The sequence below is a fragment of the Actinosynnema sp. ALI-1.44 genome (genome assembly GCF_001984155.1).
GTDB lineage: Bacteria > Actinomycetota > Actinomycetes > Mycobacteriales > Pseudonocardiaceae > Kibdelosporangium.
The window spans coordinates 1-112,974 of record NZ_MTQO01000053.1; the positions used below are offsets into that span (position 1 = coordinate 1).

The following is a 112,974-nucleotide window of genomic DNA, read 5'->3' on the forward strand; positions in this document are numbered from 1 at the left end:
CCACGGAGAACGTGACCTCGTCGGCTGGACTCATTTCGGGGGGCCGAGCCCCCCAAACCCCCCACGGTGCGAGCTCCTTCCGGACCAGCGCTGGGCGCGGGACGCTGTCACCAGCAAGAACGCCCGGCAGACCCCAAGTGGTCCGCCGGGCGTTTTCGCGTCCGGTCGCTGTTGCCCCGGTCGGGCGGCAGATCGTCGCCGCGTTCCGGGGTGGGCCGGGTCACCTCTTGTCGTTGTTGAGCGCGTCCTTTGCGTCCTTCACCGCGCCTGCTGCCCTGTCGCGGACGTCGTGCCCGGTTTCCTTGACCTCGCCTTTGAGCTGGTCGCGCTTGCCTGCCGCTTCCATGTCCTCGTTGTCGGTCGACTGGCCGAGCTTTTCCTTGCCCTTGCCGATCAGCTGTTCGGCCTTGTCCTTCATCTTGTCGAAGCCACTCATGCCTATGGAGTGCCCGTCCAACCGCGACACACACCGTTATGTGATCTGTGTCACATTCGTTGTGTTCTGAAGAACTCCGCCATGAGGTCCGCGGCTTGCTGCTCCAGCACTCCGCCGACCACTTCCGGCCGGTGGTTGAGCCGCCTGTCCCTGATCACGTCCCACAGCGAGCCCGCCGCGCCGGTCTTCGGCTCCCATGCGCCGAACACCACCCGCGTGATCCTGGCCAGCACCAACGCGCCCGCGCACATGGTGCATGGCTCCACCGTCACCACCAGCGTGCAGCCGGTCAGGCGCCAGCTGTCGCCCAGCTCGTGGGCTGCTGCGCGCAGGGCGAGGATCTCCGCGTGCGCCGTGGGGTCGCCGAGGGCTTCCCGTGCGTTGCAGGCCCGTGCCAGCTCTTCTCCCGACGGGCCCACCACGATCGCGCCGATGGGCACGTCGCCGGTTCTGGTGGCTTCCGCCGCCACGACCAGCGCGGACGCCATCAGTCGCTCGTCGGGAACCGTCACTGCTGGATGCGGTCGAGCAACGCGTTGAACTCCCCCGCGAAGCCGCAGCGCTGGGCGATCATCTGCAGCTGCTGGTCGGGGTACAGGTCGACCTCGCCGGTGATCACCTGCAGTTCGGGCGCGGGCAGGCCCAGGTCGGCGAGGATGTCCAACGAGCCCTCCGGCCACAGCTCGTCGTCCTCCTCGTCGGGTGGATCCACGCGCAGCAGGTCGAGGGCATCCGCCGCGACGTCGTAGTCCAACGCGGCGGCCGCGTCCGACAACAACAGCGACATACCACCGGGGCTCGGCCTGAGCAGCAGGAAGAACTCGTCGTCGACGGCCAGCATGCCGAAGACCGCGCCGGGCGAGCGGAGTTTGCGCAGTTCGGTGATGGCTGAGTCGAGTTCGCGCAGGGCGTCGGCGCCCATGGAGTCGCACCGCCACTTGCCGTCCTCCCGGACGACCGCTACCGCGAAGCCGGCGACTGGCTCCTGGAGAGACATGTGCACACCGTATTCCGGTTGGCGTTCACCCGGAAGAACCAGCACCCATCGGCGCGCCCACGATGTCACTATCGAGAACATGAACGCCTCACGTTCGACCCAGTCACCGTCCGTTTCCGAGCTGGCTACCGACCCGAGGTTCAGCGGCCTTGTCGAAGCGGCCCGTGCACTGCAACCACGCACGGTGGCGTTGCGACGCAAAATCCACATGCACCCCGAGCAGGGCCTGAACCTGCCGAAGACCCAGGCGGCGGTGATGCAGGCGCTCGACGGTCTCGGCCTGCACGTGATGACTGGCAAGTCGTGCAGTTCGGTCACCGCAGTGCTCAACGGGGCACGGCCGGGCCCGACCGTGCTGTTGCGTGGCGATATGGACGCCCTCCCCCTCCAGGAGGACAGCGGTCTGTCGTACGCCTCCGAAGTAGACGGTTCGATGCACGCGTGCGGCCACGACACGCACACCGCGATGCTCGTGTCGGCCGCGCGACTGCTGTGCAGCCGCAAGGACGCGTTGGCCGGGCGAGTGGTTTTCATGTTCCAGCCCGGTGAGGAGGGCTACCACGGCGCCAGGTACATGATCGAGGAAGGCGTGCTGGACGCGGGCGGACGTCCGATCGAGCGGGCGTTCGCCCTGCACATCACCGCGACGGGCGCGTCCGGTGTGGTCCGCAGCAAGGCGGGACCGATGCTGGCCGCCGCCGACCAGTTCACCGTCCGGGTGATCGGCCGCGGCGGGCACGGTGCGATCCCGCACGACGCATTGGACCCGGTACCAGCCGCCGCTGCCATGGTCGGGGCGCTACAGACCTTGGTGACCAGGCGGATCAGCGTGTTCGAGCCGGTCGTGGTCACCGTTGGGCGGATCACCGCGGGCACCACGTGGAACATCATCCCGGAGTCGGCCGAACTCGAAGGCACCTTCCGGTCGCTGTCGGAGGCCAGCAGGGCCACCATGCGGGAGGAACTGCCCAAGCTCTGCCACCAGATCGCCGCGGCCTACGGCTGCCGCGCCGAGGTCGACCTCGGCCAGGGCTACCCGGTGACGGTCAACGACGGCGAGATCGGGCCGCACGTGGTCGATCTGGCCGGCGCGGTTCTCGGTCAGCGGTACGCCGAACCGATGCCCGCTCCGATGATGGGCGCGGAGGACTTCTCCTACGTGCTGCAGAAAGTTCCCGGCGCGTTCGCGTTCATCGGTGCGTGCCCGCCGGGGGTCGAGCCCGCCGACGCCGACCCGAACCACTCCAACCGTGTCCATTTCGACGAGTCCGCGCTGGCCAACGGAGTAGCGATGTACGCCGCGTTTGCCTTGGACACGCTGCGATAGGGCAGGATGTGATCTGTGCGGCCAGTGTGCGTGATCGGACTAGGGCTCATCGGTGGTTCACTGCTGCGCGCGGCGCGTGAATCGGGCAGACAGGTCTGGGGATTCACCACGTCCTCTGTGGATGCCCAAGCCGCCACAGTGGACGGGTTCACCGTCGAGTCCGGAGTGGATGGCGCGCTGCGGCTGGCGAGGGAGCGCGACGCGATCGTCGCGATCGCGGTTCCCTTGCCCGCGGTGGACAAGACGCTGACGGCCGTCGCCACCCACGCGCCGGAATGTGTGCTGACCGATGTGGTGAGCGTGAAGGCGCCCGTCGAGATGGCTGTCCGGCAGACCGCTTCCCGTGCCCGTTACGTCGGTGGGCACCCGATGGCGGGCACGACCGCTTCCGGTTGGGCGGCCGGGTCCGCGGGATTGTTCGAGAACGCGTCCTGGGTGTTGACCGTCGAGGACGAAACCGATCTGGCCGCGTGGCGTGACGTGGCGCAACTCGTCCTGGACTGCGGTGCGCGGATCGTGCCCGCGAGCGCGGCCGGGCATGACGACGCGGTCGCGCGGATCTCGCATCTGCCGCACCTGCTGGCCGCCGTGCTCGCCGCCGTGGGCGCCGACGGCGGGAACCTTGCGCTCGCTTTGGCCGCGGGCTCGTACTCCGACGGCACCCGCGTCGCCGGGACACGCCCGGAGTTGGTCCGCGCGATGTGTGAAGGCAACCGAGGGCCGTTGCTGGACGCCGTGGACGACGCGCTGGGCAGGCTCGGCGCGGCGCGCGGGGCATTGGCGTCGACGGGTTCGCTCCGGGCGACAGTGGAAGCCGGACACCAGGGTTGGCAGGCGTTGCAGGACCACCGCGACGCGCCCCGCACACCCGGCCGGATCGACCTGACCGGGCCCGACGTCCGCGCGGAGTTGCTCTCGCTCGGCGCGGGCGGCGGACGGGTCACCGGCCTCGACGGGACGTTCGCGGTGACCGCGTAGCTCGGCGGAATTCGGTATCGACCAGGCAACGAAAGTGTGAACCACGGCACATTCCCCCCTAGCTTGAGTGGGTGGAGCGTCGTTTGTTACGCCGGACCGGTTACGCGGTCGGGGGGCTTGTCGTGGTCGTGGGTGCCGTGATCGCGCTGCGCAATTCGGACACGCGGACCAACGGCGAACTGCCGCCACCGCCGGTCCAGACCACGGTCAAGGATTTCGCCGGGGACAGCGCGCTGCCGCCGAAACCCGGCTCGCGACCGGAGAAACCACACGGCTTGGTGGTCATCGCCGGTCCGCACCGATTACAGGCGACCTGGGCCGCCTCGGCGCCAGGTTACGACGTGCAGTTGCGCGGCGAGGGTGGCGTCGTGCGCAACCATTTGGTCGCCGACAACGCCATCCAGTTCGACGGCCTCGAAGAGGGCGTCGACTACCAGGTCGACGTGCGCGCAGTCGATTCCTTCGGCCAACGGTCGGAACCGTCGAGCGCGCGGGAACGGCCGTCGACCACCCGTCCCGACGAAAGCCGGTACGCACTGGTCGACCACTTCGACGGCACACTCGTGCCCGATCCGGCGCGCTGGCGCCTGGCGAACAACGCGGCGTGCGCCCGGATGTCCCGTGGCGTCGGCGACGACAACCGCAGGCTGGTGATCAGCGCCGCGTGCGGCAGCGAGTCCGTGGCGCTGCGGTCACGCACTCCGTTGCAGCTCAAGGACAACGGCGGCGAACTCGGCCGGATGATGATCGAGACCGACTACCCGGCGCGGGACGGCCAGCTGCTGCTCGACCTGGTGCCAGGACCGGCCGACCTGATCGACACCTCGCTGCCGCCGGGGACGCTGCGGGTGAAGATCACGCCGGAGTCGGTCACGCTGCCCGGTGCCGAGCCGGTAGCCATCGCGCGCCGGACCAGTGTCAGTTCCCGCTGGGAGCTCGTCCTCCGCACCGACGGCCTGTCGTTGTGGCGCAACGGCGCCAGGATCGCGAGCAGCACGTACGTGCCGCCGTGGACGTCGGCGACGCCCATGTTCGAGTTCGTCGGACCGCCCAACGGGTTGAGCTACGTCGGGATCGACGCGATCGGGCTGTCCAGCGCGGACACACCCGCGTTCGTGCCGCCGCCGCGGATCACCGCGACCAACCCGAGCAAGGACCCGAAGACCGAGCTGATGAAGGGTGTGCTCGGCGGTCAGCTGCGGCTGACGGTCCGCACGACGCTCCGCGAGCCGATGACACCGTTCACGGTCGAGGTCGCCGGGCGGGTGTTCCCGGCCCGGCCCGCCGTCGACGGGCACGTCTTCGCACCGAGTTTCCGGTTCCCGATCGTCGCCGACCTGCCTGCCGACGCCCTCGTGTTGTCCGGTGACCGCAAGGAACTGCGGATCACCGTCCGCGGCGTCACGCCGACCGTCTCACCGGTCGTGCAGCACGCCGACCTCGAACTGATCCCCGACCCGGCAGGCAGGCCGTCGCCGGAGCAGGCCGACCCGGCCACGGCCCCGGCCACCCGCCCGCCGCTGACCCTCGCCACGCTGAACACGACCTTCCTCGACGCCGCCGGCCAGGCGATCAAGGACAACCGGTTCGTCGCCCGCGGCCGGGTCGTGCTGGAGGTCGCCGCGACCGGCTCCGAGACGCAGGCCGGGCTCGCCGGGCTGGAGATCTTCGTCGACACCCAACGCGTCGCGGGCATCCCGACCGCGGTCGACGGCCCCGGCGTCGCCGGTCGGTGGCGGATCGCGCTCAACAGCGGCGCGTTCGCATCGGGGCCGCACAACCTCGAGGTGAAAGCCTTCAGCACCGACCCGAACGTCGCTCCCGGCTACGCGTCGGCGACGTGGTCGGTCCCTGGTTAGTCCCGCGCAGACCCCGTGCTCAGACCCGGCGCACCAACGGCGGGCACTCCGTCACGAACCCGGTGCTGTCCACGGTCATGTCCGTGGTGAACGCCTCGTGGGTGTAGGTGATCACCGAGCTCTCGTCGCCGACGGACACCGTGGTGTACGTCTGCTGGGAGACCCGGACCGACAGGTCCGGCAGTGACACGTACACGACCGGCAGCTCGTGCCGCCCGGATTCGCGGTGCAGGCCGAGCCTGCGGATCGGCAGCGAGTTGAACAGCACCGATCCCGCGACGTCCACCTCGAGCGCGCCGCCGCACGCCGAGCGCTCGGTACCCTGGCCCCGGTCGACCAGCCAGGTGCCGTCCTCGGTGCGGTTGACCGAGATCTGGCGCTCCTCCTCGGCCGTCGTCGCCCTGATCAGCAGCCGGTGGAACCCGCCGTACTGGTCGGTCGCGGCCTCGTAGGAGGCGCTGTAGGCCTCGGTGTCGGTCGTCGCCGCGGCGATCAGGCGCCCGGACGCCCGTAAGCGGTTGTCGGCGACGAGGAGCCGGACGGACTCCAGCCTGGCGGAGTCGATGCCCTGCCAGGTCATGATCGTCGGCTTGCGCGTGAGGGTTGTCGTCACGCGTTGTCCTGCTTGGGCTTGTCCGGAATCATGTCCTGGATCTTGTCGACCACCGAGTCGACCTTGTCCTCGTGCCCGAACTTCTTCTTGGCGAACTCGCCGACCTTCTCGACGCCGTCCTCGATCTTGTCGCCGTGCTCCTTGACCAGGTCCTGCGCCTTGTTCTTGAGCTCGTCGAAGTTGATTCCCATGTTTCATCTCCCTTTACAGGCCCGCTCCGCAGGCTATCCGACCCGGCGCACCGGCTGCAGCAGCCGCCGGACGATCTGCCCACCCGTCCGGGTGTACCAGTCCGGTCCGCGCAACGTGGCCAGCACCGAGACCAGCTCGGTGACCAGGCGCGACAGCCGGTCGACGTCCGGCATCGGCATCCGCTGCGGGGGACGTTCCTCCTTGATGGACGCGACAGCCTCCGCCACCGCGTCGGTCAGCGTCTCGATCGCCTCGGCCGTGATCGGCTCGGCGCCGCGCTGGATCCCGACGGCGAGGCCGGTCACCGCGTCGGCGGCGCGTTCGAGCGTCACGATCACCGGCCACCACGCCGCTGCCTGCAGGCCCGCCGCGGACGGCTCGACGACGGCCTGCTGGAAGGCGTTGCGCAGGTCGGACAGTTCCCGGTACGTGTCCCTGCGCAACTTGACGCGGTTGTCCGAACCGGACAGGCCGTGCTCGATGTAGGCGCTGAGCGACTCCAATGTGCTCAGCAACTGCGTGCCGACTCGGGGCCGCAGGCTGCCCGGCCACAGCAGGTAGCCGAAGACGAGCACGATCGCGCAGCCCAGTGCGGTGTCGACGAGCCTGGCCGCGACCAGCCCCCAGTCGTTGGCGTGCGCCAGGTCGATTTGGACGATCACGAGCGGCGTGACGAACGTGGAGAACATGCCGTAGTTGCGGTCACGTCCGTACGGCAACGCGCCTGCGATCACCGCGACCAGCAGCACGAGCACCCAGCCGCGTGGGTCGAACGCCAGCACGACCGCGCCGAGCAGGACACCGAGCAACGTGCCGAGACCGCGGAGAACCGCGCGGCCGAACACCGAGCCGAAGTCCGGCTTGAGCACGATCGCGACCGTCAACGCGACCCAGTACGGGTATTCGAGCTTGAACACCCAGCCGAGGAACTCCGCCATCGCCATGCACAGCATCAGGCGCAACGCGTGTGACCACGCGACCCGGCCCATGAAGACCGTTTCCAGCCGTTGACGGAACGGGACGTGGTCCTCGGGGTCGCGGTGGTCGCGTTTGCCGCTCGGCGACGACAGGCCTTCCAGCCCGGCACGCAGCGCGGCGAGGCCGCGGGTGGCTTCTTCGAACTCCGGTGCCTGGGGCAGCCGGTGGTCCAGGCGGATCGCCTCGGCGACCGCGGTCATGTGCATGACGACTTCGGCCGGTGGCTGGCGTCCGACGTTCACCAGCGCCACGCTCGCCTCCACGACCGGCGTGGTGTCGGCCAGGAGTGTCATCAGCCTGCGGTACGCCATGTCCCGCCCGGACAGGCGCGAACGGGCCGTCAGGAGCGCGTCGTAGGCGCTGTTGAGGGCTGCGGTGAGGTCACGCCTCGCCTCGCGGGCGCCTGCCGTTCCCGACGCCGCTAGCATCACGGCCATCTCGTCGTAGACCTCGGCGACCGCGGCCCGTTCCGGGCCTGTCGCCTTGAACGGCCACGCGGCCAGCGCCAGCAGCCACACCATGGCCGCGCCGGCGAGGAACCACAGCGTGGCTATGACGGTGTCTCTCGGTTGTCCCGCGCCAAGGGCGGCGAACACCAGCAACTGCAGGGCCGCCAGCGAGGCGATGTTGCCGCTCGCGCTGATCAACGCGGAGATCCCGGCGATGCCGACGATGACCGCGGCCGACCACCAGCCGTGCCCACCGGCGAGGCTGCCGAAGAAGAACCCGATCGCACCCGCGAAGGCGGCCCAGCCGATCCGCCGCGCCCGGTAGCGGTACGGCCCGTCCGCGTCGGCGAGGGTCGAGCACAGCGCGCCCATCGAGACGATCACGCCGATGTCGAGCCTGCCGAGCGCCAGCCCGATCGCGATCGGCCCGGTGATCGCCACCGCCGCCCTGGCGATCCGCCGCCACGGCACCGGCAGGGTGGACGGCCGGACGAGCTGCACGAGCCAATGTGGAGCGGCGACGGGTTTGCCATCCACATTCGACTTGGGCACAAGACCATCTAAACAAAACCGGCCCCGGTGGCTACTCCACCGGGGCCGGTACTGCTGCCTAGATCACGCGCGGCGACGGCGGCGCTGGAAGATCAGCGCACCCACACCACCACCGACGAGCACGACACCGATGATCAGCGGCGTCAGGATCGACGCACCGGTGTTGGCGAGCTCGTTGTCGTCGTTCTTGGCCTGCGGCGCGGGGGTGTCGGTGGTCGGCGCGGTGGTCGGCGCGGTGCCGCCCCACTCCGCGGCACCCGGGGCCGACAGCCGGACCTTCTCGGACTTCGCCAGGATCAGCGACTGCGACTTCTTCTTCTCGTCCTTGGAGATGAACAGGCGGCCGAGCGAGAACTCGGTGTCACCGGACACGGTGAACTCGACCTTGCCGGTGGCCAGCGAGGCGGGCACCTTCAGGTAGAACTCGTACTTGTCCAGCTGCTGGATCTTCGCGGCGACGTCGGCCTTCGGCAGTTCCTTGCCGTCCTTGTCGCTGAAGATGACGCCCTCGGGCAGCTTGGCCGCGATGGTCACGCCGCTGGCCGACGTGGTGACGACGAACGGGCCGACGAGCGCGCCCGGCTTGCCGCTGAGCTTGTTCGGCTCGAGCTTGAGCACCGGCTTCGGCTCGGTCGGCAGGCCGTTGCCGACGTTCTTGACCAGGTAGTCGTAGACGGCGAAGACGTCCTTCTTGTCGGCCTTCGCGTGCTTCTTGGGGTCCTTCGGGTCCAGCACGTCCTTGAGCTTGCGGTTGTCGCTGAAGTGCCAGACCGCGGCCTGTGTTCCGGCGATGGCCTCGGCCTCGCTGAGCCCGTCGGTGAACTGACCGCCGACCTTCGTGGCGAGGTCGCCGACCTTGATCTGCGGGAAGCCGTTGTTCAGCACCCAGTTGATCTTGGCCGAGTTCTTGTGGAAGAACGAGTCGCGCTTGGGGTGCTTGTTCCAGTCGGCCTCGACGTAGCCAGGGCCCTGCTCGTCGATGGCCTGCGCGATGTCGACGCAGTAGGTCTTGAGCCTGTCACCCTTGTCGCCATCGAGCTTGAGGCCGATGAGCTTGGTGACGACCTCCATGTCGTCCATCATCACCAAGGGGCCCTTGGTGTCCGCGCCCGTGTCGATCCTGCCCGTGACCGAACCCGTCGCCGCAGCGGGTGTCACCGACGCCAGCAAGGCCGTGACGGTCACTCCTGCGAGAGCGGCGCCGATACGCAGCTTGTTCACCCGACTCACGTTTGGTGCTCCCTCATTTTCGGTTAGTGCCCCAGCTACCCCGTGGACGTTCTCGCGGTCTGCATGACACACGCTCACCCTGGGTCCCTCTAACGGGTGTCATGATCGACCACCTGGTGTACATCTACCGATCAGCGGCGTGACTCTATCCAGGGTGTAAAGGCGGTGTGATACCGGGTTGTGTTTACCGCGCCGCCCATTCGGTGACGACCTGGTCAAGGACAGTGAGCGGGAGCGGCCCGCTGCCGATGACGAGATCGTGGAACGTCCGGATGTCGAACCGGGAACCCAGCGCCTTTTCCGCGGCCGCCCGGACACGCTGGATCTCCAGCCTGCCGACCATGTACGACAGCGCCTGGCCGGGGTAGGCGATGTAGCGGTCCACCTCGTTGACGATCTCCAGCCGCGGCATGGGCACGTTCTCGACCATGTAGTCGATCGCCTGCTGCCGTGACCAGCCCTTGGCGTGCAGCCCGGTGTCCACGACGAGCCGCCCGGCGCGGGTGGCGTCCAGCGCCAGCATGCCCAGCCTGGCCACGTCGCCGGAGTACAACCCCATCTCCTCGGCCAGCCGTTCGCAGTACAGCCCCCAGCCCTCGACGTACGAGTTCACGTCCGCCAGACGGCGCAGCAGCGGCAGGCCGTCGAGCTCGCCCGCGATGGTCAGCTGGAAGTGGTGCCCCGGCACGGCTTCGTGGTACGCCGTGACCTCGGAGATGTGTTTGTAGCGTTCACCCGGCTGATATGTGTTGGTGAAATAGGTACCGGCTCGCTGGCCGTCCAACGACGGCGGCATGTAATAGGCCATGGGGGCGCCGGGCGCTTCCGCGGGCGGCACGGGCTCGACCTTGCAACTGTGCGACGGCAGCCGGCCGAACCATTTCGGCGCCTCCGCCTCGGCGCGTTCGATAGCCGTCCGAGCCGACGAGATCATTTCCTCTTCCGAGCTCCAGCGCAGCGCCGGATCCTCGCGCAGCCGCGAGAAGATCTCCTGGACGTCCTTCGTGCCGAACACCCTCGACCCGATCTCGGCGAACTCCTCGGCCAGCGCGCCGATCAGGTCGAGCCCGGTCCGGTGCAACTCGTCGGCCGAACGGCCGGTGGTGGTGTGCACCCGCGACAACCGGGCGTAGAGCTGGTCGCCGTCGGGCAGCCAGGTCAGCCCCGGCTTGTCGTCGGGACGGCCGTGCGGTGCGATCTCGTCGGCCAGCACCGCGCGGTACTCGGCGAACGCGGGCCGGACGACCTCGTCGAGGATCCGGTCGCGCTCGGCTGTGAACGACTCGACCACCTCGGCAGGCGGCTGCGGCCTGCGCAGCGCGTCGTTCTCGGCGGAGCCGTCGAGGTAGCGGTCGAGGTGTGCGACGGCCGACCCCACCAGGTGTGCGACCGGGACACGACCGGCGGCGACGCCTTCGCGGTGCCGGTTCGCGCACTCCGCCAGGTATCCCGGCAGGGCACGCAGCCTGGTCAGGTAGTCCGTGGCCTTCTGCTCGGTCGGCAGTGCCGTCATCGGCAACATCGTCAGCAGACCGGCGGCCGGGGCGACGAACAGGTCGGTGATCGTGTACTCGGCCATCTTCGAGTCGATCCGGTCGACCGTGGCCTGCGCCTGCTGGGACACGACGGCCAGGGTGATCGCGTCGGACGGGTCCACCGACGCCCGGTCGACGGCGTCCGCGCGGGCGGCGATGTCGGCGGCCTGCCCGCGGGTGGTCTCGTCCGCCGCGGCGGACGGGTCGCCGATCAGCGCGTCGTAGCCAGGGATGCCGTGCAGCGATGCGCCGATCGGCTCACGGTCGAAGCCCAGCCGGATCAGTTCGTCCGCCAGTGCGTCGGCCTGGCTCGAAGGGGTTGTCATACCGTCGAAACTAGTCGTTGCTAGTCGCCGAGTCCCCACTTGCGGTGCAGCTCCGCCCGTCGTTCCCGCCACTCCAGCATCACGTCCGGCAGGCGCTCGTGCAGGAAGGCGTAGAACTCCAGCGTCTCCTTCCAGCGCATCCCGGCGGGCGTGTTCTCGCCGAGCAGGTCCATGCCCTCGCGCATGGTCGACTCCCAGCGGTGGATCAGTTGCTCACGACGGGTGATCACGTCGTACCAGAGGTCGTCCTTGACCACGTAGTAGTCGCGGCGCGAACCGGGCTCGCGCTCCCGTTCGACCATGTTGGCCTGGGTGAGGTAGCGCACGGCTCCGGAGATCGCCGCCGGGCTGACCTGGAGTGACTCGGCCATGTCCGTCGCTGTCATCCGTCCGGAGTCCTGACACAACAGGGCGACGAACACCCGGGCGGCCATGCGTTGCATGCCCGCGTCGGCCAGGTGTCCGGCATACCGCTCGATGAACCGAAGGATGGCGGCTTGATCCCGCTGCGTCTCCTGCACCTCGCTCACCGCGTCATCCTCTCCCGGAGTTGGTTGCTACAGGTAACTTTATACGCTTTCTTAACTTCATGATTTTGTGAAGTAAGTGTAACTTCGGGCCATGACACACGCGATATCCGTGTCCGGCCTGGTGAAGACGTTCGGCCGGACGCGCGCGCTCGACGGTCTCGACCTGACCGTGAGCGAGGGGGAGGTGCACGGCTTCCTTGGCCCGAACGGCGCGGGCAAGTCGACCACCATCCGTGTTCTGCTGGGTCTGTTGCGTGCCGATTCCGGCACCACCCAGCTGCTCGGCGGCGATCCCTGGGGGCAGGCCGCCGAACTGCACCGCCGCCTGGCCTACGTGCCCGGCGACGTCACACTCTGGCCGAACCTGTCCGGCGGCGAGGTCATCGACCTGCTGGGCAGGCTGCGGGGCGGCCTTGACCCGAAGCGCAAAGCCGTGCTGCTCGAGCGCTTCGAACTCGATCCGACCAAGAAGGGGCGCACGTACTCGAAGGGCAACCGGCAGAAGGTCGCGCTCGTCGCGGCCCTGTCGTCGGACGTGGAACTGCTCGTGCTGGACGAGCCGACGTCGGGCTTCGACCCGTTGATGGAGGCGATGTTCCGCGAATCCATCGAGGAGGAGAAGGAACGCAACCGGACCGTGCTGCTGTCCAGCCACATCCTCTCCGAGGTCGAGGCGCTGTGCGACCGGGTGAGCATCATCCGCAACGGCCGCACGGTCGAGACGGGAACGCTCGCCCAGTTGCGGCACCTGACCAGGACCTCGATCCAGGCCGAGTTGGCGACCACCCCGACCGGCCTCGCCGAACTGCCCGGCGTGCACGACCTGCGGGCCCGCGACGGCCACGTCCAGTTCGAAGTGGACACGGCGGAGATCGACGGTGCGCTCAGGCACCTGACGTCGTTCGGCGTCCGGTCGCTGACCAGCCAGCCACCGACGCTGGAGGAGCTGTTCCTGCGGCACTACGAGGACGACCTCAAATGAGCACCCTGGTAGGGACCGGATCGCTGATCCGGTTGGCGCTGCGCCTCGACCGCGTCCGGTTGCCGATCTGGATGCTGGTCACCGTCGGTCTGGTGCTCGCGACCGCGACCTCGGTCGCGGATCTGTACCCCGACGACGCCTCACGCAAACAGATCGCGGCCACCATCGGCAGCAACCCGGCGATGAGCGCGATCTACGGCACGGTCTACGACACGTCGCTCGGTGCGGTGGTCATGTGGCGGCTGGCGATCGTCGGTGCGCTGATGGTCACGCTGATGAGCATCATGACCGTCAACCGGCACACCCGTCAGGACGAGGAAGCCGGTCGGCTGGAGCTGATCGGCGCGACCGTGGTCGGCAGGCACGCGCCGACGACCGCCGCACTGCTCGTCGCGGGCGGCGCGAACATCGTTGTGGCACTGGTGATCTCGGCGGGACTGGCCGGGCAGGGTCTGCCGGTCGGCGGGTCGTTCCTCGCCGGGTTCGCCTTCGGCGCACTGGGAATCGCGTTCGCGGCGGTCGCGGCCGCCGCCGCGCAGCTGGCCGAGAACGCCAGGACGGTCACCGGAATCGCGGCGCTGGTGCTCGCGGTCGCGTTCGTACTGCGGCTGGTCGGCGACGCGAGTTCGGTGGCGTGGCTGAGCTGGATCTCCCCGATCGGCTGGCTGCAGCAGACCCACGCGTACGCCGAGAACCGTTGGTGGACCTTGGTTCTACTGCTCGCGGTAGCGGTCGTGTTCACCGGCGTGGCGTTCGCGCTGGGCAGCGGGCGCGACCACGGTGCCGGTCTGATCCGGTCGCGGCCAGGACCGCCGGCGGCGAGTGCGTCGCTGAGTGGCCCGTTCGGGCTGGCGTGGCGGCTGCACCGGGGGTCGATGATCGGCTGGCTGGCCGGTTTCCTGGTGCTGGGCCTGATGTTCGGTGCGATCGCCAACAGTGCGACGGACCTGGTGAAGGACAACCCGCAGATGGCCGAGATCGTCGAGCAGATGGGCGGCCAGTCCGTGCTGATCGACGCGTTCATGACGGCGATCCTCGGCATCATCGCGTTGGTCGTGTCGATCTACGCGGTGCAGGCGACGCTGCGGCTGCGGTCGGAGGAAACCGCTGTCCGCGCCGAACCGGTGCTGGCGACGGGCGTCAGCCGGTGGCGTTGGGCGGTGAGCCACTTGGTGTTCGCGGCGATCGGCGCGGCGGTGATGCTCGTCGCCGCCGGTGCCGCGATGGGCCTGGCGTACGGGATCTCGGTGAACGACATCGGTGGCCAGTTCGGCAACGTCATGCAAGCGGCGCTCGTGCAGTTGCCCGCGACCCTGGTCGTCGCCGGGATCGCGATGGCGCTCTTCGGTCTGGCGCCGCGGTACGTGATCGGCAGCTGGGCGGCGTTGACGGTGTTCTGGTTGCTCGGCCAGCTCGGGCCGATGCTGCGGGTGCCGCAGTGGCTGATGGACGTCTCGCCGTTCACGCACGTGCCGAAGCTGCTCAGCGATGTCAGCGCGGCACCGCTGGTCTGGCTGTCTGTCGTGGCGGTCGCGCTGATGGCGGCCGGTCTCGCCGGGTTCCGGCGCAGGGACATCGGCTAGCAGGGGCGGTTTGTGTGGGGACGGACGCACGGACCCGCCCCCACCAGCACCCCACACATGTTGCTCCACACACCCGCCGTGCCGGGCAGTGTCCTCACGAGGACTCGAACCTCGGACCTCGGCGTTCGTAGCGCCGCGCTCTGTCCACCTGAGCTACGAGGACGGAAAAGAAAAGAGCCGCCTCATCGGAAGTCCGATTGGGCGGCTCTCGCGCTGTGCTTTCACTCAGCGCTGAGAGCCGTCCTGACCTGCGCGGAAGCACATGTCGCGGTCGTCTTCACTGTGACGCCATGCGTTCATTTTCGCTTCCTCCTTTCTCGGTTTGACGAGAATTACTATGACGCATTCCCGCGCAGTGGTCCAACGATTATTCGGCCGGGCGGACAGGCGCGGGCCGATTGGCGCCCGGCCACGGCTCGAAGCGTTCACCGTCCGCCTGCGACTTCTCCACGTGTTCCTCGACCCGGTACACGGTCATGCCACGGGCCTTGTAGTTGTTCAGCGCCTGCGCGCTGTCCAACGTGTTGGTGTGCAGCCACACCCTGGTCGTGCCCGGGACGGCCCACGCCGCCTCCAGGACGCGGGTGAGCAGGTATCCGCCGAGTCCCCGGCCGATGAACGACGGCACCAGGCCGAAGTTCTCGATCTCCACGTCGCCGCCGTCGCGCCGGGTGAGTTCGGCGTACCCGGCAGGCGTGCCACGGACCCACAGGACCCAGGTCTCGTGTCCCGGCGTGGTCAGCCAGTCCATCCACTGCTGGTAGTCCCAGTTCACGTTGTGCGCCCAGTACCAGTCGCTGCCGACGGCGGTGTAGAGGTACCTGTTGAACTCCGGTGACGGCTCCTCCGCCCGTACGAACCGCACATCGATGTCGGGCTTTGCCGAAGGTTTGACCTGGTCGGGACTGGTTTGCTGGAGGTAGTACCTGGTCGCGAGCATGTGATCAGTCCACCACGGATCGCCTCAGGCGAGCACGCGGTTCGCGCAACGGGTTCAGAGAAGCCGGTGCTCGCGATCGAGTCGTCCACCACAGCACACCGCCCACTGTCCGCTGTGGACAGTGGGCGGTGTGGCGGTGGATCAGGCGCCTGCCAACGACCACAGCGCGTACGCGATCACGTCGCTGTGCCGGTCGAGCGACGTGGCGTTGATGTTGCTGATGGTGTCGCAGGCCTGGTGGTAGCAGCGGTCGAACGCGACGTTCGCCTGGCCACCCCACTTCTGGGCCTGCGCCGCGGTCTTGCGGACCTCGGCACCGCTGAACGTGCCGCCGACGGGGATGCCCGCGCGGGCGAACGCGGCGTGGTCGGACCGGCCGCCGACGCTGGTCAGCTCGGTCGGCACGCTCTTGCTCGCGAACCCGGCTTCGAGCAGGTCCTCGATCGCCTTCGACCCGGTGGGCTGACCGGACGCCGAGTAGACGAAGTACGCCGGGTTCGGCGAACCGGTCATGTCGAAGTTGAGGTACGCCTTGATCACGGCGCGCTGCGCGGCGGTCAGGCTGTTGACGTACGCGGTCGAGCCGACCAGCCCGAGCTCCTCAGCACCCCACCAGCCGAAGCGCAACTGCTTGGGGGGACGCAGGTTCAGCCGCGACACGGTCAGCGCGGTCTCGAGCAGACCGGCCGATCCCGAGCCGTTGTCGTTGATGCCGGGACCGCGGCTGACGCTGTCGAGGTGCGCGCCCGCCATGATCACGTTGGTGGCGTCGCCGTGCGGCCAGTCGGCGATCAGGTTGAAGCCCGCCGCGCCGCCGTTGGTGAACTGGTGGATCCTCGTGGTGAACCCGGCAGCGTCCAACTTGGACTTGACGTAGTCGAGTGACGCGCGGTAGCCGGGCCTGCCGTGCGCCCGGTTGCCGCCGTTGGCGGTCGCGATCCGCTGGAACTCGGACAGGTGGGCCTGCACGTTGGCCACCGGGATGTCCGGCGCGGGCTGCACTGCCTGCGCCTGGACCGGGGTCACGGCCACACCGGCGACGAGCAGCAGGGAGGCGAGGAGTTTCATGTTTCCTCCTGAATGTGCCGTTTTGCAGGGGATGGGACGGCATGTCTTATTCAGGGGCACGCATGAGTGCCGCGGTACCCGCCGGAAGTTGGTCAGGCCCCTCGCTCTTGCCGGAAGTCGCGCACCCTGGTGTCGAACCAGGCTTCCCAAGGATATGAGCCCCGGGTGGTCGCCGGACCGTGCGCGCAGGTGATATGGGCGAACTCGATGGCCGCTCCCGCGCCAGGGTTCGAACCTGGCCTTACCGATTAACAGTCGGTCGTGCTGCCGCTGACACCACGCGGGAAAACAAAAGCCGCCGGTCGCAACGCGACGGGCGGCTCCCTGCCTACGGTGACGTTTTCAGACCGTCACGGCGGGGAACCACCGGAGTGCATGCGATTGCGATTCGTCATGGCTCGAGCGTCGCACGCCGGTCAACAGGGTTTTCCACCTGTGGACAACCCTGTGGATGACTGGCCCCGCCTGTGGACAACCTCCCTCCTGTCCGCAGGCCGGGGCCGCGCGCGGTGTGGATGGGCCCGCCGCCCGTCCCCTGTGGACAAACGGGGCACGGCGGGTAACGAACAGGTGTCACCCGGATGGCGCAAACCCGGCTGCGACCTCGGGATATACCAGCGACGAGCTCCCCTGTGGGGCGATCCTGTTCAGCCGTGGTTCACGGCGCACACCGGACGCCTTACGATGCGTACCCACGTGGGGGCCGGGAAAGGAGCAGGCGAGGGTGCCGAAGAGAGTCAATGACCTGTTCAACCTGGAGAACGTCAAGCGCGCCATGCGCGAGAAGGCGATCAGCGTGGTCGACCAGGTGGTCGCCCGCTATCACAGGGAACAGGCCGAGCACATCGCTCGCCTCGAGCAGCAGGTGACCGATCTGCGCGCGGAGGTCGTGCACCAGGGCGACCGGACCCGTGACCGGGTGCTGGAGTTCGAGATCCGGCACCGCCGCGACATCCCGTTCGCGGCCGATCACGCCGCCGCGAAGGAAAGCGCCCGCTTCGTGCACGAGCACATGCCGGCCAAGCAGGCCTTCCCGCACGCCCACGACACGCTCGAACACGCGCTGTCGCTGGCCCCGCGCGGTGGGTTGTCGCTGGAGTTCGGCGTCTGGCAGGGCACCACGCTGAAGATCATCGCCACCGACCGCGTCGGCGACGGCGAGGACGTCTATGGCTTCGACTCGTTCGAAGGCCTGCCCGAGGACTGGCGCAGCGGCTTCCCGGCGGGCCACTTCACCGTCGACGGCCTGCCCGACGTGCCCGGCGCCGAGCTGGTCGTCGGCTGGTTCGACGACACGCTGCCCGGCTTCCTCGACGAGCACCCCGGTGTCGTGGACTTCCTGCACGTCGACGGGGACCTCTACAGCTCGGCGAAGACCGTGCTCGACCTGGTCGGACCGCGGCTGCGCGAGGGCAGCGTGATCCTGTTCGACGAGTTCTTCAACTTCCCCGGCTGGCAGAACCACGAGTACAAGGCGTGGATGGAGTACGTGGAGCGGACCGGGATCGAATTCACGTACGAGGGCTACACCTGGAACAACGAGCAGGTCATCGTGAAGGTGACCAAGCCGGGCCGACACTGAGTCAACCATTCGCACCCAGGCCGCGTCTCATTCATGGGCGCGGCCTGTTCGTTTGTGCCGCGCCCGGGCCGCGTATTGTGGGCCTCACGCGGCGTCACAGCCGCGATGGAGCAGGTCAACTCAATGCGCCCGCTGAGGCGGCTCGCTGGTGCGGGCGTCGCGACGACGCGGCGCGGCCGCCCAGTCAGGTGGTGGCATCACCGATGTCACCGCGCAGATCGGACTGGTCCTGACGCACCCGGGACCGCATGACGAGAGAAATCCGAGGAGCAGGAAACCGCATGCCGACCCAGCAGGAGCAGAAGGCGGCCAAGCAGGAGCAGACAGCCGGCTCCCCATCGAGCATCCGCGGCGTGGTTCAGCGAATCCGGTTCGCATCCCCGAGCCCCCAGGCGCCGAACGAGCTGTACTCGTTGGGCGTCGTCGGCGCTGTCCGCCCGGAGCGGCACCGCGTTGTCGTCGAACCGGACGCCCGGCTGACCACGAACACGTACTTCGGTCGCCTTCCCGCGAGTTACCTGCAGCGTTGGACCCAGATCCGCGAGCTGGAGGCGGTCTTCCGCGTCCGCGGCACCGGCCGGCTGGAGATCCACGCGTCGGACGCCGAGGGCGAGCCCCGGATCCTGTCCACCGCCGACGTCAGCGCGCCCGCCGAGCAGGAGATCCGGCTGAAGGTCGCGCTCGACCGGTTCATGGACGGCGGCTCGATCTGGGTCGAGGCCGTGACCACGGCCGAGGAGCTGACGATCGAGGACTGCCGGTGGGTGATCGGCGAGCCGCTGCGTGACCGCAAGACCTCGGTGGTCATCTGCACGTTCAACCGCGCGGACGACTGCCTGAACACCATGCGCGCGCTCGGCGAGGACACCGAACTGCTGGCGGCGCTCGAGCACGTGTACGTCGTCGACCAGGGCACCGACGCGGTGCAGAGCCGTGAGGACTTCGACAAGGTCGTCGCCCTGTACGACGGCAAGCTGCGCTACCTGCGGCAGCCGAACCTCGGCGGCGCGGGCGGCTTCACCCGTGGCATGTTCGAGATCAGCGGCGCGGGCGGCAAGCACGCGAACGTCCTGCTGATGGACGACGACGTGCTGCTGGAGCCGGAGACGGTGCTGCGGATGAGCGCGTTCGCCAACAACGCGACGGACCCGGTCATCGTCGGCGGCCAGATGCTGTACCTGTACCACCCGAACCGCCTGCACATCGGCGCGGAGACCACGGACCTCGCGCTGCTCAAGCCGGGTGTGCCGGTGGCGGGTGCGCTGCACAACGTGGACCTGACCAAGAAGTTGCCGCACCGCCGTGTGACGGCCGGGTACAACGCGTGGTGGTCCTGCCTGATCCCGGCCGAGGTGATCGAGCGCTGCGGCCTGCCGCTGCCGATGTTCTTCCAGTGGGACGACATCGAGTACGGCACCCGCGCGGGCCGCAACGGCTTCGCGACGGTGACGCTGCCCGGCGCGGCCGTGTGGCACGCGGACTTCGCGTGGAAGGACTGGGACGACTGGGCCCGGTACTTCAGCCTGCGCAACTCGCTGATCACCTCCGCGCTGCACTTCGACGGCTTCGACGGCAAGACCGCGGCGAAGGTGCTGGCCAAGCAGCTCGCCGAATACCTGGTGTCGATGCAGTACGGCATGGCGGCGACCCTGCTGACCGCCCTCGAGGACTTCCTGACCGGTCCGTCGGTGCTGACCGACGGTGGTGTGGCGGCGGCGGCCAACATCCGCAAGCTGCGCAACGAGTATCCGGACACCCACCGCAAGCAGCCGTCCGACCTGCAGGTCGACGGGGCCGCGACGCTGCCGATCATCGACGACACCGGCGTCCCGTCGCTGCCCAAGGCCGTGATGGTCAAGCGCGTGCTCAACATCCTGCGTGGCCGCAACGGCGGCGCGGCGCAGATCATGGCCCGCGACGCGAAGTGGTGGCACGTGTCGCTGTTCAAGTCGGTGATCGTCACGGACTCGGCGCAGGACGCGTTCCGCGTGCGCCACTTCGACCGCGACGTGGTCGTCGACCTCGCCAAGCGCGGCACGAAGACGCTGTCCCGCCTGGCCAAGGAAGGCGCTGCCGCCCGCGAGGAGTGGCGCGGCGCGATGGGGGACCTGACCACCCGCGAGAACTGGGACCGCCTCTTCAAGTCCTGATTTCAGCCACAGCTGAAAGCCGGGTCGGATTCGTCCGACCCGGCTTTACCATTTCAAGTGGACGGTTTCAGTCCACACACGGAATGGAATCCGCCGTCGGTGGCGGTGGTGGCTGCGCCTCGGCAGGCGCGGCCGGTACCGGCGCGGGGGGCTTCTGCTGTTTCCTGGCAGGCGGGTCGACGATTTCGGCGACCACCCTTCGGACTTTGTGCGTGTCCACGATGTTGATGCTTTCGCCGTCCACTGTTTCGGTGTGCTCGATCGGCAGGGTCTGGAACGCCATCCGGCCGCCGGTCAGGTTCGACATGCGCAGTGCGAAGTCGAACAGTTCGATTCCTTCGTCGACCACCACGTTCTGCTTGGCGACGTCCACGAGTCCCGGCAGCGCCGACGACCCCTGTGCGCGGATCTTGTGCATCACGGACGCGATGAAGGCCTGTTGGCGGCGAGTGCGGTCCAGGTCGCCGTTCTTGAGCCCGTGGCGCTGGCGGACGAACGCGAGGGCCTGGGAGGCGTTGAGCGTCTGCTTCCCGGCGACCAGGTTCGAGCCGGAGTACGTGTCCTGGGTCGCGTTGTTCACGCAGACCTCGACACCGCCGAGCGCGCCAGCGAGGTAGTAGAAGCCGGCGAGGCTCACTTCCGCCATGTGGTCGATCGGCACGTCGAGGAACGCCCGCACGGTCTCGATCTGCGCGCGGCGCCCGGCTTCCCTGCCCAGGTACTCCAGTTCCCGCGGGCTCCGCGCCCCCTGGGAGCGCAACCGGGACTCCTCCGCGATCTTCGCCCGGCCGTACGCCTCCTTGATCTTCCCCTTGATCGGTTCACCGGGAACGCCGTGCAACTCGACGAAGTTGTCACGGGGTATAGACAACGCGGAGGCTTGTGAACCGTCATTGGGGATGTGCAACAACATCAGCGTGTTGGCGTTGTAACCGCCCCGGTCGCTCTCCCCCGCCTGCAACTGGGAAAGCACGGCGTCCGGCAGCGGCTCGCCGTTCAGATCAAGACGGGTGGTCAGGCCCATCACCAGGATGTTCACGGCGCCGGTGGAACGCGGCGCGTCCGGCGCGATCGCCCGCGACCGGCGCACGCCTTCGTTCAGATCCTGGTACGTGGCCCACGCCACGCCGGCGGCGACCATCAGCACGATCGAGACGAGAATCCACGTGGTCCGGACCACTATGAGTGCGGGAACCCGCAACCTCGGCATGAATCGATGTTACGCCAGGGGGTGCTGCGGCTATATCCTCAATGGAGTCCGATCTAGTCAGCGGGACGGCGGTCGTGGGGGAGTCACCGGTACATCCGCGTGTACCTGTGGAAGTACCGGCAGTAGCTGCCGTCGCCATGCTGACTGTCTTCGTCGGTATGGGGTTGGTCACCGACAAAGACGTGGTGGGCTGGGTCTTCGGGGTGTGGGTCATCATCGGCGCGGGCGTCGCGGCGGCGCTCGTCCGGCCGGTCGGCCTGTGGGTCGTGGTGCCCGCACCGCCGATCGTCCTGCTGATCGCGGTGACGATCCGCACCGCGTGGCGCAGGCAACCGGTGTGGGACAACGCAAAAGAGCTTGTCGCCGAGTTCGCGCCACCGTACCTTCACGGGTTCCCGTGGCTCGCGGCCGCCATCGGAGTCGGCGTCGGCGTGGCGGTCATCCGCGTCAAGCGGCGCTAGAAGTTTTTCACCTGGGGGGAAACATGCAGGGCACCGACAGACCGGTGTTCGCTTCGACGAGCCGGGCACGCCGGTTCGTCCGGCTGGCCAGCAGACTGCTGGCAGTCGGGATGATCGCGCTCGTGGTTGTGCTCGTCGCGGCCACGTTCGGTTCTGTTCACGACGACGACTCGGCGACGCCATGGCCCGTCATCGTTCAGAAGTAGGGCGGATCCCGTGGGCGCACTGGATCACATTGGGCACAGCGTTGTTGCTCCTGCTGGTGTTCCTGGTGATCCACGCGTACAGCGTGACGACATCGCCACAGTCCGACACCAAGAACGCTGACGGCGTCACCGACGTCCCGGACAACACCGTGGCGCTGGTGATCCACGACAGCCCCAATCCGAAGTGGACACCGAGGCTGCTCGACGCGTTGCGCGCGCACGGCGCGCACGCCACGTTCATGCTGGTCGGAACCAAGGTCAACGAGCACCCGGAGCTGGTCAGGCGGATGCTCGACGAGGGGCACGACGTCGGCGTCACCGGCTTCCGGCCCGGTGACGTCTCGCGGCTGCCCGGCTGGCAGCGGGATCTGGAGCTGTCGCTCGCCCAGCAGGCGCTGGCGTCGGCCACCGGTGTCCACACGCGACTCTTCGGCCGGGCGTACGACGTGGCACCGGACACGCTGGCCACCCTGCGCGGCGACGGCTACCTCGTCGTCGAGCCGACCGAGGACGCCTTGTCGCTGCCGTGGGGTGATCTTCCGGCACTTTCCGCGATCGCACAGCGCGGCACAGTGATCAGGATGCACGACACCGGCAGTGTCACCGTGGACGAGGTGAACGGCCTGCTGTCCACAATGTCCATTCGCGGGCACCGCTTCGCGAACCTCTCCGAGGCGCTGCACATACCCCGCCCGCAACGGGACGCCGGGCTGGCGGGCCAGGTCACCGGGCACGTCACAGCGGCCGCACAGGTCTACGGCGGCGTGGTCGTGGTCGTGCTGAACACGCTGATCATCATCGCCGCACTGCTGGCTGTCCTGCGTGCGTTGATGCAGCTCGGCCTGGCCAACACCGCACGACGCGTGGCGCGTGAACGCGAGGCCAATCCCCCGCCGTGGTACTCGCCGCCGGTGTCCGTCATCGTGCCCGCGTACAACGAGTCCGCGAACATCGAGGCCACGGTCCAGTCTTTGCTGGCCAACACGCACATGGCCGACGTCGAGGTGATCGTGGTGGACGACGGCTCGACCGACGGCACCGCCGACCTCGTGCTGGCCCTGGGTCTGCCGGGGGTGCACGTGATCCGGCAGCGCAACGCGGGCAAGTCGGCCGCGCTGAACACGGGGATCACGCACGCCAAGCACGACATCCTCATCCTGGTCGACGGCGACACCGTTTTCGAACCGGAGACGATCGGCCACCTGGTGCAGCCGATGGCCGACGAGAACGTGGGAGCGGTGTCGGGGAACACCAAGGTGGCCAATCGCCGCAGCCTGTTGGGCCGTTGGCAGCACCTGGAGTACTGCGCCGGATCCAATTTGGACAGGCAGATCCTGAACGCGCTGCAGTGCATCCCGACCGTGCCGGGGGCGATCGGGGCGTTCCGCCGCGCGGCGCTGGCGAAGGTCGGCGGGATCAGCTCGCAGACGCTGGCCGAGGACACCGACCTGACCATCGCGATCACCCGCGCGGGCTGGCGCGTGACCTACACGCCGGACGCACGCGCGTGGACCGAGGTGCCCGCGACGCTGGGCGCGTTGTACCGCCAGCGCTACCGCTGGTCGTTCGGGACCTTCCAGTCGATGTGGAAACACCGGCACAGTTGGCGCGATCGTGGCCCCGCGGGCCGGATCGGCCGTTACGGGCTGCTCTACCTGCTCGCGTTCCAGCTGATCCTGCCCCTGCTCGGACCCGCGATGGACGTGTTCGTGCTGTACGGCATGTTCGTCGCGGACGCGCCGCACGCGGTCCTGCTCTGGCTGGGCTTCCTGGCGATCCAGACCGCGGGCGCGGGGTACGCGCTGCACCTGGACGGCGAGTCGTTGCGTCCGCTGTGGGGACTGCCGCTGCAGCAGGTGGTGTACCGGCAGCTGACCTACCTGGTGGTGATCCAGTCGGTGGTCACCGCTCTGCACGGTGCGCAGCTGAAATGGCAGAGCAACGCCCGCTCCGGCCAGGCCGCGCGACTGCTGACGTACAAGACGAAACCCCAGGCGGGAGCCGCACCTCAGCCTCAGCCACACCCGGCACCGGCACCGATGCCCCGGCCACCAGCCGAGATGCTCGCCGAGGTGACCGTCGAAATCCCCAGGGTGGCACCCTGAACCCCCGCCAAACCCCGCCACCAGGGGAGCCCCTGATCTTGATTCAACACCAGGGGTACGACAGTTTTTCCGGCGACGAGGGACCTGGTGGGCGTTTCCCTGGGAAACGCCCACCGGCAGCAACCTAGGAACGTGTGACGACGCCGCAGGCGATCCGGCCGCCCGCGTCACCGGTCGCCAGGGTGGTGGCGTCCGGACCGGCAGGGGCATAACGAGGCGGAATGTGCGCGAAGTTGTCGGGCAGGGCGTGGATGATGATGGCACTGCCGTCGGCGTCGAAGAGCGCGGCGGCGTTGAGCTGATCGTTCTCGGTGACGCTCACCGCCGTCCCGTCAGCGGACACCCGCAGGGAAGGCAGATCACCGGCGTGCGCACCGTGCGACGTCCCCCCGGTGTTGAGATGCCCTCCTGCGGTGAAGAACGGCACGACGGCACCGGTGGGATCCGTGGACTTCGGATCACAGATGCCGACGGCGTGCACGTGGAAACCGTGGAAACCGGGCGATATGCCGCCCAGTCTGCCGCTGACGAGGACCTTGCGGTTGCTGACCTCGAATCGAACCGATCCGAGTACGGCACCGCTGACGCTCCGGACGGTGGCCCGCCCGACAGTACCGCCGCCGTCCGTGGAGCCCGCCGACGCGACGGCAGGCGTGACAGCGGCCAGAACTGCGAAAGCGACAATGAGCTTGGGAATCTTGGGTTGACGCATGGCGCCTCCTAACACCCCAATTCCTACCAAACCGCCCATCCGCCAAGGCATAGCGAATGCCCCTTAGTCCCCGTACGGGATCAAACGGTTTGATGGAACCATCACACGGCCCGTGGATTCGCGCAGGCCAGCGGCGCGGGCAGATTCGGTGCGCGCAGCACAGCCCCCGTTGGTAGTGAGTGAAAACCGGCGTCCCAATCCGCAGGTTGGCTCGGTCGGGTGAGATGTGTACCGGCACGTGTTTTCGAGTTGTCCAGGGCAGTTCTCGTTGATTCCATGCGATCATGGTGGAGCAGGCGATCCGGCGCGGAGCGCGGTGCGCCGGTTCGCGGCGCGGGTTCTCGTGACGGTCGTCGCGGTGTCGGGTCTGGCGGTGGGTGGCGCGGTGTCCGCGTCCGCGCAGTCATGGGCGGTCGAAGGCGAGCAGACACCGTCCACATTCGACTGTGAACACCTGTACCACAGCAACTTCCGGTCAGGGATGCAGTCCCGCAACGACGCCGCAGGCGATGCCACCATCCAGAACACGGTGATCAGCAAACGGGTCGGCAGCGGGCTGCCGGACTACTGGTCGACCACCATGGCGATCGGCAAGGACATGGCGCCCGGGACGACCACGGTCTGGACCAGGGGCGAGAACCTGACGCCGGTGCCCGCGGACGATCCCGTCTTCCGCGGCAGTTCACTGGTGCCCGACCTGTTCGTCGACAACGACGGCGGCGCGTACTACGGCATCGTCTACGGCGGCGCACTGTACAAAGTAGACCCGCGCACGGGCGCGTCGGTGCAGGTTCCCGGCGGCAACGCGCAGAACAACCAGGTCGGGCGGATCACGTCACCTACTCGGTAGCACCGAAACGCCCATACGCGCCATGACCATCACCAAGCGAGCACGAACCACAACAGCCAAACCAGGCCTCCTCCTGACCGGCCTCACCCTCACCACCACAACCCACCCCCGAGACTGACACACCGTTGGCGCCGCTAGTTCCAGGTGGAGTAGCGGATGTCGATGGTTCCGGTGGCAGGACTGGCGCGTTCGGTAATGGTGAGGATCGCGGTGCGTTTTTCGTCGGTGGTGACGCAGACCTGGCGGCCCTCAGGCAGATCGTAGATGTCGGGGATGGGATTTTCCCTGGTCCAGTGGACGTCGGCGCATCGTCGGGGGTCTTCGGAGCCCGCGTCGGGAAGCAAGGCGATCTTGGCGCGGTTGCCGGTGGCGTACAGGGCGGTGCTGCGGTCTGAGAACGAGATGTCGACTCCAGGGGTGCGTTGGAGGCGTCGCTGTCCAGTGTCGAGGTCGATGCCTTCGTTGCCGAGCAGGTTGTCCGCAGAGCCGGTGTTGTGCGCGGGGGCGGGATCACCGAACATGGCCATCGCCATCGTTTCGGCGGTGTGCCGCGGGGTGCCCGAGCTGGCCGCGATAACGATCATCGCGGCGAGGGCAACGCACGCGCCGCCGAGGGTCCAGCACGCCCAGCGCGGTGACCGCCGCGACCGATCCCACCGAGGCGTGCGGGTCGACGTCCATGTCGCCGTGCCCCGCCCTGCCACCACAACAGGTGGGTGAACACACTCCGGTTCATCCTCAGCGGTAAAGATGTCATCTGCCGGTTCGACGAGCTTGCTGGTCTGCGCGGGAATGGCGGGTGCCTCGTGCGTGGTGGTGAGGTGGGCGCGGGCGATGATCCAGGGCCGCAACTCGGCAGCGAGTTGGTGGGCGCCGGGTTTCCGGCCCCAGCGCCTGGTGAGGCACCGGTCGAGGAAGTCGTGGATCCATTCCTGTCTGGGCAGACCGGCGCCGGTCTCGTAGCGGGACAGGGTGCTGTCGCTGGTGACCGGGCGCAGGGTGCTGTCCTCGAAACTCTTCTGCGTCAGCCCTGCCCAAACTCGCACCGCCTTGACCGCCTGTCCGAACTCCTCCCGAGACGGCGCGGGCGCCGGGCGAGGAGGAGTTGCCGGTCTGGGGTGGGTGGGCTGGTACATCAGCGATCACTCCTTCAACTGTCCACAGGAGCCGTTCCCTCGCATCATCGGCAGGAACAACGGACCAGCGTTCCGGGAATCTCCCGGTTCCCACCCCGATTCCCACCCCTTCGCCCGATCGGGTGACACCACGGAACCCCACCCGCCGGTCAGCCGCGGTCCGGGAACAGCCAGGTCTTCCCATTCCCATCTGCTAGCAGGGAAACCAAGCCCCAACGGGACTGTTCTCATACGCGCGTGGCCACACCGGCCCACGCCACAGAGGACGGAGAGACCGCGATGAAGTGGTTCCTTGCCGAGTGCGCGACATCCACCGCGCTCGCACCCGCACCCACGCCCTCCACCCACTGGGCAGTCGTCGCCAGCGCAATCACCGTGACCTGTGTCCTGCTCTTCGTATTCGCCGTAGTCCGCCTGGTCCTAACCCGAAAATCCCCCGGCGACCACATAACGATCCGACTGCCCATAGCCCGCATCGAAGTACGCACCAACACCCCCACCGCCAGCAAAGCCAAGCCCACCCAGCGCACCAGTGCTGGTAAAGCCAAGCGCACCCGGTGCTGGTAAAAACCCAACGCGCCCACCGCTGAAAAGGCGAGGAGCAAGCACCGTGGGGGGCCTGGGGGGCTCGGCCCCCCAAAATGGAAAGGACGACCCGGCGAAGTTGCGAAGCAACTGAGCAGGGTCGCCCTGAGGACGCGCACCCGAAGGGATTCGAACCCCTAACCTTCTGATCCGTAGTCAGATGCTCTATCCGTTGAGCTACGGGTGCTTGTTCAGTTGTCGCTCGGCCGAGGCCGAACGTACTGCGGAGGCTCCGGGATTTGAACCCGGGAGGGGTTTTATCCCCAACCGCATTAGCAGTGCGGCGCCATAGACCAGACTAGGCGAAGCCTCCCGGGGCCCTCGGCCGCTTCGAGGTGAAAGAGTACTACATGCCGTCCGGGGCCCCGTTCGGCCACCCCCTCATTCGGTCTTGGCCGCCAGGGCGACGAAGGGGTCGAGTGCCGCCGGGTTGGCCAGCGCGTCCCTGCTCACGGCCTTGTCGGGGGCTGTTCCCGCGAGGATCTTCTTGACCGGGACCTCGCATTTCTTGCCGTTGAGGGTCCTGGGGATCTGGGTGACCTCGATGAACCGGTTGGGCACGTGCCGGGGCGAGAGGGCGGTCCTGAGCTCGGCTTTCAGGCGGGGTTCGAGGTCGGTCAGCGCCGCGCCGGGGGCCAGCACCAGGAAGCAGAGCAGCTCTCCTTCCTCCTTGCCCACTGCCGTGGTGTCGATCACAAGGGAGTCCGCGACTTCCGGGTAGCCCTCGACCACCCGGTAGAACTCGCTCGTGCCCATCCGGACGCCGCCTCGGTTGAGGGTCGAGTCGCTGCGGCCGTAGATCACCGCCGAGCCCCTCGGGGTGATCCTGATCCAGTCGCCGTGCCGCCAGACGCCGGGGTACTGCTCGAAGTAGGACGACTTCAGCCGTGATCCGTCCGGGTCGTTCCAGAACGACACCGGCATGGACGGCATCGGCTGGGTGATCACGAGTTCGCCTACCTCGTCGGTCACTTCCTTGCCGTCGTCGTCGTACGCCGCCACCGCCGCGCCCAGTGCCCGGCAGGACAGTTCGCCGAGCCAGACGGGGACTTCGGGGGCCGCCACCACGAAAGCCGTGCACAGGTCTGTTCCGCCGGACACCGAGCAGATCTGGACGTCGTCGCCGATCTCGTCCACCAGCCAGCGGAAGCCTTCCGGGGACAGCGGCGCTCCGGTCGCGCCGATCGCGCGCATCGCGGTCAGGTCGAACTGGGTCGCCGGTTTGATGCCCTTCTTCAGGCACGACTGGATGTACGGCGCCGAGGTGCCGAAGTAGGTCACCCGGTGCTGTTCGGCCAGTCGCCACAGCGCCGTCAGGTCCGGGTAGCCGGGGTTCCCGTCGTACAGCACGATCGTGCAGCCGACCATCAGGCCGGAGATCAGGAAGTTCCACATCATCCAGCCGGTGGTGGTGAACCAGAAGAACCGCTCCCCCGGCCCCAGGTCGCTGTGCAGGGCGAGCATCTTGAGGTGTTCGACGACGATGCCGCCGTGCCCCTGCACGATTCCCTTCGGCAGGCCGGTCGTCCCGGACGAGTACAGCACCCACAACGGGTGGTCGAACGGCACCGGGTCGAACTCCAGTGCCGCCTGGGTCTCCAGCAGCTGCGACCACGGCACGGTGTCCGGCAGCGTGGCGCCGTTGTCGAGGTAGTCGATCAGCACTGTGGCGCGCAGGCTGGGGATGTCCACGCGGAGCGCGTCGATGGTGGGGCGGATGTCGAAGGACCGGCCGCCGTAGACGTAGCCGTTCACCGCGACCAGCACGGTCGGTTCGATCTGGGTGAACCGGTCGGCGATCGCGCGTGGCCCGAAGTCCGGAGAGCAGGATGACCAGGTCGCGCCGAGGCTCGCGGTGGCGAGGAAGGCCACGAGCGTCTCGGGGCAGTTGGGCGCCAACGCCACGACCCGGTCGCCGCGTTTCACGCCCAGCGACACCAGTGCGGCGCGGAAGGCCGCGACCTGGGTGCGCAGCTGCCCGTACGTCAACTGCGCGGACTTGCCGTCCTCGCGGTGGAAGATCACCGCGAGGACGTCGGCGGGTTGGCCGGTCAGCGCCTGTTCGGCGTAGTTCAGCGTCGCGCCGGGGAACCAGGAGGCGCCCGGCATCCGGCTCGAACCGAGTACGCCGGTCGGCCGCGAGTGGAAGATCACGCCGAGGAACTCGGCGACCGCACCCCAGAAACCCGCCAGGTCCGTGGTCGACCAGCGCCACAACGCGTCGTAGTCGGGAAGGTCGAGATCACGGTTGGCACGCAGCCACGTGCGGAACTCCGCCAGCCGGGTCTCGGCGGCGGGGTCCGGCTGCCACAACAGCTCTGGGGTGGTCATGCCCTGTTCTTAGCTCATGGCCGTCCCGGAAACCACCTACCGCAGGTGCGCGTCGAACCAGTTGAGGGTGCGGTGCCACGCCTCGGTCGCGGCGCCGGGGTCCGAGTCGAACCTGTGGCCCGCGCCCGGGTAGCGGACGACGTTGGTCGCCACGCCCGCGCCGACCGACGCGTCCCGGAGCTTCTCGATCTCGCTGGGGTCGATGACGTCGTCCTGGTCGCCGTAGATGCCCAGCCACGGGCACTTCAGGTCGCCCGCGATCTCCACGAGCGGGGGTAAGGCCGCGGAGATGGGCTGGATGATGCCCGCCGCTCCGACACTCACCGCCGCGCCGATGGACCGTTTGGCCGCCACGACCATGGCCGCGGTCGCACCGAGGTCGAACCCGACCACGCCCATCAGGTCCGCGGTCACGCCGCGTTCGGCGAGCACGGCGAAGGCGATGTCGGTGTCGGCCAGCACCGAGTCGCCGGAAAGCTGTCTGACCTGTTCTTCCTGCGGCAACGCCTCGTGGTAGAGGTGCGGGGCCACCGCGAGCCAGCCCTCGGCGGCGAGCGAGCTTGCCAGCAGGCGCACTGTGTCGGTCACGCCGCCGGCCTCGTGCAGCACCACCAGGCCGCCCCGGACCACCTGTTCCGGCTCCGCGACGGTCAGCAGCGCCGACCTGCCGTCCTTGAGCTGGAACTGCTCGGTGCGTGTTTCGGTCATGGCTCCACCCAATCACGTAGGGGTGAACATCAGTCAACGTGACCAACCAGACGAGGCAACCACGATAGACCGTCCAGCAAGAGGCCGGAATATCGCGTCCCGGTCCAAATCGTGGCGCCGGTCCGGTCGCGGTGGATACCGTGCGGGTGTGCCTGAACCACAAGTGACGTACGTCCAGCCGAGGGCAGACCTGGCGAGCCTGCCGTCCTACGTGCCCGGCCGGACGATTCCCGGTGCGATCAAGCTGGCCAGCAACGAGGTGCCCGCCGGCCCGTTGCCCAGTGTGGCGAAAGCGATCGCGGACGCGGCCGCGCACGCCCACCGCTACCCCGACAGCGCCGCGGGCGAACTGACCGCGCGGCTGGCCACCAAGCTCGGCGTCGCCGAGGCCCAGATCTCCGTCGGCTGCGGCTCGGTGAGCCTCTGCCAGCAGCTGATCCAGGCCACCTGCACCGACCGCGACGAGGTCATGTTCGGCTGGCGGTCGTTCGAGGCGTACCCGATCGTCACGCACGTGGTCGGCGCGCAGCAGGTCCGGGTGCCGCTGACGAACGACCACGCGCTCGACCTGGACGCGATGCTCGCCGCGATCACCCCGCGCACGCGGCTGATCTTCGTCTGCACGCCGAACAACCCGACTGGAACGCTGGTCCGCAAAGCGGAACTGGACAGGTTCGTCGAAGCGGTGCCGTCGAACGTGCTCGTGGTGCTCGACGAGGCCTACTTCGAGTTCGTCACGGACCCCGACGCCGTCGACGGCGTCGACTACCTGCGCGACCGCGACAACGTCGCCGTGCTGCGCACGTTCTCCAAGGCGTACGGCCTGGCCGGTCTGCGCGTCGGGTACTGCGCGACGTCCGAGGAGGTCACCACCGCGGTTCGCAAGGTCTATCTGCCGTTCAGCGTCAACCACCTCGCCCAGGCGGCCGCCATCGCGTCGCTCGACGCGGAGCAGGAGCTGTTCGAGCGGGTGCTCGAGATCAAGGACGAGCGGATCCGGGTCCGCGACGAGCTGGTCACGGCGGGCTACGAAGTGCCTGAGACGCAGGCGAACTTCGTGTGGTTGCCGCTGGGTGACCGGACCGCCGCGTTCAACGACCACTGCCTGGAGCAGAAGCTCGTGGTGCGTGCGTTCGCCGGTGAAGGCGCGCGGGTCACGATCAGCACTCCCGAGGAGAACGACCTGTTCCTGGCCGCGGCGAAGTCGTTCAGTCGATAAGCAGCTTGGTCACGGCGACCAGTCCGACCACGACGATCACCGCGCGCAGCACCGTCGGTGGCAGCCTCCGGCCGATCTTGGCCCCGAGGATGCCGCCGACGGTCGAGCCCGCCGCGATCAGCAGCACGACCCACCAGTCGATGTCCGCGATGGCCACGAAGACGATGCCCGCGACCAGGTTCACGCCGGCGGTCAGCACGTTCTTGAGCGCGTTCAGCCGTTGCAGCCGCTCGTCCATCAGGATGCCGAGCATGCCGACGAGCAGAACGCCCTGCGCCGCGCCGAAGTAGCCGCCGTAGACGCCCGCGCCGAACGTCGCCGCGATCGCGCTGGCGCCGCCGTGCTCGTGGCGTTCCATCGATGCCAGCCTGCGTGACAGCCACGGCTGCAGCACGACGAGGACCAGCGCGATGATGATCAGCACCGGCACGATCGCTTCGAACACGTCCGGGTCCAGCAGGAGCAGCAGCACCGCGCCGATGGCGCCGCCGAGCAACGACGGCCCACCCAGCCGGAGCAAACGCTTGCGTTGCCCGGTCAGCTCGCTGCGGTAGCCGATCGCGCCCGCGATGCCGCCCGGCACCAGCCCGATGCTGTTGGACGCGTTGGCCACGACCGGCGGGTAGCCGAGCGCGAGCAGCACGGGGAAGGTGATCAGCGTTCCTGAGCCGACCACGGTGTTGATGGTGCCTGCGCACACACCGGCCACCGCGACCAGGCCTGCCTCGAGGGGAGTCATCGCGGGGATCGTGACACGTGCCTGCGGCTTTCGAGTGGCCGAGGTCGTGGAGATCACCGAAGATGGCGGCAGACCCATACGGAGAGTGACTGTCGGGAAGTGATCTGCATGCGTGCGTCGATCGCTGTTGTGGGCGTGATCACGCTCGCCGCGGCACTGGCAGGCCCGGCGAACGCGACCGCCGAGCGGACGGTCAGCTATCGGGGGTACGAGCTGAGCGTGCCGGCCAATTGGCCTGTGATCGATCTGGCGGCGAACCCGACGGCGTGCGTCCGGTTCGACCGCAACGCGGTCTACCTCGGCAAGCCGGGCGCCGACCAGCGGTGCGCCGCGCGGACGGGCCCGACGACGGACGCCGTGCTCGTCGAGCCCGTCGGCGAGCGGACCAGGGTGACCGTGAGCGGCGAGAAGTACGCCTCGCTGGCCACGAGGGTCGACGAGGACGTCGAGTCGGCCAGGGTCCGCAGCGTCCAGCCGGGGGTCTACTCAGGACCTGGGTTCGACGCCTGCGCGGCGCCGTCGCAGCAGGCGATGGACGCATGGCTCGGCTCACAGTTCCGGGCGGTCGGCGTGTACATCGGCGGCGTGCACCGCGCGTGCGCCCAGCCCAACCTGACCCCGGCCTGGGTCGGTGCGCAGGTCAGGAAGGGCTGGCGGATGATCCCGACCTACGTCGGCCTGCAGGCGCCGTGCACGGGGTACAAGTACCGGCTCGAGCCCGACCAGGGCAAGGCACGCGCACAGGGCCGGGACGCGGCGGCGGACGCCATCACGCAGGCCTCCCGGCTGGGGATGGACCCGGGAACCGTGATCTACAACGACATGGAGGCGTACAACATCGGCGATGTGCCGTGCAGTGCCGCTGTGATGGCGTTCCTCAGCGGCTGGAGCGACCAGCTGCGTGAGCGCGGATACCGCTCGGGTGTGTACAGCAGCGCCGGTTCGGGCATCAGTGATCTGGTCCGCAACCACGACAACCGGGCGTACAGCAGGCCTGACCACGTCTGGTTCGCCTGGTGGAACGGTCAGGCGAATGTGGACGGTGGCCGCTTCCTGCCCGGCGACCGGTGGGCAGGCCAGCGGATCCACCAGTACCTCGGCGGCCACGACGAGTCGTACAACGGCGTCGCCATCAACATCGACAGCAACTTCCTTGATCTCAGGTAGTTCTGCGGGTGACGAAGTCGCACAGGGCGAACAGCGCGTCGCGCGCCGGGACGGACGGCAGGTCGTAGAGGACGTCCTTGGCGCGCTGGACATGCCGTTCCGCCTCCCGGCGCGCCCGCTCCAGGCCTGGTGACGCGCGCAGGACACCGATGACCTCGGCGCGGCGCGTGTCGTCGGCGATCGGCTCGGCGACGAGGTCCGCGATGCCCGGATCGTGTTCGATGGCGTAGAGCACGGGCAGGGTCACGATCCCCTCGCGCAGGTCGGTGCCCGGCGCTTTGCCGAGGTCGCGTTCGTCCGCCTCGATGTCCAGGATGTCGTCGGAGATCTGGAACGCCGTGCCGATCAGCTCGCCGTACACCTCGAGCAGGTCGGCCACGTGGCTGTCCGCGTCGGTGACCACCGCACCGATCCGGGTGGACATGGCGATCAGCGAGGCCGATTTGTCCGACATCACCCGCATGCAGTGCCCGATCCGGTCGGCACCTGCCTGCGGGCCAACGGTTTCGGCCATCTGGCCGTGGACGAGACGGCCGAGCGTACGAATCTGCAGGCGCATCGCGGCATCGCCGAGCCCCGCGCCGAGTTCGGCCGCCTTCGCCAGCAGGTAGTCGCCGAGCAGCACCGCGACTGTGTTGCTCCACCTGGTGTTCGCCGTGACGGCACCGTGCCGGACCTGGGCCTCGTCCATCACGTCGTCGTGGTAGAGCGTGGCCACGTGCACCAACTCGGCCAGAACGGCCGCGTCCAGCACCTTTTCGGTGCACGGCTCACCGAATCGCGCCCCCAGCAACACCATCATCGGACGGAACCGCTTGCCACCGGCGTCGATCAGGTGTGTCGACGCGCGGCCGAGGAACCCGTCACCCGGCGCGCGCAGGGTTTCCCGCAGCCTGGTCTCGACCTCGCCGAGTTGTGCCCGCATGGCCGCCGCCAGTTCGGCGTCGACCATGTCGACGATCGCGCTCGCGCTGCGCGGCCGTGCCCCCGTTGATGTGTTCATACCGTCAACCGTCGCTTCGCCGCAGGTCCCGGCACATCGATCGGCGGAGCGAAGGCAATCCCTCGCAGGAGGGAGATCCGCGCGGTAACACTGGGACCCCCGGCGGGGATGTGTCCGGTAACCGAACCGGTGAGGACTTGCTATGGGTGGTGGCAGACCGTGGCACTGGATCGCCGCGGGTACGGCCGCAGTCGCGGTCGTCGTCGCAGTCATGGTGAGCGACACGTCCGACGGCAACAGCTTCATCTCCAAGCCGTTCGCCGCGACCGAGCGCACGCCTGACGTCGGCAACCCGATCCTCGCGATGCCGACGATGGACGCGACCACGGTGACGCGGACCACAACCACCGCACCCGCGCCGCCCCCGGTGAGAGCGACACCGCCGTCGAACAAGCCGCCCGCCAAGACACCGTCGCCGCACCGGCATCAGCCGCCGCCCCCGCAGACGAAGTGGACCATCACCCTGCCGATGCCCGACTTCCCGTGGTACTACCCGGACTGCGAGACGGCGAGATTCTTCGGCGCCGCGCCGTTGCGGCGCGGCCATCCGAGTTACCGGGACGACCTCGACAACGACCATGACGGCGTTGCATGCGATCGATAGACGTATAGTGGCACTACTTATGTAACGTGCTCCGGCGCGCCGGCTACATGCAGGTGTCCGGAGGTGACTGTTGGCATGACCACGGAATCGAAGACGGCGGCGTGGGCGCTGAGCCTGATCGCGACGGCCGCGATTTTCCTGACGTTCTTCTTCGATGACAGCAATCCCGAGTCGACCGTCCCCGGCGATCTGACTGGCAAGAGCGCGGTCACGGCGGACAACCAGTTGCGGCGACTGGGATTCGCCAACATCATGTACCTCTCCGAGCTCGGCGGCTCGGCGACCGTTCGTCCCGATTGGACTGTCGTGTCGGTCGACGGTGCCGGTCAGACCGTCGGGCTGGACACGTGGATCACCATCAGGGTGCGGTGAACACGGAGGCGAGCATGCCGAGAGTCGCCCAGTCCGCGTGCCCGTTGTCGAGGATGTCCCCGTAGGTCCGCACTTCGACGAACGTCCGCTCGGAATCCTCCGCGACGCCGTGCGGTCCGGGGTTGTCGCGCAGCAGCGCGATCTCGTCCCCGGTCAGCTCCACGCAGAAGACATGCACCCGATGCGCGGACAGTGTGGCAATTGCTTGCCGTACCTGGCTTTTGCGTAACCTTTCCGGTGCGACCGCCAGGCCGGTCTCCTCCGCGAGTTCGTGCACGGCCTGCGCGACCGGCTCGCCGCGCAACACCCCACCGCCGGGCAGTTCGCGGACATAGCCGTCCACCGAACAAGACGGCGACCGGAACTCGCGCACCAGCACGACCTCGTTCCGCCGGACCGCGTCAGCGGGCCGATAGGCCACAATGGACACCACGTCCGGGCGGCCGAGCACGATCTCGTTGCGCTTCTCGCGGTTCTCCGCCGCGACCCGCATCCGCGCGTGGAAAGCCCACAGGAACTGGCGGTGTGTCCACAGCAACCGGCCGTCCAGCAGGACGTTCCCCGCGCGCTGCTGGGCGGACAGCCAGTTGCGGAACGTCGGGTTCCGCCAGGCCAGCAATGGCACGTACCGCTCGCCGCCCGACCGCGGCGCCCCCTCGCCGACGAGGTCGAGCGTCGCCGCGATCGTGTCCGGCAACGTGAACGTCACCCGCGCGCCGCGCTGCCTCGCGTGGTGCTGCATGTACCGGACGTGCTGCGCGGTGTCCGGCGCGCCGAGCACCACGCGTCCGGACGACTCGTACCGGCCGAACTCGACGTTCGTGGTCAGCCCCGGCAAGGTGGACATTTCCCTCGGCACCCAGAAGAGAATGCCGTCGGCCGCGTCCAGCCACCGTTCCTCCCAGGCGATCTGGTCGTCGTAGGAGGGATATCTCGTGCCATCCGGTGGTTCCGGGACGAACACGACCAGTGTGCCGTCCCGTGTCCACTGGCGCTCGATCTCGGCGAGCGCCCCCGGACGCCAGCTCGGCACGTCGTCACGGCGCGGCGTCGGGCCCGCGAGAAAGATCGAAGCGGACCACTCGTCCGGTGGCTGCTGACCGGCGTACACGACCTCCATCAGGCGGGCTTTCTCGCGATGACCACGCTGTACCCGGCCGTGGTCGGCCGCAGGTGGACGTCCTCGAAGCCCACGGGGGTGAGGATGTCGGCGAGCTCAGGCGTGGAATAGCACTTGCCGACGGTCGCCATCATCATCCAGACCGAGAACTCGGCCTCCCGCAACGGGCCCGACTTGGTGTCGTTGAGGTGCATGTCGTGGTCGACGAGCACGCCGCCCGGCGGCAACGCGGCGAACGACGCCTTGGCCAGTTTGGTGATGTTCGCCGGATCCCAGTCGTGCCAGACGTTGGAGTACAGGTGCACGTCGAATCCCCGCGGGAGTTCGGTGAACATGTCGCCGGCGATCACGTCGACCCGGTCGGACAGTCCGCGCGCGGCGATCGACGCCCGGCTGGTGTCCACCACTGACGGCAGGTCGAGCACGGCGGCCGACGTCCCCGGCAACGCGCTGACCAGCGAACACGCATAGATACCGGAACTGCCCCCGACGTCGAGGATGCGGTTGGCCGTGACGCTGCCGCGCAGCACGTCGGCCAACGCCGGGCTGAGGTACGTGCCCCGCGCGTTCATCCCGGCGGTGAACGTCTCGGCGAAGTCGTTCTGCGACATCCGGTTCAGCCAGTCGTCACCCTCGTCGACGTCCCACGCGGCCGGTTGGCCGGTCCGCAGCACCTCGACGGCCGCGCGGCTGCCCGGCCGGTCGCTCGACATCCTCGTGTAGTGCCGCAGGTCGATCTCGGCACCGGCTGTCAGGTACTGCCCCGCCGCTTGCGTGACACGCACGGCGCCATCAGGCAGGCGCTCGACGAGCCCGAGTGCCGCGAGGTAGGTCAGGGTGACGTCCGCGGCCCGCTCGTCGATCTCGAGCAGGTCGGCCAACTGCCGAGCGGTCGTCGCCTCGCGGTCGGCGAGCCGGGTGAAGATGTCGAACTCGCTCACCACCGCGACGAACAGGTCTGTCGCGTGCGTGCTGTTCACCAAGCCGACGATGTCGCCGGGCCCCAGAATCGTCATACATCGATCTTGGCCGCGGCTGCTAGCTCTCCGCAACGCGTGGCGGAACTTCGTCGACCACGCTCGTGCCCGCGCCGGAGCGGGACTCCCACTCCCACTTCTCGTTGAGCCGCATGCTGCCGTCCGGTTTGGTCTCGATCGTGGCGACGCAGTGCCCGGTGTTGGTCTCACCGGCCGTGTTCAGTTGCGTGTAACGGAAATCGAGCGTGTCACCGGTCCGCGTGCCGACCAGGTAGCCGCGGCGGACCTTGCCGCCGGAGTACTCGGCCCAGATCTCGCCGTCCTGCTCGTGGTAGGTGAACAAGGTCGACGCCTCGACCTCGCCGCCCGCCACGTCGTCGGCAGGCTTGAACACCCGGCCGTCCAGACTGCTCACGATAGCCACTCCCTCGTCCGTGCCCGACTACCCGAAGCCTACTGTCTTGCCTGGTCAGCGGCTGGAAATCACGGCGCACTCCGTGCGGTCCCGCACGTGCCGAACTCGTCGCACGCCGTCAAGTCCACAACGGACAACGCGCAGGCTCCGGAAGGCTGTGCGGGGCCACCCGGCCCGCTGAACGGCCGAAACGCCAGCACAGCCGGTTAGCCTGGAACGGTGACCGCAGAACCCCGCTGGCTGACCGCCGCAGAGTTACGCGCCTGGCGCGCCTACGTGATCGGCAGCGAGCGGTTGCGCCAGCGGCTGAACACCGAACTCCAGGAGCGCCACGACCTGCCACTGGCCGACTACGAGGTCCTCGTCCGCCTGTCGGAGCAGGAGAAGGGCCAGATGCGGATGACACAGCTGGCCGAGGAGGTCGCGCAGTCCAAGAGCAGGCTCTCCCACCAGATATCCCGCCTGGAAGCGGCCGGCCTGGTCCGCCGGACCCACTGCCCCAACGACGCGCGAGGAGTCCTCGCCGAGATCACCGAAACCGGCGTGGCCCAGCTGCGCACAGCGGCACCTACGCACGTCGACGGCGTCCGTGACCACCTCGTAGACCTCATCACCCCGGAGGAACGCGACGTGCTGGCGACCGTGTTCGAGCGCGTGCTCACCCACCTGGACAAATGAAGTGCGCCCATCGGATAAGCTCGACGGCGGTAGCGTGTCCGAGCGGCCGAAGGAACATGTCTTGAAAACATGAGAGGGTTAACGCCCTCCGTGGGTTCGAATCCCACCGCTACCGCAGCCTCAGGAGACGTGTGTCCACGGAAAGCGTGGACCACGTCGGCTGCCGTCATTTTGGGGGGACGACCCCCCAAACCCCCCGCCGTGGACCACGTCGGCTGCCGTCATTTTGGGGGGACGACCCCCCAAACCCCCCGCTGTGAACCACGTCGGCTGTCCCTATTATCGCTGGTCAGTGGCGCCGAGTTCGGTGAACCAGGTGCTGAGCGAGGTCGTCCAGTGTGTGATCGGTGAGACGCAGGCGCCGTCGGCAGGTGGTCCTCCCGCGCACGACTGGCTGTTCCAGACCAGGAAGAGCACCACGAGCAGGACCACCAGGACGATCCCGCTGCCGTTCTTCACCGCCGCGAGTTTCGGCACCAGCCTGCGAACGACCTTTTCGAACAGGTCAACCGACGTCATGACCACGGTGCCGTAGGCGTACACCACTTCCGGCGGTATGCGTCCCAGGCGGCGCATACCGCGGCTGACAGCCAGATCGGGCAGCAGCAGGAGTGTCCTCACGAGGTCGCCGACCAGCACGGCCGGAGTCACCAGAGCTGTTCCCAGCCACGGCAGCAGCCGGCTCGCCAGCAGCCGGAGCAGCGCGTACCCGAGCAGCCCGGCCAGCACGAGTTCGATGAGCGATCGGAGCCAGAACGGCAGGGACAGCTGGGTGAAGGCGTCGTTCACCACAGTGATGACGTAGCCGAGCAGCGGAACATCGGTAAGCGGGTTGAGCACTGCTTCGACAGGCTGGCTCATTCCCGTTCACCGTCCAGATCGATCTCGTCGGGATCTGAGCGCGCCGACTCGATGGGCACCGGGGGCCGCGTCGAGATCGCTTCGACCTTGCCGCCGCCGTCGGCGTTCCCGCCACGCATGTGGTCGACGACGACGTTGCTCGCGTTGGCCATGATCGCGGCCACGTCCCTGCGGTTGAGCAGATTCGCGTCCAGCAGCGAGTTCAACATCGCGTTCGCGCCTTCGAACTTCATCTGCTTCTCGCGCATGATCAGCTCGATGACGTCCTTGACGTCCTCGCCGTGCCCGGCCAGCCGGAGCGCCAGCACGTTGAGGTCGTCGGTGCGCAGCGCGTCCGCGTAGACCCGCATGCGTTGTTCCTTCAAGTCCAGCTCGTGCTTCTGCTTCAGGGCTTCGAGTTCTCGCTGCTGCGCGGCGAGTTGCATCTCCAGGCGGTGGGCGTACCCGGAATGCGTGAGACCGGCGAGGCTCTCTTTCGTCTTCGCGTCGAGAGACAGGGTCACGTTGCACCGGTTCATGGTGATCGCGTCGGAGATCATCACGGTGCGATCGCCGTAGTCGTTGTTGATCCGCCGCTCTGCCGCGCCGATGTCGTCGACGTCGAAATCGCAGCTGATCAGCCGCAACCGTTCCTCCATGTAGTCCCGGAGCACCGGCACCGGATCCGTCAGACCGGCAGCGACGGCCGCGATGGGGTCGGCGACACGCCAGGTGATCCGCACCTTCGCCGGGAAGAAGATCGCGTCCTGCTTGCACGGCAGCTCCAACGTGAGCAGGGTCTGATGCGACGAGGTGTCCACCGAATAGACTTCCTTCGGCGTCCTCAGCCAGAGTTCGCCCATGGTCATCCGGCTGCTTCCGAGCTCGTACGTGCCCCGCTTCGTCAAGTAGACAACGGCAGTCGGGCCTGAGGAAACCGGGTTGAGCTTGCGCAGTTCGCTGCGATCCGCGCTCAGCTTCTCGACAATCTTCTTCTGCGAAGACTCTCGCTTCGCCGCCGATGTGCCCGCTGACCGCTTCTCCGCACCCGGGACGGCGTCGTTCATGTCGATCCACCTTTCTCTTCGAGGTACTGGAGTACTGTTTCCGCCGCATCACGAGGGCCACCCCGCTGCACTCCCCAGTATTCGACGTAGTACCGGATGCTTGCCAGCTCACCCGAGTGTTCGCCGATGTCGAACAACAGATCAGCGATCGGTCTGCACAGAGTTTTGTCTTTCCGCGCGACCGTCAACCACCGCCGCATCGCAAGATATCCGCGCTGCATGAACTCAGCGGCCGACAACATTCGAGAGAACAACGTGACAACCAGGTCGCGATGCTCTCCGAGGTGTTCGGCGACCCAGATGAGAACCGGCCATTTTTCCACACTCTTCCGCATCGGAACGACCACGTAAGCCGAGATGATCAACACCGACAGGAAGGCTGTTTCCCGACGCTCGGGATACTCGTCGTCGTCGGTCCACTTCACCAGTGCACGCAAAACCTGCCCCGGGTCGTCGACACGGCAGAACAGCTCGCTCAAGCTTTCACCGATCGCGTAGGCCATGTCCCAGTTGGCGTGCCTGCTGGCGTACCTCAGCAGCCGCAACGCGGCCCCGGGGCTCATCGCCTCGGTACTCCCGATGGCCTGCACGGCGGTTACCCGCCTGTTGGGAACCTTCTTCTGGGCAATCCACTTGTGCAACATCCGGTACACGACTCTGGCCATTTCCGGGTGTCGGCCGGGTATCTGCAGCGCGGCGACCGCTGCCCACCGGTTGTCGACATCGCCCGAGTCGGCCCACGGTTCGATCACCGTGTTGTATATGCCGAGAAAATCGAAAGTGCTGAGCAGACCAGCCGCTACACCCGCCCTGATCCGCACGTCCGATCCTGGAATGCCGCCCAGTTTGAGCAACCAGTCCCTGACCACCTCGTGCGCCTGGCTGTACTGACCACACACGTGATCCAGCACTTTGCGCGGAAACCGATCGTCTCGAAAGCGCGCCTTCAGCAGCTTGATTTCACCGTACCGCGTCTCGACCGTACCGGAAACCACTTCCGCACGGGCATCGTCGAGACGTTTCTGCAATGGAATTTCAAAGACCGATCGACACCATTCACTGCGCCTGCGCCGTTCCGCCTTGTGTATACTGTCCGCCAGCCAGCTGGCCGCCTCCGACACAAGCTGTACCGATTCGTTGTTGAAAACCGCGAGTGCGATCACGAAAGCGCGTTGATCGGTGTCCGCCTGCTGGTCGAACCATTCGAGGAACTTCGCGTCGTCGGCGCGGAGGTAGCGCTCACGCAGGGCTTCGACAGTGAGCCGCTCGTGGGCGACATCGACCAGGAGCGCGGCGAGTTCCGCCAGCTCGCGGTGCGCGGAGTCCTTCGAGACCTGACTGAGGATCTCAGCCACTTCCGGTCGATCGAGGAGGGCGTTCACATCGACTGCCGAGCCCCGCACTCCCCAGGCGACGTGTTTCTTCACCAGCTGTTCCGCGGACACCTCACCCAGACCGTCGACGACCATGTGGCCGATGTCGGCAGTGTGCAGAGGCGTCGTCCGGTCGACGACGACGACCAGCCGACAGCCTTTCCTGTGCATCAGGCTCGCCAGTTGCTCGGCGTGGTAGGCCTGGAACTCCTGCGCCTGCTCCGGAGCCAGCGACTCCAGGAGGTAGCCGTGGTTGTCCTCCAGGTCACCTTCGCTGAGAGTCTTCAGCTTGACGTCCGGATCGAGTTTGCGCACACCTGCCCGGCACACGTGATCCAGGAGGCGCAGTGCGGTCGCCGTCCGCCCCGATCCGCTGTCCGAACGGATGAACACCGCCTGCTGGCTCTCCAGGACCTGCCTGATCTCGCGGTACCGGGTCGGCTCGACGTACGAATCCCTGATGCGGGCCAGCACATCCCTCGACACCGTGCCGCTACGGATCAGGACGCCGAACTGGTTGGACGTCGTCGACCGGTAGTGATCACCCAGCGTCCCGATGGAGGTTTCACCGAAGAAGACGTTCGCCCGGCCGCCACCGATCAGCGCGGCCAGCGCGGCGTCCATTCCGAGCCCGACACTGCGCCATTTGCGCGCACTTTCCGGGTCGGCCGCCTTTTCCTGGGCGGTCGCGGACTCGCTCTTGCCGCTTTCCCCCCTCGCATTCTCCTTGTTTTCGTCCGTGCTGTCGTTCTTGACAGAGCCGTCGGCGGCGGCGACTTCGTCGTCAGGCTCGGGGGCACCCGAATCCTCTTGCCCTCCTTCCCGTGAGCCCGAATCGTCAGTCATCACCGTCTCCTGACGGATAGTAGATGTCGCCGATGTGCTTTGCGCGCACCTTGTCGTAGAAGTTGGTCACCTTTGCGGGGACGTTCGCCTTGCGGGAAGCCTTTTCTTCCGTGACCGGCTTTGGTTTCGGGTAACCGGGAACCCTGAGCCAAATGCTCTGCCCGTCCGACAGCCGCGCCTGGCTGTAGGTGGACAGGATGTCGGCGGACCTGCCGGACCGCACCGCGTTCTTGTACCACTCACTGGAGACGGCGACGATCAAATCGGCTCGGGTGGCCGCGGCGAAGGTCCTGAGGACCACGGCGTCGTCGATCATGGCGATCGCGGCACGAACGTCAGCGCCGTCCCACTCCGGGAACACACCGGCTATCTCTCCCATGTGGACCCCGACGCTCACCTTGCAGCCACGAGCCGAGGCCTCGTCCTCGACGTGCGGGAGAAACGTGGTCAGCAGGTCCAACGGCCCTGCTTTTTCCATGGGGACCACAGCAACGGACTGATGGTCGGAGTGGTGCAGAAGATCGCTCGGCAGATCGATGCGAGAGTTCTTCAGCGCCGCCGTCATGACGGCTTCCGAACGCCCAGCGCCTTCGGTGGCCACTGCGATGTACGTGGCCACAGTCGACTTGCCTGCCGCCAACTCGAGTTTGCCGACGAGGATGTCGACGAGTTCGCGTGGCGTGGTCACCCGTGCGTCGATGTAGCCGATGGAGTCGCCTATGCCCGGAATTCGAGTGTCGTCGAACCGCACCGGGAGCAGGTACAACCTGCGGTCTTTCATCACACGGTCCTGCACGCTCCGCCATTCCAGTCGGGTCCAGGTTTTCCTGGCGTAGTCCGCCGACACGAACAGGACGCAGAGCTTGGATCGACGGTAGTAGATGTCGTCGAAGAACTCGTAGAGGTCGGTTCCCCACATGGTGCCGGTCTCGTCGGAGTCGTAGAATACCTTGACAGCATTGACCTTGAGGAGTTCGGCTACCTCTTCGACGTACTGTCGTTGTTCACCTGCGAAGGACAAACACACGTCGTACCGCGATGACGGCGCCTCGCCGGCCTTGGCCATGTAGCCTCCCACACGGAACAAAACAATCGCCTGTGTGCACAGCAAACGGCATTCGGCCGATCGGCCGCAGGCAAGTCTTGGAAGTGACCACCAATTGTCAGGTGGTTGACCAACGTCCCCCGACCACCCCGGTGGCGTGGGCGCGGGCGGCCCCTCCGGCCGGCGTGTCGAGGTCCTGTTCGGACAGTGACGACCAACTTCACCAATTCAGGTCCCTTGTGAGCGGGGCCACAAAGGTGCATGCTCGGAGGTAGGCGTTACTCCGAACGCGAAGGGCAGGTGGTGCCGTGGCAATGCGCTTACGTCTCGCGGTCACGCGCTCCCTGTCGCAACCCCACGACTGGGCTGATCGGTACTCGGCGCGGTCGTGACTGTGAGCGGCCGGTCCAGCCCGTTCGAACTGTGCGTCGCACGTCGACGCGTTGAGCCTCCTTGGAAACTCCGCGCCAGCGGGTGAGGGCGTTCGTGACCAAGACATGTCCATCCGATCCGGGTGCGGCGCGCTGAGCGCGCCGCGCCCGGCTGTATATCGTTGGCTTCCACACACCACGGAGGCGACGTGGAATTCAACGACGACGCTGGTTTGGACACATCGCAGGTCGAGGACATGCGGTCCGGCGGCGGAGGTGGCGGTACCGGCGGCCGGGTGCTGCTCGGCGGCGGTGGGCTCGGCATCGTCGGCCTGATCATCTATTTCGTGATGTCCCAGCTCGGTGGGGTCGGTGGGCTGGACGGCACGTCCGCGAGCGGCATCGGCGACGTCCGCAACGGCGACAAAGTGGACAACGCCAGGCTCTCCGAGCAGTGCCGCACGGGCAAGGACGCCAACACCAACCACGACTGCGCGCTGGTCGCGGTGATCAACTCGATCCAGGGGTACTGGCAGGACGAGTTCGCCAGGTCAGGCCGGACGTACCGGAAGGCGCCGACCAACTTCTTCCAGGGCGGCGTGCGCACCGGCTGCGGCAGCGCGACCTCCGACGTCGGCCCGTTCTACTGCCCCGGCGACTCCGAGGTCTACATCGACCTGGCGTTCTTCAAGCAGCTGCAGACCCAGTTCGGCGCGCAGGGCGGCACGTTCGTCGAGGCGTACGTGCTGGCGCACGAGTACGGCCACCACGTGCAGAACCTGCTGGGCACCTCCGACCGGGTCCGCAGCCGCAAGGGCGCCACGTCGGACGCTGTCCGGCTGGAGTTGCAAGCTGACTGCTACGCGGGCGTCTGGGCGAAGCACGCGACCACGCAGCCGACCGCGAACGGCGGCCAGCCCTTGATCAAGTCGATCAGCGACGACGACATCCGCCGTGCGCTCGACGCGGCGGCCCGCATCGGCGACGACTTCATCCAGCGCGAACTCGGCGGCGGCCGCGTCGACGAGAGCCAGTTCACCCACGGCACGTCGAAGCAGCGCGAGAAGTGGTTCACCACGGGCATCCAGTCGGGCAATCCCGCCAACTGCGACACATTCCGGACCAGCAACCTCGGCTGAAAGCTTCGTGAGTGGTTAGTCCGGTTAGCACCGGACTAACCACTCACGAGGTTTTAGCTGGCTGGGTCGTGGTTGTACGTGGTCGGGGCCGAGAAGGCCTTCGCCGCCATGCGTGCCTGGGCGCGCTTGGGCCTCGGCGGGACGCCGTTGACGTCCTCCGTGCTGATGCCGTAGGCGGCGATCACGTACGAGATCGCGGTGGCCTGCTTGCCCAGCGCCGTGCGGTTGACGTTGTAGAGGTTGTCGCAGGCCTGGTGGTAGCACTTGTCGTATGCCACGTTGGCCTGGCCGCCCCACTTCGCCGCCTGCGCGGCCGTCTTGAGCTTCTCCGCACCGGTGAACGTGCCGCCAGCGGGGATGCCCTGTGCGACGAACTCCGCGTAGTCCGAGCGGGAGTCGAAGTCAGTGCCCTCGGTTTCCACGCCCGCGGCGCGGAAACGGGCCTGCAGCGCCGACTCGATCGCCGCCGAGCCGGTCGGGCCGGGGCCCGCGCCGGTGTTGTCGGAGTTGTCACCGTCGAACACGAAGTAGCCGGCGTTCGGTGAGCCGACCATGTCGAAGTTCAGGTACAGCGCGATGTCCAACTGCTGCTCGAAGGTCAGCGACCGGACGTACTGCGTCGAGCCGACCAGGCCGAACTCCTCGGCGCTCCACCAGCCGAACCGGATGGCGTTGTTGACCTTCGGCGACCCGCCGAGCTGCAGCGCGGTTTCCAGCAGGACGGCCGATCCGCTGCCGTTGTCGTTGATTCCCGGGCCGCCTTCGACGCTGTCGAGGTGCGCACCGGCCACCACGACGTTGTCCTTGCGCCCGGTCTTCGTCTGGGCGAGGACGTTGAAGCTCTTGCGCGGCTCCTCCGTGGCGCGGGCGTTGACGGTCACCGACGCGGGTGGTTTCGCGGCGAGCGCCTCGCCCTCCGCCAGGGTGACACCGACCGTGGGAACCCTGGCGTTGGCCGGGTCGCTGAGCGTTCCGGCCAGCGGCGCGGGGTCGGGAACGTTGTTGTAGATGACCGTGGCGATCGCGCCCGCTTCCGCGGCGATCTGCTGCTTCTGGGCGAACGAGCAGGTGCCGCGCTTGATCAGCGCGATCTTGCCCGTGACGTTGAGGCCCGCGTAGTCGGTTGCCTCGCAGCCGGGCGAGTCGTCGACGGGGACGGGCACGAGCGGCGCTGTCAGACCGCCTGCCGGGGTCGACTTGCTGTACGTGAACATGTGCGTCGGCACCGAGCGGCCGTCCGCGGTCAGCGTCTCGACCTGCGGGACGAAGTAGATGAACGGGAACTCGTGGATCGAGACGTCGAAGCCCGCGGCACGCACCTTGTCGGCGATGTAGTTCGCGGACTGCTGGTGGCCCGCGCTGCTCGCGACCCTGGTGCGGCCGTTGCGGTCGGCAAGGCGCTGGAACGCGATGAGGTGGCGGTGCACACCGTCCACTGAGACGTTGCGTGAGATCTTCTTCGGTAGCGCGTCACCCTGCGCAGCGGCGGTGGCCGGCACGGCGGCGAGCGCGAACCCGACGGTCGCGGTGGCGATGACTGCCGCGAACCGGGTTGTTGCCTTAAGGGGCATGGACATCCCTTCCTGCATGGTGGGCCGTCACCCTCTCCCCGCGCGGGTCCCCGGTCAAGAGTCGCATGCGAATATGGGCATTTTCAGTCCGCGGACGGGTCCAAACCGAGCAAGCCGCGACATCCGTCCAGCCCATCGACCTCGACCGACCACTCGGGACGGACGAACCGCTCCCTCGTCAGCGCCAGCCGGACGTCGATGCCAAGCTTTCCCCTGATAGCGATGCGGTTCGTGCCGTCCTGCCGGTAACCGAGTTTCCTGCTCACGTTGTGTGAGGCCTTGTTGTCACTGAACGCACCCGAGGTCAACAGCTCGGCCCCTAGGTAGTCGAACGCGAACATGACCACGGCGGCGCGCATCTCGGTGCCGTACCCCTTGCCCTGGAACTCCCGGCCCAGCCACGAACCGGTGTGCACCTCGCGCGTGATCGCGAAGTCCTTGCCGGTGGCGCCCTGCATGCCGATCACCCGACCGTCCACTCTGGTCAGGAAGTTGACGGTCCAGTCCGCCGGGCCGAGCATCGCGCGCGTCATCCAGTAGAACTGGATCCATTCCCGCGGGTGCCGGTCGGTCCACGGCACGACGAACGGCATCCGGTCGGGCTCGTGGACACCGCGCTTGGCCACCTCGACGAGCTCGAACAGGCCCGCGTCGTCGTCCGGCCGCAGCTCAAGCCGGGGTGTGCGCAGGACGAGGTCGCGGAGTGGCCATGGATCCATGCCCCGAGCGTATTCACCACGGCGACCGGTTTACCGTGGAGATGTGTATGCAATCGTGGCCCGCGAGCCGGGTGGACCTGAAGTACTGGAATGGACCGAGGTGCCGGACCCCCAGGCCGGGCCGGGCGAGGTGCTGATCGACATCGCGGCGAGTGCCGTGAACCGGGCAGACCTGTTGCAGCGCCAGGGTTTGTACCCGCCGCCGCCGGGCACGCCGAACATCATCGGCCTGGAGTGCTCCGGCACGATCACCGCGCTCGGCGAAGGCGTGACGGACTGGCAGATCGGCGACGAGGTCTGCGCGCTGCTCGCGGGCGGTGGTTACGCCCAGCGCGTCGCGGTACCGGCCGCGCAGGTCCTTCCGTTGCCCGAGGGGGTCGATCTGGTGACCGCGGCCTCGTTGCCCGAGGTCGCGTGCACGGTCTGGTCCAACGTCGTCCAGCACGCGGGCCTGCGGGCCGGCGAGATCCTGCTGGTGCACGGCGGCGCAGGCGGCATCGGCACCCACGCGATCCAGGTCGGCAAGGCGCTCGGCGCCACGGTCGCGGTCACCGCGGGATCCGCCGAACGCCTCGCCCGCTGCACGGAGCTCGGCGCGGACATCGCGATCAACTACAAGTCCGAGGACTTCGTCGAGGTGCTCGGAAAGCGCGGCGCCGACGTGATACTCGACAACATGGGAGCGTCCTATCTGGACAGGAACATGCAGGCGCTCGCCAACGACGGCAGGCTGATGGTGATCGGCTTCCAAGGTGGGCGGAAGGCCGAGCTCGACTTCGCCAAGCTGCTGCCCAAGCGCGGAAGCGTTGCCGCGCTTGGCCTGCGCGGCCGACCGGTGTCCGGAAAGGGCAGCAAGGCCGACGTGGTCGCCGGTGTCCGCGAAGGACTGTGGCCGTTGATCGCCGAGGGCAAGGTCAAGCCGATCGTGCACGAGGTCCGGTCGATGCGGGACGCGTCCGGCGCGCACACCGCGTTGGAGAGCGGCGGCGAGGTCTTCGGCAAGCTGATCCTCACACCCTGACAGCGCACCGGGAACGCTCGCAACGGGCGTTCCCGGTCAGCTAACGGCGCAGGTCGGCGACCGCGTCCACCAGTTGGTCGACCTCGCTCGACGTCGTGTAGTGCGCCAGGCCGACGCGCACCGCGCCACCGACCTCGCTCACCCCCAGTGCCGTGAAGACGCCGCTGGGCACGTCGTCGGCGAACGCGCAGATACCGCTGTCGGCCAGTGCCACGATCGCGTCGGCGGCTTTCATGTCGCCGATCGTGAAGGCCAGAACCGGGATTCGGCGCATCGCGTCGCCGATCACCATCACGTGGCGGATCGCCCGCAGCTCCGAGATCAGCTTGGCCAGCAGCCCGGCCAGGTAGCTCTTGGCCGACCCCATCGAGGTGTGCAGGCGCTCGCGCCTGGTCCCCGTGGCCCCGTCGTCCAGCATGGCCAGGTAGTCGACGGAGGCCACCAGGCCTGCCAGCAGCGGATACGCGTGCGCGCCCAGCTCGAGGCGTTCCGGGCCGCGTGTGCTCGGGTCCAGCGAACTCACCGGCAGGCGGTCGAGCAGCTCGGGGTCGGCGAAGACGAGCGCGCCGACCGCGGGACCGCCCCACGCCGACGCGGACACGGCGATGATGTCGGCACCCATCGCCGCCATGTCCAGCGGCATGTACGGCGCCGCTGCCGAGGCGTCGACCACCAGCAACGCGCCGACGCTGTGCGCGATGTCGGCTATCTTGCGAATGTCCGGTCTCGTACCGACCGCCCCTGACGCCGCCGTGACGGCGACCACTTTCGTGCGGCGGGACATGAGGCTCTCGTACTGCCACGCGGGCAGTTCGCAGGTCTCGATGTCGATCTCGCCCCACCGGATCGCCGCGCCCGGCCGCTGCGCCGCGCGCAGCCACGGGGCGATGTTGGCCTGGTGGTCGAGGCGGGACACCGCCACCTCGTCGCCGATCAGCCAGCCGCTGCCGATCGCCTCGGCCAGCCGCTGCAGCAGTACGGGCACGTTCGGGCCGAGAACCACCCCGGCGGGGTCGCCCCCGACGAGGTCGGCGACCGCCCTGCGGGCGGCGTCCACGATGGCCTCGGCTCGTTGCGACGCCGGGAAGGCGCCACCAGGTCCGGACACGGGTGCGCGCATGGCTGTGGCGACCGCCATGGCCACCTGTTCGGGCACCTGCATGCCGGCGGATGCGTCCAGGTGGACCCAGCCGTCCCCCAGGGCGGGGAACAGCCCACGGATCCGAGCGACGTCGAACGCCATGGCCACACCGTACGGACCGGTCCAAGTGTCACGACCGCTACCCTCGGGTATGAGTCTTCCGGGGGACAAGGACAGCCGCAGGGATGGAACAGATGAGCGAGCCAGGACAGAACGGCAAAGACGACGCGCACCACGTGGTCGTGGTGGGTCCGGACGGTCAGCCGCTCGGCGCCGCCCGCATCCCCGACGGCAGCGAGCAGGGTGAGGCCAGCGCCGAGACCATCGGCGACATGGTCGAGCAGCCCGCGAAGGTGATGCGGATCGGCACCATGATCAAGCAGCTGCTCGAGGAGGTCAGGCAGGCCCCGCTCGACGACGCCAGCCGGACCCGGCTCAAGGAGATCCACGCGTCGTCGATCAAGGAGCTGGAGGAGGGGCTGGCCCCCGAGCTGCGCGAGGAGCTCAACCGGCTGACCCTGCCGTTCACCGACGGCAGCATCCCGTCCGACGCCGAGCTGCGGATCGCGCAGGCCCAGCTGGTCGGCTGGCTGGAGGGCCTGTTCGCGGGCATCCAGACCGCGCTTTTCGCCCAGCAGATGTCCGCACGCGTGCAGCTGGAGCAGATGCGCCGGGGCGCGTTGCCGCCGGGCCTCGGTGAACAACAGCAGCCGCACGACGCCACGCGTGGCCAGTATCTCTGAAAAGCAACTCGCCGGGGACGCCACGCGTCCTCGATGTGTGCGGGGATGGATCAGAACCGTCCTGGTCGCCGGTGTTCTCGTCGTGTTCTCCGGATCACTCTTCGGGCTGTGGAGCTTCAAGGTGATCGGGTACGAGCGGCTCAGCGGCCAGGCAACATACGACATCAACGGGGTCGTCGGGCCGGAGACCGGCTCGACGTGCCCGACCGACAAGCGCTACGTCGACGAGCAGCCCACGGGCCTGCGCGACGACGTGCTGGCGGCGTTCCAGCAGCTCAAAACCGAGGCCAAGAAGCAGAACATCACGATGTGCCTGCAGGACGGCAAGCGGAGCTCACGTCAGCAGCAGGCCCAGTTCGACGACTACGTCAAACGCTTCGGAACGCGTGAACTGGCTCGCAAATACGCGCTGCCGCCGGACGAGTCGATGCACGTGAAAGGCATCGCGGTCGACATCCAGCCGCTCGCGGCGGCCGGGTGGGTGGAGCGATCGGCCGGAAAACACGGCTGGTGCAGGCGATATGAGAACGAACCATGGCACTTCGAGTACAACCCGGACTACCGCAACGGATGCCCGGCACTGCTGCCCCACGCGTAACGGACATACCATGCGTTTCCATGCGCGCCACAGGTGTTCGTCAGCTCGGTGACCGACCGGTCACCGAAGGGGTGAATGGTCGTCGGTACTCTCAACAACCGTGCAAGCGACGAGCACGATCGACCGACCGATGACGGCGGCAGAAAAGCCTCTCGACAACCCCAGCCGGACCTTCCGCCGGGCGTGGCAGGACATCCGCGAGGGGTTCCAGCAACGCGACCTGTGGGGTCACCTCGGCTGGCAGGACATCAAGCAGCGCTACCGCCGCTCGGTGATCGGTCCGCTGTGGATCACCCTGAGCATGGCGGTCACCGCCATCGGTCTCGGCCTGCTGTACTCGACGCTGTTCCAGGCGAACATCGGCACGTTCCTGCCGTACCTGACCGTCGGGTTCATCGTCTGGAACTTCATGCTCGGCTGCGTGACCGAGGGCACCGAGACCTTCATCGCCAACGAGGGTCTGATCAAGCACCTGCCCGCGCCGCTGACGGTGTACGCGTTGCGCACGGTGTGGCGCCTGACCCTGATGATGGCGCACAACCTGCTGGTCTACGCCGTGATCCTGGTGATCTTCTTCGGCGACCTGAGCACCACCGGCTACAAGATCACCGAAGCGGGTCCGGGGCAGCCGGGCCTGGACTGGACCATCGTGCTCGCGGTCCCGGCGTTCTTCCTGATCGCGCTCAACGGCGTGTGGGTGGCGTTGCTCTTCGGCGTCATCTCCACCCGCTACCGCGACATCCCGCAGGTCATCACCGCACTGACCAACCTGGCGTTCTTCGGCACGCCGATCGTGTGGACCACCGACCTGCTGAACAAGATCGCGAGCGGCGGCAGCAGCTGGCGGTCGATCATCATCGAGGTCAACCCCTTCTACCACTTCATCCAGATCCTGCGGGCGCCACTGATCGGCAACGAGCAGAGCTGGCACCACTGGGCGGTCGTCGGTGGCATCACAGTCGTCGGCTGGTTCTTGGCACTCGTGGCGATGCGCAACTACCGCGCACGCGTCCCCTACTGGGTCTGATTGAGGCAGGAGGAGCACATGGTCAGCATCGACGTCTGGAACGCCTCGGTCGACTTCCCGATCTTCGACGCCAAGAGCCGCTCGCTGAAGAAGGCGGTGCTCGGCAAGGTCGGCGGCACGATCGGCACCGAAAGCCGGATTCCGGTGATCGAGGCCCTCAAGGACATCACCCTCTCGCTCAAGGAGGGCGACCGGGTCGCGCTCGTCGGCCACAACGGCGCGGGCAAGTCCACCCTGCTGCGGCTGCTCGCCGGGATCTACGAGCCGATCACCGGTGGCTCGAAGATCGTCGGCAAGATCGCGCCGGTCTTCGACCTCGGCGTCGGTCTCGACCCGGAGATCTCCGGCATCGAGAACATCATGATCCGCGGGCTGTTCCTCGGCATGAGCCGCAAGCAGATGGAGTCGAAGATCGACGACATCGCGGAGTTCAGCGAACTCGGCGACTTCCTGCAGATGCCGCTGCGGGCGTACTCGAGCGGTATGCGCGTACGGCTGGCGCTGGGCATCGTGACCTCGATCGACCCGGAGATCCTGATCCTGGACGAGGGCATCGGCGCGGTGGACGCGGCGTTCATGGACAAGGCCCGCGACCGGATGATCGACCTGGTGAAGCGCTCCGGCCTGCTGGTGTTCGCCTCACACGCGGACGAACTGCTGATGGACCTGTGCGACTCGGCGATCTGGATGGACGGCGGCCGGATGAAGATGCAGGGTTCCCTGCGCGAGGTCCTGACCGCGTACAAGGGCCGCGACCCGTACGAGAACCTCAGTCCTGAGGCGCTGGCCCGCTTCGGCGTCACCGCGGGTGGTGACAAGTGATGGCCACTGGATCCCTGGGGCCCGACTCCGTCGTGGCCGTCGTGGTGACGCGGCACCGGCGTGAGCTGCTGGTCGACTCGCTCAAGATCCTCGGCGCGCAGACCCGCCCGCCGGATCACCTGATCGTGGTCGACAACGGACCGGACCAGCCGGTCGAGGACCTGGTCAAGGCCGCCGCGGTGCCGTCGACCTACCTCGCGTCACACCGCAACCTCGGTGGCGCGGGCGGTTTCGCGCTCGGCATCCTGCACGCGCTCGCGATGGGCGCCGAGTGGGTCTGGCTGGCCGACGACGACGGCCGCCCGGCGGACGAGAACGTGCTCGAGATCCTGATGGGTGAGGCCAAGAAGCGCGGCCTCGCCGAGATCTCCCCCGTCGTGGCGAACATCAACACCCCGGACGCGCTGGCGTTCCCGTTGCGCCGCGGTCTGACGTGGAAGCGCCAGACGTCGGAGCTCGGCACGGACTTCCTGCCCGGCATCGCGTCGCTGTTCAACGGCGCGCTGTTCCGCGCGTCCACTTTGGACGTGGTCGGGGTGCCGGACTACCGGTTGTTCGTCCGCGGCGACGAGGTCGAGGTGCACCGCAGGCTGGTCCGCTCCGGCCTGCCGTTCGGCACGTCGCTGCGCGCGACCTACCTGCACCCGGACGGTTCGGACGAGTTCAAGCCGATGCTCGGCGGCCGGTTCCACGCACAGGACCCGGACAACGAGGTCAAGCGCTACTACACGTACCGCAACCGCGGGTACCTGTTGTCGCGCCCGGGAATGCGCAAGATCGGCGCGCTGGAGGTCCTGCGGTTCGGTCTGTACTTCCTGACCGTCCGCAAGGACCCCAAGGCGTTCGTCCAGTGGCTCAAGCTCGTCCGCCAGGGCCAACGCGAACACTTCTTCCGCTACTGACGCTCTCCAGTCCGAAGACCACGGGTGCGCTGTTGTCGCTCAGAAAAGGCAACAGCTGCACGCCGTCCATTGCGGACGCAAGGGCAAGCAGCACCCCCGCACTGCCCGTAGCGACGTCCATGGACAGCCGGAAGAGGTGCGTACCGGGGAACGCCACATGGCCCTGGTACGCGACCGCGTGCAACGCCAGCCATTCGAGGTGCTGATCGAGGGCCCGTGACGCGAGCGGGTCCGGATCGCGCCGCAGCCCCGCAGCCAGCGCACCGATCAGTCCGGCCCGGCCGAGCATCAGGCCGGGCTGGATCACGAACTCGGCCAGCAGCGCGCGCCGGAGCTTCGGCAGTTCACTCGCCACGGAAGCACCGGGCCACGTGGTCAGCAGCTCCTCCACCGCGATCGCGATGCCCGCACTGCCGACTTCCAGGTACGGCAACGTGTTCTGCCGGTCGCGGACCTGCAGCGAGCCGTCCGGGGTCCTGGCGCACTCCATCAGGTCGCGGCGGATGGCCAGGTCGGCGTGATCCAGCCAGCCTCGGTCGCGTGTGCGCTCGAACAGCCTGAGGAACAGCAGCGCCGGACCGGACCAGCCGTGCATCAGGCCCGCCCGGCCCCGTGCGGGGTTCTCCAGCATGGTCGTCAGCCGGTCACCGAGCTCGATGGCGTGCCACAGGTGCCCGGCGTCCTGCCTGTTCGCCGCGAGGTGCAGCAGGCTGAGGCCGATTCCGGCGAGCCCGGCGCGTAATCCGTGTGCCGTGATCGACGTCAGTTGCGGGTCGACCTTGTCGATCAGCTCGTCGGCGTCGTCGTGGTAGCCGAAGTTGTCCAGGACGTGGATGGCGCCGTGCGCGCCGTCCCAGAATCCCGCTGTCGCGGGCGGCTGCCGTCGCACCGCGTCGATCAGCCACTTCTCGTGCGCCGGGAACCGGCCGAACCCGCAGACCTCCAGCGTGTGCAGCACGCCGGCCGCGCCGTGGCCGAAGCTCGTCCCACCGACGGCGAACTGCTGGATGTCGCCGGGGAACAGGCGGTCCTTGCGGTGTGGTGTGGCGCTGGCCAGCACGCCGTCGGCGATCGACCGGCGCACCGACGTCCAGTTGACCTCGGGCTGGTCGAACGCGATCCGCCTGCGCGCGGACCTGGGCGCACGCGGGCGCAGTTCGGCGAGGACCTCTTCGAGGTACCCCAGCGGGAGGTCGAACCGCTTGCGGACCTGGCGGACGAAGTCGGCGAGCTTGTCCGGCGCCAGGTCGAGCACGGTCGTCATCGGCAGGAACATCCACAGCCGCAGCACGGCGAAGGCGTACCGGTCGACTTCGAAGCCGGTGCGGTCGGCGGGCGCGCGGTAGCCCGGTGTGGCCCCGCTCGGCCTGCGCCGGTCGGCGGCGGGGAACGACAACTCGAAGTCCACGAGGGACACCGAGTCGTCCTCGTCGACGACGATGTTGCGGTCGTTGAGGTCGCCGTGGACCAGTCCGCGCCGGTGCACGTCGGACAGGACGCGTTCGACCCTGGCGAGCAGGGCGAGCACGCGTTCGACGTACCGGCTGCGGTCGGTCTTGGCCTGCTCCCGTTGGGTCAGCGGGTAGTTGCGGGCGAGCCAGCGCGACAGCGGGACGCCGGGCACCGGGCTCAGCAGCAGGACTTCGTTGCCGGACACCGAGATCCGGCCGTGCAGTTCGGGCACGCCGGGGACGCCGGCGAGCCGCAGCAACGTGCGGGCCTCGCGGTCGAGCCGGGTCACCGCGTCGGCGCCGTCCTGGTCGAGCCCGGTGTACGGCCGGGCTTCCTTGAGCACGATCTGGCTGCCGTCAGCCCGCTGATTGGCCAGGTACACACCACCGGCGTTGGTCTGTTGCAGGACCTTGGTGACCTGGTAGCGGGCCGCCTCGCGGGGTTGCTGTGCGTGGAAGTGCTGCTTCAGGAAGGCGGGGATCTCGACCCAGTCGGGTACGCCGGGTGGCTCGGGCACCACCACACCGTCCGGCCGCTGCAACGCCGGGATGCGGGCGCCACGCGCATCGGTGATCATACGTTCGACAAATCCACCAAAACGAATGTAAAGAGGGCCCTCGCGGTACCGCACGTCACCTGGTATATGCGGGGCCCGCAGCCCGGCCAGCCGGGTCGACAAGTCCTCGAGGACGCGTTTCAGAACGTTGTCTCCGACCGGGTAAATCGTGATCAATTTACCGCTTGCCAGCCGATCGGCATACTTCGCGTTACGATTTGCAAAAATTCGCGGCGAGCGCAGGAATTTGAACGGCAACCGCGCCGACACACAGTACGGCCGTACCGCGTCGAGCACGGCGGCGGCATCGGCGCCGGTCGCGGCGACGTGCACCTTCCAGCCCTGCATCGGCAGGTCCACATCCTCGGGGAGGCAGACGTGCCAGTCGCCGCGGTCGAACCGGCGCCAGTCGGCACGGCAACCGGAAAGCGAGCTGACCCAGCTTTCCAGGGTATCGATTCCATAACCATCGGCGTCGTAGAAGTAACGATCCGCGAAACAGAATGCCTCATAACGCAGATCCATGCCGGCAAGCGCCTCCCCGTTCTGATTTCCGCCATTCGCGCCCGAGAAGAAATATTTTCCGCGTGAAACGAACAGCAGGTCGATCCGCCGTTCGAGGGTTCAGCCTGCCAATTAGACGCCTGCACGCACTTCCTACCGTCGAGTATCCGGCAGTGACCTGTCGGAAAATGACGAAAGACACCCGGTTGCCGCTGGTCGCTCCTCCGGATGCCGCATTGATCGACGGTCCGGCACGGACTATCGCCCGCTACACACAGTAGTGGATCTACCGAGAGTGTGTCGCCTGATAAGAGGTTCACTCCAATGACGCTTGACATCGCCGCTAACGTCCTTGACGTGCACCGCATGTTTCCGATAACTCCGCCGCCCGCCGCCTAGGCGGGGCAGGAGCAAGCACACATACCCGCGCGCGGCCACGACGTTCGCGTGCGATGGAACATGCCCTGATCGCCCCGCGGAAGAACATGCCCGTGTTCCTCCTGCGTTGGAGCGTTTTCCTTGTCTACCAAGCTGTTTCTGATCATCGCCGGTGTGCTGTGGGGAACCGGCGGCCTGGCGGGTGCGGTACTGCAGAACCTGACCGGCCTGCACCCGCTGGCCGTCGCGGCCTACCGGCTGCTGCTCGGCGGAGCGATCGCCACCGCCGCACTGGCCGGGCAGATCCGACGAGTCAAGATCACCAAACCGCTGACCCGCAGGCTCATCGCGGCAGGCGCGCTGTTGGCGATCTTCCAAGCAAGCTACTTCGGTGGCGTCGCTATGACTTCGGTCAGCCTCGCCACCCTGGTCACGATCGGCAGCACACCGGTCATGCTCGCGGCGTTCACGGCACTGCGGACCCGCCGCCTGCCCAGCACACGAACGACACTGAGCATCGCGATGGCCGTAATCGGCCTGGCGCTGCTCGCGGGCACACCGTCGACCAGAACACCGGCGGAGACCGTCGTCGGGATCACGATGTGCCTGATCGCGGCGGGCGGCTTCGCGGCCTTCACCGTGATCAACCGAACCCCGGTCCTCCCGGCGGGGCAGACGATCTCACTGGGTCTCCTGATAGGTGGTCTGGTCCTCCTACCGATAGCGCTGCCACTGGGAATGGCGATCCCGCTACGAGCGGACACCCTGCTGACGGCGGCATTCCTGGGAACAATCCCCACAGCGGTCGCCTACGGCTGCTACCTGACCGCACTACGCGGCTCAAACGTGGTGACAGCCGCACTGGCAGCAGTCCTGGAACCCCTGACAGCGACGGTGCTGTCGGTCCTGTTCTTCAACGAATCACTGGGAACAACGGGAGCGGTGGGAGCGGTGCTGCTGGGAATCGCGCTGGTCATGAGCTATTCCGCCGACAGCGGATCCGCTCAGGGTGAACCGGCGTTGCGACCCGGCAAACCCGATGCTGGAGTGAAACCATGAGCGAGCCGAAGAAGAACGCCCTCGTGCTGCACCTCGCGAGCGGTGGGGAACCCCTGGTGTACGCACTGTCGGCAGCGGCCGCCGAAGGCCTGGCAAGCAAGCTCCCGACACTGATGACGTCCGGCGCGGTCGACGCCCCCGACCTGGAAGACGGGACAAAGGTGACTATCAACTTCGCCCACGTGGCCACCGCGCACTTCGACGAACTGCCGCCGTCGTCTCGCGTTTACGGCAGCGCAGCCAAGGGTGGACGCGGCTTCAGGCCGTAGGAACTCGGTGGTCCCGTTGACGCGGTTCGCGCCAACGGGACCACCGGAACCTTCAGAGTTGGTAGAGCCTTGCCCAGTTCTCTCGGCTGGTCAGGTTCGGCATCGCTTCCTTGTACTGCTGCTGGACTGTGTTGCCCTCGGCCATGAACCGGCGGAGGACCGCCGCGCTTTGCTTGCCCAGTCGCATCATCAGGTCGCGGTCGTACTTGCGCAGGCGCACGCCCTCCTGCGACGCGTCGGTCACTGCCACGTTCGCGAACCTTGAGACGTGCCACCAGGTTGCGTCTTCCAGGCTTACCGCGCCGCGTTCCAGCGTGTGCTTGCCCAGCAGCTGGTTGGTGATCTGCTTGAGCAGTTGGACCGGCTTGTTCTTCGGGGACGGGCCCGCCGGGATCAGCGGCAGTTCTCCGTTTCGGAGTTCCGGCACGTCCGCTGGGCTGTGGCGGAAGGTGTCCGGGTATCGGGCTCGTAGCGCTCGGATCTCGGCTACCACCGCCGCGCCGCCGTCTTCCAGTATCCGCGGGCCGACCAGGAAGTCCTCCACCGCTTTCAGCATCGTCGCGGCGAGGCCGTACTGCATCGACAGCAGGTAGCGGGTCAGTTGGGCGGCGATCACGCGGGCGACGCGTTTGGTGTTGAACGGGCTGTGCAGTGCCGCTGTGATCATCGAGTTGCGCAGGTTGAAGTACCTGTGCCAGTCGTCCCAGTCCTTCCACATGAAGTCCGCGTGCCACACCGCCGCTCCGGGCAGCGTCACTGTCGCGAAGCCCGCCGCCTTGGCGCGGTAGCCGTACTCCGCGTCGTCCCACTGGAAGAACACCGGCAGGGGGTAGCCGATCTCCCGCACGATCTCCGTGGGGATCAGGCAGGACCACCAGCCGTTGTAGCCCGCTTCCACCCGCCTTTCCTGGCGGTTGGGCTTTCCCGTCTCCGGGTCGGTGCCGAGCAGGTCCGCGTTGGACAGCGCGCCTTCCGCGACTCGTCCCGCGGCGAGGCCTTCCAGGTCCGCGTACTCCGCGCCGACGTGCAGGTTGTCGGGGTGCAACAGGTTCAGCATCTGGCCACCGACGATCACGGGGTGCGCCGTGCGGTTGGCGAACGCCGTCAGCCTGATCGCGATGTCCGGCTCCAGCAGCACGTCGTCGTCCATGAACAGGACGTTGGCGTGATCCGACTGCTTCGCCGCCTCGAACAGCCCCCTGGTGAAACCGGCCGCGCCGCCGAGGTTGGGCTGCTGGATGTACGTGAGTTTCGCACCGAGTTTCTTGGCGACGTCCGCGAACCTGGGCCGCGAATCCACCGTGTCCGTTCCCTGGTCGGCGACGTAGATCGTGTCCAGGACCGACAACGCCTCCGGGTCGGCGGCGAGCGCCGCCAAGGTGTTCAGGCAGTCGTCGGCGCGGTTGCACGTGCAGATGACCACCGACGTCGGCCGCAACGCCTCCGGGGGCGCGACGGTCCACCGGACCTCGGACACGGTCAGCGTCTCGCCCACGCCGGTCTCGATGTCCAGCCACAGCGCGCCGCCGTCGATGAAACGGTCGAGCTTGGCGGTCAGCGTGACCGGACCGTCCGTGGACACCACCGACGAAGCCACGGTCCGCGACACGCCTTCGTAGTCCGAGGCGTGCACGGTCACACGGCCGACTCCTGCGGCGACCAACTCCACGGCCACCTCGCGCACCACCGTCCAGCGCTGCCAGTAGCTCGCCGGGAAACGGCCGAAGTATGTGTTCATCGACACGACCGACGACGGCTCGACGGTCACGCTGTCGCGCGAACGCGTGGCTGCGCCTGTGCCCACCTGGGCGTAGAGGTCGTCGCTGACCAGGGGCGACGGGCCACCGAACAGCGCGCGTTGGGTCACCAGGCGGGCTGGTCGCGGTGCGCTGCCGTTGGCCTGCGCACGTGCTGTGGTGGTCTTGCCGCGGGCGGGTGCGGTTTTGCCGGGCATCGCGCCTCAGTCCTCCAGGAGGGCTCTACTGCTTGAACACCACGGTCCGCAGCATCACGAAGTTGATCACTGTCGCCGTGCCCTGGGCGATCACCCACGCCACGGTGTGTTCCCACTCGAAGTCGCCGAGCACCTGCAGCATCAGGGCGTTCACACCGACGTTCACGAAGAACGTCACGGTGTAGAGCACCATGAACTTCGCCACTGGCGCGGCACCGCCCGAGACGTTGAAGGTCCAACGCCGGTTGAGCAGGTAGGCGGTGGTGGTACCGAGGACGAAGGATATCGCCTTCGCGAGGTGCACCCACGTGCCCAGCGCGAGCAGGCCCTGGTAGATGCCGTAGTCCACGATCGCGGACAGCCCGCCGACCAGGACGAACCGGCTGATCTGGGTGAGCAGACCCACTTCGCGTGAATCGGTTGGAGAACCAGCGTCCACTGCCGTCACCATGATTTCCTTGCTGCTCGGCGCCCCAAGCAGTGTATGAGTCCGCGCTCGGTAGGCTCGGGCGGGTGGATCCCGAGTTGCGAACGCTGGTCGGTTGGGGGCGTACCGCGCCGAGTACCGCGCGTGTCGTCGTCCCACGGACCGTCGACGAAGTCATCGAGGCGCTGCGGTCCGCCGACGAGCGCGGTGTCATCGCCCGCGGCCTCGGTCGTGCGTACGGCGACCCGGCGCAGAACGCGGGCGGCCTGGTCATCGACGTGACGGGCCTCGACCGCATCCACTCCATCGACGCGGACGCCGCGGTCGTGGACACCGACGCGGGCGTCAGCCTGGACACGCTGATGCGCAGGCTGCTGCCGTTCGGCCTGTGGCTGCCGGTGCTGCCGGGCACGCGGCAGGTCAGCGTCGGCGGCGCGATCGGCGCGGACATCCACGGCAAGGCGCACCACGTGGAAGGCAGCTTCTGCGAGCACGTCGAGTCGATGGACCTGGTGACCGCGGACGGCGAGGTCCACACGCTCACGCAGGACGACGAGCTGTTCTGGGCCACCGCTGGCGGCATGGGCCTGACCGGCGTCGTCGTCCGGGCGAAGCTGCGGCTCAACCGGGTCGAGACGGCGTACTTCAAGGTCGACACCGACCAGATCGACAACCTGGACGAGCTGATGGCCCGCCAGTCGGTCGACGACGAGAAGTACCTCGAGTCGGTGTCGTGGTTCGACTCGACGGTCTCCGGACCGCACCTCGGCCGCGGCATCCTGACCAGGGCGAACCACGCCACGCTCGACGACCTGCCCAAGAAGCTCCGCAAGAACCCGTTGAAGTTCGACGCGCCGCAGCTGCTGACCGTGCCGAACGTCTTCCCGCCGGGAATGCTGAACAAGCTGACCGCGCGGATGTTCTGCGAGCTCTGGTACCGCAAGTCGCCGACGAAGCACGGCGCGATCCAGAACATCACGATGTTCCTGCACCCGTTGGACATCGCCGGTGAGTGGAACCGGGTGTACGGCCCGCGCGGGTTCCTGCAGTACCAGTACGTGATCCCCTTCGGCCACGAGGACGCGGTCAAGCGCAGCGTCGAGCTGATGGTCGAGACCGGTCACGTGTCGGCGCTGAACGTGCTCAAGCGCTTCGGTGAGGGCAACCGCGCGCCGCTGTCGTTCCCCCAACCGGGGTGGACTCTCGCTGTCGACTTGCCGGTCCGGCGCGGACTCGCTGAACTGTGCGCGGAGCTCGACGAGCTCGTGCTGAGCACCGGCGGGCGGTTGTACCTGGCCAAGGAGTCCAGGGCGACGCCGGAGGCGATCCAGCGGATGTACCCCCGGATCGACGAGTGGCGCAAGGTGCGCGCCGAGGTCGACCCGAACGGAATCTTTGTCTCCGACATGGCCAGAAGGTTGAGGCTTACGTGATCGACGCGGTTGGCAGCCCCCAGTCCCTGTTGTTGCTCGGCGGCACCTCCGAGATCGGCCTCGCGGTCGCCGAGCGCTACGCCCGTGCCCGCAAGTCGATGCGGGTCACGCTGGCAGGTCGCCCGTCGGACCGGCTGGACGCGGCCGCGGCGCGGCTGCGTGACCTGGGTGCGACGGTCACGACGTTGCCGTTCGACGCGCGGCAGCCGGACACCCACACCGAGGTGATCGAGAAGGCGTTCGCGGACGGCGACATCGACGTCACGCTCGTGGCGTTCGGTGTGCTCGGCGACCAGGAGGAAGCCTGGACGAACGTCGACGTGGCCCGTGAACTCGCCGAGATCAACTACGTGGCCGCGGTGACCGTCGGCGTACCGCTGGCCGAGCGTCTGCGCAAGCAGGGCCACGGCTCGCTCGTCGCGTTGTCGTCCGCCGCCGGGGAGCGGGCACGCCGGTCGAACTTCGTGTACGGCTCGACCAAGGCCGGTTTCGACGCGTTCTACACGGGCCTGACGTACGCGCTGAAGGAGCATGGCGTGACCGTGACGGTCGTGCGTCCCGGTTTCGTGCGCACGAAGATGACCGTGGGCATGAAGCCCGCGCCGCTGTCGCAGACGGCCGACCAGGTGGCTGAAGTCGTCGTCAACGCCGTGCGCACGCGACGTGAGCAGGTCTGGGCGCCTGCGGTGTTCCGGGGCGTGATGTCGATCCTGCGGCACGTGCCGCGGCCGATCTTCCGCAAGCTGCCCTTCTAGGAGATTCCCCCAGCGAGCCGGTCGAAGGCACGGTTGACCGCGACGATGTGATCAGCCGTGACCTCGACCGCGGTGCTCCCTGCGAGCATGCGCGCTACCCCCTGCGCGAAGACCGCTTGGAACGCCCCCATGATCACGGCAGCGGTCACGTCCGGCGATGGGTCGTCGCTGGTCTCGGCGATCACCTTGGCCAGGCACGCCGTCAGTTCGTCCATTCCCTCACGCGCCCGCGACCGCAGCGCGGCCGAGTCCAGCACCGTGCGCCAGAAGGCGACGAACCTGTCCTGGAACCCACCGAGCGGGTGCCCCTCTTCGGCCTGGCGCACGAACAGGCGCCGCATGGCCCGCACAGGTGACTCGTCCGGCGCACGGTCGCGGACGGCGGCGGTAAGCAGCTCCATGGCCTGCGGTCCGCGGTCGAAGAAGATGTCCTCCTTGCGCGGGAAGTAGTTGAAGACTGTCACCTTCGACACGTCCGCCGCCTCGGCGATCTCGGCGATGGAGACGTTGTCGAACCCGCGTGTCACGAACATCAGCGTCGCCACGTCGGCGATGCGCTGGCGTGTTTCCGCCTTCTTCCGTTCCCGCAAGGACGTCACGACCGGAAAATATACTCGACAAAATTTTGAGTCGGGTAAGTTTTCGGCATGACCTACGACGTGATCATCTCCGGAGCCGGGCCGTGCGGCCTGATGCTCGCCTGTGAACTGCGGCTTCGCGGCGTCAACGTGCTGGTCGTCGAGCGCCTCGCGGAACCCGACATGACGATCAAGGCCGGTGCGATCAACATCCCGACCGCCGAGGCCTTCTACCGGCGCGGGCTGCTGCCCCACCTGACGGCCGCGCAGGAGGAGTCGCTGTCGATGTTCCGCAGCACCCTGCCCAAGAACGCGGGCAAGGTGCGTACCCCACCGAAGTTCGCGGGTCACTTCGCGGCACTCTGGCTGGACAGCGAGAACTTCGACCACGACGACCCGGCGTTTCACGGCCGCGGGCCTGCTGGGGAGATCGGCTTCGTCGTCCAGCAGCAGGTCGAGGCGATCCTCGGCGCCTGGGCGAACGACCTGGGGGTCGAGATCCGGCGAGGCGTGACGCTGACCGGCTTCGACGCCGACGACGCGGGCGTCACCGTGCACGCCGGCGACCAGGTGTTCCGCGGGGACTGGCTCGTCGGCTGCGACGGTGGCCGCAGCACGGTGCGCAAGCTGGCAGGCTTCGACTTCCCCGGCACAGACCCGGAGATCACCGGCCACCAGGCGATCGTGACGATGGCGGGCCACGAAGGACTCAGCCGCGGCTGGAACACGACGCCGACCGGGATCTACGCCTTCGGCCCGCAGCCGGGCCGCATCCTCACCGTGGAGTTCGACGGCCCACCGGTGGACCGCGACGCGGAGATCACCGTGGAAGAACTGGAGAACAGCATCCGCGCGGTGTCCGGTGTGGACGTCCGAATCACCGGGATCCAGTCGGCGACCAGGTTCACCGACAACGCGAGGCAGGCGAACACGTACCGGATCGGGCGCGTCCTCGTGGCGGGCGACGCGGCCCACGTGCACTCCCCGTTCGGCGGCCAGGGACTGAACCTGAGCGTCGGTGACGCGATGAACCTCGGCTGGAAACTCGCCGCGACGATCAACGGCTGGGCCCCGGAAACCCTGCTGGACACATACACGACGGAACGCCACCCGCTGGGCGAATGGGTACTGGACTGGACCCGCGCACAGATCGCGTTGATGCGACTGGACGGACACGCCCGGGCACTGCGCAAGGTGATCAAGGAAGTGATCGCGACGAAGGACGCGACGACGTACTTCGCCAAGAAGATCTCCGGCGTCTGGCACCACTACGACCTGCCCGGCGACCACCCGCTGATCGGCCGCAGCGCCTCGGACCTCGCCCTGGCCGACGGAACAGCACTGGCCGACCACCTGCACGACGGCCGCGGACTGCTGCTCGACCTCGGCGACCTCCCCAGCCACGCGGTCGTACCGGCTGACCGGTTGAACGTCGTCAGCACGAAGTGCGCCGACGAACCGGACTTGCCCGGCCTGCTCGTCCGACCGGACGGCGTCGTGGCGTGGGCCGGTGGCGACGGGCTGGACGGCGCGCTGCGGACCTGGTTCGGGGCTTAGTGGTCACGACCACTTAGACGTAGACCGCCAACGCCAGCGACGCGACCCACGCGACGCCGAGGACCTGCAGCACGCGGTCCTTCAGGGCGATGTCCTCCGGTGCGCCGGCTGTTCCGCCGTCCACGTCGACCGCGTAGCGCAGCACGGCGATGACGAACGGGACCATCGACACCGACGACCAGGCCGAGTCGTGGTGGTCCTGCCGGATCTCGAACGCCCACAGGCCGTAGGTCATGATCACGACCGCCGCCGACGTGGCCCAGACGAACCGCAGGTAGCTGGCCGAGTACTTGGCCAGTGACGCCCTGATCTTCGCCCCGGTCTTCTCGTACAGCGTGATCTCGGCGTAGCGCTTGCCGGACACCATGAACAGCGAGCCGAACGCCGTCACCAGCAGGAACCACGGCGACAACGGGATGCCCGCCGCCGCACCGCCCGCGATGGCGCGCATCAGGAAGCCGGAGGCCACGATGCACAGGTCGATCACGGTCTGGTGCTTCAGGCCGAAGCAGTAGCCGAGCTGGACGATCTCGTAGACGCCGATCACCACGGCCAGCTGCCAGCTGGCCACGAACGAGACACCCAACGCGCCCGCGAACAGCACGACCGAGATGGCCCACGCGAGCTTGGTCGGCACGACACCGGCCGCGATCGGCCGGTTGCGCTTCTTCGGGTGCTGCCGGTCGGCCTCGACGTCCAGCGTGTCGTTGACGAAGTAGACCGCCGACGCCGCGAGGCAGAACGCGACGAACGCGATCCCGGCGTCCGCGAGGACCGCCGCCTCGGTCAGCCGCGACGCCGTGAACGGCGCCGCGAGCACCAGGATGTTCTTGATCCACTGCCGTGGTCGCGCGGTCCTGATCAGACCGGCGACCAGGCCCATCGGCGCCTTGGCGGCGGCCTGGTCAGTCGCCTCGTCCACTTTGCCGCTCATGGCGTCCCTTTCGACCGTTCAGCTTGCGGCGCACGATCCCGCCGATCGCCGCCCCGAGCACTGAACCGGCCACCACGTCCGACGGGTAGTGCACTCCGAGCACCATCCTCGACACAAGCATCGGTGGAACCAGCACGGTTGATAGCCGCCTGCCGGTCAGTCCCCCGTACAGAACAGCCGCGGCGGTCGTCGAGGTTGCGTGTGCCGACGGAAAACTCAGTTTCGACGGCGTGCCGACGTGCACCTTGACGGTGTCGTGGTCCGGCCTCGTCCGCTTGACGACGCGCTTGACCACGACCGAAGCGGCGTGTGCGGCGAACACGGCACTGGTCGCCACCAGCCAGTCCTTGCGGCGCTCGCGGTCGACGACGGCACCGACCGCGCCGACCGCGAGCCAGCCGAGGCTGTGCTCACCGAAGAACGACATCCCGCGGGAGGCCTTGATCACCGCGGGAGTCGCGATCGCGCCCTGCACCGAGGCCAGGACGGCGATCTCCTTCGCCGAATCAGGCATCAAACGACCCGTCGAGGGGCGCGCCCGTGGTCAGGTGCGGGGCGACCTTGTTGTCGAAGGTGCTCAGCGCCGCGCCGATGGCCATGTGCATGTCCAGGTACTTGTAGGTGCCGAGACGGCCGCCGAAGATCACGTTGCGGTCCTTGGCCTCACCCTTGATGAGCTCGCGGTAGCTCTCCAGCATGGCGCGGTTCTCGGGGGTGTTGATCGGGTAGTACGGCTCGTCGTCCTCCTTGGCGAACCGCGCGTACTCCCGCACGATGACCGTCTTGTCGGTGGGGTAGTTCCGCTCCGGGTGGAAGTGGCGGAACTCCAGGATCCGGGTGAACGGCACGTCCTCGTCGGCGTAGTTCATCACCGAGGTGCCCTGGAAGTCACCCGTGGTCGAGACGACCTCCTGCTCCAGGTCGACCGTGCGCCAGCCAAGACGGCCCTCGGAGTAGTTGAAGTAGCGGTCGATCGGACCGGTGTACACGGTCGGGGTGCCCGCCGGGATCTGGTCGCGGACCTCGAAGTAGTCCACGTTCAGCCGAACCTCGATGTTCGGGTGCTCGGCCATCTTCTCCAGCCACGCCGTGTAGCCGTTCTTCGGCAGACCCTCGTAGGTGTCGTTGAAGTACCGGTTGTCGTAGTTGTAGCGGACCGGCAGGCGCGTGATGATGCCCGCGTCGAGGTCCTTCGGGTCCGTCTGCCACTGCTTGGCGGTGTACCCCTTGATGAACGCCTCGTAAAGCTTGCGGCCGATCAGCGAGATCGCCTTCTCCTCGAGGTTCTGCACGTCCTTCGCGTCGATCTCGGACGCCTGCTCGGCGATCAGCTGGCGCGCCTCGTCCGGGGTGAACGCCCGGCCGAAGAACTGGTTGATCATCGCGAGGTTCATCGGCATCGGGTACACCTGGCCCTGGTGGCTGGTGTACACGCGGTGCTTGTAGTCGGTGAACTCGGTGAACTGCGTGACGTAGTCCCACACCCGCTTGTTGGACGTGTGGAACAGATGCGCGCCGTACTTGTGGACCTCGATGCCGGTTTCCGGCTCGGCCTCCGAGTACGCGTTGCCACCGATGTGCGACCGGCGCTCGAGCACCAGCACCCGCTTGTTCAGCTTCGTCGCGGTCTGCTCAGCGACCGTGAGACCGAAGAATCCGGCACCGACGATTACCAGGTCATAGCCATCGAAGTTCACGGGCGCTGAGGGTACCGACCCGACCGCGGCCATGTTCGACCAGCCCCTTTAACCGAGGAGGAACGCCTGCGCAAGCATTGTGCCAAGGCGTGTCGTCTCGCGGGTGGCCCCTGGCGGCCCGCCGTGGACAACGGCTCCCCGCCCGTCGTCCGGCTGATCGCCAGGGGCGTTGCCCCCAAAGCCCCCTCCGGTTGTGCCCCGCCGGCACACCACAGGAGACGCTCCGCGCGGAGGAGCGGTTCCGCGATGTCACTCGAATGGAGCAGCGTCGCCAGGTCGCCCGAAATCAACGCCGAGAAGATCAACGCAGGGCGGGCAGCACCTCGGCGGCGATGTCCTCGACCATCTTCTCCGAGCCCGCGAAGATGCCGTCGTGCCGTGGCCACGGCACCGTCACGTCGGTGAAGCCGAGCTCGTCCGCCCGGCCGAGCACGTCACGGAAGTGCTCGACGCTGGTCAGCACGTACTCGGGCGCCGCGTCCAGGTTCAGGTAGCGGTCGACCGTCGCCAGGTTGCGGCCCGCCTCCTCGGCGACCCCGGCGAAACGCTTGGACGCCTCGGCCACCGACGCCCACCACGAGCCCATGCTTTCGCGGTCGGTGCCCGTGGTCGCCCAGCCCGTGCCGTACCGGGCCGCCACGCTCATCGCCTTGGGGCCGTTCGCGGCCACCACGAACGGCATACGCGGCTTCTGCACGCAGCCCGGGTACGACCGGGCGTCGACGGCCTCGTAGTACTCACCGCGCCACGTGGTCCGGTCCTGGCGCAGCAGCAGGTCAAGCAGTTCGACGAACTCCGCGAAGCGCGCGGCCCGGCTGCGCGGCGGGGGCGTGCCCATCACGGTCGTGTCGTACCCGCCGCCACCTGCGCCGACACCGAGGATGAACCGGCCGTCCGACACGTCGTCGACCGCTGTGAGCTCACGGGCGAACGGCACCGGATGCCGGAAGTTGGGGGAGGCGACCCACGTCCCGAGGCGGAGGTTCGTGGTGACCATCGCCGCCGCGGTCAGCGTGGGGATGGCACCGAACCACGGCCCGTCCACCAGGGTGCGCCAGCCGAGGTGGTCGAAGGTCCAGGCGTGGTCGAAGCCGTATTCCTCCGCGGCGCGCCATTTCGGCTCTGCTGCCCACCAACGGTGTTCGGGGAGGATCTCGATACCAACTCGCACGATGATCGACCGTAGCGCTTTCGGCTATCCGTCGCCCAGCTTACGGCCATTTGGACGCTCAAGAGACAGCGATCACAAGCCGTCGCCGAACCGCCTGCGTCAGGCAGGATTGACGGTGTGGAGAAACCCCTGCTGATCGCCTCGGACGTGGACGGGACCCTGCTCGACGTGACCGAGCGGATCACCGACAGAACCGCTGCCGTCGTCAACCGCGCGATCGCGGCGGGAACGCCGTTCCTCCTGGTCAGCGGCCGTCCGCCGCGCTGGATTCCACCCATCGCCGAGCAGGCGGACCTGACCGGGTACGCGGTCTGCGCGAACGGCGCCGTGCTCTACGACATCGGCGCGGACCGCGTGCTGTCCGCGCATACTCTCGACCCGGTCCTGCTGCACGACGTCGCGAAGGTGCTCGACGAAGTGCTGCCCGGAGCCGCGCTGGCGTCCGAACGGCACAACCCGAACGGCACGCTCGACTCGTTCGTCGGCGAGCACGCCTACATCAGCCCGTGGGGCGACGCGGACAAGCTCGCCAAGCCGCGTGCCGAGGTGCTGGGCCACCCCGCGGTGAAGCTGTTGGTCCGGCACCCGAGCATGACCAGCGAGCAGATGGCCGCCGCGACGGTGCCGCTGCTCGACGACAGCGTGACGTTGACGTTCTCCACCAGCCGCGGCCTGCTGGAGATCTCGAAGATCGGCGTGACCAAGGCGACCGGCCTTGCCGACGCCGCCGAGCTGTTCGGCGTCGGGCAGGCCGGTGTGATCGCGTTCGGAGACATGCCCAACGACATCCCGATGCTGTCCTGGGCCGGTCACGGCGTCGCGATGAGCAACGGGCACCCGTCTGTGTTCGCTGTCGCCGACGAGGTCACCGCGCCCAACTCCGAGGACGGCGTCGCGCAGGTGCTGGAACGCTGGTTCTAGCCTGATCTTGCGGTCAGCAGGGCACGTAGACGAACCTGGGGTCCTTCGTCAGCGCCTCCAGTAGCTGCGGTGCCTTCTCTCGGCGCAGGTAAACGAACGCCCACTGGTCGTCGACCTGGAAGTTGGCCAGCTGGTAATCCTTGGCGAACACTTCCGCGGGCGCGCACACCATGGCCTTGAGGAAGCCGCGGCCGTCGGTGACCATCACGTCCGGTTTGCGCACGTTGACCATGTAGTCGTCGTCGTACGCCTGGTGGCCGACGAGTCCCTCGGGGTTGCGCTTGCCCTTGCGGGCGATGTGTTCGTCGGTGAGGCCCAGTTGGTCGACGACCATGCGGTCGTTGCCCGCCTCGAAGGTGAGCGCGCCGTTGGCGAACGTGGACATCACCGCGCCGGGCGGCAGGCTGCGGCCGAGCCAGGCGCCGGTGTCGGCCAGCTGCTTGATCGTCTTGTCCCAGGCGAGGAACGCGGGGCGCATCTTCGGGTGGGTCGCCGAGACCGCGATCGACAGCAGGGCGAGGCTCACGGCGACGACCGCTCCCGCCTTCGGCAGCCCGCCGCGTTCCCACTCGGAGGTGGTCGCCCGCGACAGGGCCCACGACGCCGCGATTCCCACCGCCAGCAGCGGGATCGCGGAGGCGAAGAACCGGAATCCCGGCATCCAGTCGCCGCCTGCCAGCACGAAGAACGCGATGTACGCACCGGCGAGGCCGAACACCAGCCAGATGACCGCGCGTGCCTCGTCGTGCTCGGTGTTGCGGCGTGTGGCCAGCTCGTACAAGGCCACCGGGATCAGCAGGAGCAGCGCCTGGGTGGCGCCGACGAACCCGAGCAGGTAGTCCCAGCCGCTGGCGAACAGCACGTCGAAGCCGACGCCGGACTTGGCTGCCATCGCGTTCGGCAGCAGGTGCCCGTAGTAGACGACGCGCCAGATGGTCCACGGCACAGCCAGCACGAACGCGCCGGCCAGGTAGAGCAGCGCCGCGCGCCAGGTGTCCCGGCCCCGGATGGCGCGCCAGATCAGCCAGACCCCGAGCAGCGCCGCGAGCAGCGCGCCGTCCGGCCTGGTCATCGTGGCCAGCGCGATCAGGACACCGGCCCACAGCGGCCGTTTCGTCCAGACCATCAGCAGGACGAGCAGAACCAGCAGGACGAACAGCGGCGTCTCCAGGCCGCTCGGGCCGTACCCGGCGAAGCTGCCGGACGCGGCGATCACGGTCCCGGCGAGCAGACCGGCCGACGCGCTGCCGCTGACCCGCCGCACGAGCACGTAGGCCACGAACACCGCGGCGAGCGCGCACAGCACGCCGAGCACCGCGGCCACCGCGACGATGTCGATTCCGGGAACGATCACCTTCGGCAGGGCGACCAGGATTACCCAGAGGAAGTTGGAGTACCCCTCGACTTTCTCGCCGACGTTGAAAACCATTCCGTTGCCGTCGGCCAACTGCGCCGAGTAACGCAGGCTGATGTAGGCGTCCTCCGCCACCACGCTGTACATCAGCATGTGGGCGAGTGCCAACGCGAGTATGGCCCCGAGGGCCAAGGTTCTGAGTCTCGGGTTGCGTTCGAAGGACGACCAGCCCACCACCAGACCGACGGTGAGCACGGCCCATACCAGGATGACTACAGCAAGCACGACGGAAACCCCCATCATTGGCCTGACCACGGGTAAACGCCCCGCCGCACCATCCGATACCGGTCCCCGCCGCGTGAGCGTCAAGCCAGATCCAACCATCAGGGCGTTTCGGAACTGAGCCGACCCAGGACACCCTGGTTAACCCGATATCGCCGAGCAGATATTCTTCGCTGCTGTTGGCGCACCCGGACGTCGGCGGAGTCGACGCGGGCAACGTTTTCGCCTATCGGAGGAACACGTGGACCGTCCATCGACGACCCTGAACGGCTCGCCTGACGTGAGGTCACCAGGCGGGGAGAAACCGCTGGTCACACTGATCGCTCCCGCTTTGAACGAAGCGGACAACGTTGTCGGTCTGGTCGGTTTCTACCGGGAGATCCGCAAGGAGATGCCGGACCTGGACTTCGAACTCGTCCTCGTCGACGACGGGTCGACCGACGGCACCGCCGAGGTGTTCATGTCGGCGCTCGGCGAGGGCGACGTCGCCAGGGTGGCGCGGCTGTCGCGCAACTTCGGCTCCCACGCGGCCGTCACGGCCGGTCTGGCGATGAGCCGGGGTGATTGCGCGCTGACCATCAGCACGGACCTCCAGGAGCCGCTGGAGGCCATCGTCCGCTTCGTCGACGAGTGGCGCGCGGGCAACGACATCGTCTGGGGCGTGCGCAAGACCAGGGCCGTGCCCAAGGGCCTGGCGAACCTGCTCTCCCGCAAGTTCTCGTCGGTGTTCAACAAGATGTCCGACATCCCCACGTACCCGAAGGAAGGGCCGTCGCAGGTCCTGGTGTCGCGTGCGGTGATGGACGTCATCAACCAGATGCCGGAGCGCAACCGCAACGTCCTCGGCATGTTCGCGTGGGTCGGGTTCAACCAGACCACCATCGCGTTCGAGCAGCTGCCGCGCCCGGCTGGCAAGAGCAAGTGGACGAACAAGAAGAAGGTCAAGCTGGTCGTCGACTCCTTCGTGGAGTTCTCGGCCGCGCCGTTCCTGATCTGCTTCCTGCTCGGCCTCGGCCTGCTCGGTCTCGGTTTCCTCGGCATCCTCGCCACGCTGATCGTCGCGCTGGCCACGCTGTCCGCGCCGGTCGGCTGGGTTCTGGTGCTCGCGGCGGTGGTGTTCTTCAGCGGGTTGAACCTCGCCGCCCTCGGCGGGTTCGGCGAGTACCTGTGGCGCGCCGGTGACGACGCCAAGGGCCGCCCGGTCTACATCATCCGCAACGTGCAGGACATCGGCCAGCCCGGCCCGTCGGCCCACCGGGTCACCTCGGAGAAGCCGTTCTCCAACGCCGGTATCTCGGTCGAGGCCCGCACCGGCCAGATCGCCTGAGCAGCCGCACCGACCGATCAAGAAAGAAGCCCCGGCTCTCCTGGAGAGCCGGGGCTTCTTTCTTGATCGCCATGCACCTGCCTGAAACGCAACGAATGCCGCATTGGTTGCGTCTGGCGCACCGAAGGCCACATTGGTTGCACCCAAACGCGGGTGCGGGCGGGCCGGCTAGTCGGCGGCTGGGGCCGGGGCGGCTTCTGCGGGCTTCGCCTTGGCCGTCGGGTTGGTCAGCTTGGCCAGCAGAGCCGCGCCACCGGCCGTGGCGACGTCGGCGAAAGTGAACATCGCGCGGGACGCGACAGCGAACGCCACAGCCGCGTCCGAGCCGACCGCCGCACCCAGTGCCAGCGCGACAGCGAGGTCACGCACACCGGCACCGGACGGCAGGATGAAGAAGAACAGGCTCGCCGTCAGGCCGATGGCGATCGCGCCGATGCAGAGCAGCAGCACGTCGATTCCCGCCTTGCCGGTGGACAGCGTGAGCAGCCACAGGTGCGCGCCGAAGCAGACGTACGAGACCGTGGTGAACAGCAGCGTGCTCACGATGGTGCGGAAATGCAGCGGGTGCGGCAGCGGGGCCTTGCGCAGGACCTTCAGCACCAGGTTGACCGCCCAGGTCATCACCTTCGGGTGCAGCACCGCCAAGCCGAACGGCAGCAGCGCGTACAGCCACACCGCGCCGGGAGAGTCCTTCATCAGCATGGGCAGCGCGAGCACACCGAGCGCCAGCGACGCCACGACCGCGACACCGACCTGCACGAGCGACGCGACGAACATCCGCGCACGCGGCAGACCGGCCTTCTTGCCGAGCTCCATCTGCAGCACGTACGCCCAGACGGCACCGGGCACGTACTTGCCCAGCTGGCTGACCAGGAAGATCTGCGACCCGAGCACGCGGCCGATCGGCGAGCCGAGGTCGTCGACGATCGTGCGCCAGCTCCACGTGTTCGCGAGCATGCCCGCGATCAGCACGAGCAGGCTGCCCACCGCCGCATACCACGGCACGTTGGTCAGCGTGGTCCAGACCTCGTCCCACCGGGTGACGAGGTAGTAGCCCGCACCTACGACGACCGCGACCAGCAGGACCCGCCGCGCCCAGGTGATCGCGTGGGACTTCCAGCTCTTGGGTGCCGTCTTCGGCTTGTCCTGCGCTACCACTTCGTCAGTGTCGACGCTCATCGGCTCTCCGGCGACTTCTCTGTGGGGGTTGTGGGTCAGCTCTGGCACTCCAGTGGTCCCAGCGAGTCCCCGCCGGCCACACGAATCGGAGATCATGCACTCACGCAACAGCGGTCTCGGAGGTTACCAGCGCACCACCGGGGTGGCTCGGATGGCTCGGGCTACCGGTAGTAGGCTGCGTCAGTTCGTGACCAGTTCGTCCAGTGTGTCCAGATAGACGTCCGCGCCCTGGGGCGCGTACGCGAGTTTCGGGTTGCGCACGACGACGCTGCGCATCCCGGCGGCGTGCGCCGCCTCGACGTCGTGGAACGTGTCACCGACCAACACCGACTCCGCGGGGTCCGCGCCGAAGTGGGCGAGGATCGTGTCGATCCCCTCCGAGTCCGGTTTGAGCCGTTTCACGTCCTCCCGGCCGACGATGAACAGGCCTTCGGCCACGTCACCGAGCGCGTCCGTCACCGCGTGCCGCGAGTTGCGGGTCACGATCGCCACGTCGTGGGTGACCCTGAGCCGCTTGAGCGCGTCGACGGCACCTGGCGTGAACTCGCCAGCCGCCACCGACTCCCGCTCGTGCCGGGTCACCACGTCCAGCTGCGCCTGGTCACCGCCGTCGATGTAGCGCTGCAACGCGTCGCCGATCTTGTCGCCCGCTGCCAGGCCGAGATCGGCGCGCATCGCGGCCGCGTCGACGGGCAGGTGGAACAGCGTGCCGTCGAAGTCGAAGAGGACAGTCCGGACGGCCGTCAGTGGTTGATCGCGGACCATTCGCCTTCCTTGACCAGCTTGTAGCCCATGTCGATCATGCGGACCCAGTACAGGTCGTCGGACAGCGGGTTGAACTGCGCGGGCTTGCTGTCCAGCTCCTTGCCGAGTCCCAACTGGAGGTACATGTCGGGCATGTTGAGCCCGGCGTGCGCGAAGAAGTTGCTCGTGGTGAAGAACCGGCCGACGTTGATCTCGGTCACCATCGGCACGCCCTGCGCGTTCTCCTTCATGTCCACGCAGTACACGCCGTGCGGCTTCGCGGACACGGCACGCACCGCGCCGACACCGGCTTCGTTGACGTCGTCGCGGTTGACCGTCTTGGCCACCGACGGCGACGAGCTCTGCCCGCTGGGGGTCAGGTTTCCGAAGATGTACTCGATCCGCATCCGGGCCTGCGAGGTGATCAACTCGCCCTCGTACCACAGGCTCTGCCACGCGAACTCGTGTCCGGGCAGGAACTCGCTGGCCATGAAGTCGCCGTAGTCGAGGCCGCGGAACGAACGCCAGTAGTCGATCCAGGCGTCACCCTGGTAGTACGAGTCGATCGGCAGGCTGCCGCGCGAACCCGCACCGCGGATGGCACGCAGCCACACGCGCGGGTTGATCTCCAGCAGGTCCTTCAGCGCCGAGCGCAGGTCGTCCTGGCTGGCGATGTGCCGCGCCTGGGGAACCGACACACCCTTGGCCGCCAGGTGCGCGTTGAACTCCATCTTGTCGTGGCACAACGCGATCGCCTCGGCGTCCGGCAGGAACGTCGGCGCGGCCAGTTTGTCCCGATTGGTCGCCAGGAAGCCGACCTCGACATCCGGCTGCGGGTGCACGAAATCGATCGATTCCGCCTCGATGACCTTGTTCATCGCGTCGACGTAACCAGGGTCACTCACCGGCGGGACGAGATAACGGCCCTCGAGGTCGATCAATTCGAGGTGGTACGGCTTGACGTCGGTGCCGACGAATCGGTAGTCGCGTCCTGCCTGCGACAACGCGTCCCGGAAATTGTAGGCGGCCGAGCCACCGGCTCCCGTGATCAATACCTTGGGCATGCGGTCGTTACCTCGTATCGACGTTTGGTTGACGGGCCACGCCAGAGCGGCGGCCACCCAGACGGGTATCGTGTGCCGCGCGTGCGTCCGGGGGCCACTGTACCGGACGTCTTTCACGAAGCTGGAAGCGAGAGATTACTGCATGATCCCCATTACCGTGGTTGATGTACGGGACGCAGAGCCACTGGTCACCGAAGTACTGCGGTCCGGAGTGATCGCGCAGGGTCCGATGGTGAAGCGGTTCGAGGACGAGTTCGCGAAGGTCGCGGGCGTCGAGCACGCGGTCGCCGTGAACAACGGCACCACCGCGCTGGTGGCCTCGCTGCAGGTGTCCGACCTGCGGCCGGGCGACGAGGTGATCACCTCGCCGTTCACGTTCGTGGCCACTTTGAACGCGATCCTCGAGGCCGGCGCGACGGCCAGGTTCGCCGACATCCGCGAGGACGACTTCTGCGTCGACCCGCAGGCGGTCGCCGCCGCGGTCGGCCCGCGCACCAAGGTCCTGATGCCCGTGCACCTGTACGGCCAGACCGCTGACATGGGCGCGCTCGTCCCGATCGCGGAGCAGAACGGCCTCAGGATCGTCGAGGACGCCGCGCAGGCGGTCGGCGCGACCTACGAGGGCCGCCCGGCGGGCAGCTACGGCCTCGGCTGTTTCTCCCTGTACGCGACCAAGAACATCACCACCGCCGAAGGCGGCGTGATCACCACGAGCGACGCGACGATCGCGGACCGGCTGCGTGTGCTGCGCAACCAGGGAATGCGCCAGCGCTACCAGTACGAAGTGGCCGGTCACAACTACCGGCTGACGGACCTGCACGCTGCCGTGGGCATCCCGCAGCTGGAGAAGCTCAGCCAGCTGACCGAGGCGCGTTCGCGCAACGCCGAGGCGCTGTCCAAGGGCCTCGCGGACATCACGGGTCTGCGTGTCCCCGCTGTCCTTCCGGGTCGCAGCCACGTGTGGCACCAGTACACCGTGCTGGTCGGCGACGACGCGAAGGTCACCCGGGACGAGCTGTCGGCGAAGCTGACCGAGAAGGGTGTCGGCAACGGCATCTACTACCCGAAGGTCGTCTTCGACTACGACTGCTACCGCGACAACCCCGGCGTGATCGCATCCGACGTGCCGGTCGCCGAGCGCGTGGCGCGCCAGGCGCTGTCGCTGCCGGTGCACCCGAAGCTGTCCGAGTCCGACGTGGACACCATCGTCAACGCCGTCAGGGAGGTGCTCGAGGGATGAGCAAGCCCCGTATCGCCCTGGTGGGCACCGGTTCCATGGGCTCGCTGCACGCCCGTGTGATCTCCCAGTCCGACCGGGCCGACCTGGTTCGCATCATCGAGCCGCGCGAGGAAGTCGGCCGTTCGGTCGCCGAGCGCTACGGCGCGCAGTGGTCGCCCGAGCTGGGCACGTTGTCCGATGTGGACGCCGTGGTGCTCGCCTCGGCCACCGCCACCCACCACAAGCTCGCCCTCGACGTGCTCAGCCAGGACGTGCCGCTGCTGGTCGAGAAGCCGGTGTGCGACGACCTCGCCGCGTCCGAAGAGGTCGTGGCGCTGTCCGAGCAGCGCGGCCTGCCGCTGATGTGCGGCCTGCTGGAGCGCTACAACCCGGCTGTGATGACCGCGATGGCGCTGCTGAACGAGCCGCTGCACATCACGGTGACGCGGCACTCGCCGTACGCGCCGCGGATCAAGACCGGTGTGGGCTGGGACCTGCTGGTGCACGACGTGGACATCGCGATCCGTTGCTTCGGCGGCGCCGACCCGGTGAACGTGGCGTCGACGCGCAGCGTGTTCCACCCGTCGTCGCTGGCGACCGCGGAGGACGTCGTCGAGGCGCTGCTCGGCTTCCCGTCCGGCGGGATGGCGAGCGTGTCGGCGAGCCGGGTGGGCCAGCGCAAGGTCCGCACCATGGTGATCACCGAGATCGACCGCCTGGTGGAGATCGACCTGCTGCGCAGGGATGTGACCATCTACCGGCACGTGTCGCACGAGTCGGCCACAGAGGACGGTCTGGGTTACAAGCAGCAGACCGTGATCGAGATCCCCGAGCTGGTCTCGTTCCGCGAGCCGCTGGCCACGCAGCTTGACCGGTTCGTGGACCTGTTGGACGGCAAGGTGGACGCCGCCGCCGAGCGCGCGTCGATCCTGCCGTCGCACCGCGTCGTGGCGAAGGTGCTCGACACCGCGGGCAGCCTCGCCTGATCTGAGGCAACGCCGAAAAGGCCGTGCTGCCATGGGCAGCACGGCCTTTCGTTGGACCACACGCGACCGCTGAGAACTTTGGTGTTTCTTCCCCCCTCAGCGGCCGCGCGGCCGGGAACATCAGGTGATGATGCGCAGCCCGTTCCACTGGTAGCCGAGCACCTTGATCGGGCCGAGCGTGTTGAACGCCGTGCCGTCCGCGGCCGGAGCCCACGTTCCGGTGTGCGGGTACAGGTTCAGGTCACCGTTCGCGGCAACCCGGCCGAGGATGTCCGGCTTGCCGTCCGAGTTCACATCGCTGATCGTGAACGCGTTGATGCCCGTCCAGCCGTAGCTGATCAGGTAGTCCGTCCCGGGCTGACCGACCGTGATGTCGTACACGATCACGCCACCGTTCTGCAGGCGCAGCACGAAGTCGGCCACACCGTCGGCGGTGAAGTCCGCCATCGCCGCGTCGACGATCGGCGAGGGGCTGTCGAACCCGATCACGAACTCGGCAGGCGACTGCGTGATCACACCGTTGACGACAGTCGTCCGGTAGTAGTAGAAGTCCTCGGTACCAGCCTTGCGGGCGACGATGTCGTCGATGCCGTCGTGGTCGACGTCGTGGACGAACACCAGGTTGTTGCCGCTCCAGCCGGTGCTGATCAGCTGGGCGCCGTTCAGCGTGCCGGTTCCGGCGAACGTACCGCTGTGCTTGTGCGAGTAGAGGTTGTCCGCTCCGTCGATCGCGAGCACGTCGGGGAACGCGTCACCGTTGACCTTGCCCTGGCCGACCCACTTCTGGCCGCCCCAGTTGTAGTTGATCGTCACCGCCGACCCGTACGTCGCCGTCGGGTTCGCGGCGTCGTAGCCCTTGTTCGGGTACACGTAAAGGCTTGGCGGGTTCACACCGACGGCGAGGATGTCGTCCTTGCCGGCGAGATCGATGTCACCGGTCTGACCGCCGCTGCTGCCGCTGCCCCGGGTCGTCGCGCCCTTCTTGGCGAACTTCGACTTGTCCACCTTGGTGGCGGTCACCTTGGTGTTGGGCTTGTCAGCTTGCTGCGGCGCTGCGGATGCGGCGGTTGTCTGCACCATGGCTCCGAGGATCGAAGCCGTGACGACCGCACCCGTAACGAACGCGCGAACCGTGCCGCGTCGTCCGATCTTCCCCATATGTGCTCCCCTAATCTCGTCAAAGGGGACAGCCCGGTTCTACAGGCCGCCGCCGGGGGAGAAGACTTCGACTCTTCTCCCCCGGCGCGAGTGCCCTCGCCCCCACATCCGGATAGTCGTCCACGGAGACCGAAAAGTTGCAGATTCGGCTGGGATTCTTTACCTGGCGCCGAAGTGCCACCCTTCAGGCTATGTCCACTTAGGCCAATCGGTCGAGCGGGAATTCGTCGTGGGCAGGCGTTTCGGCCATTTCGTCCACTGAGGACAAATCTGGTTTTCGCGCGCGGGAGCAAGGGGCAGCGTCCAGCGCTGCCCCTTGCTCTTGCCTACGAGGTGAATCAGGTGATGATGCGGTGGCCGTTCCACTGCAGGCCGACGACCTTGGACGGCGCGATGGTGTCGAACACCGTGTCGTCGGTCGTCGGGTTCCACACACCGGTGTGCAGGTATGCGGTCAGGTCACCGTTCGCGGCGACACGGCCGAGGATGTCCGGGTCCCCGTCGGTGTTCACGTCGCTGATCACGAACGCGTTGATGCCAGTCCAGCCGTAACCGAGCAGGTAGACCTTGCCCTTCGGCTGCCCCTCCCCGTTGTCGACAGTCGGGTCGAACACGAACAGCAGACCGTCCTGGCGACGCAGCACCCAGTCGTAGACCCCGTCACCGCTGAAGTCGGCAACACCCGCGTCGACGATCGACGAGTCGGACTGGAAGCTGGCGATGTGCACCGGCTCCGTCTGGCCGATCTTGCCGGTCTCGTCGATGACCGTGCCGAACCAGTAGTACTCCTCCGTGCCCTTCTTCCTGGCGATGACGTCGTCGAGACCGTTGCCGTCAGCGTCGGAGGTGAACGCGATGTCGTAGTCGTTCCAGCCGGTGCTGATCAGCTGCGACCCGTTCAGCGTGCCGGTGCCCGCGAACGTACCGCTGTGCTTGTGCACCACCAGGTTTCCCGCGAAGTCGATCGCGAGCACGTCCGGGTGCACGTCGTTGTTGATCTTGCCCTGGCCGACCCAGCGCTGACCGGCCCAGTTGTGGTTGATCGCCACGGCAGGCCCGTACGTCGCCGTGGGGTTGGCCCCGTTGTAGCCCTTGTTCGGGTACACGTAAAGGCTGGACGGGTTGTGGGCAACCGCCAGGATGTCCTCTTTGCCCTTGCGGTCGAAGTCACCGGTGCGGCCACCGCTGCCGCCGCTGCCGTTCACCGACACGTCGCGCTTCTTGGTGAACTGGTCGTTCACCTTGCCGCTCAGCTTGTAGCTGGACTTCGCGGGCTTGTCGGACTTCTGCGGCGCGGCGGTCGCCGGCTGGACCACGGCTCCCAGAATCGAAGCCATCACCACCGCACCGGTCACGAACGCGCGCACGGTGACGCGCTGTCCGGTCTTCCCCATTGAGTCACTCCCCTTACTCTCGCAAGAGGGGAAACAGCCCAAAACCGCAGGCTGCCGCCAGGGAAGACTTCGACTCTCCCCCAGCGCGAGTGGCCTCGCCCCCTTGCCTGGGTAGTCGTCACCCGCCAACCGAAAGTTGCAAGTTCGGCGGAACTTCTTGGCGTGGGGGGAAAATCCGTCTCTTCAGTCGATGTCCACTTCGACCGATCGGACCAGCCGGACTTGATCGCCGTCGAGATCCACTCGACCTGTGGGCCGGGCGGGCACGCCCGTGACCACGGTGCGCGGGGGCACGTCCTTCGCGACGACGGCGCCCGCGCCGATCACCGCCTCGTCGCCGATCGTCACGCCCATCAGGATCACCGCGTTGGCACCGATGAAGACGCGGTCGCCGATCCGCACGGGCGCGCGGTCGACGATGTTGTGCTTGCGGCCGGACACGCACCGCTTCATCGAGCTGTGCGTGTAGATGTGGACGCCGCTGCTGATGTCGCACCCCGCGCCGATCTCCAGGCCACCCGAGCCGTCGATCAGGGTGAAGGCACCGATCCAGGTGCCTTCACCGATCTTCGGGTCGCCGGAGATCCAGGCGTTCTCGTTGTACGGGTTGGGCGGGAAACCGCTCACTTCTCGGTGCTCACTTCTCCAGAGCTTCGGGGGCGGACGCGGCGACCAGGTCCGCCATGCCCTGCTCGACCGTGATGGTCGGCTCCCAGCCGAGGACCTCCTTGGCGCGGGTGATGTCCGCGGCGCGGCGGGAGACGAGCACGTCACGCGGGTTGAACTGCGGCTCGACGTTCACGCCGACGGCGTCGATCAGGATCTTGGCCAGCTGGGCGATCGAGGTGTCCACGCCGGTGCCGATGTTGATCGGCAGGTTGGCCTTCTCGCTCTCCAGCGCCGCGACGACACCGCGCGCGAGGTCGTGCACGTGCACGAAGTCCATCGACTGCTCGCCCTTGCCGTCGATGATCGGCGGCTGGCCCGCGCGCAGGCGCTGGATGAAGTGGTTGATCACCGAGGTGTAGTACGCCTCGATCTTCTGGCCGGGGCCGTACACGTTGAAGAACCGCAGCGCGTTCCAGGACAGGCCCTTCTGGCGCTCGTAGAAGCCGAGCAGGTCCTCACCGGCGCGCTTGGTGATGCAGTACGGGGTCAGCGGGCGCAGCAGGTCGTCCTCGTGCATCGGCAGCCGCTCCGGGTCGCCGTACACCGACGCGGTCGACGCGAAGACCAGGCGCTGCACACCCTCGTCGGCCGCGGCCGCGAAGACGTTGTGGTTGCCGGTCATGTTGATGTCGACGCTCTCGTGCGGGTCGGCGATCGACTTGTTGATCGACACCGTCGCGAAGTGGATCGCGTGGGTGCAGCCGCGCATCGCCTCGCGCACCGCGCCGCCGTAGCGGACGTCCTTCTCGATCAGCTCGACCTTGCCGGTGGCCACGAACTGGTTGACGCGGTCGCGGTCACCGCGGGTCATGTTGTCGAAGATGCGCACGTTGTAGTCGCGCTCGAGAAGCAACGGGATGACGTGGGACGCGATGAAGCCCGCGCCACCGGTGAAGAAGACGGTCTTCTGAGCCATGATCGGGAGATTCTCCTTGGTCGGTGCGCTGCTCAGCGCTCGGCGGCGAGCTCGGTGACGACGTCGCGGACGGTTTCACCGACGCGCTCGACCTCGTCCTCGGTCAGGTTGGCGTGCATGGGGATGGCCAGCTGCTGGCGGAACGCGGCCAGCGAGACCGGGCAGGTGTCGTCCCGGCCGTAGATCGGCTGGATGTGCGAGGCGTACGTGCCGAAGTTGCAGCCGACGCCGCGGTCACGCAGGCGCAGCGCCACCTCGTCCCGGCTGATCGACGGGTCGATGGTGAGCGCGTAGCACTGCCACGGGTGTTCGCGGTCCGGCAGCGCGACCGGCGTGGTGACCAGCTCGAGGTCCTTGAACAGCTCGTTGTAGCGGGTCGCGGCCCGGGTGCGCGCGGCGATCAGGTCGGGCAGCCGGTCCAGCTGGACCTGCATGATCGCGGCCTGCACGTCGGAGAGCCGGTAGTTGTAGCCGGTCTCCTCGAAGGTCGGGATCGGCAGTTCCCGGCTGCCCTCACGGGCGAACGCGGGCTCGATACCGTACGTGTGCAGACGGCGGGCGCGTGCCATCAGATCCGCGTTGTCGGACGTGACCGCGCCGCCCTCACCGGCGGTGATCACCTTGCGGCCGTGGAAGCTGAAGACAGCGAGGTCGGCGAGGCTGCCCGCCTTGCGGCCCTTGTACGTCGCACCGGCCGAACACGCGGCGTCCTCGACGAGGAACAGACCGTGCTTCTTGGTGATGGCGTTGAGCTCGTCGTAGTCGGCGGGCTGGCCGAACACGTCCACCGCGATGACGCCGACGGTCCGCGGCGTGATGGCCGCCTCGACGGCCGCCGGGTCCACCGTCCAGATGTCCGGCCGGATGTCGGCGAACACGGGGGTCGCGCCTGCCCAGATCACGGCGTGCCCGGTCGCGGGGAAGGTGTAGTCGGCGACGATCACCTCGTCGCCCGGCTTGACGTCGTGCAGCAGCATCGACAGGTGCAGCGCGGTGCCGCAGCTGCTGGTGGCCAGCGCGTGCGACGTGCCGGCCGCCTGCGCGAAGCGCTCCTCGAACTTCCGGCTCGTCGGTCCCGCCCCGGCCAGCCAACCGGATGTGAAGACGGCTTCGACGGCGGCCAGCTCCTCGGCGCCGACAGTGGGCTGACCGAGGATGATGGGGTCAGGCATGACTCTCCCGCAAGTATGTGTTCGCGTTGGGTCGCCAGCGAGTCTAATGGGGGTCGGGAAGTACCCATTTTCAGCCCCGTACCCTTTGCGACGTGGGACACGTCGTGATTGTCGGTGGTGGGATAGTCGGGCTCGCGGTCGCGAGGGAGCTGCTCGCACGGGGCTCGCAGGTGACAGTCCTGGAGAAGGAGAGCCGTTGGGCGGCTCACCAGACCGGCAACAACAGCAATGTCGTGCACGCCGGTTTGTACTACAAGCCCGGTTCGTTCAAAGCCAAGATGTCGGTCGCGGGCAACCAGTCCATCGTGGAGTACGCCCGCGCGAACGACGTACCCGTCGAGGTGTGCGGCAAGCTCGTCGTGGCGACGGCCGATGAGGAACTGCCCCGGCTGCGTGTGCTGGCCGAACGCGCGGAGGCCAACGGCGTCCCGGCCAAGATGATCGACCCCGCCGAGGCACGCGAGTACGAACCCGAGGTCGCCTGCGTCGCGGCGCTGCGCGTGGAGAGCACGGGCATCATCGACTTCCCCGCCATCTGCGACGCGCTGGTCCGCGAGCTCACCGAAAAGGGCGCCGACCTGCGGTTGTCCACGATGGCCAAGGCGATCCGGCCGGGCCGCGACGGCGGTGTGGAGATCGCGACCGGCACCGAGGTGCTGCGGGCCGACGCCCTGGTCAACTGCGCGGGCCTGCACAGCGACCGGGTGGCCCGGCTCGCCGGGCTCACGCCGAGTGCGCAGATCGTCCCGTTCCGTGGCGAGTACTACGAACTGAAGCCGGAACGCCGCCACCTGGTGCGCGGCCTGATCTACCCGGTGCCGGACCCCGCGCTGCCGTTCCTGGGCGTGCACCTGACCCGGATGCTCGACGGCAGCGTGCACGCGGGGCCGAACGCCGTGCTCGCGTTGCGCCGTGAGGGATACCGCTGGCGCGACGTGTCCGCACGCGACCTCGCCGAGACCGCCCGCTTCAGCGGCGCGTGGCGACTGGCCCGCAAGTACGGCAGGACCGGTGTGGACGAAGTGCTGCGGTCCTTGTCGCGCAAGCGTTTCGCCGCCAGCCTCGCTCGTCTCGTGCCCGCTGTCGGCCCGGACGACCTGGTCCGCTGCAACGCGGGCGTGCGGGCGCAGGCGCTGCTGCCGGACGGCTCGCTTGTGGACGACTTCCTGATCGAGACGGCGCCAGGTCAGGTGCACGTGCTCAACGCGCCGTCACCCGCGGCGACGAGCGCGCTGGAAATCGCCAAGTACGTCGCGGACCGCGTCGCCGAGGCGAAGTAGGGGCGGAAACCGACCAGACCCCGCACGTCACTACACTCCGCTCGTCGAGTCTGCACAGGGGTGGGCGCGGTTTTCCAGGCGCATGCCCTCCCCCGGCCCGGCCGTGATCACGGCCGCGGGACCGGACCACAACGAGAGGGATGACGTGACAGAAGCGAGCCTGGGCGGGGAGGTCCGCACCAAACGCGCCATTCCGGAGTGGCTGTTCGTCCTCGGCGTCGGCGTGGTCGGAATGGTCATCTTCACCATTCCCTACTGGTTCAACCCGTACTTCTACTACATCGGCGACAACCCCGAGTCGTTCGTGCCGAACTGGCACCACTTCGGTGAGATGCTGCGCGCCGGGCACTGGCCGATCATGGAGTCGTCCGGCTGGTACGGCGGCAACTACGCGGGTGAGGCCGCCTATTCGGTGTGGAACCCGATCTCGCTGCTGAACTTCGTGATCGTCTCGCTCTTCAACGACCTGTCCGCGGGCGCGGCGTTCGTGATGATCGAGTACATGACGCTGCTCGCGATGGGCGCCTACCTGCTCGGCCGCGAGTACAACGCGAGCCGCATCCCGGCCGCCGTCGTCGCGATCGCGATCCCCCTGACCGGGTTCACGCTGTACTACGAGGCGTCCGGCTGGCCCGCGGGTCTGGCCGCGTTCATGTACGCGACCTGGTTCTGGTGGGCCGCGCGGCGGTTCGCGCGCGGTGCTTCCTCGCCGCTGCTGCCGTTCCTGGTCGGCGTGCTGGCGATGACCAACGGAAACCCGTACGTCGCGCTGGGTCTGCTGATCATCATGATCGGTATCCTGACCGAACTGCTGGTGCGCAAGGAGATCAAACGCTTCTGGCACGTGTCGCTGATGGGCATCTGCGTCGGCGCGGTCAGCGCGCTGGCGTTCCTGCCGCTGCTCGGCGCGCTGCCGGTGACCGACCGCCAGGAACTGGCCGCGATCGCCAACGACACCTTCATGGTGCCGAGCCTCACCGACCTGGCCGCCTCCAGCGCGCCGACGTTCCTGCCCGCCATCACCAACTGGGGCGGCGCGGTCAGGGAAAGCCTGCCGTCGACGTACTTCCTCTGGTTCGCCATCCCGCTGCTGCCGTGGCTGCGCTGGAAGGCGCTGCGCAAGCCTGCCCGGTCGCTGATCAGCCTGCTCACCGTCACCGGCATCTACGCCGTGCTGGTGCTCGGCCCGTCGAACCTGTGGCTGTTCCGCTGGCCGATCCGCCTGATCGAGTACTTGTACCTCGGACTGGGTGTGGCGCTCGCGGTGCTGCTGTCGGCCGGGCTGCACAAGGACAAGATCAAGGAACGGTCGCTCGCCACGCTCGGGTTGATCGGTGTCGGGGCGTACCTGTCGTTCGCGGTGCGGCCCGAGTACTCGCGGATGCACCTGCTCGCGACCTTCGCGGTGCTCGTGCTCGTGTTCGCCCTGCTGCACTTCTACCGCAAGAAGGGCTGGGCAGGCGCGGGCGCCGTCATGCTCGTCGGCACCATCGCTGTGGTCACGTACCAGGCGGCGCGTATCCCGTACCCGGGCGTGGCCAACATCGACGCGGTGATCCAGCCCGCGACGTCCGTGTCGCGGATCAAGGAAGGCACCAAGGAGTACCAGGGCTCGTACCTGCAACTCGCGCAGCAGGGCCTGGTCGGCAGCACGTCCGAGCAGGACGACGGCGAGATCTCGTTCGGCAACATCTCGGTGGTGTCCGGGCACGAGTCGCTCACCCGCTACAGCGGTATCGGGTTCTCGAAGTTCTTCAAGTCGATGTGCATGGACTACAAGGGGTCGGTCTGCAAGGACGCGTACCAGAAGATCTGGCGGCCGTTGAAGGGCACCGACATCCCGCTGATCGACGCGTTCCGCGTGCAGAACCTGGTGCTGCAGAACAAGCTGTACCCGGAGATCGCCCGCGGCACGCCGCCTGCCGGGTGGAAGGTCCTGCTGCGCGACAACGTCCGCACGGTGTGGACCCGCGAGGCTCCGCTGCCGAACCCTGGCCGCGTGGCGTGGACGTCGGCCGGTCTGCAGGTCCAGTCGTTGAGCAGTGGCGGCACGGACGAGAGCATCAAGTTCACCGCTCCGGGCAACGGCGGCGAGGTCGTCTTCGCCCGGCTGGCATGGCCCGGCTACACCGCCACCATCGACGGCAAGAAGGTCGACCTGATCGACGGCGACGCCGGTCTGATCACGGTGAAGCTGCCGCCGGGCGAGCACACGCTGGCGCTGGAGTACGTGGCACCGGGGTCCAAGCTGGGCCTGTACGTCCTGATCGGCGCGGCCGGTGTCGCCGTCGTCCACACGATCTTCTGGTGGCGCACGCGCAGGCGTGACCGCAGGAACTCGGCCGCGGACGAGCCGGACGACAAGACTCCGTCGGCGGACAACGAGCCGGTGCTGACCGGCAACTAGCAGCAGCCGATCCGAAACGGCGGGGCGCCCCACTTCAGTGGGCGCCCCGCCGTTTCGCTGTCCGTGGGGCGCAACCAATGCCGCCTTGGTTGCGCCAGGCGCACCGAAGGCCACATTGGTTGCACACCACACGAGCGGAACCGGCGAACCATTCCGGTCACGGCACTAACCCCAGCCGAGTTCGTGCAGCCGGTGGTCGTCGATGCCGAAGTGGTGCGCGATCTCGTGAACGACGGTCACGGCGACCTCTTCGACGACGTCGTCCTCGGTGTCGCAGATCGACAGGATGGGCTGGCGGTAGATGAAGATCCGATCCGGCAGGACACCGCCGTACTGCGAGGTCCGCTCGGTCAGCGCGATGCCGTGGTACAGCCCGAGGATGGACGGCTCCTCGGCGTTGTACTCCTCGACAAGGACGACGACGTTGTCCATCGCCTTGGCGAACTCGCGGGGCACCAGGTCCAACGCGTCGCTGACGAGTTCCTCGAACCGCGCCAGTGACATCTCCACCGGCACGCCGTCACCCGCCGGTGGGAGGCGTGGACGCCGAGCTGCCCGCGGGCGCCGACGACTGCACGGCCGCCCCGGCGCCCTTGATGCTGTTGGTGATCGGCGCGAGGCCGGAGTTGTCCGCGAGCGGCGCGCCGACCTTGCAGACCGCGCGGTGCGAACCGGCCTCCCAGCTCTCCTGCTTGCGCGTGTCCCACGTGAGCAGCAGGCCCTTGCTCTTCAGGTCGAGGTTGCCGGTGTACTCGCCTGCCACCTTCGGGCACTGGTCGAGCATGGCCGTCTGCTGCTGCTCCTCGGAGGGGTACGCGTCCTTGAAGGTCTGCGACAGGTCGATCACGCCGACGATCTCGTAGGCGTGCGCCTTGTCGCTGTCGCACGGCACCGGGTCGCCGACGTTCTTGTCGACCAGCGCGAGGCACGTACCGGGCTCGTAGACGTCCGACTGGTCCTGGTTCTTGGCCGACTTCGTCGTCGCGACGAGCGCCTTGCCCGACGGGGCCGCGCGCTGCAGGCCGCAGCGGAGCTTGCGGTCACCGTCGCGCCACTGCTCGTCACTGGGCTTCAACGCGCCGACGCTGTACTTGCCGAACGGGTCGAGCTTGCCGCCGAGGTACGTGGTCGCGCCGGTCGCGCACTTCTGCTTGGCGATGGTCCGCCAGGCCTCCTCGGCGGGCGACGGGGCACTGGCGTTGTATTCGCCCGAAATGTCCACATCGCCGGTGACCTCGAAAAGGTGGGGTTGCTCACAGTCCACCGGCTTCATGTCCGAGCCGTCGGGCTTCCACGTCAGGCAGCTGCCCGGGGGCGCCTCGAAGGCGGCGGCGAGGTTGGCGGCCGCATCGTTGCTGGCACCGGACCCGCCGGCGGCCGGCCACTTGAAAACCATGCTCATCGTGAGCACCAGCAGCGCGCCGACGAAAGCACCCGCCATCACCAGGCGCGTGCTGAGAGTGGGTCCACCGGACCGCAACCGTTGGGCGTTCGCTGACATCTACACCATCATGCCGTACCTGCCCCACCGGGCGGTTGTGTGTTGCGATCAGGACACTCATCGCCACGCCGCTCCCCGCGTGTCCGGTCGGCGAATGTACTGTCCGCGAGAGGGAGGGCCGGGATGACAGACAACAGGGACGACGGCACCGCACCGGGCGGCCAGAGCGGCGACGACCAGGCCCAGCCGGAGCCGACCGCTGAGCCCAAACGCGGTGCCATGCGGTACCAGGACGCGGAGACGACCACGCCGCGTGAACCGACGCTGGCCGAGAAGCGCGCCATGCGCAGAGCGCTCGAGGAGCAGGACGAGCAGGAGCGCGCGGTCGTCGCGGAGACCGAGCGCAAGTCGCTGCGCCGTCGCCGGGTGATGATCGGGGCGGGTGTGACGGTCGGTGTCGTCGCGACGGTCGCCGTCTGGTACTCAGCCGTGACGCCTGACGAGGTCAACGCCTACTGCGTGGACGACAGCAGCACGCTGTCCTCGGACGAGAACTACTGCTCCGAGGACTACGTGCGCAGCCACAACGGCTACTACTCGGGCGGCTTCTTCTACATCCCGATCGGCGGCGGGCAGACCCGCAGTTACCACTACAACTACGGCGGCACGGTCACCGGCTCGGGCAGCAGTCGCAAGGTGACCGGCGGCTCGACAGCCGCCCCGAGCAGCGGAACGACGGTCAAGAGCGGCACGTCGGGCAAAACGATCTCGCGCGGTGGCTTCGGTGTAAGCGGCGGCGGAAAGAGCGGAGGCAGCTGAGTTGCACCGCGAGTCATCCCAGCCCCGACCAGACTGGCAGAAGAAGATCGCCGAGCAGGGGCTGGTCTTCGGCACACCCGCACGCGACCGGGCAGGCAACCAGCGCCCGTACTGGGACGAGTCCGTGCACTACGTGTTCGACATCGACGAGATCCTCTCGCTCGAAGCGGACGTGGAGCTGCTGCACTCGATGTGCCTCGAAGCCGTCGACACGGTGGTGACGACCGAGCGCTACAAGGACTTCGGCATCCCGGAGTGGATCTGGCCGCACATCGCCGAGTCGTGGCGGCGGCACGACCCGCACGTCTACGGCCGGTTCGACCTGCGCTACGACGGGTCGGGCCCAGCCAGGCTGCTGGAGTACAACGCCGACACGCCGACCTCCCTGCTGGAAGCGGCGGTCGTGCAGTGGTTCTGGAAGACCGAGGCGTTCCCCGACGACGACCAGTGGAACTCCATCCACGAGAAGCTCGTCGAACGCTGGAGCGAGATCGGCGACCGGCTGCCGTCCAACGAGGTGCACTTCACCTGGTCGACGGCGGACCCGAGCGGCGAGGACCACGTCACCACGGCGTACCTGCAGGAAACGGCCGCGGAGGGCGGCCTGGACACGGTGGGGCTGGCGATCGAGGAGATCGGCTGGCACTCGCTGCTCAAGCGCTTCGTGGACCTGGAAGAAGCGCCGATGAACGCGATCGTCAAGCTCTACCCCTGGGAGTGGGTGGTCGACGAGGAGTTCGGGCGCAAGGCGGTGGAGAGCCTCCCGCAGACGCTCTGGATCGAGCCGCTGTGGAAGATGCTGTTGTCGAACAAGGCGCTGCTGGCGATCCTGTGGGAGATGTACCCGGGGCACCCGAACCTGCTGCCCGCGTTCCTCGACCAGCCGGGCCTGCTCACCGAGTACGTGCGCAAGCCCCGCCTCGGCCGTGAGGGCGCGAACATCCAGATCGTGGCGCCGGGCTACGAGACCCAGACAGGCGGCGTCTACGGCCACGAGGGGTTCGTCTACCAGGCGTTCGACCCGCTGCCGGAGTTCGACGGATTCCGGCCCGCGCTGGGCGCGTGGATCGTCGGCGACTCGGCTGCCGGACTCGGCATCAGGGAAACAGCGGGCCTGGTCACCGACGATGGTGCGGCGTTTGTCCCCCATCGCATCCCGGAATCGTGATAATTCACCCACGACAGACGTCCACTTAGGCCGGAGGGGCCCGTGCACACCACCCAGATCCTCGCCCTGGATCCAGAATTCGGAGCGCAGCTCGGCAGGGGCATCGGCGCGATCGCGCTGTACGCGATCGTCGGCCTCGCGCTGATCCTCGCGGGCTTCTACGCGATCGACTGGACCACCCCAGGGAAACTGTCCGACCTGGTCAGGACCGGAAAACCGAACGCGGTGCTGATCACGTCAGCCGGCCTGGTCAGCATGGCGTTCATCATCGTGCTGGCGATCACCTCGTCGGCGAGCGACCTGACCGCGGGCCTGATCACCTCGCTGGTCTACGGCCTGCTGGGCATCATCGTGCAGGTGGCGGCGGTCCGGATCCTGGAGTGGGCGACCCGGATCAACATCGGCGAGGTCATCCAGGCGGAGAAGTTCACCCCGGCGAGCGTGGTCGTCGGGTCGGCGCACCTGGCCCTCGGCCTCGTCGTCGCGGTGGCCATCAGCTGACAGCGGAGCCTGCGCGTCAGCGCGGGCTCCTAGCTCAGACCCCCTGTCAGCCGGGCGTCAGCGAAATGGATACCGGGGCGGACTACGCTGATTCCCGTGATTGACCTGAAGGTACTGCGCGAGGACCCGGAGGCGGTGCGTGCGTCACAGCGCGCCCGTGGTGAGGATGAGCAACTGGTCGACCAGTTGCTGTCTGCCGACGAGCGTCGCCGCAGTTCCGTCTCCAGGGCTGACACGTTGCGGGCCGAGCAGAAGGCGTTCGGCCGCCAGGTCGGCAAAGCCAAGGGCGAGGAGCGCGACGCGCTGCTGGCCAAGGGCAAGGAGATGGCCGCCGAGGTCAAGGCCGCCGAGGCCGAGCAGACCGAGGCCGCCGAGGCGGTCACCCGGCTGCACCGCGTGATCCCCAACCTGGTCCATTCGGCCGTGCCCGCCGGTGGCGAGGACGACTACGTCGTGCTCAAGCACGTCGGTGAGCCGAAGAAGCTCGACTTCGAGCCCGCCGACCACCTCGACCTGCTGACCAAGCTGGGTGGGGTGGACATGGAGCGCGGCGCGAAGGTGTCGGGCTCGCGGTTCTACTTCCTCACCGGCGTCGGCGCGCAGCTCCAGCTCGCCCTGCTGAACATGGCCGTGCAGCAGGCGGTCGCCAACGGGTTCCAGGTGATGATCACGCCGTCGCTCGTGCGTCCGGAGATCATGGACGGCACCGGCTTCCTCGGCGCCCATTCGAGCGAGGTGTACCGCCTCGCCGACGACGACCTGTACCTCGTCGGCACGTCGGAGGTGCCGCTCGCCGGGTACCACGCGGACGAGATCCTCGACCTGTCGGCCGGGCCGCGCCGGTACGCGGGCTGGTCGTCGTGCTACCGGCGGGAAGCCGGGTCGTACGGCAAGGACACGCGGGGCATCATCCGCGTGCACCAGTTCGACAAGGTCGAGATGTTCGTCTACACCAAGCCGGAGGACGCCGAGGCCGAGCACGCCCGGCTGCTGGCCTGGGAAGAGGAGATGCTGCACAAGATCGACGTGCCGTATCGCGTGATCGACACGGCAGCGGGCGACCTGGGCACGAGCGCGGCGCGCAAGTTCGACTGCGAGGCGTGGTTCCCGTCGCAGCAGGCGTACCGGGAGCTGACGTCCACTTCGAACACCACGACGTTCCAGGCGCGCAGGCTCAACGTCCGCTACCGCGACGAGAACGGCAAACCGCAGATCGCCGCGACTCTCAACGGCACGTTGGCCACCACGCGGTGGATCGTCGCGATCGTCGAGAACCACCAGCAGGCCGACGGGTCGGTCGTCGTCCCGGAGGCGTTGCGGCCGGGCCTTGGCGGTATCGAGGTCTTCGAACCGAAGGCGTGACACGAAAAGGGGCCCCGGGCAAGGGCCCCTTTCCTCATCCCTTCACGCAGATCACCTGCTTGAGCTTCGCGACGACCTCGACCAGGTCGGACTGGTTGCGGATGACCTCGTCGATGTCCTTGTACGCCGCGGGGATCTCGTCGACCACGCCGGCGTCCTTGCGGCACTCGACGCCCGCGGTCTGCGCCGCGAGGTCCTTCGCGCTGAACCTCTTCTTGGCCTTGGTCCGTGACATGCGGCGGCCCGCGCCGTGCGACGCCGACTCGAACGAGTCCGGGTTTCCCAGGCCACGAACGATGTACGACCCCGTGCCCATCGAGCCGGGGATGATGCCCATGTCACCCCGGCCCGCGCGGATCGCGCCCTTGCGGGTGACCATCACCTCGGTGTCGAAGTGCGTCTCCTCCGCCACGTAGTTGTGGTGGCACGAGATCGGCTTGTCGTACGTCACCTGCGGGAACTGCGCGCTCAGCACCGAGCAGACCAGGCGCAGCATGACCGCGCGGTTGCGGCGTGCGTAGTCCTGTGCCCAGTACAGGTCACGGCGGTACGCCTCCATCTCCGGCGTCTTGGCCAGGAACACCGCCAGGTCGCGGTCCGGCAGCTCGGCGTTGTGCGCCAGGCCCCGGGCGACCGCGATGTGGTGCTGCGCGAGGATGTTGCCGACCCCGCGCGAGCCGGAGTGCAGCATCACCCAGACCTGCTGCGTGGTGTCCAGGCAGACCTCGATGAAGTGGTTGCCGCCGCCGAGCGTGCCCATCTGGTGCAGTGCCCGAGCCCGGTCGAAGCCACCGGCCAGCGTGCCGAAGTCGTTCCAGAAGGCGCCCCAGTCACCGGCGTCGCGTCCGTCGAACACGGTCGCCTTGTGCATCGAGAAACCGACGGGCACGGCCTGTTCGATCTCCGACCGGATCCGGCCGAGGTCGTCGGGCAGGTCCGACGCGCGCAGCGAGGTCCGCACGGCCGCCATGCCGCAGCCGATGTCCACACCGACCGCCGCGGGCGACACCGCGTCTCGCATGGCGATCACGGACCCGACTGTCGCGCCCTTGCCGTAGTGCACGTCCGGCATCACCGCGACGTGCTTGAAGGCCCAAGGCAGCGCGGAGATGTTGTGCAACTGGCGCATGGCGTGCTCCTCGACCTCCTCGGGCCGAGTCCAGAGTCGGATGTCCACGTTCTTGCCGCGGATCACGGTTGCGTTCACGGGATTCAGGCTAGGTCAGCGCACCAAGCGGATTTTCGCCTTCGGTGACAACTCGGTCACAGAAGGAATTGACCCCTAACACCTCGTATCTGGGCGCGGGGTGCCGTCTCTTCTCTTATCGGGGAGGCCAGCGGCGAGGAGGCACGAATGTCCGTGAGTGCGTTGGCGGAACGCGAGGACACGAGGACGCGGAGTGGGGAGCCCGTGGACGAGATCGTGCTCAACGCCGTTGTCGAGGCGGCCGTGTCGGGGGACACGGCCGCCACGGAATGGCTTTTGGCGTACGTCCGGCCGTTGGTCCTGCGCTACTGCCAGGCGCGGATCGGGGGGCATCGAACGGCCATCTCGGTCGACGACGTGGCGCAGGAGGTGCTGCTGGCGCTGTTCCGGGCCCTGCCCGGGTACCGCAACCAAGGCAGGCCGTTCCTGGCGTTCGTGTACGGCATCGCAGGTCACAAGGTCGCCGACGCCCGGCGCAACGCCGCACGGGTGTCCGCGGCGCTGTCCGTGCCGGAGATCCCGGACGTGCCGAGTTCGGAGGCGACGCCGGAGCAGCACGCGCTGCAGTTCGAGCTGACCAGCCGGATGGAGCAGCTGCTGCGCAAGGTGTTGTCGCCGCGGCAGCACGAGATCCTGGTACTGCGGCTGGTGGTGGGCCTGTCGGCGGAGGAGGTCGCCGACGTGATGGGCTCGACGCCCGGCGCGATCAGGGTGGCGCAGCACAGGGCGCTGACCCGGCTGCGCAAGGTCGTCACCCGCGACTGACAGGGGGGAACCTGGTCTCGTTGCGGTCGATCTTGGCGTTGGCGGCCTTGACGAGGTCGACGTCCAGCACGTCGGCCAGCCGCACGAGGTAGATCAGGACGTCGGCGATCTCGTCGGAGATGTTCGCGGCGAGATCGGGGTCGTCCATGGCGGCAGCCGCCTGCTCTGGCGTGAGCCACTGGAACAGGCTGACCAGCTCGCCTGCCTCACCGGACAGCGCCATCGCCAGGTTCTTCGGTGTGTGGAACCGGTGCCAGTCCCGCGTCGTGGCGAAGTCACGCAAGCGTGTGCTCAAGTCGGTGAGGCTCATGCTCTCAATGGAACACCGGGCGGGCGGCGACGGTGGCGGCGGCCTTCTTCGTGGCCAGCTTCTGCTCGGCCACCTTGCGGTGGCGGACGCGGCGGCGCTGCGCCAGCCAGCCGTCCAGTTCGACGATGACCGGGCCGAGGGCCATCAGCAGGACCAGCGTCACTCCGACGACTGCTCCGATCCAGGTCAACACCAGTGCGACCATTGCTTTCTCCCGTCTGCTCGTTGCTGGTACCAGCTTGGCCCGCGGGCACCCCTCGCCGAATCGGCCGAAGAGCCATCCACAGCCGCCACATGGCCATGACCAGGCAATACGCAGCTCAGGGCAGCCACGGACCCCCGGGCGCACCGGTTTCTGTCAGACCCCCGGCGTAACGTGAAATCAGGGGTTCCCCCAGGGCTGTTGCTGTTTCGGTGGTGGCTGTCCTGCGGCGTTTTCGGCGCGGCTGACCCGTGGCTGGCGGGGTTGTCGTCCTCGGGGTCGGGGTCGGGGATGTCCCGGTTGGCCGATCGGCCGAGGGACGCGCGCCGGATGACCGAGGCGAAACCGGCGGTGAAGTGCGAAGCTTTCGTTCCGTGACGGTGTCCCCTGTCCAGCCGAGGACCACGCAGTGGCTGCTGACCCTGCTCGCCGGCTCTTTCCTCATCGACGTGCTGCTCACGGTCGACAACGGCAAGACCACGCTCGGCGCGCTACCAGGTGCGGCGTTGTTGGGGCTGTGCGCGCTGCTGGGGGTCAAGCAGCCGGTGCAGGGGGCTGTCGGGGGCTCGTTCGTCCTGCTGGTGTCCACCGCGTTCATCAGGCTCTCGCACACCCAGCCCGAGTCGATCAGCATCAACGACATCCTGCTGACCGAGGTGGCGGCCGGGATCACGCTCGTCGTCCTCGTCGTGTGGCGGACGCCGCCGATCACCGCCGCTCTGTGCACCGCGTCGCTGGTGGGGGTGGCTGTGCTGGCGACGTTCTTCCGGACAGGCAAGTGGTCGGCGTCGGGCAACATGCGGTCGCTCCAACTGGGGTTGCTGATCCTCGTCGGCGCCGTCCTCGTCGGCGTCTACCTGCGGTCGGTGAGCGGGCGGCGCACGGAGACGCAACTCGGTGCCCTCATCCGCAGGCAGTGGCCGTTGGCCGCCGCGCTGACGTTGATGCTGTTCCTCGACTTGCGGATCGGCGGCACGACGAACCAGGTGTTCGCGCTCGGGGGCGCGGTCATCGCGTCGGTGTGCGCGTTCTTCGCGCCACGCGCACCGGTCGTCCTGAGCCTGATCGCGACAGCCGCGATCGCGTTGAGCCCGTTCGTGATGTTCGCGGGCGGGATCCTGCCAGGGCGGATGACCGGCGGCGGACCGGTGCTCACGGAGATCGCGGCGAGCATGGCGCTGATCGCGTTCACGGTCCGGTGGGCGCCCAGATGGCCCGCTGTCTTCAGCACGGCCGCGCTCGCGTTGGCGACCTTCCTGGCACTGCAGCTGCGCGAACTGCTCGACCGCACCCGGGTCAGCTCCAACGCCGACGAATTCAGTCTCTACTTGGCTGTTCTGCTCGTCGTGGCGGTGGCGACCGGGATGTACTTCCGGTCACGGGACCGGGAACGGACCCAGTCCGTGCGGTCGGCGGTGAGCGGCGCGCAGCAGAGCGAACGGCTGGCGTTGGCCCGGGAGTTGCACGACGTCGTGGCACACCACGTGACGGGCATCGTCGTGCAGGCACAAGCCGCGGCCCTGGTGTCCGCGAAGGACCCGCAGGTGGCCGTGAAGGCGCTGGCGAAGATCGAAACCAGCGGAGTCGAGGCGCTGAAGGCCATGCGCTTCCTGGTGGCCAGCATGCGGGGGGCCAAACCCGCCGGTACGTCCGAGGCGACCGAACAGGCCACGACGGACCTCACGGCCGACCTGCGCGCCATGATCGAGAACTTCAGCGGCCCCGCGGTCCGGCTCAACCTCGACGTGCCGCAGGTCGTGCCGCAGGAGGTCGGCAGATCGGTGTTGCGGCTGGTCCAGGAGTCGCTGACGAACGTGGGCAAGCACGCCCTCGGCGCCACCGCGGTCTTCGTCGACGTCGTCACGTCGGCGGCGGAGATCCACGTCAAGGTGGCCGACAACGGAACAGGCAGACGCCAAGATCCAGTCGGCGGGTCGGGCGGATACGGTCTGGTCGGAATGCGTGAACGCGTCGAGTTGCTAGGTGGCCGGTTCGCCGCCGGCCCGGCCGACCCCGTCGGCTGGCAGGTCGACGCATGGCTGCCGGTAGGGGAAGAAGAGGACGCCACGTGACGATCCGCGTGCTGATCGCCGACGACCAGGAGATGGTCCGGGCCGGATTCCGGATGATCCTGGAGACGCAGGACGACATCGAAGTCGTCGCGGACGTGCCGGACGGCAGGGAGGCGGTCGCCAAGGCGACCGAACTGCGGCCGGACGTGTGCCTGCTGGACATCCGGATGCCGGGCATCGACGGGCTGGAAGTGACCAGGATCCTCGCCGGGCCAGGCGTGGCGGACCCGCTGAAGGTCGTCGTGGTGACCACGTTCGACCTCGACGAATACGTCCACACCGCGCTCGCCAACGGCGCCAGCGGCTTCCTGCTCAAGGACGCGGGCCCGGCACTGCTGCTCGAGGCAGTGCGCGCGGCCGTCCGCGGCGACGCGCTGATCTCACCGCAGATCACCGTCCGCCTCCTCGAGCACTTCGCGGCCCCACCCGTGAAGGCGGCGGCCAAGACGGACATCAGCCTCACCGAACGGGAGCAGGACGTGGTGCGCGCGGTCGCCCGTGGCCTGACCAACACCGAGATCGGCAACGAGCTGTTCATGTCGTTGTCGACGGTGAAAACCCACCTCGCCGCGGTCCAGTCCAAGATCGACGCCCGCAACCGGGTGGAGGTGGCAGCGTGGGCCTGGCGAACCGGCCTGATGAACTAGTCGCCCGTCGCTAGTCGCTGTACTTCTTCGACTTCAGCGTCACGGGTTCCTTCGGGTCGAGCACGGTCCCCGCTCGGGGCACCTGCTCGACCACGACCCAGTTGCGGTCGATGATCAGCGCGCGCGATCTGCCGGTCGCGTCTTCTTCCTTGAGCTTGTAGAAGCCCGACGCCTGCAAGGTGTCCTGGGCTTCCTGGTGGTTCTTGCCGGTCACATCCGGCACGACGTGACCACTCGGCGCCTTCGTGCCAGGTACCACTGTCTGGCCGACAACCGCCTCAGCCGGTGCGGGCGGTGGTGGCGCCGGTGGTGGCGGCGACGAGCACGCAGCGAGCATCAGAAGCCCTACCAGCAGTGCTTTTCGCACGCGTGCCACCTCACTTCACAGCGGAACCCGCGACCCACGCGGACCACGAGACAGCCCAGTCCCCGTAAGTGTCCCAGACCGGCAGCTGTGGCCCGCCGGAATTGGTCACCTCGACCACGTCGCCGAGGCCGAAGTGGTCGAAGAACCACTGGGCGTTCGCCGCGTTGAGGTTGATGCAGCCGTGGGACACGTTGGAGCTGCCCTGCTGGCCGACGCTGTTGGGGTTCTCGTGGACGAACTCGCCGTCGTTGGAGATGCGTTCGGCGAAGTGTTCCAGCGACTTGTACGCCTGCGGCCCCGAGCAGACGCCGTACGTGCACGAGTCCATCGTGTAGTCGCGCTGCTTGTCGGAGATGACGTGGGCGCCGAGGTGGGTCGGCGTGGCGTCCTTGCCCATGCTGATCGGCATGGTCTTGACCAGGTTTCCGTTCTGGAAGATCTGCATCTGCTCGGTGTTGCCGTCCGCCTTGGCCACCCACGAGTCGTGCACCTTCAGGTTCAGGTCGCGGTCGGTCTGCCCGTACGTGCCGCCGCCGAGGTCGACGCCGTAGACGCCCGCGTGCACCTTGATCGTGGTGCCCGCCTGCCAGTAGTTCTGCGGGCGGTAGTGCACTTCGCGCTTGGTGATCCAGTACCAGCCGCCGGTCTGGGCAGGCGTCGACGTGACCGTCAGTGCTTTCTCGGCCGCTGCCTTGTCGGTGATGTCCTTGTCGAACTTCACCACGATCGGCTGGCCGACGCCGACCTCCGTGATGCTGGGCGCTGGAATGAACGAGGGAAACGCGGTCGCCCGGGGTGCGAGTGTTTTCACGGTCGACTTCTGTTCGGTTTTCTTGCCGTCCGGCGCCACTCCGTCGGCGACGACGTCATACGCCGCGCCGTACGCCAGCACCTCGCTTGAGGTCCACGAAGTTTTATCTTCGGAAAAGGAACCCTTTACCTTTGTTCCTTTGCTCGAATTCGTGACGGTGACCGCGTCGAGTGTGCCGCCGGTCGCGTGCACGACGATCGGCTTTGTCGGGGCGTTTCCGTCTCCACCTGGGGTGATGTCGAGCTTGACCTCCGGCGCGGACGTCGGTGACCCGCCTGAGGCCCCGGCCGCGCCCGGCGTTTCGTCCGAACTGCAGGCGCCCACAACAAGGGCGACGGCCAACAGCGCCCCGGTTACCATTGCTTTGCCTGTGCTTGACATTTCCCCGCCATTCTCAGCGACCACTGTAGTTCCACTTAACAGGACGCTTCTTGGCAGAAAAAGTTCACCCCTATCTCGTTGCTCACAACCGGCAGGGGGGCCGGGCTGCGCCACGAGACAGGGGTCTGGGCCGACCGATCAGGTCCGCTGAATCGTCTTCACACTCAACTGCTGGCCAGGCGGGTTGCCCGCGCAGCCGGTGCCGGCCAGCGGCACGAAGACCGACGCGGTCTCCTGCGGCGGGTACACGCGCAGGCCGCGGACGTCGGTCGGCTTGCACACCGCCGGGTCGAAGTTGCCGACCTGCACGAAGCCGACCGGGGCGGACGCGCTGGCGCCGGGCGCGAGCTTGATCGCGTCGCCCTTGTTGCCGACGCGGACCGCGGCGGGGCCGACCTGATGGCCGTCGTCACCGGTCACATAGGACACTCCGGGGAAGCCCTGGATGGTGCACGGTGCGGAGCCCGAGTTGGTGAAGACCAGGTTGCGGTAGACGGTGCCCGCGGCGCCGTCTCCCCCGCTGACGCTGAGCTTCAGGCTGGCCGCCTTGCACAGGCCGTCCGCGGCGGGCGCCGGTGCGCCTGTCTGCGCCGGCGCCTCCGAGGTGGAGGGCGGCGTCGCCGACTCGGACGGTTGCGCGGACGGGCTGCCCGGTGGGCTCGACGGCTGAATCGATTCGATCGAGGGAACCTGTGGCGTCGTGTCCGGCGCGGGCGTACCGCTGCACGCCGCCAGCAAGAGCAAGCTGCTCGCCGCCAGGATTCCGATCTTCGGGACGTTCATGACGTTCGCCTCCAGCGTTTCGTTCTCTGGATGCCCACTGTGAGGACGTACCGAAACCCATCTTGGTTGCGTGAGAGCTTCACCATACGAACGCGGCTATCCGCTCCTGGCGGTCGTCCAGCACCGTGAGCAGGCCACTTAAGTTCACCACCCTGCGAGAACGCGTTCACACGTCGTTCGTCGAGGCACCGGAGGCTGCTGACCCATGACTGACCTCTCCCGCCGCCGCCTGCTCGCCCTGTCCGGTGGTGTCGCCGCCGGATCGCTGTTGCCGCCGTCCGTGCACGCCGCACTGGCCGAGCCGTTCCGGCCGGGCGGCCTCGGCGCGATCGAGCACGTGGTGATCCTGATGCAGGAGAACCGGTCGTTCGACAACTACTTCGGCACCCTCCGTGGCGTGCGGGGCTTCGGCGACCCCTCGGCGTTGAAGGGCGTCTTCGAGCAGGACGGCGTGCTGCCGTTCTCCGCGCGTGAGGCCGCCAGGCGCGCGAACCGCCCCGGCAGTGACATCCAGTACCTCGGGTCACTCGACCACAGCTGGGACGGTGGCCAGGCCGCGTGGGCCAACGGCTGGAACAACGGCTGGGTCCCGGCCAAGTCGAAGTCCACAATGGCGTACTACGACCGCAAGGACATCCCGTTCCAGTACGAACTCGCCGAGACGTTCACGTTGTGCGACGCCTACCACTCGTCGGTGTTCGGACCGACCAACCCGAACCGGCTGTTCATGTGGAGCGGCAACGTCGGCTACGAACCGGGCACGAACCGGCGCGTTGTGGACAACGACGCCTACGACGAGGACAACCACCCAGGTTACTCGTGGACGACGTACGCCGAACGCCTCGAATCCCGTGGTGTCTCGTGGAAGACCTACCAGGAGTGGGACAACTACCAGGACAACGCGCTCGAGTTCTTCGTCCGGTTCAAGGAGATCGCGCGCAAGGCGTTGCGGCCGCTGGGCCTCAAGAGCATGGATCGCTTCTACGCCAACCTGTTCAAAGCCGCTCCGGCCGAACGGGACGAACTGCTCAAGCAGCTGGCCGCAGGTGTGCGAACGCTCGACAGGACCGAGCGTTCGCTCTACGACCGGGCACTGGCCCGCGTGCGGCCCGGTGAACTGGCCAAGGCGTTCCGTGCGGACGTCGAGTCGGGCAAGCTGCCGAAGGTCTCCTACCTGGTGCCGTCGGCGGCCGACTCCGAGCATCCGTCGGCGTCGTCACCCGCGGCGAGCGCGAAGCTGACCTACGACATCCTCGACGCCATCGCCTCGAACCCCAAGGTGTGGGCCAAGACGGCCCTGATCCTCACGTTCGACGAGTTCGACGGCTACTTCGACCACGTGCCGCCGCCGGTCCCGCCGACCGCGCGCACCGAGGAGTTCACCGACGGCAAGCCGATCGGCTTCGGCTTCCGCGTCCCGACGACAGTCGTGTCACCGTGGTCGGTCGGCGGGTACGTCGCGTCGGAGACGTTCGACCACACGTCGATCATCCAGTTCCTGGAGCGCTGGACAGGCGTGCACGAGTCGAACATCAGCCCGTGGCGCCGGACCGTCGCGGGTGACCTGACCTCCGCGTTCGACTTCCGGCACGCGGGCCGCAGGCCACAGGTGGACAAACCGGCCGCGGTCCCGGCGCCGGTGCCGCGCTGGAAGGCCGCGCCGCCCGACGAGCAGGCGCTTCCCCAGCAGGAACCGGGAACCCGGCCCGCACGACCGGTGCCGTACCGCCCGGAGGCGTGGGCGAAGCTGGAAGGCCGGACCCTGGTGCTGACGTTGCGCAACTTCGGCACGCGCAGCGCGCACTTCGCGGTCTACCCGTACGGCAAGGAGTTCGCCAACCCGAGGCACGTCGACGTCCTCGGCCTGCAGATCGTGCGGATCCCGTTGCCCGGCAAGGACTACAACATCGAGGTGCACGGCCCCGCCGGATTCCGCCGCACCTTCACCTCGTGAGTGTTCAGACGGGTTAGAACCCCGGCGCGAACACTCACGAGTGGGGTAGGTCGACGCCGGTCCATTCGATGCAGTTCCAGCCGTCGCCGTTGGCCTCCAGCAGGACGTGACCGGTGTTCGGCAGCACGCCGACGTTGGCGAGCTGACCGGTCACGTTCTCGGCCAGCCACTCCGCGCCGAGCCGGATCACGCCGCCGTGGCTGACCAGGACGACCAGGCAGTCCTCGTCGTCCTGATGATCGTGACGGTGGTTGTCCCGGATCAGCCCGACGGCGTCGGTGAACCGGGCTCGGATCTCCGCGCCGCTCTCGCCGCCGGGCATCCTGGCGTCCAGGTCGTCGTTGGTCCAGCGCAGGTAGATCTCGAAGAACTCCTGCAGCGCGGCGTCGTCGGTGCGGCCTTCCAGGTCGCCGACGAACACCTCGTGCACGCCTTCGACCACCTGGACCTCCAGGCCGTGGGCGGCGGCGATCGGCGCGGCCGTCTGCTGCGCGCGCGTGGCCTGGCTGGCGTAGACCGCCACCGGCTTGTCCGGCAGGGTGGCCGCGAAGTCGGCGGCCTGCTGGTGGCCCTCCTCGGTGAGCGGCGCGCCGGGCAGGCTCGTGTCGAGCGCGCGCTTGAGATTGGCCGCGGTCTGGCCGTGACGGACGAGCAACAGCCGCATCAGAGGCCTTCCCGGATCTTGGCCACCCACGCGGCCGCGGCCTGGTAGTCGGCGTCGGTCGACCTCGGCGGCGCCTCGGACGGGGACCGGTCGGCCTTGGGGTACGACCCGAGGAACCGGACCTGCTTGCTGATCCGGTGCAGCGTGGCCAGCGCGTCGGCGACCCGCTGCTCGGCGATGTGCCCGTCGAAGTCCAGGTAGAAGCGGTACTCGCCGAACAGGCCACGCAGCGGCCGTGACTCGATGCGCGTCAGGTTGATCCCGCGCAGCGCCAGTTCGGACAACGTCGCGGCCAGCGACCCCGGCTCGTCGTGCGCGATGATCACAGCCAGCGACGTGCGGTCGTGACCCGTGGGCCGTGGCGGGTTGCCGGGTTTGCTCAGCAGCAGGAACCGGGTGACCGCGGTGTCGACGTCGGCCACGTCCGTGGCCAGCTCGACCAGCGGGTAGTGCATGACCGCGACGGGCGCGGACACCGCCGCGTCGAACTCGCCCTCGTTGACCTGCACCGCCGCGGCGGCCGTCGACGTGGTCGCGACGGGGATCGCGTTGGGCAGGTTGTCGGTGATCCAGTGACGCACCTGGGCGATCGCGTGCGGGTGTGAGGCGACGGTCTTGACGTCCTCGGCTTGGACACCGGCACGGGTCAGGATCGAGAACCGCACGGGCAGGACGGCCTCGCCCACGGCGTGCAGCGGCTCGTCGTCGGCCATCGCGTCCATCGTCGCGGTCACGGCGCCTTCGACGGAGTTCTCCACCGGAACACACCCGGCGTCGACCTCACCCGCACGCACCGCGGCGAGTACCAACGGGACTGTCTCCACTGGGACGAACTCGGCGTCCCCGAAGCCGCGGGCGGCCTGTTCGGTGAAGGTTCCACGTGGACCGAAGTAGGCGATTCGTGACACTGGACAACCATAGGGCACTTGATGGCGGTTCCCGTGCTGTCCCTGGCCTGACATTCTGGTAGGCGTGACCGCCGAATCGGAGGCAAGTACCGAACGCCTGTCGGGTTCGTATTCGCTGGAGTTGGTGCTGTGCGCGGTTGACGAGCCGCTCGCGCTCGCGTGGGAGGCGGCGGCGCGACAGCGCCACGGCATACGCGTGCACCACGGTTCGGTGCTCGATGTCTCGGCGCAGGCAGTGGTCAGCCCGGCGAACTCGTTCGGCTGGATGCGGGGCGGTGTCGACGCGGTCTACGCGCAGGTGTTCCCCAACATCGAACAGACCGTGCGCAGCGCCGTCCTGGCGTTCCACGGTGGCGAGCTGCCGGTGGGCGAGGCGTTGATCGTGCCGACGGGCGCTCCGATGCCGTCGTGGCTCATCAGCGCGCCGACCATGCGTGAGCCGGGCGAGCAACTGCCTGAGGACACCGTGCATCCCTATCTCGCCGCGCGGGGCGTGTTCCGGCTATGGCAGAACGGCCACCTCGACGAGGGCGTGCTCATTCGCGACGTCATCCGCACAGTCGCCGTTCCCGGGTTGGGGACAGGTGTGGGTGGTGTGTCGCCTGAGACGTGCGCCCGTCAGGTCATGGCCGCGTGGGACGAAGTGTTCTCACAGGAGTGATTCCATCTCCAGCTCGTCCCGTACCGGGATGCCGTGGTTGCCGATCAGCGGAATCTGCGGCTTGATCACGAGTGCCGCCTCGATGGCCCCCACCCGCAGCTCGCGCAACCGGTAGCCGCGCCGTCCGCCGCACGGTAGGCGTTGAGGGTGACGAGGTCCGCGGTCTCGCCTTCGACGTGGGTACGTGAGCAACCCGACAATGTCGCCGTCCTGTGAGGCGATTAATCCAAGTAACGGGGACGCGTCGTGGACACGGGCGGGCCCGACGACAACCCTTGGCGAGCCCCAGCTTTCGGTCAGCAACTGCACGACCCGCGACTGGTCATGGAGGTCGACGGACCGCAGCGTGTAGTTCGTCACAGCGCGAGCTTGCCAGTCACCACCTACCGTTAACTACGAGTTTTCCCTGCTTCGGCGAGGAGTGGCGCGATGGCGCGCGTGCGTGACCTGACCCCGTATGTGGAATTGCATCGGGAGCAGTGGCGAGAGCTCCGCAAATCGACGCCCCTGCCGTTGTCGGCAGGCGATCTGACCCGACTGCGCGGCCTGAACGACCCGGTGGACCTCAGTGAGGTCGCCGAGGTCTACCTGCCGTTGTCGCGGTTGATCAACCTCCAGGTGCAGGCCCGCCAACGGCTGTCCGACGCGACCGCGACCTTCCTCGGCGAGTCGGAGAAGGTGCCGTTCATCATCGGCGTCGCGGGCAGCGTCGCGGTCGGCAAGTCCACCACGGCACGGGTGCTGCGCGCGCTGCTGGCTCGCTGGCCGGACCACCCGAAGGTCGAACTGGTCACCACGGACGGGTTCCTGTGGCCGCGCGCGGAGTTGCTCCGACGCGGGATCATGCACCGCAAGGGCTTCCCGGAAAGCTACGACCGCAGGGCGCTGCTGCGGTTCGTCTCGGAGATCAAGTCGGGCGCGCCGGAGGTGCGGGCACCGGTCTACTCGCACCTGCTCTACGACATCGTGCCCGGCGAGGAGCAGGTGGTCCGCCGTCCGGACATCCTGATCGTCGAGGGCCTGAACGTGCTCCAGCCGGGGCCGCGGCTGACCGTCGCGGACCTGTTCGACTTCTCGATCTTCGTCGACGCGCACACCGAGGACGTGGCGCGCTGGTACGTCGAGCGGTTCCTGACCCTGCGGCACACCGCGTTCGCCAACCCCGAGTCGCACTTCCACCACTACGCCGCCCTGAACGACGAGGAGGCGCGGCGTGAGGCGATGCAGCTGTGGACCGGGATCAACGAGCCGAACCTGACGCAGAACATCCTGCCCACCCGCCCGCGCGCGACTCTGGTGCTGCGGAAAGGGCCGGATCACAACGTCTGCCGAGTCCGCCTCCGTAAGCTCTAGGTATGACCGTCCGGTTGCTGCTTGTCGATGACCACGAGGTGGTCCGCCGGGGGCTGCGCGACCTGCTCAACGGCGAGAAGGACATCGAGGTCGTCGCCGAGGCGGGTTCTGTCGGCGAGGCGGTGGTACGTGCCACGGCCAGCACACCCGATGTCGCGATCGTGGACGTGCGCCTGCCGGACGGCAACGGCGTCGAATTGTGCCGGACGCTGCGCGCGTTGCCCAACGGGCCGCGTTGCCTCGTGCTCACGGCGTTCGACGACGAAGAAGCGCTCGTCGGCGCGATCATGGCCGGGGCGTCGGGGTATCTGCTGAAGCAGGTCCGTGGGCATGACCTGGTGAAGGCCGTGCACGAAGTGGCGCAGGGGCGCTCGCTGCTGGACCCGGTCACGACCGCGCGCGTGCTCGACCGCATGCGCCGGGCCGCCGACTCGGACGAGTTGAACGCGTTGACCGAACGGGAGCGCAAGGTCCTGGAGCTGATCGGTGAGGGCCTGACCAACCGGCAGATCGCCGAGCAGCTGTTCCTCGCGGAGAAGACCGTGAAGAACTACGTGACCTCGGTCCTGGCGAAACTCGGGATGGAGCGGCGCACGCAGGCCGCCGCGTGGGTGGCCCGCCGCTCAACGCGCTAGCGGCACCGTCCACGTCACGGTCGTGCCCGTGCGGGCGCTGGAGCGGACGTCACAGTGCCCGCCTGCCTGTTCGGCGCGTTCCCGCAGGTGGTTGAGGCCGCGCTGGGTGACGCCGGGCGGGATGCCGCAGCCGTTGTCGATCACGTGGAACTCCAGGTCTTGCTGGGTGACCTTGAGCTGGACGCGGACGCTGCTCGCGCCGGAGTGCCGCACGACGTTGGACAGCGCCTCCCGCAGGGCGGCCCTGGTGTGGTCGGCGACATCTCCTGGCACGGTCGCGAGGTCGCCGAGGAGGTCGAGCCGTGGCGTGAACCCGAGCAGCTCCCCCGCGGTGGCGACCTCCGAGCGGACGGTCTCGGCGAGATCCATCGGCTCGGTCGGGTCCGGGTTGAGCAGGGCGCGGACGGTGCCCCTGATCTCGGCGATGGTGGCGTCGAGCTGGTCGACGGCGTCGGCGAGCCGGGCGGCATCGGCCTTGGCCAACCGTTTGGCAGGCCGCCTGACCAGCAGGTCCAGCTGCATCCCGGCGCCGTACAGCCGCTGCACGATCACGTCGTGCAGGTTGCGCGCGATCTTCTCCCGCTCCTCGAGTACGGCGACCCGCTGCCGGGCGTTGGATCCCTCGGCGAGCACGAGCACCATCCCGGCCTGCGCGGCGAACGCCGTGAGTACCTCGACCGTCGGTGGCGCAAACGGTTGCGCGCCCCGCTTGCGGTAGACGGTCAACGCTCCCAGCCTGCGCTCCCGCGTGCCGAAGGGCGCGGCGGCGAACGGCCCGAACCCCCAGAGCTCCTTCGGCACGAACGGCGACGTCCGCGGGTCGGTGGTGACGTCGTCGACCACCATCGGGATACCGCTGCGCGCCACCCGCGCCGCACTGGACCGCGTGGACAGCACCAGCCCGACCGGGTTCTCCACGATGGCCGTGCCGTGCGCGGCCTCGACCGTGAGCCGCCCGTCCTCACCACGCGCCATCACCAGACCGAGATCGGCCTCCGCGAGCTCGGCGGCGACCGCCACGACCATGGCGAGAACCGCCTCGGGGTCGTCACCGGACAACGCGGCCGTGGCGATCTCAGTGGACGCGGTCAAAGCCCGCGCGGCAAGAGTCGGATCCATAATCGTCAACAAGGCTATGCCACCCGACCAGCGTCGACGCGGACGACCATGTCAGCCGCAGCGGCCTCCTCAGGCCGGTGCGTGACGTGCACGAGAGTCCGCCCCTTGAGCTTCGCGGCCAGGTCCGTGAGAACAGTCCTGGCGGTGGGCACGTCGAGGTGGGCGGTGGGCTCGTCGAGAATGACGATGTCGGCCTCCGGCGCGGCGACCAACGCCCTCGCCAGCGCCAGCCGTTCGGCCTCACCGCCGGACACCATGCCGACGAGGCTGTCCAACCGGTGCCCCCACTGCGCGAGCCCGGCATCGGTCAACGCCTGGACGAGGAGTTCATCGGACGCGTCAGGGGCGCCGACGCGGAGGTTCTCACGGATGGTGGTGGAGACGAGTTGCGGCTCCTGCGGGCACCACGCGACCTTGTGGGGGACGTGCGCGGTGCCTTTCTCGGCGGGGAGGAAGCCGAGCAGCAACGCCAGCAGCGTCGACTTCCCCGCGCCGGACGGGCCGACCACGGCGACGTGACTGCCTTCGGGGATGGTCAGGGTGACGTCCCGCAGGCTGGGTTCGGCCGCCCCGGGCCAACGGACATCGACACCGGCCAACCGAACGGCCGCCGGACCCGAACCCGGACCGACACCAATCGCCACGCCGCCCGACTCGTCCCGCACCGACGGCACCATCGTCAAATCCGGTTGTCCACAACCCGCCAGTAGCCCTTCCGACCTGCTGCTACCCCGATAGACTGGAGCGGGGACGCCCCCCGGGTTGGGTGGGGGACTGTGTGTGGGGGTTTTGGTGGAAACGGGGCTGCGGGTGGGAGCTCTGGTCGCGGTTGGATTTGCTGTGGGGGCTTGGGCTGGAATCGGGTGTTCGGTGCGGGCTGGTGCCGTTTCTGGTTGGGCGGCTTGGGTTCTGGCGTAGGCGGCGGTGAGGGCTTCCCTGTGCTGCCAGGCCGGTGGGAGCAGGGCGAGGACCTCCGCCAGGGCCAACGGGACCAGGGCCAGTACCGGGTTTCCTGTCGTCGCACCGAACGCCGCTGCCAGGCCGGTGGCGAGGGTGATCAGGCCGGTTGCCGCTCCCGCGCCGAAAGCCTGCGTGCGCGCCTGGCGGACCAGTGCCGCGTCGATGCGCTTGAGTTCGGCGCGGCGTTGTGTGGCGGCACCGAACACGATGAGCTCAGGCGCGGCCTCAAGCAACGTGAGGACGTCGGCGGCGACACGGCGGCGTCCGGAAGCGAGCACTGTGGTGGCGCGGCGTTCGAGGAAACCGGCGAGAACAGGCGCGCCAATACCGCCCACCAACACGGCACAAGCGAGAACAACTCCAGCAACCGGGGACAGTGCGAACTGGACCGCAACCGCCACACTGCACACAACCCCCGCGATGATCGGCGGCACGAGCACACGCGGCGTGAGGTCCCTGACGGTGTCCACGTCGTCCACCAGTCGGCGCAACCCCTCGCCACGGGCCAGGCCTGCGGTGCGTGCCGGGCCCAGAGCGACCAGCCGTTGCCACAGCGCCACGCGTAGGGAGGCGGCGCGGCGGAACGCGGCGTCGTGGGTGACGAGACGTTCGAGGTAGCGCAATCCCGCGCGCGCCAGGCCGAAGGTGCGGACGCCGACGATCGCCACCATCAAGGTGAGGATCGGTGGCTGGGTGGCGGCCTTGGCGATCAGCCACGCCGACACCGCCGTCAACGCGACACCGCTGGCCAGCGCCAAAGCTCCGATCAGGGCGCCGAGCAGTTCACGGCGGGTGATCCGGAGCCGGGGCGCCTTGCCCGCGGCGGACGGCGAGGTCGAGACGATGACCGTCGACTGTGGAGTCTCGTCGGCGAGTGCGACGTCGCGGTGGGTGGCCAGCAGAACGGCCACGCCGTCGGACGCGGCCGAGTACACCGCGCGCATCACGAGGCTGGCGGTGGCGCTGTCCAGGTGCGCGGTCGGTTCGTCGAGCAGCAGGACTCGGGCGCCGCGCTTGACCCGCAGCAGCGCACGGACGATGGCGACGCGTTGGCGTTCTCCTGTGGACAACTCGATGACCTTGCGGTCGATCAGGTGTTCGGCGGCGACCGTCGACGCGACCTCGCGCATCTCGTCCGCGCTGGGCAGGACGTTTCGGTCGCTGAGAGCGAGCCGGAGTTCGTCGGCGACCGTCGTGGCGGCGAAGGCGGGACGTTGGGGGACCCACGCCACGATCCTGTGCCACGCCGCCAGGTCGGGAGCGCCGACCACGACAGACCCCGAGGAAGGCGAGACGAACCCCAGCAACGCCGCGATGACCGTGGACTTCCCGCCGCCGCTCGGCTGCGACAACCGGACGATCTCCCCTGGCCGCAACGAGAACGACAGTCCGTCCGGTGCGAAGCCGTCACGCCGGGCCACGCGCAGGTCTGTGACCGAAGCGACCACCGAGTCGGAGAACTGCGGGTCCACCGGAACCTCGCCGGGCAACGCGTGCACACGCCGGATCGCCTCGATGCCGTCCTCGCTGGCGTGGTGCGCCGCTCCCGCGGCGCGGAGCGGGAAGTAGCACTCCGGCGCCAGGATCAGCACGAACAGCCCGACCGCGAGCGTCAGGTCGCCGGAGACCAGGCGAACGCCGATGATCACCGCGACCACCGCCACCGACAGCGTCGCGATCAGTTCCAGCGCCAACGCCGACGAGAAGGCGACTCGCAGCGTGGCCAGGGTGGCGCGCCGGTGCTGGGCGGAAACGCGGCGGACCGCCTCGGCCTGGCGCTCGGCCCGCCGGAACGCGGTCAACACGGGCAAGGCGCGGATCATTTCCAGCAAATGCGCGGACAGGCGCGCTGTCGCGTCCGCTGATTCGGAAACCTTCGACGCGGTGTACTTGCCGATCAGGATCGCGAACAACGGCACAAGCGGCACGGTCAGCACGATCACGACGGCCGCGGGCCAGTCGATGAGAAGTATCGCCGCGCCGACGGACAACGGGACCACGGCGGCGCTGACCAATGCGGGCAGGTACACCGTGAAGTAGGCGTCGAGCGCGTCCAGGCCCTTGGTCACCAGCACGGTCAATGACGCGGCGCCTTGGGTGGAAATCCATTCCGGGCCGCGTGCCAAAGACGTGTCGAGGACCTTTGCCCGCAATTCCTCTTTGGCCCCCGCGGCGGCCCTGGCCGCGACGACTTGTGTTGCCCAGCTCAGCAGTGCCCGTACGACAACCGAACCGACGAGCACGACGAGCAATCCGCCGCCGGTCACCACGGAAGCGAGGGACCACGCCTGCGCGACCAGCGCCAAAGCGGACAGGAAACCGAGGACGAAACACAGGGCCAGTGCTCGGCGCGCCGATGCTGGCAGCGCGCCGAGCGGGCCCCTGCCCGACCGGTCCTTGGCGGGATTTCGCCGGTCGGCAGAGCTCATGGCACACGCACCGGGGGAATGTGCGCCGTGCCGATTCGTTTGCGGAACACCCAGTAGGTCCAGCCCTGGTAGACGAGCACGGCCGGGGCGCCGAACCCGGCGATCCACGTCATCACCTTCAACGTGTACGGGCTGGACGCGGTCGCCTCGATCGTCAGCGAGAACGCCGGATCCACAGTGGACGGGATGACGTTCGGGTACAGCGCGCCGAACAACGCGACGACCGACCCGACGATCACCATCGCCATCAGGGCGAACGCCCGTCCTTCGCGCCCCGCGGAGAGGAACACCAACGCCAGGATCGCGGCGATGACAACGAGTCCGACCACGAGCCATGTCCACGAAGAACCGGTGCGCATCTGCACGACCAGGAGCAGTCCCAGCAACGGCAGCAACGCCACCGGGCCGATCCGCAAAGCAAGACGGCGCGCCCGCGACCGTATATCCCCTTCGGTTTTCAACGCCACGAACACGGCCCCGTGCACGAGCGAGAAACCTACGATCGCGAGCGCGCCGAGCAGGGTTTCCCATTGGATCGAGGCGAACGCGGACCCCACCCGGTTACCGGCCGCGTCAATGGGCAACCCGAGCACGTTCCACGAGAGCAGCAGGCCGACGCCGAGCGCGGGCAGCCATGAGCCGACCACGATCACCCGGTCCCAATTGCGACGCCACCGCACCGAATCCACCTTGCCGCGGTACTCGAAGGCCACACCCCGGCCTATCAAACCCACGAGTACCGCGAGCAAGGGCAGGTACGCGGAACTCAACAATGTCGCGTACCAGCCTGGGAAAGCCGCGAACGTCGCACCGACGGCGACGATGAGCCACACCTCGTTGCCGTCCCACACCGGGCCGATGGTGTTCACCATCACCCGGCGTTCCTTCTCGTCCCTGCCGAGCACCGGCAGCAGCATCCCGACGCCGAAGTCGAAGCCCTCGAGGAACAGGTATCCCAGCCAGAAGAAGGCGATGATCAGAAACCAGACGAGTGCCAGGTCCATTGCGGGCTCCTAATACGCGAAGGCGAGTTCGTCGTCGGACTTCTTCTCCGCTGCCGGTTTGTCGGGCGGCATCACCCCGGCGATCCCGGCGCGCGCGTAGCGCCGCAACAGGAACACCTCCATCACCGCCAATGCCGCGTAGACCAGTGTCAGCACGATCAACGAGGTCAGCACTTCCCCGACGGTCAACCCGGAGACGCCGCGCGCGGTGAACATCCACACCCCGTCGACGCCGGTCGGATTGGGCACGACCACGAACGGCTGCCGTCCCATCTCCGTGAAGATCCACCCGAAGCTGTTGGCGAGGAAGGGCGTGGCGATCCCGGCGAGTGCCGCCCGGCGGAACCACGGCGACGCGGGCATCCGGCCTTTCCTGGTCAGCCACAACGCCGCGGCGGCCGCCAGCGCGGCCAGCGCGCCGAAACCGATCATGAAGCGGAAGCCCCAGTAGGTGACCGGGAGGTTCGGCACGTAGTCGATCGGCTGTCCGGACAGCTCGCCCAGCCGCGGGTCGACCGGGTAGAACTCGCCGTACTTGGCCTTGTACTCCTTGGTCAGGTCCTCGATTCCCTTGACCTCGCTGGTGAAGTCGTTGTGCGCGAGGAACGACAGCAGTGCGGGGACCGTGATCGACTTGACGTTCTCGCAGTCCGGCCTGGTCACGTCGCCGATCGCGAAGATCGAGAAGCTGGCCGGTTGTTCGGTGTGGCACAGCGCTTCCGCCGCGGCCATCTTCATCGGCTGCTGCTCGAACATCAGCTTGCCCTGGATGTCACCGGTCACCGCGAGCAGCGCGAACGAGACCATCCCGACCACGCCGCCGAGCTTCAGCGACGACCGCCACACCGCCGTTTCCTCGGAGCGGCGCCGCGTGAGGTGCCAGACGGCGACGCCGACCAGGAACGCGCCCGCGACGGCGAAACACCCGGCGATGGTGTGCGGGATCGCGGCGAGCGCGGTGTTGTTGGTCAGCAACGCCCAGATCGAGGTCAGCCTCGGCCGCCCGTCGACCATCTCGACGCCGACCGGGTGCTGCATCCACGAGTTCGCCGCCAGGATGAAGTACGCCGACGCGACCGTGGCCAGGGAGAACGCCCAGGCGCACGCCAGGTGGACCTTCTTGGGCAGCTTGTCCCAGCCGAAGATCCACAGGCCGAGGAACGTGGACTCGACGAAGAACGCGAGCAGCCCCTCCATCGCCAGCGGCGCGCCGAAAGCGTCACCGACGAACCGGGAGTACGCGCTCCAGGACATCCCGAACTGGAACTCCTGCACGATCCCGGTGACCACGCCCATGGCGAAGTTGACCAGCATCAACTTGCCCCAGAACTTGGTCATCTTGAGGTACTTCACGTCACCGGTGCGCACCCATGCCGTCTGCATCCCGGCGACGAGGATCGCGAGACCGATCGTCAGCGGGACCATCAGGAAGTGGTAGACGGTGGTGATGCCGAACTGCCACCGCGCCAGGTCGAGAACGTCCACACCATGATCCTGCGACCGGGAAGGATTTTTCTCTTGGTGC

The 112,974-nt window shown here is 67.9% G+C and carries 105 protein-coding genes and 5 tRNA genes; 47 read left to right on the forward strand and 63 right to left on the reverse strand.

The genetic code is table 11. From position 1 onward, the window contains the following. Window positions 1–220: 220 nt before the first annotated feature. Genes ALI144C_RS41880 through ALI144C_RS41890 form a run of 3 tightly spaced genes read right to left on the reverse strand, consistent with a single transcriptional unit; the run spans window position 221 to window position 1,433 of the window. Window positions 221–436: a CsbD family protein gene (locus ALI144C_RS41880; RefSeq protein ID WP_076992857.1), complete on the reverse strand. Its 216-nt coding sequence runs from the start codon at window positions 434–436 to the stop codon at window positions 221–223. Window positions 437–486: 50 nt separating this feature from the next. After that, entirely contained in the window at window positions 487–924 is a 438-nt protein-coding gene (locus ALI144C_RS41885; RefSeq protein WP_076993667.1) for a nucleoside deaminase, read from the reverse strand. Between the two features lie 20 nt (window positions 925–944). Next, window positions 945–1,433, reverse strand: coding sequence for a tRNA adenosine deaminase-associated protein (locus ALI144C_RS41890; protein WP_076993668.1), 489 nt, complete (start codon window positions 1,431–1,433; stop codon window positions 945–947). A gap of 79 nt (window positions 1,434–1,512) precedes the next feature. Between ALI144C_RS41890 and ALI144C_RS41895 the strand changes: the two genes are divergently transcribed. From ALI144C_RS41895 to ALI144C_RS41905, 3 genes are all read left to right on the forward strand, one after another. Continuing rightward, window positions 1,513–2,760 (forward strand): M20 metallopeptidase family protein, encoded by a 1,248-nt coding sequence (locus tag ALI144C_RS41895; protein WP_076992858.1) that lies wholly within the window; start codon window positions 1,513–1,515, stop codon window positions 2,758–2,760. 15 nt (window positions 2,761–2,775) lie between these two features. After that, a complete protein-coding gene (locus ALI144C_RS41900; RefSeq protein ID WP_076992859.1) occupies window positions 2,776–3,738 on the forward strand; it encodes a prephenate dehydrogenase in 963 nt (320 codons plus the stop codon). Between the two features lie 71 nt (window positions 3,739–3,809). Continuing rightward, a complete protein-coding gene (locus ALI144C_RS41905; RefSeq protein ID WP_143231187.1) occupies window positions 3,810–5,597 on the forward strand; it encodes a fibronectin type III domain-containing protein in 1,788 nt (595 codons plus the stop codon). A 19-nt stretch (window positions 5,598–5,616) separates the two neighbouring features. On the opposite strand, the gene ALI144C_RS41910 is transcribed toward ALI144C_RS41905, so the two are convergent. The 6 genes from ALI144C_RS41910 to ALI144C_RS41935 all read right to left on the reverse strand — a co-directional run bounded on the left by ALI144C_RS41910 (window position 5,617) and on the right by ALI144C_RS41935 (window position 12,002). Further along, window positions 5,617–6,210: a putative glycolipid-binding domain-containing protein gene (locus ALI144C_RS41910; RefSeq protein WP_237774579.1), complete on the reverse strand. Its 594-nt coding sequence runs from the start codon at window positions 6,208–6,210 to the stop codon at window positions 5,617–5,619. Continuing rightward, window positions 6,207–6,401: an antitoxin gene (locus tag ALI144C_RS41915; RefSeq protein WP_054287709.1), complete on the reverse strand. Its 195-nt coding sequence runs from the start codon at window positions 6,399–6,401 to the stop codon at window positions 6,207–6,209. Before ALI144C_RS41915 ends, ALI144C_RS41910 begins: the two co-directional genes overlap by 4 nt. A 33-nt stretch (window positions 6,402–6,434) precedes the next feature. Next, on the reverse strand, window positions 6,435–8,381 hold the full coding sequence (locus ALI144C_RS41920) for an FUSC family protein (protein WP_237774580.1): 1,947 nt from the start codon (window positions 8,379–8,381) through the stop codon (window positions 6,435–6,437). A gap of 63 nt (window positions 8,382–8,444) precedes the next feature. Further along, window positions 8,445–9,602: a thioester domain-containing protein gene (locus ALI144C_RS41925; RefSeq protein WP_083753882.1), complete on the reverse strand. Its 1,158-nt coding sequence runs from the start codon at window positions 9,600–9,602 to the stop codon at window positions 8,445–8,447. 193 nt (window positions 9,603–9,795) lie between these two features. Then, a complete protein-coding gene (locus ALI144C_RS41930) occupies window positions 9,796–11,472 on the reverse strand; it encodes a DUF885 domain-containing protein (protein ID WP_076992863.1) in 1,677 nt (558 codons plus the stop codon). A 20-nt stretch (window positions 11,473–11,492) separates the two neighbouring features. Next, window positions 11,493–12,002, reverse strand: a complete 510-nt coding sequence (locus ALI144C_RS41935; protein ID WP_076992864.1) for a GbsR/MarR family transcriptional regulator — start codon at window positions 12,000–12,002, stop codon at window positions 11,493–11,495. A 91-nt stretch (window positions 12,003–12,093) separates the two neighbouring features. Here ALI144C_RS41935 and ALI144C_RS41940 point away from each other — a divergent pair, with 91 nt between their 5' ends. Then, a complete protein-coding gene (locus ALI144C_RS41940; protein WP_076992865.1) occupies window positions 12,094–12,984 on the forward strand; it encodes an ABC transporter ATP-binding protein in 891 nt (296 codons plus the stop codon). Then, window positions 12,981–14,567 (forward strand): ABC transporter permease, encoded by a 1,587-nt coding sequence (locus ALI144C_RS41945; RefSeq protein WP_076992866.1) that lies wholly within the window; start codon window positions 12,981–12,983, stop codon window positions 14,565–14,567. Before ALI144C_RS41940 ends, ALI144C_RS41945 begins: the two co-directional genes overlap by 4 nt. Before the next feature lie 89 nt (window positions 14,568–14,656). Here the strand turns inward: ALI144C_RS41945 and ALI144C_RS41950 are convergent. The 4 genes from ALI144C_RS41950 to ALI144C_RS41965 all read right to left on the reverse strand — a co-directional run bounded on the left by ALI144C_RS41950 (window position 14,657) and on the right by ALI144C_RS41965 (window position 16,861). Then, window positions 14,657–14,730, reverse strand: a tRNA-Arg gene (locus ALI144C_RS41950). A 204-nt stretch (window positions 14,731–14,934) separates the two neighbouring features. Then, the gene (locus ALI144C_RS41955) at window positions 14,935–15,507 is read right to left on the reverse strand and encodes a GNAT family N-acetyltransferase (protein WP_076992867.1); all 573 of its coding nucleotides are present in this window, start codon (window positions 15,505–15,507) and stop codon (window positions 14,935–14,937) included. A gap of 141 nt (window positions 15,508–15,648) precedes the next feature. Beyond that, window positions 15,649–16,575, reverse strand: coding sequence for a M28 family metallopeptidase (locus ALI144C_RS41960; RefSeq protein WP_076992868.1), 927 nt, complete (start codon window positions 16,573–16,575; stop codon window positions 15,649–15,651). Window positions 16,576–16,789: 214 nt separating this feature from the next. After that, a tRNA-Asn gene (locus tag ALI144C_RS41965) sits at window positions 16,790–16,861 on the reverse strand. A gap of 438 nt (window positions 16,862–17,299) precedes the next feature. On the opposite strand from ALI144C_RS41965, the gene ALI144C_RS41970 reads away from it, so the two are divergent. Both ALI144C_RS41970 and ALI144C_RS41975 read left to right on the forward strand, forming a co-directional pair. Further along, window positions 17,300–18,157: a class I SAM-dependent methyltransferase gene (locus ALI144C_RS41970; RefSeq protein ID WP_441297597.1), complete on the forward strand. Its 858-nt coding sequence runs from the start codon at window positions 17,300–17,302 to the stop codon at window positions 18,155–18,157. A 281-nt stretch (window positions 18,158–18,438) separates the two neighbouring features. After that, complete coding sequence (locus tag ALI144C_RS41975; protein WP_076992869.1) at window positions 18,439–20,307, forward strand: glycosyltransferase; 1,869 nt, start codon at window positions 18,439–18,441, stop codon at window positions 20,305–20,307. 67 nt (window positions 20,308–20,374) lie between these two features. Here ALI144C_RS41975 and ALI144C_RS41980 read toward each other — a convergent pair whose 3' ends face one another. Then, entirely contained in the window at window positions 20,375–21,517 is a 1,143-nt protein-coding gene (locus ALI144C_RS41980) for an LCP family protein (protein ID WP_237774581.1), read from the reverse strand. A 41-nt stretch (window positions 21,518–21,558) separates the two neighbouring features. On the opposite strand from ALI144C_RS41980, the gene ALI144C_RS41985 reads away from it, so the two are divergent. From ALI144C_RS41985 to ALI144C_RS41995, 3 genes are read left to right on the forward strand one after another with little or no spacing between them, the layout of a single operon-like run. After that, entirely contained in the window at window positions 21,559–21,978 is a 420-nt protein-coding gene (locus ALI144C_RS41985) for a DUF6542 domain-containing protein (protein ID WP_330359645.1), read from the forward strand. A 23-nt stretch (window positions 21,979–22,001) separates the two neighbouring features. Continuing rightward, entirely contained in the window at window positions 22,002–22,184 is a 183-nt protein-coding gene (locus ALI144C_RS41990) for a hypothetical protein (protein ID WP_076992871.1), read from the forward strand. Window positions 22,185–22,213: 29 nt separating this feature from the next. After that, window positions 22,214–24,289, forward strand: a complete 2,076-nt coding sequence (locus ALI144C_RS41995) for a glycosyltransferase (RefSeq protein ID WP_076992872.1) — start codon at window positions 22,214–22,216, stop codon at window positions 24,287–24,289. 124 nt (window positions 24,290–24,413) lie between these two features. On the opposite strand, the gene ALI144C_RS42000 is transcribed toward ALI144C_RS41995, so the two are convergent. Next, on the reverse strand, window positions 24,414–25,001 hold the full coding sequence (locus ALI144C_RS42000) for a superoxide dismutase family protein (RefSeq protein WP_076992873.1): 588 nt from the start codon (window positions 24,999–25,001) through the stop codon (window positions 24,414–24,416). A 316-nt stretch (window positions 25,002–25,317) separates the two neighbouring features. On the opposite strand from ALI144C_RS42000, the gene ALI144C_RS42005 reads away from it, so the two are divergent. Continuing rightward, window positions 25,318–25,851: a hypothetical protein gene (locus ALI144C_RS42005; RefSeq protein ID WP_076992874.1), complete on the forward strand. Its 534-nt coding sequence runs from the start codon at window positions 25,318–25,320 to the stop codon at window positions 25,849–25,851. 134 nt (window positions 25,852–25,985) lie between these two features. Here the strand turns inward: ALI144C_RS42005 and ALI144C_RS42010 are convergent, their stop codons facing one another. From ALI144C_RS42010 to ALI144C_RS42035, 5 genes are all read right to left on the reverse strand, one after another. Continuing rightward, complete coding sequence (locus ALI144C_RS42010; protein WP_143231189.1) at window positions 25,986–26,987, reverse strand: helix-turn-helix domain-containing protein; 1,002 nt, start codon at window positions 26,985–26,987, stop codon at window positions 25,986–25,988. 699 nt (window positions 26,988–27,686) lie between these two features. Further along, window positions 27,687–27,759, reverse strand: a tRNA-Arg gene (locus ALI144C_RS42020). A 37-nt stretch (window positions 27,760–27,796) separates the two neighbouring features. Further along, a tRNA-Ser gene (locus ALI144C_RS42025) sits at window positions 27,797–27,885 on the reverse strand. 68 nt (window positions 27,886–27,953) lie between these two features. Then, on the reverse strand, window positions 27,954–29,903 hold the full coding sequence (locus tag ALI144C_RS42030) for an acetoacetate--CoA ligase (protein WP_076992877.1): 1,950 nt from the start codon (window positions 29,901–29,903) through the stop codon (window positions 27,954–27,956). A gap of 36 nt (window positions 29,904–29,939) precedes the next feature. Next, window positions 29,940–30,611 carry a dienelactone hydrolase family protein gene (locus tag ALI144C_RS42035; RefSeq protein WP_076992878.1) on the reverse strand — a complete coding sequence of 224 codons (672 nt, stop codon included), beginning with the start codon at window positions 30,609–30,611 and terminating at the stop codon, window positions 29,940–29,942. A 163-nt stretch (window positions 30,612–30,774) separates the two neighbouring features. On the opposite strand from ALI144C_RS42035, the gene hisC reads away from it, so the two are divergent. Beyond that, window positions 30,775–31,830: a histidinol-phosphate transaminase gene (hisC, locus tag ALI144C_RS42040; protein WP_076992879.1), complete on the forward strand. Its 1,056-nt coding sequence runs from the start codon at window positions 30,775–30,777 to the stop codon at window positions 31,828–31,830. Here the strand turns inward: hisC and ALI144C_RS42045 are convergent. After that, on the reverse strand, window positions 31,820–32,569 hold the full coding sequence (locus ALI144C_RS42045; protein ID WP_076992880.1) for a sulfite exporter TauE/SafE family protein: 750 nt from the start codon (window positions 32,567–32,569) through the stop codon (window positions 31,820–31,822). The two genes, hisC and ALI144C_RS42045, sit on opposite strands and share 11 nt — an antisense overlap. Window positions 32,570–32,677: 108 nt before the next feature. On the opposite strand from ALI144C_RS42045, the gene ALI144C_RS42050 reads away from it, so the two are divergent. Continuing rightward, entirely contained in the window at window positions 32,678–33,736 is a 1,059-nt protein-coding gene (locus ALI144C_RS42050; RefSeq protein WP_143231190.1) for a DUF1906 domain-containing protein, read from the forward strand. Here the strand turns inward: ALI144C_RS42050 and ALI144C_RS42055 are convergent. Next, entirely contained in the window at window positions 33,729–34,739 is a 1,011-nt protein-coding gene (locus tag ALI144C_RS42055; RefSeq protein WP_076992882.1) for a polyprenyl synthetase family protein, read from the reverse strand. The two genes, ALI144C_RS42050 and ALI144C_RS42055, sit on opposite strands and share 8 nt — an antisense overlap. A gap of 142 nt (window positions 34,740–34,881) precedes the next feature. Here ALI144C_RS42055 and ALI144C_RS56960 point away from each other — a divergent pair, with 142 nt between their 5' ends. Both ALI144C_RS56960 and ALI144C_RS42065 read left to right on the forward strand, forming a co-directional pair. Continuing rightward, window positions 34,882–35,343: an excalibur calcium-binding domain-containing protein gene (locus tag ALI144C_RS56960; RefSeq protein ID WP_076992883.1), complete on the forward strand. Its 462-nt coding sequence runs from the start codon at window positions 34,882–34,884 to the stop codon at window positions 35,341–35,343. A 75-nt stretch (window positions 35,344–35,418) separates the two neighbouring features. Then, window positions 35,419–35,715 (forward strand): PASTA domain-containing protein, encoded by a 297-nt coding sequence (locus ALI144C_RS42065; RefSeq protein ID WP_076992884.1) that lies wholly within the window; start codon window positions 35,419–35,421, stop codon window positions 35,713–35,715. On the opposite strand, the gene ALI144C_RS42070 is transcribed toward ALI144C_RS42065, so the two are convergent. Genes ALI144C_RS42070 through ALI144C_RS42080 form a run of 3 tightly spaced genes read right to left on the reverse strand, consistent with a single transcriptional unit; the run spans window position 35,702 to window position 38,227 of the window. Then, entirely contained in the window at window positions 35,702–36,835 is a 1,134-nt protein-coding gene (locus ALI144C_RS42070; RefSeq protein ID WP_076992885.1) for a nucleoside 2-deoxyribosyltransferase domain-containing protein, read from the reverse strand. The genes ALI144C_RS42065 and ALI144C_RS42070 overlap by 14 nt on opposite strands. After that, window positions 36,835–37,851, reverse strand: a complete 1,017-nt coding sequence (locus ALI144C_RS42075; protein ID WP_076992886.1) for a methyltransferase — start codon at window positions 37,849–37,851, stop codon at window positions 36,835–36,837. The genes ALI144C_RS42070 and ALI144C_RS42075 overlap by 1 nt, the downstream gene beginning before the upstream one ends. A 22-nt stretch (window positions 37,852–37,873) precedes the next feature. Next, window positions 37,874–38,227: a hypothetical protein gene (locus tag ALI144C_RS42080; RefSeq protein WP_237774582.1), complete on the reverse strand. Its 354-nt coding sequence runs from the start codon at window positions 38,225–38,227 to the stop codon at window positions 37,874–37,876. Between the two features lie 219 nt (window positions 38,228–38,446). On the opposite strand from ALI144C_RS42080, the gene ALI144C_RS42085 reads away from it, so the two are divergent. Next, window positions 38,447–38,905 carry a MarR family winged helix-turn-helix transcriptional regulator gene (locus ALI144C_RS42085; protein ID WP_076992887.1) on the forward strand — a complete coding sequence of 153 codons (459 nt, stop codon included), beginning with the start codon at window positions 38,447–38,449 and terminating at the stop codon, window positions 38,903–38,905. Between the two features lie 28 nt (window positions 38,906–38,933). After that, a tRNA-Ser gene (locus ALI144C_RS42090) sits at window positions 38,934–39,020 on the forward strand. A 164-nt stretch (window positions 39,021–39,184) separates the two neighbouring features. Here the strand turns inward: ALI144C_RS42090 and ALI144C_RS42095 are convergent. Genes ALI144C_RS42095 through ALI144C_RS42105 form a run of 3 tightly spaced genes read right to left on the reverse strand, consistent with a single transcriptional unit; the run spans window position 39,185 to window position 42,578 of the window. Further along, the gene (locus ALI144C_RS42095) at window positions 39,185–39,766 is read right to left on the reverse strand and encodes a hypothetical protein (protein WP_076992888.1); all 582 of its coding nucleotides are present in this window, start codon (window positions 39,764–39,766) and stop codon (window positions 39,185–39,187) included. Continuing rightward, window positions 39,763–40,812: a hypothetical protein gene (locus tag ALI144C_RS42100; RefSeq protein WP_076992889.1), complete on the reverse strand. Its 1,050-nt coding sequence runs from the start codon at window positions 40,810–40,812 to the stop codon at window positions 39,763–39,765. The genes ALI144C_RS42095 and ALI144C_RS42100 overlap by 4 nt, the downstream gene beginning before the upstream one ends. Continuing rightward, on the reverse strand, window positions 40,809–42,578 hold the full coding sequence (locus ALI144C_RS42105) for a hypothetical protein (protein WP_143231191.1): 1,770 nt from the start codon (window positions 42,576–42,578) through the stop codon (window positions 40,809–40,811). Before ALI144C_RS42105 ends, ALI144C_RS42100 begins: the two co-directional genes overlap by 4 nt. Between ALI144C_RS42105 and ALI144C_RS56010 the strand changes: the two genes are divergently transcribed. Next, a complete protein-coding gene (locus ALI144C_RS56010; protein ID WP_168211488.1) occupies window positions 42,571–42,723 on the forward strand; it encodes a hypothetical protein in 153 nt (50 codons plus the stop codon). The genes ALI144C_RS42105 and ALI144C_RS56010 overlap by 8 nt on opposite strands. A 300-nt stretch (window positions 42,724–43,023) precedes the next feature. Here the strand turns inward: ALI144C_RS56010 and ALI144C_RS42110 are convergent, their stop codons facing one another. Continuing rightward, window positions 43,024–44,097, reverse strand: a complete 1,074-nt coding sequence (locus ALI144C_RS42110) for a toll/interleukin-1 receptor domain-containing protein (protein ID WP_076992891.1) — start codon at window positions 44,095–44,097, stop codon at window positions 43,024–43,026. Between the two features lie 559 nt (window positions 44,098–44,656). Here ALI144C_RS42110 and ypfJ point away from each other — a divergent pair. After that, window positions 44,657–45,586, forward strand: coding sequence for a KPN_02809 family neutral zinc metallopeptidase (gene ypfJ, locus ALI144C_RS42115; protein ID WP_076992892.1), 930 nt, complete (start codon window positions 44,657–44,659; stop codon window positions 45,584–45,586). Between the two features lie 53 nt (window positions 45,587–45,639). Here the strand turns inward: ypfJ and ALI144C_RS42120 are convergent, their stop codons facing one another. Both ALI144C_RS42120 and ALI144C_RS42125 read right to left on the reverse strand, forming a co-directional pair. Next, window positions 45,640–47,163: a M28 family peptidase gene (locus ALI144C_RS42120; protein ID WP_441297598.1), complete on the reverse strand. Its 1,524-nt coding sequence runs from the start codon at window positions 47,161–47,163 to the stop codon at window positions 45,640–45,642. A gap of 77 nt (window positions 47,164–47,240) precedes the next feature. Next, window positions 47,241–47,876 carry a GNAT family N-acetyltransferase gene (locus tag ALI144C_RS42125; RefSeq protein ID WP_076992893.1) on the reverse strand — a complete coding sequence of 212 codons (636 nt, stop codon included), beginning with the start codon at window positions 47,874–47,876 and terminating at the stop codon, window positions 47,241–47,243. A gap of 43 nt (window positions 47,877–47,919) precedes the next feature. Between ALI144C_RS42125 and ALI144C_RS42130 the strand changes: the two genes are divergently transcribed. Continuing rightward, on the forward strand, window positions 47,920–48,897 hold the full coding sequence (locus ALI144C_RS42130; RefSeq protein ID WP_076992894.1) for an NAD(P)H-quinone oxidoreductase: 978 nt from the start codon (window positions 47,920–47,922) through the stop codon (window positions 48,895–48,897). A 40-nt stretch (window positions 48,898–48,937) separates the two neighbouring features. Here the strand turns inward: ALI144C_RS42130 and ALI144C_RS42135 are convergent, their stop codons facing one another. Then, on the reverse strand, window positions 48,938–50,140 hold the full coding sequence (locus ALI144C_RS42135) for a cysteine desulfurase-like protein (RefSeq protein WP_076992895.1): 1,203 nt from the start codon (window positions 50,138–50,140) through the stop codon (window positions 48,938–48,940). 92 nt (window positions 50,141–50,232) lie between these two features. Here ALI144C_RS42135 and ALI144C_RS42140 point away from each other — a divergent pair, with 92 nt between their 5' ends. From ALI144C_RS42140 to glfT1, 5 genes are all read left to right on the forward strand, one after another. Beyond that, entirely contained in the window at window positions 50,233–50,781 is a 549-nt protein-coding gene (locus ALI144C_RS42140) for a bacterial proteasome activator family protein (RefSeq protein ID WP_076993674.1), read from the forward strand. A 37-nt stretch (window positions 50,782–50,818) separates the two neighbouring features. Further along, on the forward strand, window positions 50,819–51,379 hold the full coding sequence (locus ALI144C_RS42145) for a D-alanyl-D-alanine carboxypeptidase family protein (protein WP_143231192.1): 561 nt from the start codon (window positions 50,819–50,821) through the stop codon (window positions 51,377–51,379). Window positions 51,380–51,509: 130 nt separating this feature from the next. Next, window positions 51,510–52,406: a galactan export ABC transporter permease subunit Wzm/RfbD gene (gene wzm / locus ALI144C_RS42150; protein WP_076993676.1), complete on the forward strand. Its 897-nt coding sequence runs from the start codon at window positions 51,510–51,512 to the stop codon at window positions 52,404–52,406. Between the two features lie 18 nt (window positions 52,407–52,424). Further along, window positions 52,425–53,228: a galactan export ABC transporter ATP-binding subunit Wzt/RfbE gene (gene wzt / locus ALI144C_RS42155; RefSeq protein ID WP_076992896.1), complete on the forward strand. Its 804-nt coding sequence runs from the start codon at window positions 52,425–52,427 to the stop codon at window positions 53,226–53,228. Next, window positions 53,228–54,130 carry a galactofuranosyltransferase GlfT1 gene (gene glfT1 / locus ALI144C_RS42160; protein WP_076992897.1) on the forward strand — a complete coding sequence of 301 codons (903 nt, stop codon included), beginning with the start codon at window positions 53,228–53,230 and terminating at the stop codon, window positions 54,128–54,130. Before wzt ends, glfT1 begins: the two co-directional genes overlap by 1 nt. Here glfT1 and lanKC read toward each other — a convergent pair. Then, window positions 54,084–56,663, reverse strand: a complete 2,580-nt coding sequence (gene lanKC, locus ALI144C_RS42165) for a class III lanthionine synthetase LanKC (protein ID WP_076992898.1) — start codon at window positions 56,661–56,663, stop codon at window positions 54,084–54,086. The two genes, glfT1 and lanKC, sit on opposite strands and share 47 nt — an antisense overlap. Window positions 56,664–57,161: 498 nt before the next feature. Between lanKC and ALI144C_RS42170 the strand changes: the two genes are divergently transcribed. After that, window positions 57,162–58,079, forward strand: a complete 918-nt coding sequence (locus tag ALI144C_RS42170; protein ID WP_076992899.1) for a DMT family transporter — start codon at window positions 57,162–57,164, stop codon at window positions 58,077–58,079. Beyond that, on the forward strand, window positions 58,076–58,348 hold the full coding sequence (locus ALI144C_RS42175; RefSeq protein ID WP_076992900.1) for a hypothetical protein: 273 nt from the start codon (window positions 58,076–58,078) through the stop codon (window positions 58,346–58,348). Before ALI144C_RS42170 ends, ALI144C_RS42175 begins: the two co-directional genes overlap by 4 nt. A 52-nt stretch (window positions 58,349–58,400) precedes the next feature. Here ALI144C_RS42175 and ALI144C_RS42180 read toward each other — a convergent pair whose 3' ends face one another. Together ALI144C_RS42180 and ALI144C_RS42185 are read right to left on the reverse strand one after the other, a co-directional pair. Further along, window positions 58,401–60,302: a glycosyltransferase gene (locus ALI144C_RS42180; RefSeq protein WP_076992901.1), complete on the reverse strand. Its 1,902-nt coding sequence runs from the start codon at window positions 60,300–60,302 to the stop codon at window positions 58,401–58,403. Between the two features lie 25 nt (window positions 60,303–60,327). Next, window positions 60,328–60,753 (reverse strand): GtrA family protein, encoded by a 426-nt coding sequence (locus ALI144C_RS42185; RefSeq protein WP_076992902.1) that lies wholly within the window; start codon window positions 60,751–60,753, stop codon window positions 60,328–60,330. A 62-nt stretch (window positions 60,754–60,815) separates the two neighbouring features. On the opposite strand from ALI144C_RS42185, the gene ALI144C_RS42190 reads away from it, so the two are divergent. Both ALI144C_RS42190 and ALI144C_RS42195 read left to right on the forward strand, forming a co-directional pair. Continuing rightward, a complete protein-coding gene (locus tag ALI144C_RS42190; RefSeq protein WP_083753977.1) occupies window positions 60,816–62,162 on the forward strand; it encodes an FAD-binding oxidoreductase in 1,347 nt (448 codons plus the stop codon). Continuing rightward, the gene (locus ALI144C_RS42195) at window positions 62,159–62,917 is read left to right on the forward strand and encodes a decaprenylphospho-beta-D-erythro-pentofuranosid-2-ulose 2-reductase (protein WP_076992904.1); all 759 of its coding nucleotides are present in this window, start codon (window positions 62,159–62,161) and stop codon (window positions 62,915–62,917) included. The genes ALI144C_RS42190 and ALI144C_RS42195 overlap by 4 nt, the downstream gene beginning before the upstream one ends. Here ALI144C_RS42195 and ALI144C_RS42200 read toward each other — a convergent pair. Further along, window positions 62,914–63,516 carry a TetR/AcrR family transcriptional regulator gene (locus ALI144C_RS42200; protein ID WP_237774583.1) on the reverse strand — a complete coding sequence of 201 codons (603 nt, stop codon included), beginning with the start codon at window positions 63,514–63,516 and terminating at the stop codon, window positions 62,914–62,916. The two genes, ALI144C_RS42195 and ALI144C_RS42200, sit on opposite strands and share 4 nt — an antisense overlap. A gap of 48 nt (window positions 63,517–63,564) precedes the next feature. On the opposite strand from ALI144C_RS42200, the gene ALI144C_RS42205 reads away from it, so the two are divergent. Then, window positions 63,565–65,052 carry an FAD-dependent monooxygenase gene (locus ALI144C_RS42205; protein WP_076992905.1) on the forward strand — a complete coding sequence of 496 codons (1,488 nt, stop codon included), beginning with the start codon at window positions 63,565–63,567 and terminating at the stop codon, window positions 65,050–65,052. 13 nt (window positions 65,053–65,065) lie between these two features. On the opposite strand, the gene ALI144C_RS42210 is transcribed toward ALI144C_RS42205, so the two are convergent. The 4 genes from ALI144C_RS42210 to ALI144C_RS42225 all read right to left on the reverse strand — a co-directional run bounded on the left by ALI144C_RS42210 (window position 65,066) and on the right by ALI144C_RS42225 (window position 68,854). Then, a complete protein-coding gene (locus tag ALI144C_RS42210) occupies window positions 65,066–65,935 on the reverse strand; it encodes a decaprenyl-phosphate phosphoribosyltransferase (protein WP_441297608.1) in 870 nt (289 codons plus the stop codon). Between the two features lie 22 nt (window positions 65,936–65,957). Further along, a complete protein-coding gene (locus ALI144C_RS42215; protein ID WP_076992907.1) occupies window positions 65,958–66,500 on the reverse strand; it encodes a phosphatase PAP2 family protein in 543 nt (180 codons plus the stop codon). Next, a complete protein-coding gene (gene glf, locus ALI144C_RS42220) occupies window positions 66,493–67,683 on the reverse strand; it encodes a UDP-galactopyranose mutase (protein WP_237774584.1) in 1,191 nt (396 codons plus the stop codon). The genes ALI144C_RS42215 and glf overlap by 8 nt, the downstream gene beginning before the upstream one ends. Window positions 67,684–67,984: 301 nt before the next feature. After that, window positions 67,985–68,854, reverse strand: coding sequence for an LLM class flavin-dependent oxidoreductase (locus ALI144C_RS42225; RefSeq protein ID WP_076992909.1), 870 nt, complete (start codon window positions 68,852–68,854; stop codon window positions 67,985–67,987). Window positions 68,855–68,971: 117 nt separating this feature from the next. Here ALI144C_RS42225 and ALI144C_RS42230 point away from each other — a divergent pair, with 117 nt between their 5' ends. Then, window positions 68,972–69,775 carry a Cof-type HAD-IIB family hydrolase gene (locus tag ALI144C_RS42230; protein WP_076992910.1) on the forward strand — a complete coding sequence of 268 codons (804 nt, stop codon included), beginning with the start codon at window positions 68,972–68,974 and terminating at the stop codon, window positions 69,773–69,775. A gap of 13 nt (window positions 69,776–69,788) precedes the next feature. Here ALI144C_RS42230 and ALI144C_RS42235 read toward each other — a convergent pair whose 3' ends face one another. Further along, the gene (locus ALI144C_RS42235) at window positions 69,789–71,414 is read right to left on the reverse strand and encodes a glycosyltransferase family 39 protein (RefSeq protein ID WP_168211489.1); all 1,626 of its coding nucleotides are present in this window, start codon (window positions 71,412–71,414) and stop codon (window positions 69,789–69,791) included. A 238-nt stretch (window positions 71,415–71,652) separates the two neighbouring features. Here ALI144C_RS42235 and ALI144C_RS42240 point away from each other — a divergent pair, with 238 nt between their 5' ends. Further along, a complete protein-coding gene (locus ALI144C_RS42240; RefSeq protein WP_076992911.1) occupies window positions 71,653–72,738 on the forward strand; it encodes a glycosyltransferase family 2 protein in 1,086 nt (361 codons plus the stop codon). Window positions 72,739–72,906: 168 nt separating this feature from the next. Here ALI144C_RS42240 and ALI144C_RS42245 read toward each other — a convergent pair whose 3' ends face one another. The 3 genes from ALI144C_RS42245 to ALI144C_RS42255 form a co-directional block, all read right to left on the reverse strand. Further along, a complete protein-coding gene (locus ALI144C_RS42245; protein WP_076992912.1) occupies window positions 72,907–73,917 on the reverse strand; it encodes a lysylphosphatidylglycerol synthase domain-containing protein in 1,011 nt (336 codons plus the stop codon). A gap of 180 nt (window positions 73,918–74,097) precedes the next feature. After that, window positions 74,098–74,682, reverse strand: coding sequence for an HAD family hydrolase (locus ALI144C_RS42250; RefSeq protein WP_076992913.1), 585 nt, complete (start codon window positions 74,680–74,682; stop codon window positions 74,098–74,100). Further along, complete coding sequence (locus ALI144C_RS42255) at window positions 74,661–75,725, reverse strand: hypothetical protein (protein ID WP_076992914.1); 1,065 nt, start codon at window positions 75,723–75,725, stop codon at window positions 74,661–74,663. Before ALI144C_RS42255 ends, ALI144C_RS42250 begins: the two co-directional genes overlap by 22 nt. 142 nt (window positions 75,726–75,867) lie before the next feature. Here ALI144C_RS42255 and ALI144C_RS42260 point away from each other — a divergent pair, with 142 nt between their 5' ends. Beyond that, the gene (locus tag ALI144C_RS42260) at window positions 75,868–76,965 is read left to right on the forward strand and encodes a DegT/DnrJ/EryC1/StrS family aminotransferase (RefSeq protein ID WP_076992915.1); all 1,098 of its coding nucleotides are present in this window, start codon (window positions 75,868–75,870) and stop codon (window positions 76,963–76,965) included. Then, a complete protein-coding gene (locus ALI144C_RS42265) occupies window positions 76,962–77,930 on the forward strand; it encodes a Gfo/Idh/MocA family protein (RefSeq protein ID WP_076992916.1) in 969 nt (322 codons plus the stop codon). Before ALI144C_RS42260 ends, ALI144C_RS42265 begins: the two co-directional genes overlap by 4 nt. A gap of 120 nt (window positions 77,931–78,050) precedes the next feature. Here the strand turns inward: ALI144C_RS42265 and ALI144C_RS42270 are convergent, their stop codons facing one another. The 5 genes from ALI144C_RS42270 to ALI144C_RS42290 all read right to left on the reverse strand — a co-directional run bounded on the left by ALI144C_RS42270 (window position 78,051) and on the right by ALI144C_RS42290 (window position 83,239). After that, window positions 78,051–79,010, reverse strand: a complete 960-nt coding sequence (locus ALI144C_RS42270) for an FG-GAP repeat domain-containing protein (RefSeq protein WP_168211490.1) — start codon at window positions 79,008–79,010, stop codon at window positions 78,051–78,053. A gap of 416 nt (window positions 79,011–79,426) precedes the next feature. Further along, window positions 79,427–80,482: a hypothetical protein gene (locus ALI144C_RS42275; protein WP_076992918.1), complete on the reverse strand. Its 1,056-nt coding sequence runs from the start codon at window positions 80,480–80,482 to the stop codon at window positions 79,427–79,429. A gap of 183 nt (window positions 80,483–80,665) precedes the next feature. Beyond that, window positions 80,666–81,109 carry an acyltransferase gene (locus ALI144C_RS58795; RefSeq protein ID WP_076992919.1) on the reverse strand — a complete coding sequence of 148 codons (444 nt, stop codon included), beginning with the start codon at window positions 81,107–81,109 and terminating at the stop codon, window positions 80,666–80,668. A gap of 10 nt (window positions 81,110–81,119) precedes the next feature. Beyond that, a complete protein-coding gene (locus tag ALI144C_RS42285) occupies window positions 81,120–82,067 on the reverse strand; it encodes an NAD-dependent epimerase/dehydratase family protein (RefSeq protein ID WP_076992920.1) in 948 nt (315 codons plus the stop codon). A gap of 32 nt (window positions 82,068–82,099) precedes the next feature. Further along, complete coding sequence (locus ALI144C_RS42290; protein ID WP_076992921.1) at window positions 82,100–83,239, reverse strand: DegT/DnrJ/EryC1/StrS family aminotransferase; 1,140 nt, start codon at window positions 83,237–83,239, stop codon at window positions 82,100–82,102. Window positions 83,240–83,331: 92 nt separating this feature from the next. On the opposite strand from ALI144C_RS42290, the gene lhgO reads away from it, so the two are divergent. Both lhgO and ALI144C_RS42300 read left to right on the forward strand, forming a co-directional pair. Then, window positions 83,332–84,519: an L-2-hydroxyglutarate oxidase gene (lhgO, locus tag ALI144C_RS42295; protein ID WP_076992922.1), complete on the forward strand. Its 1,188-nt coding sequence runs from the start codon at window positions 83,332–83,334 to the stop codon at window positions 84,517–84,519. A gap of 145 nt (window positions 84,520–84,664) precedes the next feature. Further along, the gene (locus tag ALI144C_RS42300; RefSeq protein ID WP_143231194.1) at window positions 84,665–86,926 is read left to right on the forward strand and encodes a YfhO family protein; all 2,262 of its coding nucleotides are present in this window, start codon (window positions 84,665–84,667) and stop codon (window positions 86,924–86,926) included. 165 nt (window positions 86,927–87,091) lie between these two features. Here ALI144C_RS42300 and ALI144C_RS42305 read toward each other — a convergent pair whose 3' ends face one another. Next, on the reverse strand, window positions 87,092–87,442 hold the full coding sequence (locus ALI144C_RS42305) for a metallopeptidase family protein (protein WP_076992923.1): 351 nt from the start codon (window positions 87,440–87,442) through the stop codon (window positions 87,092–87,094). A gap of 4 nt (window positions 87,443–87,446) precedes the next feature. Continuing rightward, the gene (locus tag ALI144C_RS42310) at window positions 87,447–88,427 is read right to left on the reverse strand and encodes a septum formation family protein (protein WP_076992924.1); all 981 of its coding nucleotides are present in this window, start codon (window positions 88,425–88,427) and stop codon (window positions 87,447–87,449) included. Window positions 88,428–88,550: 123 nt separating this feature from the next. On the opposite strand from ALI144C_RS42310, the gene ALI144C_RS42315 reads away from it, so the two are divergent. The 4 genes from ALI144C_RS42315 to serS all read left to right on the forward strand — a co-directional run bounded on the left by ALI144C_RS42315 (window position 88,551) and on the right by serS (window position 92,217). Continuing rightward, window positions 88,551–89,186, forward strand: coding sequence for a hypothetical protein (locus ALI144C_RS42315; protein ID WP_330359647.1), 636 nt, complete (start codon window positions 88,551–88,553; stop codon window positions 89,184–89,186). A gap of 1 nt (window position 89,187) precedes the next feature. Beyond that, window positions 89,188–90,354, forward strand: coding sequence for a glutathionylspermidine synthase family protein (locus ALI144C_RS42320; RefSeq protein ID WP_076992925.1), 1,167 nt, complete (start codon window positions 89,188–89,190; stop codon window positions 90,352–90,354). 42 nt (window positions 90,355–90,396) lie between these two features. Further along, window positions 90,397–90,855 carry a DUF350 domain-containing protein gene (locus ALI144C_RS42325; protein WP_076992926.1) on the forward strand — a complete coding sequence of 153 codons (459 nt, stop codon included), beginning with the start codon at window positions 90,397–90,399 and terminating at the stop codon, window positions 90,853–90,855. Between the two features lie 96 nt (window positions 90,856–90,951). Next, entirely contained in the window at window positions 90,952–92,217 is a 1,266-nt protein-coding gene (serS, locus tag ALI144C_RS42330; RefSeq protein ID WP_076992927.1) for a serine--tRNA ligase, read from the forward strand. A gap of 34 nt (window positions 92,218–92,251) precedes the next feature. Here the strand turns inward: serS and ALI144C_RS42335 are convergent, their stop codons facing one another. After that, window positions 92,252–93,424 (reverse strand): RtcB family protein, encoded by a 1,173-nt coding sequence (locus ALI144C_RS42335; RefSeq protein WP_076992928.1) that lies wholly within the window; start codon window positions 93,422–93,424, stop codon window positions 92,252–92,254. Between the two features lie 147 nt (window positions 93,425–93,571). Between ALI144C_RS42335 and shbA the strand changes: the two genes are divergently transcribed. Then, window positions 93,572–94,189 (forward strand): RNA polymerase sigma factor ShbA, encoded by a 618-nt coding sequence (shbA, locus tag ALI144C_RS42340; RefSeq protein ID WP_076992929.1) that lies wholly within the window; start codon window positions 93,572–93,574, stop codon window positions 94,187–94,189. Here shbA and ALI144C_RS42345 read toward each other — a convergent pair. Both ALI144C_RS42345 and ALI144C_RS42350 read right to left on the reverse strand, forming a co-directional pair. Beyond that, on the reverse strand, window positions 94,176–94,499 hold the full coding sequence (locus tag ALI144C_RS42345) for a nucleotide pyrophosphohydrolase (protein WP_076992930.1): 324 nt from the start codon (window positions 94,497–94,499) through the stop codon (window positions 94,176–94,178). The two genes, shbA and ALI144C_RS42345, sit on opposite strands and share 14 nt — an antisense overlap. A 4-nt stretch (window positions 94,500–94,503) precedes the next feature. Further along, window positions 94,504–94,704, reverse strand: coding sequence for a hypothetical protein (locus ALI144C_RS42350; protein WP_076992931.1), 201 nt, complete (start codon window positions 94,702–94,704; stop codon window positions 94,504–94,506). A 371-nt stretch (window positions 94,705–95,075) separates the two neighbouring features. Here ALI144C_RS42350 and ALI144C_RS42355 point away from each other — a divergent pair, with 371 nt between their 5' ends. Continuing rightward, window positions 95,076–96,773 (forward strand): sensor histidine kinase, encoded by a 1,698-nt coding sequence (locus tag ALI144C_RS42355; RefSeq protein WP_076992932.1) that lies wholly within the window; start codon window positions 95,076–95,078, stop codon window positions 96,771–96,773. Then, on the forward strand, window positions 96,770–97,420 hold the full coding sequence (locus ALI144C_RS42360; RefSeq protein ID WP_269086734.1) for a response regulator: 651 nt from the start codon (window positions 96,770–96,772) through the stop codon (window positions 97,418–97,420). The genes ALI144C_RS42355 and ALI144C_RS42360 overlap by 4 nt, the downstream gene beginning before the upstream one ends. 10 nt (window positions 97,421–97,430) lie before the next feature. Here ALI144C_RS42360 and ALI144C_RS56965 read toward each other — a convergent pair whose 3' ends face one another. The 3 genes from ALI144C_RS56965 to ALI144C_RS42375 form a co-directional block, all read right to left on the reverse strand. Continuing rightward, window positions 97,431–97,787 carry a PASTA domain-containing protein gene (locus ALI144C_RS56965; RefSeq protein WP_237774585.1) on the reverse strand — a complete coding sequence of 119 codons (357 nt, stop codon included), beginning with the start codon at window positions 97,785–97,787 and terminating at the stop codon, window positions 97,431–97,433. Between the two features lie 10 nt (window positions 97,788–97,797). Further along, window positions 97,798–98,979 carry a L,D-transpeptidase gene (locus ALI144C_RS42370; protein WP_193441272.1) on the reverse strand — a complete coding sequence of 394 codons (1,182 nt, stop codon included), beginning with the start codon at window positions 98,977–98,979 and terminating at the stop codon, window positions 97,798–97,800. 138 nt (window positions 98,980–99,117) lie between these two features. After that, entirely contained in the window at window positions 99,118–99,762 is a 645-nt protein-coding gene (locus ALI144C_RS42375) for a DUF4232 domain-containing protein (RefSeq protein WP_076992936.1), read from the reverse strand. 205 nt (window positions 99,763–99,967) lie between these two features. Here ALI144C_RS42375 and ALI144C_RS42380 point away from each other — a divergent pair, with 205 nt between their 5' ends. Then, a complete protein-coding gene (locus ALI144C_RS42380) occupies window positions 99,968–101,716 on the forward strand; it encodes a phosphocholine-specific phospholipase C (RefSeq protein WP_076992937.1) in 1,749 nt (582 codons plus the stop codon). A gap of 34 nt (window positions 101,717–101,750) precedes the next feature. On the opposite strand, the gene ALI144C_RS42385 is transcribed toward ALI144C_RS42380, so the two are convergent. Together ALI144C_RS42385 and pheA are read right to left on the reverse strand one after the other, a co-directional pair. Beyond that, window positions 101,751–102,380: a histidine phosphatase family protein gene (locus tag ALI144C_RS42385; RefSeq protein ID WP_076992938.1), complete on the reverse strand. Its 630-nt coding sequence runs from the start codon at window positions 102,378–102,380 to the stop codon at window positions 101,751–101,753. After that, window positions 102,380–103,288 carry a prephenate dehydratase gene (pheA, locus tag ALI144C_RS42390; protein ID WP_076992939.1) on the reverse strand — a complete coding sequence of 303 codons (909 nt, stop codon included), beginning with the start codon at window positions 103,286–103,288 and terminating at the stop codon, window positions 102,380–102,382. Before pheA ends, ALI144C_RS42385 begins: the two co-directional genes overlap by 1 nt. A 64-nt stretch (window positions 103,289–103,352) precedes the next feature. On the opposite strand from pheA, the gene ALI144C_RS42395 reads away from it, so the two are divergent. The 3 genes from ALI144C_RS42395 to ALI144C_RS42405 all read left to right on the forward strand — a co-directional run bounded on the left by ALI144C_RS42395 (window position 103,353) and on the right by ALI144C_RS42405 (window position 105,937). Then, entirely contained in the window at window positions 103,353–103,949 is a 597-nt protein-coding gene (locus ALI144C_RS42395; protein ID WP_076992940.1) for a macro domain-containing protein, read from the forward strand. A 429-nt stretch (window positions 103,950–104,378) separates the two neighbouring features. Beyond that, window positions 104,379–105,302, forward strand: coding sequence for a type I pantothenate kinase (gene coaA, locus ALI144C_RS42400; protein WP_076992941.1), 924 nt, complete (start codon window positions 104,379–104,381; stop codon window positions 105,300–105,302). A gap of 2 nt (window positions 105,303–105,304) precedes the next feature. Beyond that, the gene (locus tag ALI144C_RS42405) at window positions 105,305–105,937 is read left to right on the forward strand and encodes a response regulator (RefSeq protein ID WP_076992942.1); all 633 of its coding nucleotides are present in this window, start codon (window positions 105,305–105,307) and stop codon (window positions 105,935–105,937) included. Here ALI144C_RS42405 and ALI144C_RS42410 read toward each other — a convergent pair. Genes ALI144C_RS42410 through ALI144C_RS42425 form a run of 4 tightly spaced genes read right to left on the reverse strand, consistent with a single transcriptional unit; the run spans window position 105,926 to window position 112,934 of the window. After that, complete coding sequence (locus ALI144C_RS42410) at window positions 105,926–107,056, reverse strand: GAF domain-containing sensor histidine kinase (protein WP_076992943.1); 1,131 nt, start codon at window positions 107,054–107,056, stop codon at window positions 105,926–105,928. The genes ALI144C_RS42405 and ALI144C_RS42410 overlap by 12 nt on opposite strands. Before the next feature lie 14 nt (window positions 107,057–107,070). Beyond that, complete coding sequence (gene cydD, locus ALI144C_RS42415; RefSeq protein ID WP_083753888.1) at window positions 107,071–110,445, reverse strand: thiol reductant ABC exporter subunit CydD; 3,375 nt, start codon at window positions 110,443–110,445, stop codon at window positions 107,071–107,073. Next, a complete protein-coding gene (gene cydB / locus ALI144C_RS42420; protein ID WP_076992944.1) occupies window positions 110,442–111,449 on the reverse strand; it encodes a cytochrome d ubiquinol oxidase subunit II in 1,008 nt (335 codons plus the stop codon). Before cydB ends, cydD begins: the two co-directional genes overlap by 4 nt. A 9-nt stretch (window positions 111,450–111,458) precedes the next feature. Further along, a complete protein-coding gene (locus tag ALI144C_RS42425) occupies window positions 111,459–112,934 on the reverse strand; it encodes a cytochrome ubiquinol oxidase subunit I (RefSeq protein ID WP_076992945.1) in 1,476 nt (491 codons plus the stop codon). Window positions 112,935–112,974 lie beyond the last annotated feature (40 nt).

What these genes read in the sequence shown, in the direction of transcription:
- ALI144C_RS41880 (WP_076992857.1), bottom strand. Translation starts at nt 436, where the DNA reads ATGAGTGGCTTCGACAAGATGAAGGACAAGGCCGAACAGCTGATCGGC.
- ALI144C_RS41885 (WP_076993667.1), bottom strand. Translation starts at nt 924, where the DNA reads ATGGCGTCCGCGCTGGTCGTGGCGGCGGAAGCCACCAGAACCGGCGAC.
- ALI144C_RS41890 (WP_076993668.1), bottom strand. Translation starts at nt 1,433, where the DNA reads ATGTCTCTCCAGGAGCCAGTCGCCGGCTTCGCGGTAGCGGTCGTCCGG.
- ALI144C_RS41895 (WP_076992858.1), top strand. Translation starts at nt 1,513, where the DNA reads ATGAACGCCTCACGTTCGACCCAGTCACCGTCCGTTTCCGAGCTGGCT.
- ALI144C_RS41915 (WP_054287709.1), bottom strand. Translation starts at nt 6,401, where the DNA reads ATGGGAATCAACTTCGACGAGCTCAAGAACAAGGCGCAGGACCTGGTC.
- ALI144C_RS41930 (WP_076992863.1), bottom strand. Translation starts at nt 11,472, where the DNA reads ATGACAACCCCTTCGAGCCAGGCCGACGCACTGGCGGACGAACTGATC.
- ALI144C_RS41940 (WP_076992865.1), top strand. Translation starts at nt 12,094, where the DNA reads ATGACACACGCGATATCCGTGTCCGGCCTGGTGAAGACGTTCGGCCGG.
- ALI144C_RS41945 (WP_076992866.1), top strand. Translation starts at nt 12,981, where the DNA reads ATGAGCACCCTGGTAGGGACCGGATCGCTGATCCGGTTGGCGCTGCGC.
- ALI144C_RS41955 (WP_076992867.1), bottom strand. Translation starts at nt 15,507, where the DNA reads ATGCTCGCGACCAGGTACTACCTCCAGCAAACCAGTCCCGACCAGGTC.
- ALI144C_RS41960 (WP_076992868.1), bottom strand. Translation starts at nt 16,575, where the DNA reads ATGAAACTCCTCGCCTCCCTGCTGCTCGTCGCCGGTGTGGCCGTGACC.
- ALI144C_RS41975 (WP_076992869.1), top strand. Translation starts at nt 18,439, where the DNA reads ATGCCGACCCAGCAGGAGCAGAAGGCGGCCAAGCAGGAGCAGACAGCC.
- ALI144C_RS41980 (WP_237774581.1), bottom strand. Translation starts at nt 21,517, where the DNA reads ATGCCGAGGTTGCGGGTTCCCGCACTCATAGTGGTCCGGACCACGTGG.
- ALI144C_RS41985 (WP_330359645.1), top strand. Translation starts at nt 21,559, where the DNA reads ATGGAGTCCGATCTAGTCAGCGGGACGGCGGTCGTGGGGGAGTCACCG.
- ALI144C_RS41990 (WP_076992871.1), top strand. Translation starts at nt 22,002, where the DNA reads ATGCAGGGCACCGACAGACCGGTGTTCGCTTCGACGAGCCGGGCACGC.
- ALI144C_RS42000 (WP_076992873.1), bottom strand. Translation starts at nt 25,001, where the DNA reads ATGCGTCAACCCAAGATTCCCAAGCTCATTGTCGCTTTCGCAGTTCTG.
- ALI144C_RS42010 (WP_143231189.1), bottom strand. Translation starts at nt 26,987, where the DNA reads ATGTACCAGCCCACCCACCCCAGACCGGCAACTCCTCCTCGCCCGGCG.
- ALI144C_RS42030 (WP_076992877.1), bottom strand. Translation starts at nt 29,903, where the DNA reads ATGACCACCCCAGAGCTGTTGTGGCAGCCGGACCCCGCCGCCGAGACC.
- ALI144C_RS42035 (WP_076992878.1), bottom strand. Translation starts at nt 30,611, where the DNA reads ATGACCGAAACACGCACCGAGCAGTTCCAGCTCAAGGACGGCAGGTCG.
- ALI144C_RS42045 (WP_076992880.1), bottom strand. Translation starts at nt 32,569, where the DNA reads ATGACTCCCCTCGAGGCAGGCCTGGTCGCGGTGGCCGGTGTGTGCGCA.
- ALI144C_RS42050 (WP_143231190.1), top strand. Translation starts at nt 32,678, where the DNA reads ATGCGTGCGTCGATCGCTGTTGTGGGCGTGATCACGCTCGCCGCGGCA.
- ALI144C_RS42055 (WP_076992882.1), bottom strand. Translation starts at nt 34,739, where the DNA reads ATGAACACATCAACGGGGGCACGGCCGCGCAGCGCGAGCGCGATCGTC.
- ALI144C_RS56960 (WP_076992883.1), top strand. Translation starts at nt 34,882, where the DNA reads ATGGGTGGTGGCAGACCGTGGCACTGGATCGCCGCGGGTACGGCCGCA.
- ALI144C_RS42065 (WP_076992884.1), top strand. Translation starts at nt 35,419, where the DNA reads ATGACCACGGAATCGAAGACGGCGGCGTGGGCGCTGAGCCTGATCGCG.
- ALI144C_RS42070 (WP_076992885.1), bottom strand. Translation starts at nt 36,835, where the DNA reads ATGGAGGTCGTGTACGCCGGTCAGCAGCCACCGGACGAGTGGTCCGCT.
- ALI144C_RS42075 (WP_076992886.1), bottom strand. Translation starts at nt 37,851, where the DNA reads ATGACGATTCTGGGGCCCGGCGACATCGTCGGCTTGGTGAACAGCACG.
- ALI144C_RS42095 (WP_076992888.1), bottom strand. Translation starts at nt 39,766, where the DNA reads ATGAGCCAGCCTGTCGAAGCAGTGCTCAACCCGCTTACCGATGTTCCG.
- ALI144C_RS42100 (WP_076992889.1), bottom strand. Translation starts at nt 40,812, where the DNA reads ATGAACGACGCCGTCCCGGGTGCGGAGAAGCGGTCAGCGGGCACATCG.
- ALI144C_RS56010 (WP_168211488.1), top strand. Translation starts at nt 42,571, where the DNA reads ATGAACACCGCCTGCTGGCTCTCCAGGACCTGCCTGATCTCGCGGTAC.
- ALI144C_RS42110 (WP_076992891.1), bottom strand. Translation starts at nt 44,097, where the DNA reads ATGGCCAAGGCCGGCGAGGCGCCGTCATCGCGGTACGACGTGTGTTTG.
- ALI144C_RS42120 (WP_441297598.1), bottom strand. Translation starts at nt 47,163, where the DNA reads ATGTCCATGCCCCTTAAGGCAACAACCCGGTTCGCGGCAGTCATCGCC.
- ALI144C_RS42125 (WP_076992893.1), bottom strand. Translation starts at nt 47,876, where the DNA reads ATGGATCCATGGCCACTCCGCGACCTCGTCCTGCGCACACCCCGGCTT.
- ALI144C_RS42135 (WP_076992895.1), bottom strand. Translation starts at nt 50,140, where the DNA reads ATGGCGTTCGACGTCGCTCGGATCCGTGGGCTGTTCCCCGCCCTGGGG.
- ALI144C_RS42140 (WP_076993674.1), top strand. Translation starts at nt 50,233, where the DNA reads ATGAGCGAGCCAGGACAGAACGGCAAAGACGACGCGCACCACGTGGTC.
- wzm (WP_076993676.1), top strand. Translation starts at nt 51,510, where the DNA reads ATGACGGCGGCAGAAAAGCCTCTCGACAACCCCAGCCGGACCTTCCGC.
- wzt (WP_076992896.1), top strand. Translation starts at nt 52,425, where the DNA reads ATGGTCAGCATCGACGTCTGGAACGCCTCGGTCGACTTCCCGATCTTC.
- glfT1 (WP_076992897.1), top strand. Translation starts at nt 53,228, where the DNA reads ATGGCCACTGGATCCCTGGGGCCCGACTCCGTCGTGGCCGTCGTGGTG.
- lanKC (WP_076992898.1), bottom strand. Translation starts at nt 56,663, where the DNA reads ATGGATCTGCGTTATGAGGCATTCTGTTTCGCGGATCGTTACTTCTAC.
- ALI144C_RS42175 (WP_076992900.1), top strand. Translation starts at nt 58,076, where the DNA reads ATGAGCGAGCCGAAGAAGAACGCCCTCGTGCTGCACCTCGCGAGCGGT.
- ALI144C_RS42180 (WP_076992901.1), bottom strand. Translation starts at nt 60,302, where the DNA reads ATGCCCGGCAAAACCGCACCCGCCCGCGGCAAGACCACCACAGCACGT.
- ALI144C_RS42185 (WP_076992902.1), bottom strand. Translation starts at nt 60,753, where the DNA reads ATGGTGACGGCAGTGGACGCTGGTTCTCCAACCGATTCACGCGAAGTG.
- ALI144C_RS42205 (WP_076992905.1), top strand. Translation starts at nt 63,565, where the DNA reads ATGACCTACGACGTGATCATCTCCGGAGCCGGGCCGTGCGGCCTGATG.
- ALI144C_RS42210 (WP_441297608.1), bottom strand. Translation starts at nt 65,935, where the DNA reads ATGGGCCTGGTCGCCGGTCTGATCAGGACCGCGCGACCACGGCAGTGG.
- ALI144C_RS42215 (WP_076992907.1), bottom strand. Translation starts at nt 66,500, where the DNA reads ATGCCTGATTCGGCGAAGGAGATCGCCGTCCTGGCCTCGGTGCAGGGC.
- ALI144C_RS42245 (WP_076992912.1), bottom strand. Translation starts at nt 73,917, where the DNA reads ATGAGCGTCGACACTGACGAAGTGGTAGCGCAGGACAAGCCGAAGACG.
- ALI144C_RS42250 (WP_076992913.1), bottom strand. Translation starts at nt 74,682, where the DNA reads ATGGTCCGCGATCAACCACTGACGGCCGTCCGGACTGTCCTCTTCGAC.
- ALI144C_RS42255 (WP_076992914.1), bottom strand. Translation starts at nt 75,725, where the DNA reads ATGCCCAAGGTATTGATCACGGGAGCCGGTGGCTCGGCCGCCTACAAT.
- ALI144C_RS42260 (WP_076992915.1), top strand. Translation starts at nt 75,868, where the DNA reads ATGATCCCCATTACCGTGGTTGATGTACGGGACGCAGAGCCACTGGTC.
- ALI144C_RS42265 (WP_076992916.1), top strand. Translation starts at nt 76,962, where the DNA reads ATGAGCAAGCCCCGTATCGCCCTGGTGGGCACCGGTTCCATGGGCTCG.
- ALI144C_RS42270 (WP_168211490.1), bottom strand. Translation starts at nt 79,010, where the DNA reads ATGGTGCAGACAACCGCCGCATCCGCAGCGCCGCAGCAAGCTGACAAG.
- ALI144C_RS42275 (WP_076992918.1), bottom strand. Translation starts at nt 80,482, where the DNA reads ATGGGGAAGACCGGACAGCGCGTCACCGTGCGCGCGTTCGTGACCGGT.
- ALI144C_RS42285 (WP_076992920.1), bottom strand. Translation starts at nt 82,067, where the DNA reads ATGGCTCAGAAGACCGTCTTCTTCACCGGTGGCGCGGGCTTCATCGCG.
- ALI144C_RS42290 (WP_076992921.1), bottom strand. Translation starts at nt 83,239, where the DNA reads ATGCCTGACCCCATCATCCTCGGTCAGCCCACTGTCGGCGCCGAGGAG.
- ALI144C_RS42310 (WP_076992924.1), bottom strand. Translation starts at nt 88,427, where the DNA reads ATGTCAGCGAACGCCCAACGGTTGCGGTCCGGTGGACCCACTCTCAGC.
- ALI144C_RS42315 (WP_330359647.1), top strand. Translation starts at nt 88,551, where the DNA reads ATGACAGACAACAGGGACGACGGCACCGCACCGGGCGGCCAGAGCGGC.
- shbA (WP_076992929.1), top strand. Translation starts at nt 93,572, where the DNA reads ATGTCCGTGAGTGCGTTGGCGGAACGCGAGGACACGAGGACGCGGAGT.
- ALI144C_RS42345 (WP_076992930.1), bottom strand. Translation starts at nt 94,499, where the DNA reads ATGAGCCTCACCGACTTGAGCACACGCTTGCGTGACTTCGCCACGACG.
- ALI144C_RS42350 (WP_076992931.1), bottom strand. Translation starts at nt 94,704, where the DNA reads ATGGTCGCACTGGTGTTGACCTGGATCGGAGCAGTCGTCGGAGTGACG.
- ALI144C_RS42370 (WP_193441272.1), bottom strand. Translation starts at nt 98,979, where the DNA reads ATGTCAAGCACAGGCAAAGCAATGGTAACCGGGGCGCTGTTGGCCGTC.
- ALI144C_RS42375 (WP_076992936.1), bottom strand. Translation starts at nt 99,762, where the DNA reads ATGAACGTCCCGAAGATCGGAATCCTGGCGGCGAGCAGCTTGCTCTTG.
- ALI144C_RS42380 (WP_076992937.1), top strand. Translation starts at nt 99,968, where the DNA reads ATGACTGACCTCTCCCGCCGCCGCCTGCTCGCCCTGTCCGGTGGTGTC.
- ALI144C_RS42385 (WP_076992938.1), bottom strand. Translation starts at nt 102,380, where the DNA reads ATGCGGCTGTTGCTCGTCCGTCACGGCCAGACCGCGGCCAATCTCAAG.
- coaA (WP_076992941.1), top strand. Translation starts at nt 104,379, where the DNA reads ATGGCGCGCGTGCGTGACCTGACCCCGTATGTGGAATTGCATCGGGAG.
- ALI144C_RS42405 (WP_076992942.1), top strand. Translation starts at nt 105,305, where the DNA reads ATGACCGTCCGGTTGCTGCTTGTCGATGACCACGAGGTGGTCCGCCGG.
- ALI144C_RS42410 (WP_076992943.1), bottom strand. Translation starts at nt 107,056, where the DNA reads ATGGATCCGACTCTTGCCGCGCGGGCTTTGACCGCGTCCACTGAGATC.
- cydD (WP_083753888.1), bottom strand. Translation starts at nt 110,445, where the DNA reads ATGAGCTCTGCCGACCGGCGAAATCCCGCCAAGGACCGGTCGGGCAGG.
- cydB (WP_076992944.1), bottom strand. Translation starts at nt 111,449, where the DNA reads ATGGACCTGGCACTCGTCTGGTTTCTGATCATCGCCTTCTTCTGGCTG.